The organism is Brevibacterium mcbrellneri ATCC 49030, assembly GCF_000178455.1.
Taxonomy (GTDB): Bacteria; Actinomycetota; Actinomycetes; order Actinomycetales; family Brevibacteriaceae; genus Brevibacterium; species Brevibacterium mcbrellneri.
The window spans coordinates 1-115,343 of sequence record NZ_ADNU01000043.1 but is presented as its reverse complement, the minus strand read 5'-3'; the positions used below and the strand labels follow the sequence as shown (position 1 = coordinate 115,343).

General features: G+C 57.4%; 101 protein-coding genes and 3 pseudogenes (1 of these 104 running past the window's edge). 57 read left to right on the top strand and 47 right to left on the bottom strand.

Annotated features, from left to right (window positions below):
* A protein-coding gene (ppk2, locus tag HMPREF0183_RS07515) for a polyphosphate kinase 2 (protein ID WP_005884607.1) crosses the window boundary here: on the top strand, positions 1-516 show its 3' portion. The gene continues 387 nt to the left of window position 1, outside the view; only the last 516 of its 903 coding nucleotides appear in the window; its start codon lies beyond the left edge, outside the window; it ends in the stop codon at positions 514-516.
* Between the two features lie 68 nt (positions 517-584).
* Here ppk2 and HMPREF0183_RS12170 read toward each other — a convergent pair whose 3' ends face one another.
* Together HMPREF0183_RS12170 and HMPREF0183_RS07505 are read right to left on the bottom strand one after the other, a co-directional pair.
* Positions 585-1,697 carry a TIGR01906 family membrane protein gene (locus HMPREF0183_RS12170; RefSeq protein WP_050775379.1) on the bottom strand — a complete coding sequence of 371 codons (1,113 nt, stop codon included), beginning with the start codon at positions 1,695-1,697 and terminating at the stop codon, positions 585-587.
* A gap of 110 nt (positions 1,698-1,807) precedes the next feature.
* The gene (locus tag HMPREF0183_RS07505; RefSeq protein WP_005884602.1) at positions 1,808-2,725 is read right to left on the bottom strand and encodes an AEC family transporter; all 918 of its coding nucleotides are present in this window, start codon (positions 2,723-2,725) and stop codon (positions 1,808-1,810) included.
* Between the two features lie 146 nt (positions 2,726-2,871).
* Here HMPREF0183_RS07505 and hrpA point away from each other — a divergent pair, with 146 nt between their 5' ends.
* Positions 2,872-6,747 (top strand): ATP-dependent RNA helicase HrpA, encoded by a 3,876-nt coding sequence (hrpA, locus tag HMPREF0183_RS07500; protein ID WP_245527136.1) that lies wholly within the window; start codon positions 2,872-2,874, stop codon positions 6,745-6,747.
* Here hrpA and HMPREF0183_RS07495 read toward each other — a convergent pair.
* Entirely contained in the window at positions 6,715-7,062 is a 348-nt protein-coding gene (locus tag HMPREF0183_RS07495) for a hypothetical protein (RefSeq protein WP_156798204.1), read from the bottom strand. The two genes, hrpA and HMPREF0183_RS07495, sit on opposite strands and share 33 nt — an antisense overlap.
* 46 nt (positions 7,063-7,108) lie before the next feature.
* Here HMPREF0183_RS07495 and HMPREF0183_RS07490 point away from each other — a divergent pair, with 46 nt between their 5' ends.
* From HMPREF0183_RS07490 to HMPREF0183_RS07470, 5 genes are all read left to right on the top strand, one after another.
* Positions 7,109-8,701 carry a peptide chain release factor 3 gene (locus HMPREF0183_RS07490; RefSeq protein WP_005884596.1) on the top strand — a complete coding sequence of 531 codons (1,593 nt, stop codon included), beginning with the start codon at positions 7,109-7,111 and terminating at the stop codon, positions 8,699-8,701.
* 117 nt (positions 8,702-8,818) lie between these two features.
* Positions 8,819-9,901: an inositol-3-phosphate synthase gene (locus HMPREF0183_RS07485; RefSeq protein WP_005884594.1), complete on the top strand. Its 1,083-nt coding sequence runs from the start codon at positions 8,819-8,821 to the stop codon at positions 9,899-9,901.
* 124 nt (positions 9,902-10,025) lie between these two features.
* Entirely contained in the window at positions 10,026-11,600 is a 1,575-nt protein-coding gene (locus HMPREF0183_RS07480; RefSeq protein ID WP_005884592.1) for an AbgT family transporter, read from the top strand.
* 118 nt (positions 11,601-11,718) lie between these two features.
* Positions 11,719-12,510, top strand: a complete 792-nt coding sequence (locus tag HMPREF0183_RS07475) for a Bax inhibitor-1/YccA family protein (protein WP_005884590.1) — start codon at positions 11,719-11,721, stop codon at positions 12,508-12,510.
* Position 12,511: 1 nt separating this feature from the next.
* Positions 12,512-12,817 carry a hypothetical protein gene (locus HMPREF0183_RS07470; RefSeq protein ID WP_005884588.1) on the top strand — a complete coding sequence of 102 codons (306 nt, stop codon included), beginning with the start codon at positions 12,512-12,514 and terminating at the stop codon, positions 12,815-12,817.
* A gap of 9 nt (positions 12,818-12,826) precedes the next feature.
* On the opposite strand, the gene HMPREF0183_RS07465 is transcribed toward HMPREF0183_RS07470, so the two are convergent.
* Positions 12,827-14,488 (bottom strand): DUF885 domain-containing protein, encoded by a 1,662-nt coding sequence (locus HMPREF0183_RS07465; protein ID WP_005884586.1) that lies wholly within the window; start codon positions 14,486-14,488, stop codon positions 12,827-12,829.
* A gap of 76 nt (positions 14,489-14,564) precedes the next feature.
* On the opposite strand from HMPREF0183_RS07465, the gene HMPREF0183_RS07460 reads away from it, so the two are divergent.
* Entirely contained in the window at positions 14,565-15,734 is a 1,170-nt protein-coding gene (locus HMPREF0183_RS07460) for an MFS transporter (protein ID WP_005884584.1), read from the top strand.
* Here the strand turns inward: HMPREF0183_RS07460 and HMPREF0183_RS07455 are convergent, their stop codons facing one another.
* Positions 15,735-15,926 carry a hypothetical protein gene (locus tag HMPREF0183_RS07455; RefSeq protein WP_005884582.1) on the bottom strand — a complete coding sequence of 64 codons (192 nt, stop codon included), beginning with the start codon at positions 15,924-15,926 and terminating at the stop codon, positions 15,735-15,737.
* On the bottom strand, positions 15,923-17,500 hold the full coding sequence (locus tag HMPREF0183_RS07450) for an acyl-CoA carboxylase subunit beta (protein ID WP_005884580.1): 1,578 nt from the start codon (positions 17,498-17,500) through the stop codon (positions 15,923-15,925). Before HMPREF0183_RS07450 ends, HMPREF0183_RS07455 begins: the two co-directional genes overlap by 4 nt.
* A gap of 66 nt (positions 17,501-17,566) precedes the next feature.
* Here HMPREF0183_RS07450 and HMPREF0183_RS07445 point away from each other — a divergent pair, with 66 nt between their 5' ends.
* The 3 genes from HMPREF0183_RS07445 to HMPREF0183_RS07435 are packed head-to-tail and all read left to right on the top strand — an operon-like array spanning position 17,567 to position 20,451.
* On the top strand, positions 17,567-18,352 hold the full coding sequence (locus tag HMPREF0183_RS07445; RefSeq protein ID WP_005884578.1) for a biotin--[acetyl-CoA-carboxylase] ligase: 786 nt from the start codon (positions 17,567-17,569) through the stop codon (positions 18,350-18,352).
* On the top strand, positions 18,349-19,467 hold the full coding sequence (locus HMPREF0183_RS07440; protein ID WP_005884576.1) for an adenylate/guanylate cyclase domain-containing protein: 1,119 nt from the start codon (positions 18,349-18,351) through the stop codon (positions 19,465-19,467). The genes HMPREF0183_RS07445 and HMPREF0183_RS07440 overlap by 4 nt, the downstream gene beginning before the upstream one ends.
* 51 nt (positions 19,468-19,518) lie before the next feature.
* Positions 19,519-20,451, top strand: coding sequence for a hypothetical protein (locus HMPREF0183_RS07435; protein ID WP_156798203.1), 933 nt, complete (start codon positions 19,519-19,521; stop codon positions 20,449-20,451).
* A gap of 13 nt (positions 20,452-20,464) precedes the next feature.
* On the opposite strand, the gene HMPREF0183_RS07430 is transcribed toward HMPREF0183_RS07435, so the two are convergent.
* Both HMPREF0183_RS07430 and HMPREF0183_RS07425 read right to left on the bottom strand, forming a co-directional pair.
* On the bottom strand, positions 20,465-22,990 hold the full coding sequence (locus HMPREF0183_RS07430; RefSeq protein ID WP_083801470.1) for a DNA gyrase/topoisomerase IV subunit A: 2,526 nt from the start codon (positions 22,988-22,990) through the stop codon (positions 20,465-20,467).
* Between the two features lie 98 nt (positions 22,991-23,088).
* Complete coding sequence (locus tag HMPREF0183_RS07425) at positions 23,089-25,794, bottom strand: bifunctional acetate--CoA ligase family protein/GNAT family N-acetyltransferase (protein ID WP_005884570.1); 2,706 nt, start codon at positions 25,792-25,794, stop codon at positions 23,089-23,091.
* A 52-nt stretch (positions 25,795-25,846) separates the two neighbouring features.
* Here HMPREF0183_RS07425 and HMPREF0183_RS07420 point away from each other — a divergent pair, with 52 nt between their 5' ends.
* Both HMPREF0183_RS07420 and HMPREF0183_RS07415 read left to right on the top strand, forming a co-directional pair.
* The gene (locus HMPREF0183_RS07420) at positions 25,847-26,428 is read left to right on the top strand and encodes a DUF5998 family protein (RefSeq protein WP_005884567.1); all 582 of its coding nucleotides are present in this window, start codon (positions 25,847-25,849) and stop codon (positions 26,426-26,428) included.
* Entirely contained in the window at positions 26,429-27,568 is a 1,140-nt protein-coding gene (locus HMPREF0183_RS07415; protein WP_005884565.1) for an alkaline phosphatase family protein, read from the top strand.
* Here the strand turns inward: HMPREF0183_RS07415 and HMPREF0183_RS07410 are convergent, their stop codons facing one another.
* Positions 27,569-28,006, bottom strand: a complete 438-nt coding sequence (locus HMPREF0183_RS07410) for a GtrA family protein (protein ID WP_005884563.1) — start codon at positions 28,004-28,006, stop codon at positions 27,569-27,571.
* 140 nt (positions 28,007-28,146) lie between these two features.
* Between HMPREF0183_RS07410 and HMPREF0183_RS07405 the strand changes: the two genes are divergently transcribed.
* From HMPREF0183_RS07405 to manA, 6 genes are all read left to right on the top strand, one after another.
* Positions 28,147-29,310 carry a 5-(carboxyamino)imidazole ribonucleotide synthase gene (locus HMPREF0183_RS07405; RefSeq protein WP_005884561.1) on the top strand — a complete coding sequence of 388 codons (1,164 nt, stop codon included), beginning with the start codon at positions 28,147-28,149 and terminating at the stop codon, positions 29,308-29,310.
* A complete protein-coding gene (gene purE / locus HMPREF0183_RS07400) occupies positions 29,307-29,831 on the top strand; it encodes a 5-(carboxyamino)imidazole ribonucleotide mutase (RefSeq protein WP_005884559.1) in 525 nt (174 codons plus the stop codon). The genes HMPREF0183_RS07405 and purE overlap by 4 nt, the downstream gene beginning before the upstream one ends.
* Positions 29,824-30,969, top strand: coding sequence for an acyl-CoA dehydrogenase family protein (locus tag HMPREF0183_RS07395; RefSeq protein ID WP_005884557.1), 1,146 nt, complete (start codon positions 29,824-29,826; stop codon positions 30,967-30,969). The genes purE and HMPREF0183_RS07395 overlap by 8 nt, the downstream gene beginning before the upstream one ends.
* A gap of 29 nt (positions 30,970-30,998) precedes the next feature.
* Positions 30,999-32,474, top strand: a complete 1,476-nt coding sequence (locus HMPREF0183_RS07390; protein WP_005884555.1) for an LCP family protein — start codon at positions 30,999-31,001, stop codon at positions 32,472-32,474.
* A 297-nt stretch (positions 32,475-32,771) separates the two neighbouring features.
* Positions 32,772-35,141 carry an NlpC/P60 family protein gene (locus tag HMPREF0183_RS07385; RefSeq protein WP_005884552.1) on the top strand — a complete coding sequence of 790 codons (2,370 nt, stop codon included), beginning with the start codon at positions 32,772-32,774 and terminating at the stop codon, positions 35,139-35,141.
* A gap of 103 nt (positions 35,142-35,244) precedes the next feature.
* Complete coding sequence (gene manA, locus HMPREF0183_RS07380) at positions 35,245-36,414, top strand: mannose-6-phosphate isomerase, class I (protein ID WP_005884550.1); 1,170 nt, start codon at positions 35,245-35,247, stop codon at positions 36,412-36,414.
* A 59-nt stretch (positions 36,415-36,473) separates the two neighbouring features.
* Here the strand turns inward: manA and HMPREF0183_RS07375 are convergent, their stop codons facing one another.
* Genes HMPREF0183_RS07375 through HMPREF0183_RS07360 form a run of 4 tightly spaced genes read right to left on the bottom strand, consistent with a single transcriptional unit; the run spans position 36,474 to position 39,581 of the window.
* On the bottom strand, positions 36,474-37,139 hold the full coding sequence (locus tag HMPREF0183_RS07375; protein ID WP_005884548.1) for a CoA transferase subunit B: 666 nt from the start codon (positions 37,137-37,139) through the stop codon (positions 36,474-36,476).
* Positions 37,136-37,906 carry a CoA transferase subunit A gene (locus HMPREF0183_RS07370; protein WP_040348505.1) on the bottom strand — a complete coding sequence of 257 codons (771 nt, stop codon included), beginning with the start codon at positions 37,904-37,906 and terminating at the stop codon, positions 37,136-37,138. Before HMPREF0183_RS07370 ends, HMPREF0183_RS07375 begins: the two co-directional genes overlap by 4 nt.
* A 38-nt stretch (positions 37,907-37,944) precedes the next feature.
* The gene (locus HMPREF0183_RS07365; RefSeq protein ID WP_005884545.1) at positions 37,945-38,544 is read right to left on the bottom strand and encodes a hypothetical protein; all 600 of its coding nucleotides are present in this window, start codon (positions 38,542-38,544) and stop codon (positions 37,945-37,947) included.
* Positions 38,541-39,581 (bottom strand): coenzyme F420-0:L-glutamate ligase, encoded by a 1,041-nt coding sequence (locus tag HMPREF0183_RS07360; RefSeq protein WP_005884543.1) that lies wholly within the window; start codon positions 39,579-39,581, stop codon positions 38,541-38,543. The genes HMPREF0183_RS07365 and HMPREF0183_RS07360 overlap by 4 nt, the downstream gene beginning before the upstream one ends.
* A 323-nt stretch (positions 39,582-39,904) precedes the next feature.
* On the opposite strand from HMPREF0183_RS07360, the gene HMPREF0183_RS13510 reads away from it, so the two are divergent.
* Together HMPREF0183_RS13510 and HMPREF0183_RS07350 are read left to right on the top strand one after the other, a co-directional pair.
* Positions 39,905-40,339 (top strand): WhiB family transcriptional regulator, encoded by a 435-nt coding sequence (locus HMPREF0183_RS13510; protein WP_005884541.1) that lies wholly within the window; start codon positions 39,905-39,907, stop codon positions 40,337-40,339.
* 120 nt (positions 40,340-40,459) lie between these two features.
* Entirely contained in the window at positions 40,460-40,705 is a 246-nt protein-coding gene (locus HMPREF0183_RS07350; protein ID WP_005884539.1) for a hypothetical protein, read from the top strand.
* A 13-nt stretch (positions 40,706-40,718) separates the two neighbouring features.
* On the opposite strand, the gene HMPREF0183_RS07345 is transcribed toward HMPREF0183_RS07350, so the two are convergent.
* A complete protein-coding gene (locus HMPREF0183_RS07345) occupies positions 40,719-41,087 on the bottom strand; it encodes a hypothetical protein (RefSeq protein WP_040348503.1) in 369 nt (122 codons plus the stop codon).
* Positions 41,088-41,123: 36 nt separating this feature from the next.
* Here HMPREF0183_RS07345 and HMPREF0183_RS07340 point away from each other — a divergent pair, with 36 nt between their 5' ends.
* Positions 41,124-41,450 carry a DUF3499 domain-containing protein gene (locus tag HMPREF0183_RS07340; RefSeq protein ID WP_040348501.1) on the top strand — a complete coding sequence of 109 codons (327 nt, stop codon included), beginning with the start codon at positions 41,124-41,126 and terminating at the stop codon, positions 41,448-41,450.
* On the top strand, positions 41,447-42,850 hold the full coding sequence (locus tag HMPREF0183_RS07335; RefSeq protein ID WP_005884533.1) for a phosphohexomutase domain-containing protein: 1,404 nt from the start codon (positions 41,447-41,449) through the stop codon (positions 42,848-42,850). The genes HMPREF0183_RS07340 and HMPREF0183_RS07335 overlap by 4 nt, the downstream gene beginning before the upstream one ends.
* Before the next feature lie 36 nt (positions 42,851-42,886).
* On the opposite strand, the gene HMPREF0183_RS07330 is transcribed toward HMPREF0183_RS07335, so the two are convergent.
* Positions 42,887-43,702: an RDD family protein gene (locus tag HMPREF0183_RS07330; protein WP_040348500.1), complete on the bottom strand. Its 816-nt coding sequence runs from the start codon at positions 43,700-43,702 to the stop codon at positions 42,887-42,889.
* Between the two features lie 64 nt (positions 43,703-43,766).
* Here HMPREF0183_RS07330 and HMPREF0183_RS07325 point away from each other — a divergent pair, with 64 nt between their 5' ends.
* A complete protein-coding gene (locus tag HMPREF0183_RS07325; protein WP_040348498.1) occupies positions 43,767-44,759 on the top strand; it encodes a stage II sporulation protein M in 993 nt (330 codons plus the stop codon).
* Between the two features lie 5 nt (positions 44,760-44,764).
* Here HMPREF0183_RS07325 and HMPREF0183_RS07320 read toward each other — a convergent pair whose 3' ends face one another.
* From HMPREF0183_RS07320 to HMPREF0183_RS07300, 5 genes are read right to left on the bottom strand one after another with little or no spacing between them, the layout of a single operon-like run.
* The gene (locus tag HMPREF0183_RS07320; protein ID WP_005884527.1) at positions 44,765-46,057 is read right to left on the bottom strand and encodes a DUF58 domain-containing protein; all 1,293 of its coding nucleotides are present in this window, start codon (positions 46,055-46,057) and stop codon (positions 44,765-44,767) included.
* Entirely contained in the window at positions 46,057-47,277 is a 1,221-nt protein-coding gene (locus HMPREF0183_RS07315) for an AAA family ATPase (RefSeq protein ID WP_005884525.1), read from the bottom strand. Before HMPREF0183_RS07315 ends, HMPREF0183_RS07320 begins: the two co-directional genes overlap by 1 nt.
* On the bottom strand, positions 47,274-48,476 hold the full coding sequence (locus HMPREF0183_RS12165) for a DUF4350 domain-containing protein (protein ID WP_005884523.1): 1,203 nt from the start codon (positions 48,474-48,476) through the stop codon (positions 47,274-47,276). Before HMPREF0183_RS12165 ends, HMPREF0183_RS07315 begins: the two co-directional genes overlap by 4 nt.
* Complete coding sequence (locus HMPREF0183_RS07305; RefSeq protein ID WP_169309668.1) at positions 48,473-49,114, bottom strand: DUF4129 domain-containing protein; 642 nt, start codon at positions 49,112-49,114, stop codon at positions 48,473-48,475. Before HMPREF0183_RS07305 ends, HMPREF0183_RS12165 begins: the two co-directional genes overlap by 4 nt.
* Positions 49,114-50,247, bottom strand: coding sequence for a glycerophosphoryl diester phosphodiesterase membrane domain-containing protein (locus HMPREF0183_RS07300; RefSeq protein WP_156798201.1), 1,134 nt, complete (start codon positions 50,245-50,247; stop codon positions 49,114-49,116). Before HMPREF0183_RS07300 ends, HMPREF0183_RS07305 begins: the two co-directional genes overlap by 1 nt.
* Positions 50,248-50,448: 201 nt before the next feature.
* Between HMPREF0183_RS07300 and mtrA the strand changes: the two genes are divergently transcribed.
* The 6 genes from mtrA (at position 50,449) to secA (ending at position 58,712) form a co-directional block, all read left to right on the top strand.
* Positions 50,449-51,129, top strand: coding sequence for an MtrAB system response regulator MtrA (gene mtrA, locus HMPREF0183_RS07295; RefSeq protein WP_005884515.1), 681 nt, complete (start codon positions 50,449-50,451; stop codon positions 51,127-51,129).
* Positions 51,126-52,802 carry an MtrAB system histidine kinase MtrB gene (mtrB, locus tag HMPREF0183_RS07290; RefSeq protein WP_005884513.1) on the top strand — a complete coding sequence of 559 codons (1,677 nt, stop codon included), beginning with the start codon at positions 51,126-51,128 and terminating at the stop codon, positions 52,800-52,802. The genes mtrA and mtrB overlap by 4 nt, the downstream gene beginning before the upstream one ends.
* Positions 52,802-54,478: an LpqB family beta-propeller domain-containing protein gene (locus HMPREF0183_RS07285; RefSeq protein WP_005884511.1), complete on the top strand. Its 1,677-nt coding sequence runs from the start codon at positions 52,802-52,804 to the stop codon at positions 54,476-54,478. Before mtrB ends, HMPREF0183_RS07285 begins: the two co-directional genes overlap by 1 nt.
* 120 nt (positions 54,479-54,598) lie before the next feature.
* A complete protein-coding gene (locus HMPREF0183_RS07280) occupies positions 54,599-55,183 on the top strand; it encodes a ComF family protein (protein ID WP_156798200.1) in 585 nt (194 codons plus the stop codon).
* Positions 55,184-55,232: 49 nt separating this feature from the next.
* On the top strand, positions 55,233-55,889 hold the full coding sequence (gene hpf, locus HMPREF0183_RS07275) for a ribosome hibernation-promoting factor, HPF/YfiA family (RefSeq protein WP_040348493.1): 657 nt from the start codon (positions 55,233-55,235) through the stop codon (positions 55,887-55,889).
* A 120-nt stretch (positions 55,890-56,009) separates the two neighbouring features.
* Positions 56,010-58,712 (top strand): preprotein translocase subunit SecA, encoded by a 2,703-nt coding sequence (gene secA, locus HMPREF0183_RS07270; protein WP_005884506.1) that lies wholly within the window; start codon positions 56,010-56,012, stop codon positions 58,710-58,712.
* A gap of 38 nt (positions 58,713-58,750) precedes the next feature.
* Here secA and HMPREF0183_RS07265 read toward each other — a convergent pair whose 3' ends face one another.
* Together HMPREF0183_RS07265 and HMPREF0183_RS12160 are read right to left on the bottom strand one after the other, a co-directional pair.
* Positions 58,751-59,182: an Rv3235 family protein gene (locus tag HMPREF0183_RS07265; RefSeq protein WP_005884504.1), complete on the bottom strand. Its 432-nt coding sequence runs from the start codon at positions 59,180-59,182 to the stop codon at positions 58,751-58,753.
* Complete coding sequence (locus tag HMPREF0183_RS12160; RefSeq protein ID WP_005884502.1) at positions 59,179-59,907, bottom strand: LysM peptidoglycan-binding domain-containing protein; 729 nt, start codon at positions 59,905-59,907, stop codon at positions 59,179-59,181. Before HMPREF0183_RS12160 ends, HMPREF0183_RS07265 begins: the two co-directional genes overlap by 4 nt.
* 101 nt (positions 59,908-60,008) lie before the next feature.
* Here HMPREF0183_RS12160 and HMPREF0183_RS07255 point away from each other — a divergent pair, with 101 nt between their 5' ends.
* Entirely contained in the window at positions 60,009-60,512 is a 504-nt protein-coding gene (locus HMPREF0183_RS07255) for a hypothetical protein (protein WP_005884501.1), read from the top strand.
* Between the two features lie 3 nt (positions 60,513-60,515).
* On the opposite strand, the gene HMPREF0183_RS07250 is transcribed toward HMPREF0183_RS07255, so the two are convergent.
* Complete coding sequence (locus HMPREF0183_RS07250; protein WP_040348491.1) at positions 60,516-60,734, bottom strand: helix-turn-helix domain-containing protein; 219 nt, start codon at positions 60,732-60,734, stop codon at positions 60,516-60,518.
* Positions 60,735-60,896: 162 nt separating this feature from the next.
* Here HMPREF0183_RS07250 and HMPREF0183_RS12155 point away from each other — a divergent pair, with 162 nt between their 5' ends.
* The 3 genes from HMPREF0183_RS12155 to HMPREF0183_RS07235 are packed head-to-tail and all read left to right on the top strand — an operon-like array spanning position 60,897 to position 63,132.
* Complete coding sequence (locus tag HMPREF0183_RS12155) at positions 60,897-61,484, top strand: SAF domain-containing protein (RefSeq protein WP_050775376.1); 588 nt, start codon at positions 60,897-60,899, stop codon at positions 61,482-61,484.
* On the top strand, positions 61,481-62,695 hold the full coding sequence (locus HMPREF0183_RS07240) for a CpaE/TadZ family protein (RefSeq protein ID WP_005884496.1): 1,215 nt from the start codon (positions 61,481-61,483) through the stop codon (positions 62,693-62,695). The genes HMPREF0183_RS12155 and HMPREF0183_RS07240 overlap by 4 nt, the downstream gene beginning before the upstream one ends.
* The gene (locus tag HMPREF0183_RS07235; protein ID WP_005884494.1) at positions 62,692-63,132 is read left to right on the top strand and encodes a DUF6912 family protein; all 441 of its coding nucleotides are present in this window, start codon (positions 62,692-62,694) and stop codon (positions 63,130-63,132) included. The genes HMPREF0183_RS07240 and HMPREF0183_RS07235 overlap by 4 nt, the downstream gene beginning before the upstream one ends.
* Here HMPREF0183_RS07235 and HMPREF0183_RS07230 read toward each other — a convergent pair.
* Positions 63,094-63,558: a DUF2505 domain-containing protein gene (locus HMPREF0183_RS07230; protein ID WP_169309667.1), complete on the bottom strand. Its 465-nt coding sequence runs from the start codon at positions 63,556-63,558 to the stop codon at positions 63,094-63,096. The two genes, HMPREF0183_RS07235 and HMPREF0183_RS07230, sit on opposite strands and share 39 nt — an antisense overlap.
* 137 nt (positions 63,559-63,695) lie before the next feature.
* On the opposite strand from HMPREF0183_RS07230, the gene HMPREF0183_RS07225 reads away from it, so the two are divergent.
* Positions 63,696-68,582, top strand: coding sequence for an NAD-glutamate dehydrogenase (locus HMPREF0183_RS07225; protein WP_040348489.1), 4,887 nt, complete (start codon positions 63,696-63,698; stop codon positions 68,580-68,582).
* A gap of 3 nt (positions 68,583-68,585) precedes the next feature.
* Positions 68,586-70,052 carry a sensor histidine kinase gene (locus HMPREF0183_RS07220; RefSeq protein ID WP_005884488.1) on the top strand — a complete coding sequence of 489 codons (1,467 nt, stop codon included), beginning with the start codon at positions 68,586-68,588 and terminating at the stop codon, positions 70,050-70,052.
* 55 nt (positions 70,053-70,107) lie between these two features.
* On the opposite strand, the gene HMPREF0183_RS07215 is transcribed toward HMPREF0183_RS07220, so the two are convergent.
* Complete coding sequence (locus HMPREF0183_RS07215; protein WP_040348529.1) at positions 70,108-70,356, bottom strand: WhiB family transcriptional regulator; 249 nt, start codon at positions 70,354-70,356, stop codon at positions 70,108-70,110.
* 245 nt (positions 70,357-70,601) lie between these two features.
* Between HMPREF0183_RS07215 and HMPREF0183_RS07210 the strand changes: the two genes are divergently transcribed.
* Positions 70,602-72,032 carry an NAD(P)H-quinone dehydrogenase gene (locus tag HMPREF0183_RS07210; protein ID WP_005884484.1) on the top strand — a complete coding sequence of 477 codons (1,431 nt, stop codon included), beginning with the start codon at positions 70,602-70,604 and terminating at the stop codon, positions 72,030-72,032.
* A gap of 19 nt (positions 72,033-72,051) precedes the next feature.
* Here HMPREF0183_RS07210 and HMPREF0183_RS07205 read toward each other — a convergent pair whose 3' ends face one another.
* The 3 genes from HMPREF0183_RS07205 to HMPREF0183_RS07195 all read right to left on the bottom strand — a co-directional run bounded on the left by HMPREF0183_RS07205 (position 72,052) and on the right by HMPREF0183_RS07195 (position 75,423).
* Positions 72,052-73,794: an acetyl/propionyl/methylcrotonyl-CoA carboxylase subunit alpha gene (locus HMPREF0183_RS07205; protein WP_005884482.1), complete on the bottom strand. Its 1,743-nt coding sequence runs from the start codon at positions 73,792-73,794 to the stop codon at positions 72,052-72,054.
* Positions 73,795-73,879: 85 nt separating this feature from the next.
* A complete protein-coding gene (locus HMPREF0183_RS07200) occupies positions 73,880-74,554 on the bottom strand; it encodes a Maf family protein (protein WP_005884481.1) in 675 nt (224 codons plus the stop codon).
* Positions 74,551-75,423, bottom strand: a complete 873-nt coding sequence (locus tag HMPREF0183_RS07195; RefSeq protein WP_005884479.1) for an SGNH/GDSL hydrolase family protein — start codon at positions 75,421-75,423, stop codon at positions 74,551-74,553. The genes HMPREF0183_RS07200 and HMPREF0183_RS07195 overlap by 4 nt, the downstream gene beginning before the upstream one ends.
* A gap of 42 nt (positions 75,424-75,465) precedes the next feature.
* Between HMPREF0183_RS07195 and HMPREF0183_RS07190 the strand changes: the two genes are divergently transcribed.
* Complete coding sequence (locus HMPREF0183_RS07190; RefSeq protein ID WP_169309666.1) at positions 75,466-76,833, top strand: AI-2E family transporter; 1,368 nt, start codon at positions 75,466-75,468, stop codon at positions 76,831-76,833.
* A gap of 59 nt (positions 76,834-76,892) precedes the next feature.
* Here the strand turns inward: HMPREF0183_RS07190 and greA are convergent, their stop codons facing one another.
* Together greA and HMPREF0183_RS07180 are read right to left on the bottom strand one after the other, a co-directional pair.
* Entirely contained in the window at positions 76,893-77,384 is a 492-nt protein-coding gene (gene greA, locus HMPREF0183_RS07185) for a transcription elongation factor GreA (RefSeq protein WP_005884475.1), read from the bottom strand.
* Between the two features lie 101 nt (positions 77,385-77,485).
* Positions 77,486-77,881: a DUF4307 domain-containing protein gene (locus tag HMPREF0183_RS07180; protein WP_005884473.1), complete on the bottom strand. Its 396-nt coding sequence runs from the start codon at positions 77,879-77,881 to the stop codon at positions 77,486-77,488.
* A 77-nt stretch (positions 77,882-77,958) separates the two neighbouring features.
* Here HMPREF0183_RS07180 and mca point away from each other — a divergent pair, with 77 nt between their 5' ends.
* Positions 77,959-78,915: a mycothiol conjugate amidase Mca gene (gene mca, locus HMPREF0183_RS07175; protein ID WP_005884471.1), complete on the top strand. Its 957-nt coding sequence runs from the start codon at positions 77,959-77,961 to the stop codon at positions 78,913-78,915.
* A complete protein-coding gene (locus tag HMPREF0183_RS07170; RefSeq protein WP_005884469.1) occupies positions 78,912-79,214 on the top strand; it encodes a hypothetical protein in 303 nt (100 codons plus the stop codon). The genes mca and HMPREF0183_RS07170 overlap by 4 nt, the downstream gene beginning before the upstream one ends.
* Positions 79,215-79,249: 35 nt before the next feature.
* Here HMPREF0183_RS07170 and trhA read toward each other — a convergent pair whose 3' ends face one another.
* A complete protein-coding gene (gene trhA / locus HMPREF0183_RS07165; protein WP_005884467.1) occupies positions 79,250-80,017 on the bottom strand; it encodes a PAQR family membrane homeostasis protein TrhA in 768 nt (255 codons plus the stop codon).
* An 87-nt stretch (positions 80,018-80,104) separates the two neighbouring features.
* Between trhA and HMPREF0183_RS07160 the strand changes: the two genes are divergently transcribed.
* On the top strand, positions 80,105-80,878 hold the full coding sequence (locus tag HMPREF0183_RS07160) for an isoprenyl transferase (protein ID WP_005884466.1): 774 nt from the start codon (positions 80,105-80,107) through the stop codon (positions 80,876-80,878).
* A gap of 173 nt (positions 80,879-81,051) precedes the next feature.
* Positions 81,052-82,374: an RNA 5'-3' helicase PhoH2 gene (phoH2, locus tag HMPREF0183_RS07155; RefSeq protein ID WP_005884463.1), complete on the top strand. Its 1,323-nt coding sequence runs from the start codon at positions 81,052-81,054 to the stop codon at positions 82,372-82,374.
* A 91-nt stretch (positions 82,375-82,465) separates the two neighbouring features.
* On the opposite strand, the gene HMPREF0183_RS07150 is transcribed toward phoH2, so the two are convergent.
* From HMPREF0183_RS07150 to glpX, 3 genes are read right to left on the bottom strand one after another with little or no spacing between them, the layout of a single operon-like run.
* Positions 82,466-83,872, bottom strand: coding sequence for a class II fumarate hydratase (locus HMPREF0183_RS07150; RefSeq protein ID WP_005884461.1), 1,407 nt, complete (start codon positions 83,870-83,872; stop codon positions 82,466-82,468).
* The gene (locus tag HMPREF0183_RS07145; protein WP_005884460.1) at positions 83,869-84,516 is read right to left on the bottom strand and encodes a carbonic anhydrase; all 648 of its coding nucleotides are present in this window, start codon (positions 84,514-84,516) and stop codon (positions 83,869-83,871) included. The genes HMPREF0183_RS07150 and HMPREF0183_RS07145 overlap by 4 nt, the downstream gene beginning before the upstream one ends.
* On the bottom strand, positions 84,516-85,634 hold the full coding sequence (glpX, locus tag HMPREF0183_RS07140; RefSeq protein ID WP_005884457.1) for a class II fructose-bisphosphatase: 1,119 nt from the start codon (positions 85,632-85,634) through the stop codon (positions 84,516-84,518). The genes HMPREF0183_RS07145 and glpX overlap by 1 nt, the downstream gene beginning before the upstream one ends.
* 116 nt (positions 85,635-85,750) lie before the next feature.
* Here glpX and HMPREF0183_RS07135 point away from each other — a divergent pair, with 116 nt between their 5' ends.
* Positions 85,751-86,317, top strand: coding sequence for a DUF4245 family protein (locus HMPREF0183_RS07135; RefSeq protein WP_005884455.1), 567 nt, complete (start codon positions 85,751-85,753; stop codon positions 86,315-86,317).
* Between the two features lie 36 nt (positions 86,318-86,353).
* Here HMPREF0183_RS07135 and HMPREF0183_RS07130 read toward each other — a convergent pair whose 3' ends face one another.
* On the bottom strand, positions 86,354-86,590 hold the full coding sequence (locus HMPREF0183_RS07130; protein ID WP_005884452.1) for an exodeoxyribonuclease VII small subunit: 237 nt from the start codon (positions 86,588-86,590) through the stop codon (positions 86,354-86,356).
* Positions 86,587-87,900: an exodeoxyribonuclease VII large subunit gene (gene xseA, locus HMPREF0183_RS07125; RefSeq protein ID WP_005884450.1), complete on the bottom strand. Its 1,314-nt coding sequence runs from the start codon at positions 87,898-87,900 to the stop codon at positions 86,587-86,589. The genes HMPREF0183_RS07130 and xseA overlap by 4 nt, the downstream gene beginning before the upstream one ends.
* A 103-nt stretch (positions 87,901-88,003) precedes the next feature.
* Between xseA and HMPREF0183_RS07120 the strand changes: the two genes are divergently transcribed.
* The gene (locus HMPREF0183_RS07120; RefSeq protein ID WP_005884448.1) at positions 88,004-89,059 is read left to right on the top strand and encodes a 4-hydroxy-3-methylbut-2-enyl diphosphate reductase; all 1,056 of its coding nucleotides are present in this window, start codon (positions 88,004-88,006) and stop codon (positions 89,057-89,059) included.
* Between the two features lie 36 nt (positions 89,060-89,095).
* On the top strand, positions 89,096-89,608 hold the full coding sequence (locus HMPREF0183_RS07115) for a ferritin (protein WP_005884446.1): 513 nt from the start codon (positions 89,096-89,098) through the stop codon (positions 89,606-89,608).
* A 91-nt stretch (positions 89,609-89,699) separates the two neighbouring features.
* On the opposite strand, the gene HMPREF0183_RS07110 is transcribed toward HMPREF0183_RS07115, so the two are convergent.
* The 4 genes and pseudogenes from HMPREF0183_RS07110 to HMPREF0183_RS07095 form a co-directional block, all read right to left on the bottom strand.
* Complete coding sequence (locus HMPREF0183_RS07110) at positions 89,700-90,845, bottom strand: DNA recombination protein RmuC (RefSeq protein ID WP_005884445.1); 1,146 nt, start codon at positions 90,843-90,845, stop codon at positions 89,700-89,702.
* Positions 90,846-90,898: 53 nt separating this feature from the next.
* Positions 90,899-92,887, bottom strand: coding sequence for an acetoacetate--CoA ligase (locus HMPREF0183_RS07105; protein ID WP_245527135.1), 1,989 nt, complete (start codon positions 92,885-92,887; stop codon positions 90,899-90,901).
* A gap of 5 nt (positions 92,888-92,892) precedes the next feature.
* Positions 92,893-94,214, bottom strand: a pseudogene (locus HMPREF0183_RS07100) (short-chain fatty acid transporter).
* A gap of 110 nt (positions 94,215-94,324) precedes the next feature.
* Entirely contained in the window at positions 94,325-95,476 is a 1,152-nt protein-coding gene (locus HMPREF0183_RS07095) for a helix-turn-helix domain-containing protein (protein WP_005884437.1), read from the bottom strand.
* A gap of 103 nt (positions 95,477-95,579) precedes the next feature.
* Between HMPREF0183_RS07095 and HMPREF0183_RS07090 the strand changes: the two genes are divergently transcribed.
* The 5 genes from HMPREF0183_RS07090 to ychF are packed head-to-tail and all read left to right on the top strand — an operon-like array spanning position 95,580 to position 103,244.
* Positions 95,580-97,043 (top strand): DUF3375 domain-containing protein, encoded by a 1,464-nt coding sequence (locus HMPREF0183_RS07090; RefSeq protein ID WP_005884435.1) that lies wholly within the window; start codon positions 95,580-95,582, stop codon positions 97,041-97,043.
* A complete protein-coding gene (locus tag HMPREF0183_RS07085) occupies positions 97,040-97,660 on the top strand; it encodes a DUF4194 domain-containing protein (RefSeq protein WP_005884433.1) in 621 nt (206 codons plus the stop codon). The genes HMPREF0183_RS07090 and HMPREF0183_RS07085 overlap by 4 nt, the downstream gene beginning before the upstream one ends.
* The gene (locus HMPREF0183_RS07080) at positions 97,657-100,980 is read left to right on the top strand and encodes an ATP-binding protein (RefSeq protein ID WP_005884431.1); all 3,324 of its coding nucleotides are present in this window, start codon (positions 97,657-97,659) and stop codon (positions 100,978-100,980) included. Before HMPREF0183_RS07085 ends, HMPREF0183_RS07080 begins: the two co-directional genes overlap by 4 nt.
* The gene (locus HMPREF0183_RS07075; RefSeq protein ID WP_005884429.1) at positions 100,967-102,130 is read left to right on the top strand and encodes a Wadjet anti-phage system protein JetD domain-containing protein; all 1,164 of its coding nucleotides are present in this window, start codon (positions 100,967-100,969) and stop codon (positions 102,128-102,130) included. The genes HMPREF0183_RS07080 and HMPREF0183_RS07075 overlap by 14 nt, the downstream gene beginning before the upstream one ends.
* A gap of 28 nt (positions 102,131-102,158) precedes the next feature.
* Positions 102,159-103,244: a redox-regulated ATPase YchF gene (ychF, locus tag HMPREF0183_RS07070; RefSeq protein ID WP_005884427.1), complete on the top strand. Its 1,086-nt coding sequence runs from the start codon at positions 102,159-102,161 to the stop codon at positions 103,242-103,244.
* 481 nt (positions 103,245-103,725) lie between these two features.
* On the opposite strand, the gene HMPREF0183_RS07060 is transcribed toward ychF, so the two are convergent.
* Both HMPREF0183_RS07060 and merA read right to left on the bottom strand, forming a co-directional pair.
* Positions 103,726-104,121 carry a hypothetical protein gene (locus HMPREF0183_RS07060; protein ID WP_211205328.1) on the bottom strand — a complete coding sequence of 132 codons (396 nt, stop codon included), beginning with the start codon at positions 104,119-104,121 and terminating at the stop codon, positions 103,726-103,728.
* Between the two features lie 218 nt (positions 104,122-104,339).
* A complete protein-coding gene (merA, locus tag HMPREF0183_RS07055; RefSeq protein WP_005884418.1) occupies positions 104,340-105,761 on the bottom strand; it encodes a mercury(II) reductase in 1,422 nt (473 codons plus the stop codon).
* A 98-nt stretch (positions 105,762-105,859) separates the two neighbouring features.
* Here merA and HMPREF0183_RS07050 point away from each other — a divergent pair, with 98 nt between their 5' ends.
* On the top strand, positions 105,860-106,249 hold the full coding sequence (locus HMPREF0183_RS07050) for a heavy metal-responsive transcriptional regulator (RefSeq protein WP_005884416.1): 390 nt from the start codon (positions 105,860-105,862) through the stop codon (positions 106,247-106,249).
* Positions 106,250-106,292: 43 nt separating this feature from the next.
* On the opposite strand, the gene HMPREF0183_RS13285 is transcribed toward HMPREF0183_RS07050, so the two are convergent.
* A complete protein-coding gene (locus HMPREF0183_RS13285) occupies positions 106,293-106,454 on the bottom strand; it encodes a monooxygenase (RefSeq protein WP_483458286.1) in 162 nt (53 codons plus the stop codon).
* 193 nt (positions 106,455-106,647) lie between these two features.
* Here HMPREF0183_RS13285 and HMPREF0183_RS07040 point away from each other — a divergent pair, with 193 nt between their 5' ends.
* Positions 106,648-107,712, top strand: a complete 1,065-nt coding sequence (locus tag HMPREF0183_RS07040) for an NAD(P)-binding domain-containing protein (RefSeq protein ID WP_245527134.1) — start codon at positions 106,648-106,650, stop codon at positions 107,710-107,712.
* Positions 107,713-107,790: 78 nt separating this feature from the next.
* On the opposite strand, the gene HMPREF0183_RS07035 is transcribed toward HMPREF0183_RS07040, so the two are convergent.
* From HMPREF0183_RS07035 to HMPREF0183_RS07025, 3 genes are all read right to left on the bottom strand, one after another.
* Positions 107,791-109,683 carry a heavy metal translocating P-type ATPase gene (locus tag HMPREF0183_RS07035; protein ID WP_005884410.1) on the bottom strand — a complete coding sequence of 631 codons (1,893 nt, stop codon included), beginning with the start codon at positions 109,681-109,683 and terminating at the stop codon, positions 107,791-107,793.
* The gene (gene cmtR, locus HMPREF0183_RS07030) at positions 109,680-110,039 is read right to left on the bottom strand and encodes a Cd(II)/Pb(II)-sensing metalloregulatory transcriptional regulator CmtR (protein ID WP_005884408.1); all 360 of its coding nucleotides are present in this window, start codon (positions 110,037-110,039) and stop codon (positions 109,680-109,682) included. The genes HMPREF0183_RS07035 and cmtR overlap by 4 nt, the downstream gene beginning before the upstream one ends.
* Positions 110,040-110,121: 82 nt before the next feature.
* The gene (locus tag HMPREF0183_RS07025) at positions 110,122-111,027 is read right to left on the bottom strand and encodes an LLM class flavin-dependent oxidoreductase (RefSeq protein WP_245527133.1); all 906 of its coding nucleotides are present in this window, start codon (positions 111,025-111,027) and stop codon (positions 110,122-110,124) included.
* A 68-nt stretch (positions 111,028-111,095) separates the two neighbouring features.
* On the opposite strand from HMPREF0183_RS07025, the pseudogene HMPREF0183_RS07020 reads away from it, so the two are divergent.
* Both HMPREF0183_RS07020 and HMPREF0183_RS07015 read left to right on the top strand, forming a co-directional pair.
* Positions 111,096-111,545, top strand: a pseudogene (locus HMPREF0183_RS07020) (DUF933 domain-containing protein); the annotation flags it as partial.
* A gap of 133 nt (positions 111,546-111,678) precedes the next feature.
* Positions 111,679-112,653, top strand: coding sequence for an NAD-dependent epimerase/dehydratase family protein (locus HMPREF0183_RS07015; RefSeq protein ID WP_005884402.1), 975 nt, complete (start codon positions 111,679-111,681; stop codon positions 112,651-112,653).
* Positions 112,654-112,878: 225 nt separating this feature from the next.
* Here the strand turns inward: HMPREF0183_RS07015 and HMPREF0183_RS07010 are convergent, their stop codons facing one another.
* Positions 112,879-114,045 (bottom strand): CBS domain-containing protein, encoded by a 1,167-nt coding sequence (locus tag HMPREF0183_RS07010; RefSeq protein WP_005884400.1) that lies wholly within the window; start codon positions 114,043-114,045, stop codon positions 112,879-112,881.
* A gap of 245 nt (positions 114,046-114,290) precedes the next feature.
* Here HMPREF0183_RS07010 and HMPREF0183_RS07005 point away from each other — a divergent pair, with 245 nt between their 5' ends.
* The 3 genes and pseudogenes from HMPREF0183_RS07005 to HMPREF0183_RS12825 all read left to right on the top strand — a co-directional run.
* A complete protein-coding gene (locus HMPREF0183_RS07005) occupies positions 114,291-114,647 on the top strand; it encodes a putative quinol monooxygenase (RefSeq protein WP_005884398.1) in 357 nt (118 codons plus the stop codon).
* Positions 114,583-114,880 (top strand): annotated as a pseudogene (locus HMPREF0183_RS12545) (HigA family addiction module antitoxin). Before HMPREF0183_RS07005 ends, HMPREF0183_RS12545 begins: the two are co-directional and overlap by 65 nt.
* Positions 114,881-114,892: 12 nt before the next feature.
* The coding region (locus HMPREF0183_RS12825; protein ID WP_040348508.1) for a class I SAM-dependent methyltransferase at positions 114,893-115,343 on the top strand (451 nt) is incomplete at its 3' end.

The following is a 115,343-nucleotide window of genomic DNA, read 5'->3' as shown; positions in this document are numbered from 1 at the left end:
TTCCAGCGTTACGTCAAGCACTTGCCCACACGTGGCGAAATCGTGATGTTCGACCGGTCGTGGTACAACCGAGCCAATGTTGAACGCGTTATGGGCTTCTGTACCGACAGCCAGTACGAAGAGTTCATGGTGCAGGCTCCTCTGTTTGAAAAAATGCTGGTGGAGTCCGGTATTCACCTGACCAAATTCTGGTTCTCAGTGACTGAACACGAACAGCGCACACGCTTTGCGATTCGTCAGATCGACCCTGTTCGCCAGTGGAAACTCTCGCCCATGGACCTCGAATCCCTGGGCCGTTGGGACGACTACACGGAAGCGAAAGAACAGACGTTCTTGCGCACTGACACGGACCACGCTCCGTGGATTACGGTGAAGTCCAACGACAAGAAGCGCGCCCGCCTCAACGCTATGCGCTACTTTCTCAACTCGGTCGAATACGAAGACAAAGACACCTCAGTGGTGTACCCGCCAGACCCTAAGATCGTGATCCGTGGTCGCGACGCAGTAGGTGACTAAGGCGTGATGCTTAAGGCCCTCAGAGCTTCAAGCTCAGAGGGCCTTTACATGTATTCAAGTCGTGCCAATTACGCCTTTTTCGCGGCGTCACGGGCCAGTTTGCGCTTCTTGTGTCCGATCCGACTTAAAGCGATGAACAGAATCGAAACCAGCACCACGAAGCCTGCGACAAAGATTCCCGCGTCAATCCAGAACTGTGGTGGGAACAAGCGAATGAGCGAATCGTCCAAGTAGAACTGCCAGGTTCCTGAGGCGAAGAACATGTCGTGGAATCCGGTGAAGAACCGATCCCATCCCACAAGAGCTAGAACGGTCAAAACCGCGAACAGCGCCAGTGTGACAATCCCTGACCAGCGCAGCGCGTGGTGGAGACCCGGCCCGTACTTGCGTCCCAAGTACACTGCGGAAATCAGTGACAGGATCACGCCCACGATCGCAATAAAAGCGAGCAGCGTGACTAGGCCTTTCACATCGGCCATGTGGGCTATTTCGCCGTCGGTGAAGACCGGTGTGCCGTCAGGGAAGACTACATCTGCCAGATAGCGCGACGAGTCGCCGTTGAACAGGTAGTCCGTCACATAGGACGCGTAGTGGAGCCGGTCGTCGGAGTGGAAGCCGTATTCGTCCTTGGGGAACCACGGGCTGATGAAGTATTCGAACCGCAAGAACATGCCACTTGCCGCGATCTTGACCGCAAGCGCTACAAGCATGAACGGCATTGACGCAACAATGATCGCGGTAGCGATGAAATCGAGGAACCCAAAGCGGTGATACAGGCCGGGTTTTGCCGCCGAGGTGGTGGCTGCCACCGCTGAGGTTCCCGAGGTCGTTGTTGTGGCAGGAGAACTGCCGGCGGGTGCCGGAGCTGGCATGATTCGGGTGGGTTCATCGCGTTCGGCTTGGCGTGCCGAGGAGTGTTGGCGTTTGACTGAGGTTTCTCTGGTTGGGGCGGACTCGTGCGTGTCCTTGGTGTCCTTCGCTGAGGAAGTTTCCGTGGTTTCCGAGTCCTTTTTGGCAGCTCCGTCGGAAAGGAGTGCCCACTCTTCGTCGCTGAGCATGCTGGGCTTTTCCGGTGTGCTCTCGCGTGGGAACGCGTCGAACTGCGCGGTCGCTTCCGGATCGTCGTCCTGTGCGTTCATGCGTCGCGAAACGAGGTCGTCAGAGTTCTTGTCAGTAGCCACACACCTATTGTTCGTGGTTTTGCCCGGGCGGTGGGGGATCGACACACCTTTAAGGCTCGGTGGCGAGCATCGTCACATGCTTAAGCCCACAGTACTCAGGCCAGCAACACTCAAGCCAGCAGCACGGCCACTAGCACCACAGCCGGAATTGACAACAGTGTGGTGATGAAAACGACGTCACGGGTCACCACCTCGGACTGCCGGTACTTCAGAGCGTTAATGTACACGTTTTGCGCGGTAGGAAGCGCCGACGTCACCACAATCGCTAACAGATCGCCACCTGAGTACCCCAAGAGCGGGCCACCAATGAGCCACGCGACAAACGGGTGAACGACAAGTTTGAGAAACGTCATCGCAGTCAACTGCGTGCGCGTGCCAGGCTGAGGTAACGTCCACCCGTCCTTGAGCGAAATGCCAAAAGCCATGAGGGTCAGCGGAACAGACGTGGCACCCAACATGGCAATGGGATCAGCCAAAACAGCTGGCAGTTTAAAGCCGGTGACAGAGGCGATCAACCCCGCAACAGACCCAATCAAAATGGGGTTAGTGAACACTCGAATGATGGGGCGCCACCATTCGGCCCCCACAGTTCGCGTCGCATCCAAAATGGCGAAACCAATCGGAGCCAAAACAATAATTTGGAACAACAGGACCGGTGGAATCGCATTCAAACTGCCCAGAACATAAGTGGCAATGGGGATTCCCAAGTTTCCAATGTTGACGTACGACACCGACCAACCCGCCACGGTCGCTTCTCCCAAAGAACGACCTCGGGCGCGGGTAAACACGAACATCACCACCGCCATGAGCAAGGCCGACCCGGCCGTTGCGAACAATGCCGGAGTAAACACCTGCGACACAGGAGTAGACGCGATCGTGGTGAACATCAGGGCGGGGGTTCCCACAAAAAACACGGTATTCGCCAGCACCTGCTGACCTTGCGATCCCAGAACACCCGAACGTCCCAAAAGGAAACCGGCCAAAATAATGCAACCGATAACCCCGAAACCTTCAAGTGCTCCCAGCATCGTTCTCCTTCCTGCCCACCTAGGGTACGGGTTAGTCCGCGTCTGATGCTGACGTGTCCACACGGTAGCCTAGAGACGCAATGAACTCACCGGGGAAGCGTCGCGGTAGGCGACGAGGAAAAGCACACGCGCACAACAACCACGCTTTGACACACAAGCGAATCGAAGCGCGCAAAGCCGTTGACCCTATATTCCACTACCCGGAAGAACTGCCCGTCAGTGCTGCCCGAGGTGAAATCGCCCAAGCGCTCAATGACCACCAAGTGATCGTGGTGGCAGGTGAGACCGGCTCCGGAAAGACCACCCAGCTGCCCAAACTGTGCATGGAACTGGGGTATGGGATCAACGGCATGATTGGTCACACTCAGCCACGCCGAATCGCCGCCCGGTCTGTGGCCACTAGGATCGCGGAAGAAACCGGGGTTGAACTAGGTGAAGGCGTGGGTTATCAGGTGCGGTTCACCGCCCACACGGACGACTCCACCCGGGTCAAAGTCATGACCGACGGGATCCTGCTCGCAGAACTCCAACACGACAAATACCTGCGCGCCTATGACGTCATCATCATCGACGAAGCCCACGAACGCAGCCTCAACATCGACTTCCTCTTAGGGTTCCTGGCCCGGCTGTTACCCAAACGCCCCGATCTCAAGGTGATTATCACCTCGGCCACGATTGACCCCGAATCCTTCTCCCAACACTTTGCTAACGCCCCCATTGTGAGCGTGTCAGGCCGCACCTACCCGGTGGAAATGCGGTACCGGCCACTCGAAGGCGCCGGAAGCGACGACGACACCGACGGCCCCGGCACCGACGGCACGTACGACACGGGAACAGCCGACCAAACCGACGGAATCCTCGACGCCGTTGACGAACTTTCCCGCGAAGAACCCGGTGACATCCTGGTGTTCTTATCCGGTGAACGCGAAATCCGAGACACCGCCGACGCCCTCAGCAGCCACCTACGCAAAAAAGGCGCGCGGTACAGCCAGTGGGAGATTGTGCCACTGTTTGGGCGTCTCTCAGCAGCCGAACAACAACGCGTTTTCGCCGCCCACAACTCCACGCGCGTAGTCCTTGCCACCAACGTGGCAGAAACCTCGCTCACGGTGCCCGGCATCAAATACGTGATCGACGCGGGAACGGCGCGCATATCGCGGTACTCCAACCGCACAAAAGTCCAACGCCTGCCCATCGAGCGCATTTCGCAAGCCTCGGCTCGCCAGCGAGCCGGGCGCGCCGGCCGTACCAGCCCAGGAATCTGCATACGCCTCTACAGCGAAGACGACTTCAACACCCGCCCGGAATACACCGACCCTGAAATCCTCCGCACTCACTTAGCCAGCGTGGTCCTCCAAATGCTCACGCTGGGGCTGGTGCAAAACGAAAACGACATCCTGTCCTTCCCGTTCCTCACCCCACCGGACTCCGCCGCCGTGCGCTCAGGTGCCGCGCTGCTTTCCGAACTGGGCGCGATTCGAAAAGAAAACGGGCGGTTGCGTCTGACAAAACTGGGCCGCGCTTTGGGTGCGCTCCCCATTGACCCGCGCATGGCACGCATTGTGATGGCCGGCGTGGAATACGGGGTTGCCGCCGAGGTCGTTGTCATCGTGGCAGCCTTGTCCCTGCAAGACCCACGCGAACGGCCCACCGAAATGCGAGCGCAAGCGGATGAAAAACACGCCCGGTTTGCCCGCCCCGCATCCGACTTCATGAGTTACATCGCGCTGTGGAACTACGTGCACGAACAGTCCCAGAAACTTTCGACCTCCAAGCTGCGCAAACTGTGCAAGGACGAATTCATTAACTTCGTGCGAGTCCGCGAATGGATGGACCTGGTCACCCAGCTGTGCACCATGCTCAAGACTGCGGGCCACCCCATTGAGAAGCCCGGTGGGGGACTGGGGGCAGGGGACCAGGACCCAGCGATTCACACGGCCCTTTTGACTGGGCTACTGTCCTCGATCGGGGCCAAAACCCATAACTCACCCGACTACTTGGGCGCTCGCGGAACCCGGTTTAGGATTTTCCCTGGTTCTGGGCTGTTTAAAACCAAACCGGACCTGGTGGTAGCTGCCGAACTCGTTGAGACCTCACGTCTGTGGGCGCGCACCGTGGCGAAAATCGACCCCGACTGGGTGATCAAAGCCGCGGGTCCTCTCATTCGTCACCAGTACTCCGAACCGCACTGGTCAACCAAAAAAGGCCAAGCGTTCGTGTACGACCACACGAGCCTGTACGGAGTCGCGCTGACCTCGGACACCCGGGTTGGGTACGCGCGTATCAACCCGGCGGAAGCCCGTGACATGTTTATTCGCCACGCCCTCATCGACGGGGAATGGAACGAAGACCACGCGTTCGTGCGCCACAACGAAAAAGCGCTCCGAACCGCTCACCAACTGGCCGACCGCATGCGCGACAACCGGCTACGGGCAGATGACGAACTTCTCTTCGAGTTCTACGATCAAGCCCTGCCTGCAAAAGTGACGTCTGCGCCATCCTTTAACGCGTGGTGGAAAAAAGCCCGCCAAGCCAACCCTGTTGCCCTCAACATCGACCCGGACGCACTGGTAGCCGGGAACACTGATGAGGCGCGTGAAACCGCTGCCGCAGCCTTCCCTCTCGAATGGAAACTGCGCGGGCTACCCGAAAACGTCAAACCTAACGCCAAGCTGCGCTACACATATGACCCAGGTGCTGACAGCGACGGTGTCACGATCCACCTCAACGAACAGCAGGCCACCCACGCCGACCCAGCACAGTTCACGTGGCAAGTGCCCGGACTGCGCTTAGAACTCATCACCGCGCTCATCCGTGCGCTCCCTAAAGCTAAGCGCAAATACTTTGTTCCCGCGCCCAATGTTGCACGTGAGCTCAACCAACAGCTCGAACCCTATGAAGGCACACTCGAAGACGCGGTAGCGCAAGCGCTCACCGCACGGGCAGGCGGTGGCGAACTCACCGATCTCATGCCCATCGACGTCCACGCCCACGACTTCGACACCGAACGCATCCCACCACACTTGCGGATGCGTATCATCGTCCACCAATCCCGCAAGAAACCCAGCCAACTAGCGGAGTTCCTCAAGGCTCGCGCGGAAGCGAAGAGCTCGGCCCCCACACCACGCACTGAACCCGCAACCCGAGCAGGCGAGCAACCACGGGCAGCGGGGGCGACCTCGGCGTTTACCCCCGTCGCCGGTGTGACGAAGTGGCGCTGGGATAGCCTGCCCGCGGGCAGCACCCTGATAGATCGGGGAGGGCACGTGGACTTAGAGGAAGTGGAAGATGCTGGGCGCTCCCGGCTCCTCCACGACCGAGGTGTTGCCCGACTGATTGCGCGCAACTGTGCAGAAGCGCGCGCCTATGTGGTGGGTGGGCTGGCACATGCAGACAAACTGGTGCTGGCGGGGCAACCGAACGACGTTGTGAGCGACTGTGTTTTTAGTGCCGTGCACGACATTGTGGCTCAACGTGAACCCGTGCGGGATCGCGAGGCGTACTCAGCGTGCGAACGTGCGGTTAACGAGCAGATTCTTAGCGCGTTAGAAAAAACGCTGGCCCACACCGTGAAGACACTCACTGTGGCGCAGGCTGTCTTCAAGCTCATCAGTAAATCTTCGTCACTGGAAATCCTGACCGGGCTCACCGATGTGAAAGAACACGTGGAAACGCTCACCCACCCCGGTTGGGTCGCCCATGTCCACCCCAGATTCCTTCCCCGATACCCCGCGTATCTGGAAGCCGCCCGGATACGTACAGAAAAAATGGGGCAACAACCCGCCCGCGACCGCCAATTCATGGACCGGATCCACACAGTGCAAAGCGCAATCACGCAACGGGCCCCGGCGTTCACGCCCGAAACCGTGGGTCTATTGCCACCGGCGTGGCAAGACCTTGTATTTGATGTGGAAGAACTGAGGATCTCACTGTGGGCTCCGCAGGTCCAAGCCGCACACCCGGTATCTGAACAGCGGATCCTCAAAGCGCTAAAACAGTGCGCCCGAGAACACCCAGCTTAAAGGCAAAAGACCAGCCGCGACAACCGCAACAACACACCAGATGACGCGCCACTTGAACGTCTTACGAACAAGAGCGACCCAAAGCGCAATCAACACAGTAGCGATTGCCAACCACGCGGCAGAAGACAAGAAAAACATGAACGCCAGCACCGGGAAGTCAACTCCCAGTTCCACCATGGGTTTCATAAAGTCCGCAGCCAACAGGGAGAAACGCACAGACAGAACCAAGAGAGGAATACAGACAATCGCAGCAACCACAACGGGCCACAGACGGTTGCGGTGCGGGTCGACTCGAACCTTGGAGAACTCTTCCACGCCATCCACTGTACGGGAGACACATGGGCACACATAGAATGGTGCGGTGACTCCAACAGACTTCAGCCCTAAAGAGATTCGCACGCAGGCCCAGCGACGTCGCACATTTGCGGTGATTTCGCACCCGGACGCCGGTAAATCGACGCTGACAGAAGCTCTGGCCCTTCACGCCCGCGTCATTGGGCAGGCGGGTGCAACACATGGCAAGGCTGGGCGACGGTCAACCGTGTCCGACTGGATGAAAATGGAGCAGGACCGCGGAATCTCGATTTCCTCAGCCGCTCTGCAGTTTGAGTACCGCGACACCGTCATCAACCTCATCGACACCCCTGGTCACGCGGATTTTTCTGAGGACACGTACCGTGTACTGTCCTCGGTCGACCTCACCATCATGCTTGTCGATGCGGCTAAAGGGCTAGAAACCCAGACCATGAAGCTCTTTGACGTGTGTAAGCACCGCGAAATTCCCATCATCACCGTGATCAACAAGTGGGACCGGCCCGGTATTGACGCGCTCGAACTCATGGATGAAATTGTGCAACGCACTGGCATGGTGCCCACGCCACTGACATGGCCGGTGGGTCAATCAGGTGATTTCCGAGGTGTTCTCAACCGGGAAGACGGTACGTACACCAAGTTCACGCGCACGGACGGTGGAGCCACCATCGCCGGTGAAGAAACGATGGACGCCGAGGCCGCCGAAGAGCTCGAAGGTGACGCGTGGACGAACGCGGTGGACGAATCAGACCTCTTGGAACTCGAAGACCAAAACTACGACGAAGAATCGTTCCTGGCTGGACACACCACCCCTGTCATGTTCGCATCAGCGGTTCTGAACTTTGGCGTGCACAAGATCCTGGACACGCTGGTCGACATCGCCCCACCGGCGCATGCGCGGATCGATGTGGACGGAAACCCGCGAGAAGTGGACGCACCGTTTTCTGGTTTCGTGTTCAAAGTGCAAGCAGGCATGGACTCTAACCACCGCGACCGTTTGGCGTACGTGCGCGTGTGTTCTGGAGTGTTTGAACGCGGCATGGTGGTCACGCACGCTGCCACCGGAAAACCTTTTGCCACTAAATATGCTCAACAGGTTTTTGGGCGCGACCGTGAAGTCATCGACACGGCTTTTCCGGGAGACGTAGTGGGCCTGGTCAACGCATCAGCCCTGCGAGTGGGAGATTCGCTGTACCTCGACGAGCCGGTTTCTTTTCCGCCCATTCCGTCGTTTTCACCCGAACACTTCATGGTGATTCGTGCCAAGGACTCCTCGAAGTACAAACAGTTCAGGCGAGGAATTGAGCAACTGGACCACGAAGGTGTCATCCAGGTTTTGCGTTCTGACCTGCGCGGTGATCAAGCACCAGTTTTGGGTGCGGTGGGACCTATGCAGTTCGAAGTTGCAGAAGATCGCATGCAAAACGAATTTAACGCCCCATGCACGCTTGAACGTCTGGCGTACACAATCGCACGTCGAACTGTCCAAGAGGACATCCCAACCCTTGCGCGGGAACGTAGCGTCGAAGTCTTGCACCGCTCCGACGGCACACTGTTGGCCCTGTTTTCTGACCGGTGGAGGCTCCAAGGGGTCGAGCGTGAACACCCCAACCTGACACTCGAACCCTTGGTTGTGACATAACGCAAGCGTTGCTCAAGTGCAGGAATAGGAATACCAGGTCCACGTTGAACGTTAGGATAGAGTGTCCGGTGTCTTAACGACGCTTGACGCGGTTGTTTAAAGGAGAGTAAGAGCACAGTGGGAAACCCAATTCGCGTAGCCATCGCAGGGCTCGGAAACTGCGCGACTTCCCTCATTCAGGGAGTCGAATACTACCGGGACGCTCAAGCGGACGAACAGATTCCAGGTCTCATGCATGTCCAGTTCGGTGACTATCACGTCAGCGACCTCGAATTCGTCGCCGCCTTTGATGTAGACGCGAAGAAGGTAGGTCAGGACATCGCTGACGCGATCTTGGCCAGCGAAAACAACACCATCAAAATTGCAGACGTACCAACCACCGGGGTGACGGTCAAACGTGGTCCCACCCTGGACGGTCTTGGCAAGTACTACCTTGAAACGATCGAAGAGTCGCAAGAAGAACCGGTAGACGTTGCACAAGTTTTGCGTGACGAAAAGGTCGACGTACTGGTGTGCTACCTCCCGGTTGGCTCTCAAAAGGCCACCGAGTACTACGCTCAGGCGTGCATTGACGCCAAGGTCGCTTTTGTTAACGCCCTTCCCGTGTTTATCGCTGGAACCAAGGAATGGGACGACAAGTTCAAAGAAGCTGGCGTTCCGATCGTTGGCGACGACATCAAGAGCCAAATCGGTGCCACCATCACCCACCGCGTCATGGCCAAACTGTTTGAAGACCGTGGAGTTATTCTGGACCGCACGTACCAGCTCAACGTGGGCGGAAACATGGACTTTAAAAACATGCTCGAACGTGAGCGCCTGGAGTCAAAGAAGATCTCCAAAACACAGGCGGTCACTTCTAACACCTCGGCGAAACTAGAAAGCCGAGACGTCCACATTGGCCCAAGCGACTACGTTCAGTGGTTGGACGACCGCAAGTGGGCGTACGTTCGCTTGGAAGGTCGCAACTTTGGTGATGCACCAGTGTCGCTGGAATACAAACTCGAAGTGTGGGATTCACCGAACTCCGCTGGTGTCATTATTGACGCGGTCCGGGCGGCAAAGATTGGTTTGGACCGAGGCGTCGGAGGCGCATTGCTGTCCGCCAGCTCGTACTTCATGAAGTCACCTCCCGAACAACAAAACGACGACCTTGCACGCCAAGCCGTCGAAGACTTTATCGCGGGAAAAGTGTCTAACTAGACCTGCCGCCTGCAGAAACTCGGAACATCGCCTGGTGTTCCGAGTTTTTGTTTGTTCGCACGCAATCTTAGATTTTCCTGTAAAGTTCTGGTTTATTCTGCGAAAAACCACAAGGAGGTCTCGCGTGTCAGCTCCTGCCACCAAGCACAAGGATGACCTGAACTGGCTCATGCGCCTGCTCATCGTCATCGAAAAAGCAGGTAATAGACTGCCACACCCGTTCTGGCTGTTCTTGTCCCTGGCCGTCATCGTCATGCTCATTTCCTGGGTGGCATCAGCAGCAGGTCTGTCTGCAGTTAACCCAGCAAAAGGTGAAACCGTCAACGCGGTTAACCTGACGTCCTCAGAGTCGCTGGGCGCTATCGTTTCCGGTGTTGTTGAAAACTACGTCACCTTCCCAGCCCTGGGACTCGTACTCGTTGTTCTTTTTGGTGTCGCAGTAGCAGAGCGCTCCGGCCTGATCCCAGCGATCATGCGTGCGGCACTCATGAACGCATCCCCCAAATGGGTCACCGTGATCGTCGCCCTGGTGGGAACCGCGTCCTCGGTTGCCTCAGACGCTGCCTACATGATCGTGATTCCCCTGGGCGGTATTGCGTTCAAAGCAGTTGGGCGAAACCCCATCATCGGGTGTGCCGTGGCCTATGCTGCAACTTCCGGTGGGTACTCGGCTGCCCCCATGGTCAACAGCCTCGACGCAATCTTGGGTGGTCTTTCCACGAGTGCGGCCGCGATCATTGACCCTGAATACGTAGTGACGCCAGTGGACAACTTCTACTTCAACTTTGTGTCGATGTTTGTTGTGGCCGGTGCGATTGTGCTTGTCACGGAAACCCTGCTGAAAAAGCGCGGCGAGGATCTCAAGCCTGATGAGGTCGAAAACGACACAAGCGACACCTCCACTGACGCCGATCTGACGAAGAAGCTCACTCCTGTTGAAAAGCGGGGCATGTGGATCGCTCTCATTGCCACCTTCCTGTGTGGTGTTCTGCTGTTCGTACTGGCCCTGCCAGAAGGTTCGTTCTTGCGTGACGAAGAAGGAGCGTTTGGTCCCAAGTCACCTCTTATGGCCGGTATTGCAGCGATTATCGGGTTCGGATTCTTTGTTGTCGGTATTGTCTACGGGATCGCCACCAAGTCCATCAAGCGCCCGTCTGATGTTCCCGACATGATTGTCCAGGGACTTACCCCGATGGTTCCTGTGTTGCTCTTGTTTTTTGCCGCCTCACAGTTCCTGGCGCTGTTCAAGATGAGCAAGCTGGGTGAGATTCTGGCTATTAAAGGCGCAGAATTCTTCCAGAACGCCAACACCCCAGCCATCGTGATCCTGTTCGGAGCGTACATCCTGACTGCTGTAGGAGCACTGTTTATCACTTCGGGATCCGGTCTGTGGACGCTGATGGCTCCAGTGCTCGTGCCTATGCTGATGCTTCTGGGAATTGCTCCCGAGGTGACCCAGGCGGCTTACCGCATTGGTGACTCCACCACGAACATCGTGTCACCCATGAGCCCGTACTTCGTCATGATTCTAGGCTTCGTTCAGAGGTATAAGAAGGACGCTGGAATCGGAACACTCCTGTCCCTGACCATCCCACTCTCTTTTGCGATGTTCGTCGCCTGGGGACTTCTGTTCTTCGGATGGTGGGCAACGGGTATCCCCATGGGTCCCGGTGCTCAGACCACCTACGAACTTCCGTAGAGCGCTGACTTTTTGCAGAAAAAACCACTGGGCGGAACAAAATCACCCGCGCGGTGGTTTTTCATACAGATAGATCGTTCAGTTAGGCTTAGATATACCAAACACAGGAGGATTTTTTATGAGTAACCCTCTCATGGGCCGCTCAGTTCGCCAGGGGATGAACTCCGTTCAGACTCCTTCGGCAGATGAACTGAACTCGATGTATATGGCACCTTCGGCGACCACGGAACACCGTGTTCAGCAAGACCGCATGATGACGTACGACGACGTTTACATGAAGTCGCTACTGTCGTTTGGTGTCCTGCTTGCAGGTGCAGCCGTTGGCTGGTTTGTCCCAATGCTCGCGCTCCCAGCATGCATTATTGCTCTTGTGCTGGGGCTCATTAACGGATTTAAGCGCGAACCTTCACCTGTCCTGATCCTGACCTTCGCAGTGTTCGAAGGTGTGTTCGTGGGTGGAATCTCCAAAATCTTCAACATGCAGTATGCAGGCATCGTCATGCAGGCCGTTCTGGCGACGCTGGCTGTATTCGGACTGATGTTTGCGCTGTTTAAGTTTCGCGTTATCCGCATGTCACCCAAGTTCACCAAGTTCCTCATGCTGGCCGTGGGTGGCTACGCAATCTTTGCGCTCATTAACTTTGCCTTCGCAATGTTCTCCGGTGGCAGCATGAACGCTCGCACCATCGACATCAGCATCATGGGCATCAACATGCCACTGGGTGTTTTGATTTCGGGAGTCGCAGTCATTTTGGCAGCGCTCACCTTGGTCAGCGACTTCGACATGATCGAAAAGAGTGTTGGCCGCATCCCAGAGAAGTACTCGTGGATGTGTGCGTTTAGCCTCATGACATCGCTCGTGTGGCTGTACGTTGAAATTCTGCGTATTCTTTCGTACTTCCGAGACTGACATGAGCACGCACGCGGAAGATCTTCACGATGAGATCCGCCGTCTGCAAATCCGCATTTCCAGTTTCACAACTGCACAGTTAAACGCTCCCGACGCGAACAACGTTTCGCGCCGGGAGCGTATTCGTATGAGCCTTCAAGAACTGGCTGATGTGCGCGCTACTGGAGTCGTTCCGCAACTGAGCGACAGGGTTCTCGCCGACCAAGTGGTTGTCCTGTTGATGGACTGCCAACCCGAATACGGCGCTTCAGACGATCAGACTCGACAAGCCCTGAGCATCGCTCAAGACCTACGCAGAAGGCTGTGACGCACCCCGTCACAAGGCGCGCATCAGCGTGTCCAAACCAACCGACCCAAGGTTGAGGGCCCGTGAGTGGAACTCCTTGAGCGAACCACCTGCCGAATCGCGAGCCTGCTCCCACAGTCGCTGACCCACTTTGTACGACGGTGCTTGCCCCGGCCAGCCTAAGTAGCGGTCAAGTTCAAAGGCCAAGAAACTGCGGTCCATTGCGGCGTTGTCGGTGAGGAACTTCCACGCTTTGTCAGCGTCCCACGTGCCACCACCAATGGATTCCGGCGCTTCCTTGCCCAAGTGAACACCGATGTCCAAGCATACGCGCGCCGCACGCAAGCGCTGTGAGTCCAGCATCCCAAAGTAGTATGCGGGCTCTTCTAAAAAGCCCTGTTCATGCATGAACCGTTCGGCGTAGAGCGCCCACCCTTCTCCATGGCCGGAAACCCAACAGAGGTTTCGACGCCACGTGTTGAGCGTGTCACGAAGGTAGGTGGCTTGTGCTACCTGCAGGTGATGGCCGGGGACACCTTCGTGGTAAACAGTGGTGAGTTCTTGCCACGCCGCGAACGTTTCGACACCTCGGGGGACGGACCACCACATGCGGCCCGGGCGGGAGAAATCGTCGGTGGGACCCGTGTAGTAGATTCCGCCAGTGCCGTCTTCGAGCACCATGCACTCAATGGTCTTGAGCGGCTCAGCGATATCAAAGTGGGTGCCTGCCAGCATGCTGATAGCTTCATCAGCTTTTTCTTGCATCCACGTCTTCAGCCCGTCGAGCCCGTGGATGGTGTACTTGGGGTCCTTGTTCAGCGCTTCGAATGCTTCGGCGAGGCTCGCCCCCGGGTACAGCTGCTCGATGACTTTTTTCTGCTCGGCGTCGATGTGCGCCAGCTGGTCCAGACCCCACTCATAGGTTTCGTCAAGGTCCACTTGAGCACCTAAGAACTGACGAGAGAACAGCTCGTAGTCCTCCCGACCGCACGCGTCGTCCTGAACGGCAAGCGGGGCGATTTCGACCTTGAGGAACTGTGCAATCTGTGCCATCGCATCCTGCGCGGCCGTTGCAGCTTCCGTGAGTCGCGACTGGAGAGCTTCGTCAGCGGTTCCGCGTGCTTTGGCGATGAACTTGCCGTAGTGGCCATCGGGCTGAGCAAGCTCTTGGGCCTGTTCGATCACGCGTTTAACCTGGCGAATCGCAGGGGCCTTTCCAGAGGCGACTCGGGCTTGCAACGCGTCGCGGTATCCTGCGAGAGCACTGGGGATATTCGCGAGTTTGCCAGCGTTGTGGTCCCAGTCTTCTGCCGTCTGGGTGGGCACCAGGTCAAAGAGGTCGCGAAGCTCCTGAACGGGGGAGGCGATGACGTTGAGATCCCCGGAATCCAGGCCACGTTCGTGAAGTTCGCGTTCGAGCCCTAAGCGTTCACGCATGGCGTCAAGAGTGACGGCGTCGACATCGTCAAGGTCGGCCGAGGTGGCTTCAACACGGTTGAGTTCGGCCAGTGTGCGCGCGTTGAGTTCATCGTGGCGCGCAGCTGCGGCGGGGGAGTAGTCGTCGAGTTCATAAGGGTCGCCGTCGACGCCAGACTCGATTCGCATGGATGGGGAGTTTGTGTACACCTGTCGTGCGTATTCTTCGGCAACGTTGTCGACTGCAGACGGGGTGCGAGATGTGTGTATTGTCATGGGTGTATGCTAACAAGCCGGTCGCGGTTCTAGACGGACGCGTTGAAAATTGAAGAGTGTGAGGAGCGGGAGCCATATGAACCGTTTGTGGACGGGTAATTTCATTCTTGCCAGCTGCGTGAACTTCATCGCGGCCATGATGTTCTACCTGCTCATGACGTCGATGGCTTCTTATGCAATTCGCGAATTTGGCGCTGGTCAAGCGGTTGCCGGATTCGCGAGTAGTTCCTTCATTCTGGGCGCGGTGTTCTCCCGCATGCTCGCCGGAAAATACATGGACTTTGTGGGACGGAAGACCCTCGCGTTGGTGTCCATGATTGCGTTCATCGTGCTGGGCGCGGCCTACATTCCCGTTGACAACATTGTTGTCCTCATCGTGATTCGACTCTTACACGGAGCTGCATTTGGGCTCAACAACACAGTGCTATCCGCTGCAGTCCAAACGATGATTCCGCAACATCGCCGGGCAGAAGGCACCGGATACTTTGGCATGACTGTGTCACTGGCAATGGCCCTTGGTCCGTTTGTATCGGTTGTCATGTCCCAGAAGTACGGGATGTTCTGGGTGTTTGTCGTGTGCATCGTGCTCTCGACCGTGGGGACGCTTCTCACCCTCTTCTTGAAGGTGGATGAGCGTACGCCTTCCAGGGAAGAACAGCTCCTCAAATGGAAGTTCCACATCACGTCGTTTATCGATCCGCGTGCGCTTCCAATCGCGAGCATGATGGCCCTGTGCGGGATCGCGTTTTCCCTGGTGCTGTCGTTCCTGGAAGGGTACTCGCACCAGATCGGTGCCGCGGCGGGTGCGAGCTGGTTTTTCATCGTCATGGCAGCGTGCACGTTCACATCGCGACTGTTCGTGGGACGCATCCAAGACACGTACGGCGACGATGTGGTCATGTATCCGATCTTTGTTCTCATGGCCGTTTCGTACGTCATGCTGGCGACGGCACAAGGGTCTGGCATGGTGATTGCCGCTGCTGTCCCGTTGGGGTTGGGCTTCGGTTCGGTTATGCCGTGTGCACAGGCAATTGTGATCAACCAGTCGGATGCGTCGCGTTACGCACTCGCTGTCGCCACGTTCTTCATTCTGCTTGACACCGGTACCGGCTTGGGGCCAGTCCTCATTGGTGGTCTGGCAAATGTGTGGGGGCCTCGTTCGATGTACTGGGCCGCTGTTGTATTGGTGGCTTGCGCAGCCGTCGTGTATGTCATGACTACACGACGGCAACGCAGACCGGAATAATTATGCGCGGTGCGCCCACGATCCACGTGGCGACTGGCGCACGTTGCGCTGTGGGTCCGCCCACCGGCGTGGTTCTTCCTCGTGGCTTACGTCACTGGGCTGTAACGCCACCAGGGCGGCAAGGGCGGCCTCTTTTGCAAGGGCCAGTTCTTCTGCCGCCGTGAGAGGTGGCCTCGTGGAGTAGTTGGTCATAGTGGAATGTTCCCGTGTTTGCGCTCAGGCCCCCGCACGTGTTTGTTCCGCAGGGCTCGCAAGCTCCTGACGATCCGCTCGCGGGTCTCCCGAGGTGCGATAACAGCGTCAATGAACCCCGCCTCGGCGGCCTTGTACGGGCTGAGAAGCTCATTTTCGTAGTCGTCGATGAGCTCAGCGCGCAGGGCTTCGACATCTTGCCCTTCTTCGCCTGCCGCTTTGAGTTTGCGACGGTACACGATGTTGGCAGCACCCTGGGCTCCCATGACGGCGATCTGACCCGATGGCCACGCGAGGTTGATGTCAGCGCCCAACTGTTTGGATCCCATTACGCAGTACGCGCCTCCGTACGCCTTGCGGGTGATGAGCGTGATGAGCGGAACGGTTGCTTCGCCGTACGCGTAGATGAGCTTGGCGCCGCGTCGAATAATGCCACCCAGCTCTTGGTCGGTTCCAGGGAGGAAGCCGGGGACGTCGACGAACGTGAGGATCGGCAGGTTGAACGCATCGCACAAGCGGACGAATCGTGCGGCTTTTTCAGACGCGTCAATGTCGAGGGTTCCCGCTAACTGCATGGGCTGGTTGGCAATGATACCCACCGAGTGCCCTTCGACGCGGGCAAAGGCCGTCACCACATTGGGTGCGAAAAGCTCAGAGACTTCGAGAACATCTTCGTCATCGACTACGGCACGTACGACATCGAGAATGTCGTATGGCGTGGATGGCGAATCCGGCATGATCGAGTCGAGTGCATAGTCGTCCTCGTTCAACTCCAGGTCCGCCGGCTGTGGATAGTGCGGGGCTGGGTCCATGTTGTTTTGTGGAAGGAAGGACAAGAGATCACGCACATAGTCCAAAGCGTCGGCTTCATCTTGAGCCAAGTAGTGGGCGTTACCCGAAACCGTGTTGTGAGTACGTCCACCTCCCAGTTCTTCGTGTCCGACTTCTTCGCCCGTTACTGTCTTAATGACGTCGGGGCCGGTGATGTACATGTGGCTGGTGCCATCGACCATGATCGTGAAGTCCGTGAGAGCCGGGGAATACACCGCGCCTCCGGCCGAAGGGCCCATGATGAGGCTGATCTGTGGGATAACCCCGGATGACTGCACATTCCAGTGGAAAATCTCTGCGAACAAGGCAATCGAAGCCACACCCTCTTGAATGCGCGCTCCACCCGAGTCGTTGATCCCAATGATGGGGCACCCAAGCTTGAGCGCAAGCTTTTGGGTTTTCACGATCTTCTTGCCGTTGGCTTCAGCAAGTGACCCACCCAAGACAGTGAAGTCGTGGGCAAAGACCGCTACCGTGCGACCCGCGATCGTCCCTAAACCACAGACCACGCCGTCGCCGTCGGGGCGGTTCTTTTCCATTCCAAACGCAGTGGAGTCGTGCCGGACAAACTCGTCGATTTCTTGAAACGTTCCTTCGTCAAGAAGAGCGTCGATGCGTTCGCGGGCGGTTTGTTTCCCTCGCTTGTGCTGGTTGGCGACGGACCGTTCGTTGCCGGCGTGAGCTACGCGTCGACGTTCGATAAATTCGGCCAACTTCGCCGCAGTGGTTTTTGCTGAACTCATACTCCCAGACTATCCGCAGGTGACCGGCCATTGTGAATGAGCACCAAAACAAAATACAGTTGAGTGGTGTCGACACATCATTTTCCTCATGCATTTGAGCGTGCAGCGCACGCGTGTGGCTTCGAACCCGCCCACGTGGTGTGGCCACAATCCGTAGGGTCAACAAATGATGAACTCGTGTCCGAACTTATGCGCGACGCTGACGCGTGGCCCGACTTTTCTATTTATGGAACCGAGTTTCAAAGCGCAGGAAAAGGGCGCCTGGATAGGCAGTGGACCGTGCAACCAGGCGAAGCGCTCACTTTTTCAACAGTGTTCAGGGCACAAGCCTCAGAGAACTTGGGATGGGTCCCACTGCTCACTGGCTGGGCAGTTGCGCAGGCAATACGTGACCTTGGCGTGGACGCTAGCGTCAAGTGGCCTAACGACGTTCTGATCGATGGCAAAAAAGTATGCGGTATTTTGTGCCGGTACGTGTCAGAAGCGGGCGCAATTGTGATTGGTTCTGGCATCAACGTTCACATGAGCAACATGCCCGTAGACACCGCCACCTCGCTTCACCGCCACGGTGACATTGATCGAGCAGAGCTCCTCGCCAGGATTATGCTGCACCTGCAAAGTGCCCTGACGAATGCGTTTGAAAGTGACCAACCGGAACATTCTCATGCTGTGACTCAAGCCTGCTCACTCATTTCAACGGTTGGCCAACACGTGCGTGTGTCCCTCCCCGGCGACACAACCCTGGAAGGCCAAGCAGTTGGAATCTCTCCTTCAGCTGATCTGCGTGTTCGCACCGACTCCGGTGTGGTGGATGTGAGTGCAGGAGATGTGGTTCATGTGAGGCCCGCATGACTGACTTTTCGGGTCGTCTGGCTAAACCAGACCTCGGAACAGAGGAACCGCAACACGAAGAGCTGGAGCCAGAAGCCCAGCTGCGAGCCAACGCGCTGAACCTTGAGGAAGCGCTGATTGGTGGAAAGCGCGTCCTCACACGCAAGGAAGTCGCCCAGCTCGCTGGTGTGTCCACATATTCTGCCCGCAAGTTCTGGCGGGCTCTTGGGCTGCCACAGATTCCTGCTGGAAAAGTTGCCTACACCATGCACGACGTGGGCGCGATTTCTGCTGTTGCAAGTCTTGTTGACGAAGACGTGTTAGACGAAGACACAGCAATGGCGCTGGTGCGTGCAGTGGGGCACACCACCGATCGCTTGGTGGTATGGCAAATGGAATCCTTGGTTGAGTTCCTCACAGACACTCGTGGTTATTCCGATTTGGAAGCTCGCTCAGTGGTCATGCCTCTTCTTGAGAAGCTGTTAGACCCGTTAGAGGGCCTGCTGGTGTATTCGTGGAAACACAACATGTCCAATGTGCTCAGTCGCCTGAATGTCAACGTGGGTGACGGCCTGGCTATGGAGAACCGTGAAGGTTGGTTCGACTCAGCCATGCCGTTGGCTCGTGCTGTGGGATTTGCGGACTTGGTGTCCTACACGCGTTTGTCGCAGCAGATGGAGCCGAAACAGCTGGCGAAACTGGTCAAGAAGTTCCAGGATCTCGCTTATGCGATCGTGGCTACTGGTGGCGGTCGCATCATCAAAACGGTGGGCGATGAGGTCTACTATGCTGCTGAAACCCCTCTCGCAGGTGCCGAAATCTCGATGTCTTTGCAAGAACAGATCAGTGCAGATTCAGAACTGCCCGAGGCGCGTGTGGGTTTCTCGTGGGGCAAGGTACTGTCGCGAATGGGCGATATTTTTGGCTCTACCGTTAATTTGGCGGCACGGTTGACTGCTATGACAGAGCCGGGAACGGTCATGACTGATGTTGATACCGCTTCGATCATTCAGCGCAGCGACGATTACGTGTTTTCGAACCGCAGGAACGTCACCCTGCAGGGGCTGGGTACTGTCGCGGTGACCGAAATGACCCGTGGCTCAGCTCGCGCGATTGATTTAGATCTGACTCAGTAAGGCGTTTTCGACCTACTCAACACCGCTCTCGATTGTGCCAAAATGGTACATGTGGGATACGACACCAACTTCCTGATCCTGGATCCGCGTGCTGTCGAAGTCTGTTCGGCCTATGTGCTAGGTGACGCGTCAGAAATTGACCTACGGCCATGGGCCGAGTACGCCATGATGATGCGTGTCATCCGCCACCGGGCCAAGGCGTGGGCACTCAAAGCGCCCCGGCAAGGGGCACTGGACTCTACCGTTCACGTCTGGGGACGACCATTCCTGACCGCAGGCGAGACTGCAGACGAAGTGGCCGCGCGCGTGGAGCAGTGGCTCGGTTCCAGCCCTGCGAACGTCGACGATCTGGCTCGCGAAAACCTGCGGGCTATCTGGCACGACCAGCCCAACGTCGACGCGCTCATTGCACAGTCTGACCCCGGTGATGACTGGTTGCGTCTGTCGCCAGACGACCTACGGTACGAGGTTTGCGGACAGCTGGACAGGCTCCGTAGTGCTGTGAAGGCTTATGAGTCTGGCCGAGGTAGCGACCCCGCCCCCGATTCCGCTGGTGACCAGTCGAATACCGAACTTCTCGAACGGGCCTGCTTCAACTTCACCGTGAATGTGGTCTCCCACAGTCCCGGCTGGATGTCGAGCGGAAACACGATCGCTTCGATTAGCTGGTGGGGCGGTGACCGGTTTCCGCTGGCAGCCAAGCTTGAATCGCGCTTGCCCGGGCTCTCTGTCCAAGCCGAGACATGGGCCCACGAAAATTATTGCGTGGGAATGACCGTGGGACCCAAGGACTTGGACATGCTACCCCAAGAAGTCACCGACGACTACGTTCGCGTGTTCGCGGAACAGTTACGCGGTGACGAAGAGTATGCGCGAAAAGAGTTGACGAAGATGGTCGAGTCGGTGGTCACTGCACGCACGCTCAAGTGGGGCTGGTGCGAAGCCAGCGAGGTCTACTCGGGTGCCGAAGGGCGAATGAACTGACTCTGCAGGCGCTTTAGAACAGCGACCCGTCGTCGTCTTCGCGTTCGCGCCCAATGTGGGCAGTGGGGTCATCCCCTAAGTTAGGCCCGCCGGTTGCCATGCCGGTGTTGGTCGCCGAGGTCGCCCCAGCTTCCTCGCTCTGGGCTGGTGGCTCTGTGGTTTCCTGCGATGAGGTGGCCACGGGAACGGTTCCAACAGCGTCGATCTTGGAGTCGAGTGGTTGCCCTGATGCGTCGCGCTTGGATAGTTCGGCTGGCAACTGCCTAGCCCCGCCCGTTGCGGCAGAAGCTTGTGGCGATGGCCCAGCGAAGCCCAGGACCAGTTCGGTTTCGTCTTTGAGGAACCGGTGTGCGCGCACACCGCCTGTTCCACGTCCCTTGTGGGGGAATTCGTTGAAGTCAGACACCTTGATGGACTGCGTAGGTTTGCCGTCGAAGTTCACCCCGGTAGCAATCGTGACCACCTGGTTGGGTTGGTGTGAGTCGACTGCGTAGAACCCGATCACGTGAGCGTCACTGGCAACCCGGATACCAGCAACCCCGGACGCCGCGTAGCCTTGCGCGCGCACGCCTTCGAGATCGAACGCGAGGAGCTGAGCGTTCGAGGTGATGAAAACTGCGGAATGCGTGTTGAGGTCCTCAGGTTGGGCAAGCCCCACGATTTCATCTTTGGGCTTGAGATTGATGAGGGTTGACCCGTCCTTGAACTGGTCATTGCCGTTGATGCGTTTGATGACACCCTGCTTGGTTCCCACAACGCATTCCCGTTCAGGGTCAATAAGCCCAATAACCTTTTCGTTCTTCTCAAGCGTGAAGTATTCGCTGACCCGAACCCCACCTGCCACGGTGGGGCGGGCGGCTTGCGGTGGAAGCTGGGGGAGTGACACAACGTCGACACCTACCACGCGTCCCGTGTTTGTCACGGCAGCGATTGTGGACCGCGAGGTGGTGGCTATTTGGCTTACCAAAGCGTCGTGGGACGCGCGACGGCCTTGCGCAGAGAGAGGTTCCTGACCCGTAGTGCGGGCCAAACGCTGCGAGGTTGAGAACAACACCCAGCAGGGTTCGTCGGCAACAGTGAGCTTGGTGCCCTTCTTAGCTGCACGAAGCTCCTTGAGGTTTCCCTCAACCAAAACGGTACGTCGCGGTGAATCAATCCGGTCGCTGGTCTCTTGGAGCTCGTCAGACACTAGGGCACGGAGTTTGTCATCGTCGTCGAGGATGCCTTGCAGGTATTCGATGCGTGACTTCAGCTCATCGCGTTCAGCCTCAAGTTCGATACGCGAAAACTTGGTGAGTCGACGCAACTGGAGGTCCAGAATATAGGTGGCCTGGATCTCGCTTAAGTCGAAAACGTCCATCAAGCGTGTACGTGCTTGCGTAGCGTCATCTGAGGACCGGATGAGCTGAACAACCTCGTCAATATCGAGGATGGCAATCAAAAGACCTTCGACTAAATGCAAACGGTCTTTTGCCTTCCCCAACTGGAAGACGGTGCGACGACGGGTAATGGAAATGCGGTGGTCCACAAACACTTCGAGAAGAGGTTTGAGGCCGAGTGTGCGTGGCTGACCTTCTACAAGGCACACATTGTTGATTCCAAAGGAATCTTCCATAGGTGTGAGCCGGTACAGTTCTTCCAGAACGGCTTCCGGGTTGAACCCGTTCTTGATTCCAATGACAAGACGTAGACCGTGTTTTCGGTCTGAATAGTCGTCAATGGAAGCGATTCCGGTCAAACGCTTGGCCTGGACCTGATCTTTGACTTTTTCAATGACCCTTTCCGGACCCACCAGGTAGGGAAGCTCGGTGACCACAATTCCCTTGCGCCTGGCCGTAATGTTTTCAAACTTCACCGTGGCGCGGGTCCTGAAGGTTCCACGCCCGGTTTCATATGCTTCCCGGATCGAATCGAGACCGATAATGCGACCGCCTGTGGGCAGATCGGGCCCTGGCACATACCGCATGAGTTCACTCACTGTGGCTTGCGGGTTCTCGATGAGGTGGCGCGCTGCTGCAATGACTTCGCCGGGGTTGTGCGGGGCCATGTTGGTTGCCATTCCCACCGCAATTCCGCTGGCCCCGTTGACCAAAAGGTTGGGGAACGCGCTGGGGAGAACTTCCGGTTGCGTCAGAGAGTTGTCGTAGTTGGGGACGAAGTCGACGACGTCTTCATCCAGTCCAGCGATCATGGTGAGTGCCGCGTCGTCTAGACGAGCTTCCGTGTAACGAGGGGCAGCCGGCCCGTCGTCCAAGGTTCCGAAGTTACCGTGCCCGTCAACCAGCGGAACACGCATCACGAAGTCTTGGCTCAGTCGAACCAGCGCATCGTAAATGGCCACATCGGAGTGGGGGTGGAGCTTACCCATCACGTCACCCACAATGCGGGATGACTTCACGTGCGGGCGGTCGGGGCGCAAGCCCATGTCACCCATTTGGTAGATGATGCGCCGCTGGACGGGTTTGAGTCCGTCGCGAGCGTCGGGGAGGGCCCGTGAGTAGATCACCGAGTACGCGTATTCGAGGAACGAGGATTCCATTTCCTGCGAAACATCGACATCTACGATGTGATCAGCCACACGTGCTCCTTTATTAGACTCCCCTCATGGTATAAGCCAAGACCCCAAAAACCGTGGATTTAGTGGGCGCTCATGCGTCGTCGTGCAGAATCGATGCGGTCAGATTCGCGGTTGAGTTCGATGCGAACCGACAAAATATCCTGCTCACTTTCAGTGACAGAAATAGGCCTGAACTCCACCAAGCGGATCGCCGGGAACTCGTCGATCAACGCTGCCACTCGCAGAATTGTCTCTTCAAGAGGCGCCACGTTCATCACTGGCCCGCCTCGGTACCCAAACAACCTCGGGGAGGAACCTAGGGAACGCACCATGGACTTAGCGTCGACATCGGTGAGCGGAGCAACGCGGTGTTGCACATCGTCCAGTAGCTCTGAGGAATCTCCTGCCAGCCCGAACGACACCATGGGGCCCAACAGGGGGTCTTCACCACCTCGGACCACACAGGCCACCCCGGGTGCGGCCATGGTCTGCACATCGATGCGGGTATCCGCGTCATCGTCGAGCCTGGCGGCAATCACATCGCGTATCGACTTCCAGTAGAAATCCATTTCTTCGTCGCTGGAAACGTCTAAGCGCACTCCACCAAGGTCCAAACGGTGACGCAAACGGGAGTCCACCGCTTTGAGCGCTACCGGGTAGCCAATTTTGCGCGCGATCTCCTTGGCCTCTTCCACCGTGGACGACGGGTGGTACGGCAGCACTTGAATGCTGCACGCGTGGAGGAGTTCTTGGGTTTCGTCGCGTGTCAGGCGGACCGTCGCCGAGGTGGTTCCCTCCTCGCTGTCGTGCTCGGAGTCGCGCTGGAGGACCTTTTCGATGAGGGCGCGCAGCGCACGCTTGTCGAAGCCTTCGAGTTCGGGGTAATTACCCTGGTCGGAGCGTTTCCACTGGGCGTATTCGGTGACTCGAGCCAGGGCCCACACGGCATCTTCTGGGCCCATGTAGCTGGGAACTGTGTGGATCTCTCGTTTGCCTTCAGCACTGCGGGTGTACGCGGTGAGTTCCTCTTGAGCACCCATGAGACCCAAGAAACAGGCCACGGTAGTTTTGCCGGACACCGCTGCTTGCTCTGCCAGAACTTGGGTGATTTCGCGTTCTTGCCCACGGGCTGATGGGGCAAAGGCCACGATCACCGAATGCACGGACGGGTCTTTGTACATTTTTGCTAAATGCTCTTCAAATTCGTCCGTGGTCACTTCCGGGTGCAACGAAACAGGAGGAGTGTCGATACGCAGACCTTCCGCCCGGGCGCGTTGCACGATCAAGGTGGAAAGTGCGGCGGAGTTACCAATCACCCCCACTCGTGCGCCGGAAGGCAGTGGCTGGGTGGCAAACACCTGAGCGACGTCAAACATCTGGTGAATCGAATCAGCTCGGATCACCCCAGCCTGCGTGAGCACTTGGTTGAGTGCGGACCCTGACAAACTGGATACGCGTACCTGGTGGCCGGGAGGCAACTCACGTCCCGTGAGGTCACTCTTAATGACGATGACGGGCTTCTGCCGGGCTACACGACGGGCAATGCGTGCGAACTTGCGCGGGTTACCGATCGACTCCAAGTACAGCCCCACAATCTGGGTGGATTCGTCTTCTTCCCAGAACTGCAAGAGGTCGTTGCCAGATAAATCGGCACGGTTTCCGGCAGACACGAACGTGGAAATTCCCAAACCGCGACTTTTCGCAGCGGCGAGCAGTCCCGTTCCCAAGGCCCCCGACTGGCTGAAAAGCCCGAGTGGTCCGGGCTCAGGGAAGAACGGTGACAGCGAGGCGTTAAGAGCAACATCGGTGCTGGTGTTGGCAATTCCAAACGAATTGGGTCCCACCACGCGCATTCCGTGCGAACGAGCCGTCGCAACGACTTCTCGCTGCAGTTCCTGGCCCTCCGGGCCGGTTTCAGCGAAACCTGACGAAATCACGACAACCGCGCGGACACCTCGGGAAGCTGCGTCCTTCACGACGTCAACCACCGCAGGTGCGGGTACCGCAATAATGGCCAAGTCGATGGTGCCCTCGATGTCTTGGAGTGACTTCACGGTTGGCATTCCCGCGACCACGGGTGCGTGCGGGTGGACAATGTGCAGGTCCCCTTTGAACCCAGCTGAAGCCAAGTTGCGCAAAAGGAGGTTACCAGCCGAGGCGCGTTTACGGGACGCACCGATCACGGCAACTGAAGCGGGGTTGAGAACCGACCGAACCGAAAGAGCTTCCGCACGGTGCTCGCGGGATTCGAGTACCTGTTTCGACCGTTCGGTGGGATCGATCTCAAAGCGCACCGCCACGACACCGTCTTCAAATTCACGTGAGATCTCGTAGCCGGCGGCAGCGAAAACCTGCAACATGGAGCGGTTCTGGGGGAGCACCTCGGCGGTAAACACACTCAAACCACGTTCCCTAGCCACTGCGGCCAGGTGTTCCAAAAGAATCGACCCAATGCCACGCCCCTGATGAGCGTCAGCAATGTTGAATGCGACTTCAGCGGAAGTTTCATCCAAACGGTCGTACCGACCCACCCCAATGATCTCCTCGCCAGCGACCATCACGAGCGCGACACGGTCGTGATAATCCACGTTGACGAAACGTTCCAAATCCCGTGGCGGAATCGTGGGCATGGGGGCGAAAAAACGCAGGTAGATCGATTCCGGCGACTGTTTGGAATGCATGAGCTGGATGCCGTCGGCATCGCTGGGGACAATTGGGCGGACGTGCGCCGTCGCACCGTCACGCAAGACAACATCGGCTTCCCAGTTTTTCGGGTACGTAACCATGTTTCAAGCATAGTCTTTTCCGCAAACGTTGGGGGACTGGCACAATGGGTGCATGTCTGTTTCTGGTGCGCTTCTTCGTGACTTACAAGACGCGGGGTACTACCCTCACCTCGCAGCGAATATCATCAACGACGTTCTTTTTGACGAACCTGTCGTTGAGCACTGTGTGCACATGGAAACGCACATGGACTTCGAATCAATCCACCGTCACGTGACGGCATTCGTGCTGACTGAAACTCGGCTGATCCTGGTTCACGTCGACGACGAACCGGGTAGTCCAGAACAAAGCATGCGTGGTGTAGCAAGTGTCGAAGACATCCCATTCGACAGGATTCGCACAGTTATTCTCAGCCGAATCTATCAGGACCCCGCACACTTCACGCCCGGTCAGAAACCCGTGGAAGTGGGAGTCAGCCTGGGGTGGGAATCGGTGCGGAGGCTTGAAATGTTCCCAGAGTCGTGTGCCGACCCACAGTGCGATGCGGACCATGGCTACGGCGGAACCTCGGTTCCCGAAGACGTGAACCTGCGCGTGTCTGCCCAAGCAGAAGGGCAAGATGCCGTGGATCAAGCAGAACGTTTCGCACTCACGTTGAAAAAACTGGTCTACTATGCCCGACGGGACGCTTCATAAATGCGACCACCTGACTACGCGGACGCAGGACTCCTGTCCGATATTGTGCCCGCGGCCGCGGTCACTTTGGGTGCCAGTCAGATCCTTGAGGACCGTCAGCGCGTACGTGCCGAAAAAGTGGGCCTGGACCACGAAACCCGTGTGGTTGTGGTCGCCCTTATTGACGGGATGGGGTTTGAGCTCTTAAAAGCCTCATGGGCGTACGCCCCATTTTTGAGGTCAGTGAGGGACTCCGTCGCCGAGTTTTCTGCCGGTTTCCCCTCCACAACAGCCAACTCTTTGTCTTCGCTGGGGACTGGCCTGCTGCCAGGAGCTCACGGCGTGATGGGGTACAAGCTCAAGGACCCAGAATCCGGTGATGTTTTCAACCAGCTCACGTGGAACACCGCCCGTGATCCGCACACGTGGGTCCCTGACGCCACGCTGTTTGAACGCCTCCACGCTAGCGGCGTTGACGTTGTCAGCCTGGGGGAACCGAAATTTGTAGGCCGAGGTCTCAACGCGGCTTCCCTGCGAGGTGGCGCCTTTAGAGGTTCGCACCAATTTGACCAACGGGCTCAACACGCGGTGGAAGAAGCGAAAAAACCAGGGCGCAGGCTTATCTACTTTTACTGGGGTGCCCTCGATAAAACAGGGCATGGAAAAGGAACCGACTCCCACGCGTGGACAGATGAACTCGAAGCAGTCGATGCCGGGCTAGCGCGCCTGGCCAACAGCCTGCCCCGTGACGCTCAACTGCTCATCACCGCCGATCACGGCATGGTGAACGTCGACTATGACGCTCGGATCGACCTGGCCGACCACCCGGAGGTATGCGAACTTGTCAGTGCAGTGGGTGGGGAGCCCCGCGCAACTCACCTCTACACACCGCGGCCACTTGAGACCGCCTCGGCGATCAACGAAATTGCAGCCGGACGGGTTTACGCGATGACCCGCAAACAGGCGGTGGCAGACGGGTGGTTCGGTCCAGTGCGACCTGAGAACCTGGGCCGGATCGGCGATGTCGTGGCAATCAGCCATGCCGGGACCGCGATTGTGGACTCGCGCAACGACAGTCCGTCGGCGTTGAAACTCCGAGGCCACCACGGGGGAATTACTGCAGAAGAACTCGCGATCCCGCTGATTGCGCTGGGTAAGTAACTAGACGTCGAGCCGTTGCCGCTTAGGCGCTGGTTTAAACACGAAAAACCGGTACATGAAGTAACGGAAAATGTTGCCCAACAGAACGCCCACCACATTGCCAGAAATATTGTCAGCCAGTGCAGACCGGAAACCCAACAGATAGTGCGATACCCACAAGCACGCCAGGGCAATCAAAAGGCCCGCCCCGTTGATACTAAAGAAATAGATGGCCTCTTTTGTTTTTGACTTGTTGCGACCATCCGTAAAAGTCCAGTACCTGGAACCCAACCACGAAACCGTGGTGGCCAAGGCCACAGAAATGATCTTGGCCCACACCGGGCCTAAATGAAGAACCTCCAGGCGCAAAAGATTGAACACTAAGAAGTCCACAATGAACGCAACGGTGCCTACTGCCGAAAACTTGGCGACCCGCAACGTTTCACGGCGAAACTTCATCTACATCCCTTGCAACTGGAAAAAGGTCCACGCCGATTCTAGTTCGTAGATGTGGAAAGGCCTGACAATTTCACACAAGATACGTGAGTAGCACGGCGGGCCACCACACGATCATGGCACACGGTAGCTAAAGTGAGAACGTGAGTTTTCCACGAGTAGGTGTAATCGGAGCTGGACAGCTTGCGCGCATGATGGCGCCAGCAGCTGAAGCTCTTGGTGTTCATTTCCACGTTCTAGCCGAATCCGCTGACGGTCCCGCGACCCACGTGTCCTCACATGTAACCGTGGGCGACTACAAGGACTACGCAACGCTCAAACAGTTCGCCAGCACCGTGGATGTCATCACCTTCGACCACGAACACGTTCCCAATGAGCACCTGGTCAAGCTCATTGACGAAGGATTCAACGTCCACCCCGGACCACACGCCCTGCAGTACGCGCAAAACAAACTCAAAATGCGCGCCAAAATCGACGAGCTAGGGCTTCCGAACCCACGCTGGGCACAGATCGAAACTGTGGACGACCTCGGCGCGTTTGTGCGCGAACACGGGGCAGTCGTCCTCAAGACCCCCACAGGTGGGTATGACGGGCACGGCGTGGCATTCATCCGCTCCGAAGCAGACCTGGAGGCGGTCTCTGACTGGTTCAGTTCAGGTCCCCTTTTAGCAGAACAACTTATTGATTTCAGCCGTGAACTTGCAGTGATGGTGGGGCGCTCGCCATCTGGTCAGACTGCAGTGTGGCCGGTTGTGGCAACTCGTCAGAAGGACGGGATCTGCTACGAAGCAGTCGCGCCTGCTCCCGGTCTTGATGCGGATCTAGCGCGGACAATTACACAGGACGTTTTGACGCTGGCTCACGCACTTGACGTCACTGGCGTCATGGCCCTTGAAATGTTCCAAACCGCAGACGGGTACCTGGTCAATGAGCTGGCCATGCGTCCTCACAATACGGGCCACTGGACACAAGATGGATCAGTGACCAGCCAGTTCGAGCAACACTTGCGTGCAGTTTTGGACCTGCCGTTGGGTGACCCTAGTCCGTTGGCTCCATACACGGCGATGGGAAACGTACTGGGCGCTGACCGCGACGATCTGTACCACGCGTACCTCCACGTGCTTGCGCACGACCCACGTGCCAAAGTGCACATGTACGGCAAGTCGGTTCGCCCGGGGCGCAAACTGGGGCACGTCAACGTGACAGGTGAGAACCCCGAGGACGTTGCCCAGCGCGCTCTCCACGCAGCAGAGTTCATTGCCGGGGTCGACGACAACCCCTGGCCAAACCGAACGGAGAAAGCATGACTGTAGGAATCGTGATGGGGTCAGATTCGGACTGGCCCGTCATGTCTGCCGCCGCTGACGTGCTCAGTGAGTTGGGAATCGACTTCACCGCCGAGGTCGTGTCAGCTCACCGGATGCCCCACGACATGATCGAGTGGGGGAGCGATGCGGCTGAACGAGGTGTCCGGGTCATCATCGCCGGCGCCGGGGGAGCTGCTCACCTGCCCGGCATGATTGCGTCCGTGACAAGTCTTCCCGTTATCGGTGTTCCAGTTCCATTGAAGTACTTAGATGGCATGGATTCGCTCTTGTCGATTGTGCAGATGCCTGGGGGAGTGCCTGTGGCAACCGTGTCGATTGGCGGAGCAAAGAACGCGGGGCTGCTGGCGGCCCGTATTCTTGCATCAGGTGTAGACGACGAAGCGAACGCGCTACGTGTTCGTCTCGACTCATACCGTGAAGATCTGTACACCCAGGCGCGCGACAAAGGACGGGCGCTTACCCAGAAGCTTGAAGATACACAGAAGGAGTCTCATGTTTGATCTGTACAAGCTCAGCGAAGAGCACGAAGAGATTCGTGCCGCTGTACGCGATGTTGTCGAAAACAAGATTACACCTTTTGCGGCTGAAGTTGACGCCGATTCGCGTTACCCGCAGGAAGCTAACGACGCGTTGATCGCAACCGATTTCTTCGCTCCTCACGTGGGTGAAGAGTATGGAGGAGTGGGGGCAGACGCACTGGCTACTGCGATTGTCATTGAAGAAGTTGCACGCGGTTGCATGTCGTCTTCGCTTATCCCAGCCGTTAACAAGTTGGGTTCAATGCCGGTCATCATTGGTGGTGGCGAAGAAGTCAAGCAGGCGTACCTTCCGCGTCTGGCTCGTGGTGAAGGTTTTAGCTACGGTCTGTCGGAACGTGAAGCTGGATCCGACACCGCTGGCATGAAGACACGCGCTGTTCGTGACGGTGACGGATGGGTGCTCAACGGTGTTAAAACGTGGATCACCAACGCCGGTGTCAGTGAGTTTTACACGGTCATGGCTGTTACCGATCCTGACGGAAAGCGCGGTAATAACATCACGGCGTTTGTCGTTGAAAAGGGTGATGAAGGGTTCAGCTTCGGTGAAAAAGAACGCAAGCTGGGGATCAAGGGATCACCTACGCGTGAACTGTTTTTCGAAGACTGCTGGATCCCTGACAGCCGCCGGGTTGGTGAAGAAGGACAGGGTCTGAAGATCGCATTGAAGACTCTGGATCACACTCGTGTGACCATCGCAGCGCAAGCGGTGGGCGTTGCGCAAGGTGCGCTGGATTATGCGATCGACTACGTCAAGGAACGCAAACAATTCGGCAAGCGCATTGCTGATTTCCAGGCAATCCAGTTCATGGTGGCCGACATGGCGACCAAACTTGAAGCTGCACGTCAGCTGACCTACGCGGCGGCTGCTAAGTCTGAACGTAACGATGATGACTTGAGCTTCTTTGGAGCTGCGGCGAAAGCCTACGCTTCAGACGTCGCTATGGAAATCACAACCGACGCCGTTCAGCTTCTGGGTGGTGCTGGATACGTGGTTGACCACCCAGTTGAACGTATGATGCGTGACGCTAAGATCACCCAGATTTACGAAGGCACCAACCAGGTTCAGCGCTTGGTCATGGGCCGTAAACTCCTGGGCTAAGCAAGCCTTAACTGAACGAAAGGACGCTTGTGAGCAGACAGCTCAAGTACGTCGACCCGTTGCGAAATCCGCACTTTGCGTCCGAAGAAGTTCGCAATCGGCGAGGTTGGGTTCTTTTGCTCACAAGCGCCCTCATTCCGGGGTCTGTGCAGACCATGCTGGGAAACCGGAAAATGGGGCGTTTCGCCCTGCGCATCACGCTCATCACGTGGGCGATTCTTTTCATCGTTCTTCTGCTAGCGATCATTCGCAAACAGTGGCTGATAAGTCTGGCCACGAGTAGCTTTGTTTTGATCCCTCTCATGGTGTTCGCGGTTGTCTTGGGCGTTGTGTGGATCTTGTGTTTGCTCGATACCGTGCGACTGGTGCGCGTGGTGTCCTTGGGTAAGAGAACCCGCCCAGTCTTTTTGTCAGCTGCGCTGGTCAGTGTTCTGGTGGTTGGAGGTGCGTTCACCTATGGTGTCACCACGTTGAACTCCGGCCGTCAACTGCTCGATAGCATCTTCAGTTCGCGCAAAGTCGAAAAAGCTGCCGATGGTCGCTACAACATTGCTCTTTTAGGATCAGACGCCGGTAAAGGAAGAACCGGTGTTCGTCCCGACTCTCTTTCGGTTGTTTCGATCGACGCAAAAACCGGGGCTGCGGTATCGATTGGCTTACCCCGCAATATGCAGAACGTGCCGTTCCCCAAAGGAAGCCCGCTGGCGAAGAAGTACCCTCATGGCTACAACTGTGGCGATGAATGCTTGCTCAACGCGGTCTACCAATTAGGCGAAGAGAACGCCTCACTGTTCCCTGAAGGACCACCGGCGGGAGTACAGGCGACCAAACAGGCCATGGAAGGTGTTACTGGCCTGAAAATCCAGTACTACGCGATGATCGACCTGAAAGGTTTTGAACAACTCATCGACGCGATGGGTGGAATTACTTTGACCAGTCACGTGCGTGTCCCTATTTCGTCGAAAACCAATAAACGAACGGGGAAGCACGGTCCGCCTAAAGGGTGGATCGAACCCGGCGAGAATATCCACCTCGACGGTTACCACGCACTGTGGTACGCCCGTTCCCGCGAGTTTGCCTCTGACTACGAACGTATGACGCGCCAGCGATGCGTTCAAGAAGCAATGCTCACTCAGCTCGACCCGGCCACTCTGCTTTCACGGTTCCAGAAGATTGCGGCCGCTGCGCCCAACGTGGTGTCGACAGACGTGCCACGGAGTCAGCTCGACTACTTCGTTGACCTCGCGCAAAAAACCCGTGACCACAAGTTGGGCAAACTGAACTTGAGCCCACCTCGCGTGAAACCGTCGCACCCCGACTTCGACAAAGCACACAGCCTCGTGCAGGAGGCGATTAAGAAGAGCGAAGAAAACGCTCAAAAAGACAAGCAGGGACTCGGTGCCCCCGCAGATGTGTCGTACTACGCGATGGGAGCAGATACGCTCGCAGCGCCCGAAAGTAACGACGATGATGCAAAAGACAAAGAGATCTGCGAAGTAAAGTAACAATTTTTCTGTTCCGCGTGTTGCGCGTCAACACGCGGAACGACATCCTTGTAATTTACTCATTTTCTTATTCTCAATTCGACACGCCGAAAATATATGTAACAATTTTGAAATGTTGGAGCGTCGTTGCCAGCGACAGTCTCCGCATTAGCCTCACTTCCCGACTTCCTCGAAAAGGCTTGAACAATGAGAATAAGAACGCCCTTAGCGGCGCTAGCCGTCGCATCCGTAGCGGTCAGTACACTTGGTGCGCCGCAGAACGCACAGGCTTCAACAGCGCGTCCAAGCGTGGACGAAATGCCACTTACAAGTGTTGATGAAAAAGGCATCGACGAACCTGGTGCGCGCGATTCTTCGAACACAACCGCGAACGCGCAGAATCGTAGTACACGCAACCTGCCCGGCGTCTTCATGGCGCAGAGCATGGGGCTCGGCGCAAACTCCGGCGGAACTTCACAACCCAAGGAAAAGCCGGGTCTAGGCGGCTCAAAGAGCGATTCAACGACACCTTCACAAAAACCAACGCCGGCTCAAACGCCAAGCCCTTCTCAGAAGCCGTCTCCTACTCAGGCCCCTGAAACCACCGAGCCTGCGATGAGCGGATCAGCGAAGGACAAAACCGAAGACGGTGTCAATATCGCTTCGATCTCCAAGGTCGTTAAAGTGCCAGCCGGCAACCCCTCGGTTGTGGGTGTTTCCTACACGGGCCACGCCAAGGTGACCTTCGAGGTACGCACCAAGACCGGTGGATCATGGGGTGCTTGGAAAGAAATCGACCAAGAGAACACGGGTGAAGGTCGCCCGGGAACCGAACCATACGTGGTTGCTGGAGCTTCAAACATCCAGATGCGTGTCCTTGGGGATACGGCCGCATCCGATGCAAAGCTCGTCCTGGTTGACCCAAAGAAAACTTCTGGTGACGCAGCAGCCGTCGCTGGCAACTCTCCCGTTCCTGAGACTGCCGGGGAAGCAGCCGCAGGCACCAACTCGAACGTGACATGCGACGACAACGGTTGCGAAGGCGTTGAAAACGCGACGAACGTCGCATTCGCAGCATCCAACGTGTCGGTTGGAAAAGTCGACAAACCACCGATTGCAAGCCGTAAGGACTGGGGAGCCAACGAGAGCCTGCGCAAGGGTAGCCCTGACTATGCCCCTAAGGTCAAAGCGGCAGTGGTTCACCACACCGCCGGATCCAACAACTACTCTGCAGGCGATGTTCCTGGAATCATTCGCGGTATCTACACGTTCCACACCAAGGGACGTGGCTGGGCCGATGTGGGTTACAACGTGCTCGTCGACAAGTACGGTCGCATGTGGCAGGGACGTGCCGGTGACATCAACCGTCCTGTCGTTGGTGCGCACGCACAGGGGTTTAACTCCGGAACATTTGGTATTTCGGTCATGGGTGACTACGACAAGCAAGCACCTAGCGCCGAAGCTCTGAACGCAGTTGAACATGCTATCGCGTGGAAGCTTAACGGAGTCGACGCGAACGGACGAGCAAATGTCAACGGTCGTTCAATCCGTGCGATCTCCGCACACCGCGATGTGGGAGACACAGACTGCCCCGGTGACGCTTTCTACGCTCGGATGGGAGAAATCCGTAGCGCAGTTTCCAAACTGCAGAATGGTCAGAACGTTCAAACCCCTGAAAAGAACGAACCTCAGCAAGAAAACTTGACCCCCATTCAAAAGGCATACAAAGGCAATGAAACGGCCCTTGGACAGCCACGAGGTAACGAACACAAATGGGGCGACGGCTACGTTCAGAACTACGACCGTGGTTTCATCACCTGGACTCAACAAACCGGTGCGGTGATTCTACGCGACGGCATGGCGCATGCCTGGTGGCGCAACCGTGACGACATTGGCTTGCCTACCCAGAACGAAAAGCCACTTCAGCACGGTTCTTACCAATCTTTCCAGCGTGGCGCTGTCCACTGGTCGCCTAACAACGGAGCGCACGCTACGTGGGGCGTCATCTGGAAGTACTGGAAGGACAAGGGCTTCGAGCGTGGCCACATGGGCTTCCCTACGTCTGACGTGACGAAGTCCGATGGGCAGCTGGAACAGCGCTTCGAAGGTGCTCGCGTACAGCACACCGATGGGTTTGGGACGGTGGAATACGCACCCGGCCCAGCGGTGCGCGGAGGGGCCAACGACCAGAATCCGCAACCTGAACCGGAGCGTTCGGAGGCACCTCAGCAGGACAACAAGCCGGATGAAAAGGCTGAAGAAAAGTCCAAGGACAAGGCTGAGGACAAGCCGAAAGACAAGCCCAAGGAAAAGCCAAAAAAGAAATCGACTGACGACATTCGTCGCGAGATGATCAAGGAGGCTAGAAAGGGCCTAGGTACTCCGTACGTGTGGGGCGGAAACACTCCGAACGGATGGGACTGCTCCGGCTACACCCGCTACGTGTACAACAAGATTGGCATCAAGATTCCACGTCACTCAAGTGCACAGATGCGCGCTGGCCGTATTGTTTCAGAGAAGGAAGCAAAGCCAGGCGACATTATCTGGGCGCCAGGTCACGTGGGGATCGTCTCCGACAAGAAGGGCAAGATGCTGGACGCTGGTTCGCGGAGGACGAACACGTCCGAACGTAGCTACGACTGGATGAAGAGGCGCGGAGCGAAATTCGTCCGTTACTTGGACGACTAACAGTTCAGGTGAATGCCACGTGGGCGCTAGAGTGCGAACTCTAGCGCCCACGTTGGTTTTTTGCCCGTATCTGCCTAGGCTAGGCGTGGATGCAAGGAGGACAATGTTCGAAATTCGCGGAACAGTACAAGACTATGCGTGGGGCAACACGCAAGGGATCCAACAGATCGTGGGAATCCCAGTGGATGGAACGCCAGCGGCCGAGTATTGGCTAGGTGCTCACCCTAAAGCTCCTTCTCCCACTGCTGATTCCACACTTCTCGAACACGTGTCCGCACACCCTGAACACCTCGGCGAAGAAGCACGCCACACATATGGTGACCGTCTCCCTTTTCTTCTGAAAATCCTTTCAGCTCGTACCGCCCTATCCATCCAGGCCCACCCCACTCTCGACCAAGCGCGAGCGGGATATGAACGCGAGAATGCAGAAGGTATCAGCATGAACGCGCCTCACCGCAATTACAAGGACGCGTGGCACAAACCCGAAATGATGTACGCGCTCACACCGTTTGACGCGCTATGCGGGTTCCGCTCGCCTCACGCAACCAAGGCCACTTTAGAACGCCTGGACACCGCCTCGGGAAGCCCCCTTCTCGCCCGCGCGATTGAGACCCTGGACGGGCCCGACCCACTCCAAACGACACTTTCGACAATCTTGACGGAACCCGGGTATGGAGAACTGGCCGACCAACTGGCAGAGCTGACCTACGAGCCTGTGGACGCACACCACCCGTCGTTGGAAGGATCGGCGCAGGACCCGGTCACCACGCTCAAGCGAGTGAACACCGACTTCCCCACAGACCCAGGAGCCCTCGTTGCCCTCATGCTCAACATGCTCACGCTCAACCCCGGTGAAGCAATTGCGTTAAACGCAGGTATTTTGCACGCATATTTGGGTGGGCTGGGAATTGAAATCATGGCCAGTTCTGACAACGTCCTACGTGGCGGACTCACGTCCAAGCACATCGACATCGATGAACTCAAAGCAGTCGTCACCTACGAGCCCACTGCACCCGACCGTGTGAACGCTGACGAAGGGCAGTGGTTCAAAGGGGCGACCGACGACTTCAAACTCATGCCATTGACGAGTGCCGACACCACCGTTGAACTTGATGGGCCCGCGATCGCGTTGTGCGTTGAAGGCGCCTACGCCCTGACCACGGAAACCCAGGACAGTGCAACCCTAAACACCGGGGAGTCTGTTTTTATCCCCGCCACAGACGGCAACCTCAAGGTGCGTGGAGACGGGAAGCTGTTTATCGCCTCGGTGTAGGAACGCCTTACATACACGTGTAGGCGCCACATCAGTGACGCCTACACGGATGAAGTGCCTTAGACCTGCGGCACTTGGATTTCGGGAATATCGCCCTCAACCCTAAGTGGACTCCCAGTCTTTTCGACAATCGTGTCGACGTCGACGCCAGGGGCACGTTCGACAAGAACGAACTCGCCGTCACGGACATCGATGACTGCCAGGTCGGTCACGATTCGCTGGACCACACCCTTACCGGTGAGCGGAAGGGAACACGCGTCCAGAAGCTTAGGTGAGTCGTCTTTTGCAACGTGTTCCATGACCACCAGGATGGTGCGAGCGCCGTGGACCAAGTCCATGGCCCCGCCCATACCTTTGACCATTTTGCCTGGGATCATCCAGTTGGCGATGTCACCGTTTCGGGCCACCTGCATAGCACCCAAAACTGCGAAGTCCACCTTCTTGCCACGAATCATTCCAAAGCTGGTCGCCGAGTCGAAGTACGACGCCCCGGGAAGCATGGTGACGGTTTCTTTACCCGCGTTGATGAGGTCAGGGTCCACCTGGTCCTCTGTGGGGTACGGACCCACACCTAGAAGTCCATTTTCACTTTGCAGAACAACGTGAACATCTTGGGGTACGTAGTTGGGTACCAGGGTGGGCAGGCCAATTCCCAAGTTCACATAGCTACCGTCTTCAAGTTCTTGGGCGACACGGGCGGCCATCTGGTTGCGTGTCAGGCTCATGAGTTCCTCACCGTCCGCTTCTCGATCGACTTGTCTTTAGCTTGTTCGGGCGTCAGCTCCACAATTCGGTGGACGTAAACACCTGGCAGATGTATCTCGTTGGGGTCGAGCTGGCCCGGTTCGACTACTTCTTCTGCTTCCACAATCGTGATGCGGCCAGCCTGCGCGGCAGGCGGATTGAAGTTGCGTGCTGACGCGTGGAACACCAGGTTGCCGTGGCGGTCGGCCTTTGCGGCGCGCACCAGCGCAAAGTCACACGGCAACGATTCCTCCAGCACATATGTTTCGGTTTCACCGAATGTGTCGAGTTCGCGAGTGACCTTGGGCTTGGACTCTTCGATCACATTGCCGTCCGAGTCGTATTTGAGGGGCATGCCACCATCGGCAACCTGAGTTCCCACTCCAGTAACGGTGTAGAACGCAGGGATCCCGGCCCCGGCTGCCCGCAACTTTTCTGCGAGCGTTCCTTGGGGAGTGAGAATAACGCGCAACTCACCAGACAAGTACTGGCGTGCGAACTCCTTGTTCTCACCTACGTACGACGCGATCACGGTGTCGATCTGCTTCGACTCGAGCAAAACACCCAAGCCCTGCCCATCGACCCCACAGTTGTTAGAAACGGCGGTCAGGTTCTTTGCGCCCTGTTCTTTCAGGGCATCGATGAGGACGGAAGGGATTCCACAAACTCCGAACCCGCCGGCTGCAATGCGAGCACCATCAAAAATGTCGGCAACGGCCTCTGCTGCTGACGAAACTACTTTGTCCATGTCTGCATTCTGCCACACATGCGACGCAGATCACATAGCTAAGGCAGATCGACGGTGAGTTGTCCGTATGTGAGTGCGTGGCAAAGTTCGGATAACTGCTGGTCGGTTTCCGGGACCGAGGTCGTCGCCAGCCGCGTGGGTCCGTCTACTGAGTGCGCCCGAACTGCAGTGCCAAAGCGAGAGTACTCAAGTGGACCATCAAGAAGCTGTGCCACATCGGGATATGAGCGCACAGCTGAAATGTAGTCGGTGTCGCCGGATTCCACTTCAGTGGACAGTGCTAGCGGGGCGGGGTCGAAAACCCACAACTCTTCCGCGTCTTCAAACGGCGAAAGGTCGCTGCCAGAAGCAACCATACCCACCCACGAATCAGCGGAAGGGGGTGCCACCTCGGCGCCCACCATGACGGGCACATCACTGCCACATGCAGCAAAAATGCACGCGAGCTCACGCCAGTGGAGGGGGCCTTCCGGGTTGAGCACAAGCGCATCCGGGAACGTGTCGCGTAAGAGCCCGGCAGACTTGTACACCCAGTTAGCGAAAACGCGCCCCGTGAGCTCCAAGCGTCCGTATTCGTCAATCCACTCGATAACGGGGTCTGTTCGCCTAGCGATCGCTTCAATGGTGCGCGCAATCATGACGCACCTCGGAAACTGACGTCGATGTGGGCACCTTCCGTGGTTCCGCGTTCGCCCCACACGTAATCGACGCTGACGTCGAGGTTTTCGATGGCCAGCGCGGTTGTGAGGCGGTCGATGAGTGCTCCCAGCCCAACGGTTGCCTCCATCATGGGGTGGCCGCCGGCGTGGGAGGTCAGTTCGATGTTCGCCGGGTCGATTTCGATGCGTGACCCTGAGCCTGCTGGCCGGATGCGCCATGCGTTTTCCCCTGGGGTCCGAGGTGCTCCCAAGCGGACCGCGGAAATTGCGCGCGTGACTTTAGTGAGGATGTCGTCTGTGTCATCACCGGAAAGGGCGGGGGTTTTCTTGGGGTCAACCCCCATAGCAAGGTACACGGATTCGGCTGAACCGTGGGCGAACCAGTCGGCAAAGGGTCCCAGGGTGTCGTGGTTGATTGGCTCATTGGTCATGCCGACGTCAATTCCACGAATGACTGCCACACCCATGCTGATGTCGGTGAGTGAGGCTGCGCTTGCAACCTCATCGGCTACGCGCTGGCTTTCAATTCCCACCGAGGCGAGAGCCGCTGGGCGCTGCCCGTGGCGGAAAGGGTGGGGGAGAGAGGTAGTGAGAATGAGTCCCATGCGCACGCCGTATTCGCGACGGAACGTGTCGTGAAGCTTTTCGGCGGCAGATTGTGGGTTGTCTAAAGGGAGGATCAGGGTGCCGTTGGTGACGCTGATACCTGCGTTGAGCTCGACCGTGTTGTGCGGTGTGCGTACCAGGCGCATGGTGGATGGCGGGTAGCCGTATGTGCGCGCTGCGATGGTTTCGCAGGAATGCTCACGAATCGCCTGCGCGAACTCTTCTGCTCCCGCTCCCGAGGTGGTTCCGTTGAGTGCAATGGACACCAGTTTGTGGTCGATAGCAATCACGTCGCCGTCTTTAATGCTCACCTGCGCAGTGTCAATTGTGGTGATCAATATGCGCGCTAAGTCTGCCCCCTGCGTAATCGTTCCGGGGTTGAGAGATAGGGCAGTGAGAAGTGAGTTCATACGTACCTAATTGTCGATCGTGTGCGTGAGTGCGCTCGCGCCCATTTTCTCAAAGGGGCCGGGATAAACGTCTCATTCACGCCGTGCGCCGAAAAAATTATGAGATTCTTCAACCGACACGCCCAAGCACAGCAGTTAGTGCTTGTGCGAATGGGTGACCACTAGATGTTGTGGTAACTTGCGAGTTTTGACTGAACTTCTGTTCTATTATCCCGTTTGTTGGCCTATTTATACCACTTGCGCACTTGACGAAACCGTAATGACACGCGTGTAATTTTAGTGGGGAATATGGTGGCGCGAGCTACCAAGGAAAGGGGAAACACGTGTCAGAAGCGCGTAAGTACGTAGAGAGTCTGCGCACTCAAACGCCTGGCGTGCGTAGCCGAACAGCTCAAGACTGGTTCGTTGATCCGCAGGGTGCGCCGGGAACTACCGCGGATCCACTCGACGTAGATCCAGCAGAACTTGTACCAATAAGCGGAAGTCCATCTGTTGCAAGCGTATCGCCGCTACAACTCCTTTTGGGTGAAGCCGACGATGACGTTGCGTGGCAAGACCAAGCTCTGTGTGCGCAAACAGATCCAGAGGCCTTCTTCCCGGAAAAGGGTGGGTCAACACGCGAAGCTAAGCGCGTGTGCGCGTCGTGCGAAGTGCGTAGCGAATGCTTGGAGTATGCACTGGCAAACGATGAACGTTTTGGTATTTGGGGTGGGCTTTCAGAACGCGAGCGCCGTCGTTTGAAGAAGCAGATCGTTTAATCACATAGCTCACATTCACGAACTTTGGGCCCGCGCATCACACAATGCGCGGGCCCTAAGGTTATGCTTGAACAGTTAGTCACCTCGCTATGTCCTCATTCGCGCACAGTCAGGAGTTCGATGATGGCGCATAAAGATAGCAAAATCTATTACGTTGCAATACTCGTGGGAGATGCTATTGGCCTGGTGGTGGGCATTGCAGTTGGGTTGATCGCCGATCTGAATGTGCCAGTTTGTGCAGGGTATGGGCTCGCTCTTGGCGCAGGAATCGGTTTGGCTATCGCTTTCGCCTTAAAAGGTAAGAGTGCCAAAGCGGGCACGGACGCACCACCAGAAACCGACGCCACACCCAAAGCAGGCGCATAAGCCACACCTAGGCTTACGGTCGTAACTCTTCGGCTGAGCAGGAACAGAGCAAAGCTGCCTGCTCAGATACCACCTCGCCTAACAACTCATTCCAGTCGGCATCCAAGCGCGACAGGGGAATGTAGTACACGACGATGGTCGCAGGGGTGTGGCGTGTGGCCTCAAAAACGTGACTGAGATCTGCCGAAAGCGGTGGAACGTAGTCGACGGTGAGCCGCACCTTGTCTAGTTCGCCGTGGGCTCTGACACGCACCTTCCGCATGACCGAGGCCGCTATGCGCTCGAACCGTTCACGTCGAGAAATGCGGGCCGGAACCGCGGAACGCAACAGTAAGCGGGAGCTGCTGCGACCTCGGCGGTCACGGCGCAAACGGGCGTTCATGAGCACATTGTATAGCGGTGTAATAGACTGGAAGGCGTGCTTCGAACCTGTAACAAACCCAACTGCGGGGCGCCCGCAACACGTACCCTCACGTACGTTCACGCTGACGCGTGCGTTGTGATTGGGCCGTTGGCGGTTCGCGCTGAACCGGGTGCACATGACCTCTGCGCAGAGCATGCGCAGCGCCTCAAAGCGCCGGTCGGTTGGCAACTGATCTCACTTGAACCCGGCGAAACGCCTCCCGAACGCAGCCGTGACGATCTCCTCGCTATTGCAGACGCAGTACGCGAAGCCGCCAAACCTCAGGAACAGCCGCAGGGTCGGAAGCACGGTCACCTGAGGGTCATCGGAGGGCGTGAATGACCAGACGAGCGCAGCTCGCTCACCTCTGCGGCGCATACGACATGCGCGGACGCACTCACACAGACTTCAGTGACGAACTGGTGACAGCGGTGGGGTACGCGACCCACAAGGTCATGCATGCTCAGTATCAGAGCAACCACGTGCTCATTGGCCACGACATGCGCGAAAAGTCCGCTGAGTTCGCGTCGCTTTTGTGCCACGGTGTTGCGCAAGCTGGGGGTACGCCGGTCAACATTGGGCTGGCATCGACAGACCAGCTGTACTTTGGTTCAGGCGTGCTGGACATGCCGGGAATCATGGTCACGGCAAGCCACAACCCCGCTGACTGGAACGGGTTCAAGGTGTGTGGTCCGCAGGCCCGGGGTATTTCGCGTCAAGACGCCTTGGGTGAGATTGTCGCGGTTGCTGAAACCGCCGAGGTCGTTGTTGATAGTGCCCTCTGGCCGGTCGACCGCGTGCAGGTTACGGAACTGGCTGAGCAGTTCGCTCAGCGTATTCATGCGTTGACAGGACTGGCAGAAGCGTCTCGCCCGCTTACCGTGGTCGCCGATGCCGGAAATGGAATGGCCGGGAACTTCCTGGACCGCGTGTTCGACTGTGACGCTGTGACGTTGGTGGGCCTGTTTACAGAGCTTGATGGTACGTTCCCTAATCACCCTGCAAACCCTCTCGATCCCAGTACTCTCCGTGACGCTCAGGAGGCAGTTCGCACTCATGGTGCGGATATCGGGCTGGTATTTGACGGTGACGCGGATCGGTGTTTTGTTATTGACGAACGCGGTGAACCCACCTCGGCGTCTGCGATTGGTGCTTTGGTGGCCACGCGCGAAATCCAGCGCGCACGTAACCTGGGCGAAGAGAGCCCTGCCGTCATTCACAACGTGCTGACCACCCGCGCAGTGCCCCAGGCAATTGCGAAAGCCGGCGGGCGTGCGATTCGCACTCCGGTGGGGCATTCGGGAATCAAGCAGCGGATGCGAAAAGACAACGCTGTCTTCGCAGTTGAACACTCAGCACACTTTTACTTCCGAGACTTTTTCTGTGCAGACTCCGGGATTCTGGCGGCTTGCCACGTCATCGCGGCCATGAGTGAAACAGATCAGCCGCTGTCGCACCTTCTCGAACCGTTCAACGCAGGAGCCTTGAGTGGCGAGATTAACTCTACGGTCAACAACCCAGACGCAGTATTGACACGTGTCGAAGCGGAGTGCCAAGCGGGTGCTTTTGGGGAGGGCCACATTGACCACCTGGACGGGGTGACCTTTACTGCGAAAGATTTTTGGTTCAACGTGCGAAAATCCAATACGGAACCACTCGTTCGCTTTAATGCCGAATCCGCAGATCCCGCGTGTACACGTGACCTCACAGACCGCGTCTTAGGAATTATCCGCGCGTCTTAAGCGCGACGTGCCCAAAGCACGGCGCTACTCAGACACCTATACGCGTTGCGAATAGGGCAAGGACCCTACGCGGTCTGAAAAGGCATGAGCCGTTGCCTCTGCCTTGCGTAGTTTGTGGAACTGGGCGGTGCGGGTAAGTTCGACGACAGCCACGATGAAATCTTCAGGGTGAGTGCCCTCTGGTGGCGGGGGAGCCACATATGGATTCACCTCGGTGGCCAGCTCAATGGCCCGTTCCAGGCGTGACTCTGCGGTGTTCTTTGCGCTTGTGTCAAGGAACTGCGTGAGTCGGTACAACAAACCTGGCGGTACAGGAGTCAGGTCCACCGTCTGTGCCCACTGGTGTAGTTGAGGAGAAACCGGTAGCGCACGGTGAACAATCTTTCGCGGCCTCTCACTCACCGCAATGGTGCCTGCCAGCATATCGCCCAGGCGTTTGGTGCGTGGCGACAAAAACCCTGCAAGCGCGGCAATTCCACCGCTGCCGGAAAGGACCTCGAAGTCCCATATCAGCGCACGTAAGAATGCGTGACGGAATGAAATAGCGCCGCCGTCATCACGCACGATACGGAGTCCCATGACAAGTTTCCCCAGGGAGCGTCCGCGAGTCAGGATTTCGACAGTACACGGAACCATGATCGTGGTGGCTGCCATGAAAATGATGATGAGCGAATTGACCAGCAGCTCCTGCGTCAGGCCGTATTCAATAACAAAGTAAGCAATTGTGACCAGGAGTGCGATGTACACGATCGTGTAAACAATGGCGTCAATAGCACAGGATATGGCTCGTGACATGAGCGAAGCAGGGCGAATGCTCAGCTCGACAGCTTCCCCGGTCACAAGATTGTCCACGCTTGTATATTGCCACACCCGTGACGCGTATTCGAACTTGGTCAACCTCAGATACGATAGCCAAATGGACCCAAATCTGCTCGCCCACATGCATGGAAGTCAGTGGGACAGGCTTTCTGTCCTCGCGGGGAAGAAGCTCACTACGCAACAAGCTACTGAGTTTCGCGAACTGTACAGGCGGGCGTCAAAAGATCTCTCACGTGTCCAGTCGGTCGCCCCCGAATCAGACGTGGCGGTGCGGCTGTCGAATGTTATTCACCGGTCACGTATGCAGCTCACGGGAGTCCCGCGGGGAGCGAAAGCTACTGTGATCGACTTCTTTGGGACCTCACTTCCAGCAGCCCTGTATTCGATCCGCTGGTATTTTGTGGGCGTGTTCATTGGGTTCGTGGGACTCAGTATTCTGACCACCGTGTGGTTGGCAAACGACACCCAGACCCTGTTCAACATGGTGCCGTACGAGGACGCGAAACGGCTGGCTGAACACGATTTCGTGAACTACTACAAAGAGAACCCCAACAGTGTGTTTGCCGTTGGCGTGTGGACGAACAACGCATGGATCGCTCTTCAGTGGGTGGTCTTGGGCATAACCGGAATCTACGTGATCATTGGGCTTATCATGAACGCCGTGAACGTGGGAATTTCCGGTGCAGTGATGTTCCACTTTGACCGTGTCGGAGATTTCTTCGGGTACATTCTGCCTCACGGCGTCCCGGAGATCACATGCATTCTGATTGCGGCAGCAGCCGGGCTCAAGATCTTCACGTCGTGGATGATTCCCGTGAACATGTCGCGCATGCAGTCACTGGCTCACGCCGCGCGTTCCCTCATTACCGTGGGTGTGGGGCTCATTTTCATGTTGTTTCTTTCGGGTCTGATCGAAGGTTTCGTCACACCTTCTAACATGCCGTTTCCTGTCAAGATGTTCTTTGGTGCACTCCTCACGGTAGGCATCTGTGCGTACGCAATTGGCTTGGGACGCCCAGCTGTTAAGCAGGGCCTGACGGGAGACCTGGAAGAGAGTCGCGCAGGCTACCGCGTGGTGACGGCAGCGTAGCTACGTTACAAGCGACCGATCGACTTCAAGTGAATGTAGAGGTCTGCCAGACGTGGCGGAAGGTCTTCGGGGAACCCGCTCACCGTATGAATCCCTAAATGTGTGAGCGCACCCTGAAGTGAGGACTCAGTCATGAGCTGTTGAGCGGCCACCGCTGCCTGATACGTCTGTGATGGGGTGAACGTGTTCTGGCTCATAGGACCCAGTTGCGGGTCTTCAACACTGGCAAAAGCGACCGTGTGACGCGAACGTAAAAGCGGGATAGCTGGGAGAACGTCCTCGGCGATTGTGAGCGCGTCCAGGCTGGTGACGAACACGACGAATGCGTGGTTGGGGGAGGTTTCCATGACCGCCGAGGTGAGAGCCGCCCAGTCTGTATCGATGAGTTCGGGGTCAATGGGGGTGAGTTTGTTGGTGAGCACGCCCAGTGGGTCTTTTCCGGAAAGGGGACCCACACTTAAGCGGACGCGCGCATCGGCAACGATGACATCGACTCGGTCGCCGGCTCCAGCTGCCAAAGCGGCAAGCAACATGGCCGATTCGACTGCTGCGTCGAAAACGGTTCCGGTGTCGGCCCGGCGTGCGGCTAAGCGCGACGAGTCGATCACAATGACCACCCGCCGGTCACGTTCTGGCCGCCACGTCTTCGTCATGAGTTTTTGAGCTCGCGCGGTAGCTCGCCAGTCGATCGACCGGATGTCATCGCCACGGACATATTCGCGAAGCGAATCAAACTCAGTTCCCATTCCGCGCACCATGAGTGCCGTCCGCCCGTCGAGTTCACGCAGTTTCTGCCGCTTCGACGGCAAGTGCTTACGCGAATGGAACGGCGGCATCACCCTGATGCTCGCGGGAACGTCGAAACTCTTTTGCCGCGCTACCAGCCCCAGCACCGAGGTAGACCGCAAAGTGAGTTTGTCGGCGGGTAGGACGCCACGGCGGACAGGAAGCAGGTGCTGGACTCGTTCAAACGTGTCACCGGGTTTGATGACCGCATGGAAGCGGTTGTCACTGGCACCCGCAGTGGGCGCCCATGCGTCGCGGACGTGTAGGCGGGCCGTGCGTTTTCCCGTGTTGACCAGGGTCAAGGTCGCCGAGGTGGGTGCCCCTAAGCGGATTCTGGAACCTGGGGAGCGCAAGGCTTGGATGGATCTGGTAGAGGGGGCTAAAAAGAAGTCACCTATTCCCACCAAAATGAGGAACGCTAATCCGGCAACAAGGAACTCCCACGATCCTCCCAACGCAATGGGGAACGTGAGCAGAACCGTGAGTACCAGAAAACGCCACGTCAGTGCCATCAGCGGGGGACCGCCACGGTTGACACAATCGAGTCGAGCACCTGGTCAATTCCAATGCCGTCCATTTGAGCTTCGGGGCGCAATTGGACACGGTGACGGAACGTGATGCCCATGAGAGCCTTGACGTCGTCGGGTGTGATGAACGCGCGACCGTGCAACCACGCACGCGAACGGGTGGCAGCGAGAAGGCGGGTGGCACCTCGGGGAGAAACACCCAAAGCAAAGGACGGTGCGCGGCGGGTGGCTTGCACCAGGTCCACAATGTATTCGAGCACCTCTGGTGCGCAGTACACGTTTTGAGCGCGTTGGCTAGCGTCCAAAATAGTGTCGCGGCTCAGCGACGGTTCGATGCGGGAGAGGTCGTGGGCGTTGAAACCAGCCGCGTGGCGGGTGAGGATTTCAACTTCGGTGTTGCGCGGAGGCAAGTCCAAAATGAGTTTGAAAAGGAAACGGTCCAGCTGCGCTTCAGGCAACGGATAGGTTCCGTCATATTCGACCGGGTTCTGAGTAGCTGCAACCAAGAACGGTTCGTCGAGTTTCCGGGTGAGACCGTCAACCGACACCTGGCGTTCTTCCATGGCCTCGAGAAGAGCGGATTGGGTTTTAGGAGGTGTTCGGTTGATTTCGTCAGCGATGAGAATGTTGGTAAAAACAGGTCCTTCGCGGAATTCGAAGCTCGACGTCTGCGCGTTGTAAATCATGGACCCCGTCACGTCACCGGGCATGAGGTCTGGCGTGAACTGGATACGTGCCGAATCGAGGTCCAAAGCGCTGGCGATCGACCGGACCAGCAAGGTCTTAGCAACACCTGGTACACCTTCGAGAAGCACGTGCCCACCAGACAGGAGGGCAATCAGAATCCCTTCAACCGCCTCGGTCTGACCCACAACCGCCTTGCCTACTTCTGCACGCGCCTTTTCGAAGCTTTCTCGAAGCTCATGGTCCGTTTCGTCGAGTTGATGCTCAGAGGCCCAACGTTGGTCGGTCTGTTCTGAGTGCGCGTTCGGGTGTGCTTGCTCCTGTGGCTGCATCTGTTGCTGAGCGTACTGCTGACCCTGTGGCTGGAACTGCTGATAGTCCGTTCCGTGCTGTGGCTGCTGGAACTGCTGATATGGAGCCTGCTCCGGGTTAAACGACTCTTGCTGTGGTGTCGGCTGCTGGTATGGCTGGCCCTGAGGTGGCTGATCTGGGGGAGTATGTGGCTTTTCAGGTGTGGTCATAGTGCGCGGACCTCTCTTTCGATATTCGCGATTCGAGTTGCAAGATCGGATAGCTGTGCGTCGTTTTCAGGGACAGCTGTGATGAAAAGATACTCAAGTTCGGTGTAATCGTACCCAGTGCGGGCGGCGACAGCCTGGCACACCTCGGCACTTTCCGCATGCGCCGGAACTGCCAGGGTTCGCCCCATCTTGACCAGGGCCGATGCGCGCAGAATCCTGAGCGCCTCACTGCGGTTGCCTGTACGGTGCATGAGCCCAGCCAAACCGGTGACGGTTTCGATAGGCGGGACCGTCACGGGGAGCGTTTCGACAGCAAGCGGACCAAACCGGCGCCCTGCCCAGATGACTGCAACGAGGCCTACTGGCAAAAGCCACAGAAGCGTCATGAAGAACCAACCAGGGACAGTGCTCAAAGGGTCGACGCCTTCGTCGAAGTCGTACATCGCAAAGTAGATGACCACGTTGGGTTTAAGCCCCGCGGTTCCAACCGACAGGGCAGCGTTGCCATCTTCACGAAGATGCGCGTTTGTGAACCACTGTTCTTCACCCATGACCGTGACGGACCCTTTGCCTTCTGGGGCATGAATGAGCGAATAGGCGTCCCCGTCCATGGGGTAGCACCCTTCGTAGTTATCCTCGGGAAGAACTCGGTAACCACCGTTGGTGCGCTTGACTTTTCCTGCCCTAGACGCAGGGCCAAAATCACACGATGGTTCGGGGTGGGTATTCGTGTAGGTCGAGCCGCTCGCGAATGTCAAGCGCGAGGAATAGCCGGCAACCTCAAAACCAGGATTGACGAGAGCGATATGCGAGCCGTGCTTTTTCATGGCATCCCGCATGGCGTTGCGTTTGTCTTGATCGACTGTATCCGGATTGATCACTAGAACCGTGGTGTCTGGGTCTTTAGCGCCAGCGAGCGCTTTCTCATAGTCTTCGGTCGTCGAGACCTTCACTCCGTGAGATCGGAGCACGCCTGCAAGTGCTGCAGTGCCGTCTTCGCCCGTGTTGTCGTAGTGCAGGTTGCGTTCCTCTCCAGGATCTGTGGAGGTTAGAAAACCAATGATCGCGGCAATGAGGACGAGCGCGACCACCACGATCCACACGACAGCGGATTTACCGAAGGCCGCGATTTTTTGACCTGCGCTCGCCGAGGTGTCGCCAACGGTTCCGCGCACTGCAACGTCAAGATGTGCGCTCATGCGTCAACCTTTTCTGGCGTTGTTTTAGTCACTTGAGTGACTTTGGCGTCAACAGCCTGCGTAAAAGCGTAGTCCTCTTGGGTGGCCTGGTACGTGCTGAAACTCACCGCGTCAAACAGGTTGGAAGCTTCGCTGAGATCCCGCCCGAGGTGTGGGTAGGTTCTAGCGGCGCTTTGCGTGAGTTCGTGTGCCGTCGACGATGTTTTGAGTTCGACGGCTCCTGCCCGAGCCAAATGGGCAACACTGGCACGCACCATCTCTTGAACCGCGGTATTCCAGTCGCCCTTGGACGCCGCATCAGCAGCCCGTTTCCGATACTCACTGGGTTTCTCAACGCCAGCGACATCAGTCTTGTCGAACAGCTGAGGGGAGAAGGCGTCTCCGGTTCCACGGTTGGCTCGCCACACGAAGAACACGATGATGCCCACAATGACCAGAGCAAAAACAATGATGAGCCACGGGTTATTCAGATCGAGCGCTTTGTCGATGGTGCTATTTACCAAGCGTTGGATAGCGCGGCCGATTCGTTCAAAGAACGAAATATCAGAGTCGCGGTACTCCGGCTTTGCCAGTTCTTTTTCTGCCCACCTGCGCGCCTCATCACGCCCGGGGGTCAGAGTTAAAATTGGCCAACTCATCATGTGGCCTCCTGCGGGATCGCAAGCCACTGATTTTTTGTCACCGATTCTCCCTCGTTGCGTGTGCGCGCCCGAATCTCATCTTCTGCCTCGCGCAACATCACCAGATCGAACCCTTCTAGGCGCATCTTTTGGTCAAAGAACACGACCACTACAAGCGCTGACCAATAGCCGTACATGAGCCCCGCTACGGCAATGCTCAACGCGATGAAGAACAGGCTAAACATGGCAAGGACAACCGATTCAAACGCGGCCGTCCCGAACCCGGTCGCAATAATCAGAATGCCCATGATGATTGGGACCAGCATGATGAACGGCGTCACGATGATCTGAACCACCTGGCTGGACAGAAGATATCCTAGAGCTAACTCGCCAAGAATCCGCCAGAAACCTTGATTAGTGAGTTTCCATGACCGCTTCACAGCATCCTTAACTGAAAGCCGCTCATATGTGATGAGAGGGCCCACAAACGCGAACTTGACCAAAAAGAACGCGCTCAAAACACCCCAAAGAGCACCACCTACTAAGATCGCCAGGACTCCAGCGATTTCGTTCACCATAAGTGAAAGCACAATCGACGGGGCAAAGAAAACGCAGGCTGAACCGATAAACCCGCCCAACATCGCAACAGTAAATCCCGCGAGAGCCCGGCGACGACCTCGGGCGCGTTTCCACGCAAGCGACAGCGGCACCTTCTTGCCGTCAAAAGCGTCACGGCCGGACGTGGCCGCGATTCCGGCGAAGAACTGAATGATGGTCAAGAACACGAACGAAGCCATAGCTGCCACGGTCTGAACGATGACGAACGCGCCGTTGGTCGCATAGTCGCTTTCAGAAAGTGCGTTGAGGTAGTCGAACGTGAGCCACAAGAAAGCGGCCCCAATCGCTCCTGCTAAAAGCGCCAGCAAAGTGGACACAATAACGGGCAGCCCAAAGTTCACCGCTGGAGATGTGCGCATCAAACGCACACTGCAGTCCAAAATCTCGCCTACAGTCAAGGGGCGCTTGGGAATGACACCCGCCGCAACCGGGGGAGTCCACGCATCAGACACGGGCCGGGCAATCTCATGTGTATGGCGACCTGTGCGCCAATCTGTAGTGACAGACCATGAGGCGCTTTGGGAATTAAACACGGCGCCTCCTCTGGTGTGCTACTGACAAATCTTCCTCAAGAGTACACAAAGATTCAGGGCGCGCGTTCAGCGCAAGTGCGCGCGAGTCACGCAGGCCAAGGTAACTTGAGACACGGTAAAATGTTGGCGCAAAATGTTCCCACACACGCGAAAAATATCTAAACAATTGGGAACGCGCGCACAGTATTGGACAATAAGGGTATGAACGCACGAATCTTGGTCGTAGACGACGACACCGCACTTGCTGAAATGATCGGTATCGTTTTAAAAAGTGAAGGGTTTGAGCCTCACTTTTGCGCAACAGGTGACGGTGCCGTAGAAGCCTTCCGATCCGTGCGCCCCGACCTCATCCTGCTGGACCTCATGTTGCCAGGAAAAGACGGCTTGGAAGTGTGCCGTGAAATCCGGGAAGAATCCGGTGTGCCGATTGTGATGCTCACGGCTAAGTCCGACACGATGGACGTCGTGAAGGGCCTCGAGTCTGGAGCCGACGACTACGTGCCCAAACCATTTAAGCCTAAAGAACTCGTGGCCCGTGTGCGCGCACGTCTACGCATGAGTGAACCCTCAGCCCCAGAAATTCTGAAGGTGGGCGACGTGTCGATCGACGTCGCCGGCCACACAGTCGAAAAAGCAGGCAAGCCCGTGAGCCTCACTCCATTGGAGTTCGAACTCCTAGTAGCCCTGGCACGGAAACCGTGGCAAGTGTTCTCCCGCGAAACCCTCCTTGAAGAAGTGTGGGGTTACCGCCACGCAGCCGACACGCGTCTGGTCAACGTTCACGTGCAGCGTCTGCGGTCCAAAATTGAAAAAGACCCAGAAAAGCCTGACATCGTTGTCACCGTCCGAGGTGTGGGTTACAAGGCTGGTCACAGCCAGTGAGTCTGCGCCGGGTTCAGGCGTGGATCCGCATTCTCTTTCGAGGAATCGTTCGGACCTTTACGCATTCACTCCAGGTTCGTGTCGTTGCGGTGACCGTGGTGTTCACTATCGTCGCAATTTACGGAGTGGGTGCGTACTTGTCGCAACAGATTGCGCGCGGACTGTTTGAATCCAAACAGTCTGATGTCTCAGCCACAACAAACGGCTATGTGGCAGAACTGGAAGCCCTGTCTGGCCTGTCCGATTCACAAGAAGCCGCCGACGCCCTGAACGCGCAGCTGCGTTCCATGCTGTCGCGCTCATCCTTGCAACTGCAAGCCATCGCACTTGAGCCAGCAGGCAATTCCACAGTGCCACCCCTCGTTGCCATCACAACCGGGTATGAACCGATGTCCGTGTCGGACATCAGCCCAGAGCTACGCGAATCGATTCGTGAATCGCCTGCGGGCAACCAAAAATTTCAGTCAGCTGAACTGGCCGGAACAGAAGCCCCCGGGCTGATCGTCGCACAGCGTCTGACCGTTAACGGGCAGGGTGACTTCATCCTGTACACGGTCGCAGATCTGACAGAAGAACAAGGGACCCTGGACTTTGTGCAACGTGCCCTGGGGGTTTCTGGCGTGGTTCTCAGCATTCTGGTCGGAGGAGTCGCATGGTTAGTGACTCGATTCGTTGTGGTGCCTGTCAAAGCTGGGTCTGAAGTCGCCCGCAAAATTGCCGACGGTGACCTCAATCAGCGCATGCCTGTCTCTGGCCGTGATGAAATCGCAACACTGGCACAGTCATTTAACGACATGGCGGACAATCTGCAAGACCAGATTGAACGCATGGAGCGACTCACTGTCTTGCAACGCCAGTTCGTGTCCGATGTGTCCCACGAACTTCGCACGCCCCTGACCACCATCCACATCGCCTCGGACATGATCTTTGAATCACGCGACGAATTCGATGAATCGACCCGCAGATCAGCCGAACTGCTCAACTCACAAGTTGAACGTTTCGAAGTTCTACTCGAAGATCTTCTGGAAATTTCTCGCCACGACGCAGGGGCGGCAAACCTGCTTGCCAAGCCTTTGGACATCACTGAGATCGTATCCGAGGTTGTTGAAAGCGTGTCTATGGTTGCCAGCCAGGCGAACACCGAAATCCTCATCCACGCCCCATCGGCCCCCGTTATGGCTGAAGCAGACAGAATTCGTATCACCCGGATCGTCAACAACTTAGTAGTCAACGCGGTAGAACACGGCGACCAAAAACGGATCGACGTGTACGTGGGATCAAACGCACAAGCCGTCGCCGTCTCAGTGCGCGACCACGGAATCGGCATGACAGACGACCAACTTGAAAACGTTTTTGACCGATTCTGGCGAGCCGACCCCTCCCGCAAACGAACACTCGGTGGATCTGGGCTCGGGCTTGCGATCTCACTCGAAGATGCCCACCTTCACAACGGGTGGCTCCAAGTGTGGTCTCAAAAAGGAAACGGAACGTGCTTCCGGCTCACGATTCCGCGGCGAGCAGGAAGCACCATTACGCGCTCACCCCTACCCCTACCGCCGGCAGACGCACGCGTACAAGGTGCGTCAATCGTGGCCGGGCCACCCACCTCGGACGGCTCCGTTCGTGTGCACACTGGAAGCATCCCTATTGTGGTGGAAGAGGAGGACAGCTGATGCGCCGACTATTCGCAGTTCTCGTCTGCATCTTCCTGTTTATGGGAGCCAGCGCGTGTGCCCGAATCCCGTCCGACAGCCAAGTGGGAACGATCACCGTTGACCCCGAATCAGGAGCCCAAACCCGCGTAGACGCCGAAGGTCCCAAACCAGGCGACGGGCCGGACGCTATTGTTCGTGGCTTTATCACTGCAGGCGCTAGCTTTAACAACAACTTCAGCGTCGCACGTTCCTTCCTCACCGACTCACTGGCCGCAGAATGGAACCCCACATCGAGCGTCAAAATCGTCAAACGCGAAGTCAGCCTGGACTCAGTCACCACGAACATCGCAACCGACTCACAAACAGTGTCATTCGAGATCCCTGTGAGCGCCGGACTCGACGAAAGGGGAGTCTTACACGAAAACGAAGCGGACACCTCGGCCACCATGGAATTCCACCTACGCCAAGTCAACGGTGAATGGCGTATTTCCGAAGCACCCGACGGGCTGTTGGTGTCCCGCACCAACTTTGACAACATGTTCCGCCCGATCCCTCTGCACTTCTACACCCCCGACTTCAACTACTTAGTCCCAGACCTACGGTGGTTCCTTCGCACTTCTTCCACCACAACGGACATGGTGCGCGCAACCCTGGATGGCCCCGCCAAATACCTGGCCGGTGCTGTCGTCTCTCCCATTCCCGACAACACTTCCTTGACACCACAGTCAGTCACTATCCACGATGGCCAGGCCGAGGTGGGACTCAGTGCAACCGGCTTAGACAACAAAACGCGCGAACGGATTTTCACCCAACTCGAAACGACGCTCCTCTCGTTGGGATCCGTGACCTCGCTTCAACTCCAAACCCCGGACGCCACCCTCACTGGCGGAGTGTCGGTCAACGCTCGAGTTCCCAGCGAACCAGTTGCCGTTGCAATTTCGGACGACTCCCTGGTTTTGCTCAACGGCAACGAACGAAACACCATCGACAAATCACCTCGCGTGGACGGGGGCCGCGCACCGGCCTTGAGCATGGACGCAGACGCGGTTGCGTGGTTGAGCAAATCGGGCAAAGAAATCAATCACTTTGACCGCACACAAGGATCCTCCACCCAGGTTCTTGTGGGACGTGACCTTCTCGCCCCCAGCTTTGACCGCTTCGAGTGGATCTGGACGGCAGAACGTGAAGGAAATGACTTGATGGCAGTCCGCGCTTCAGGTGAGCTAGCGCGCATCAATATTGGGTTCGTCAAGAATAAAGACATCCGAGCTATACGTGTTTCCCCAGATGGAACACGGCTCATGGTTCTTTCCCACAGTAACGACGAATCACATATCGACATTGTGGGAATTGCCCGCGACAGTGAAAACAAACCCACCAAACTGACCGGCAATGGAACGTTTAAGGTAGCGACCGGATTCAAGAAGATCGAGGACGTTTCCTGGGCTGGTTCCCAAGACCTGGCAATGCTGGCGGCTCGCACTGCAGAAGAACCCGCCCAGCCGTACATTCAGAAAGTCGGAGGAAACGCTGAAGCGCTGGGAACTGTATCCGAAGGTGTTTCCATCACTTCTGGCGCGGACACGTCGTCCGTTCGCGTGGGGACGCGCAACGGAGAACTTTTCACCTACACCTCCGGTTCGTGGCAACGTCTGCTCGACTCCAACATCAAGGACCCCGCTTACCCCGGGTGACACATGCTGTCGGAGTTCGTCGACCTTTTGATTCCGCGCGTGTGCGCCGGGTGCGGATGTGAAACCGTGTCTCTGTGCTCCGCTTGTGTGAGGAGCCTCGACACCGAACCTGTCGCCACCATGCCACGGTACGGAACGGTCAAAGCCTACGGAGCGGGCTCGTACGAAGGCGTGTTGCGCAACGTTATCGTCAACTACAAAGAACACGACCGACGCGACCTTGCCCCAGTTCTGGGGCTCATGCTTGCACGCGCAATCGCTAGCGCTCTTGCCGAGGCTCCTGTGAGTTCCGCGCCGGTGCTGTTGGTGCCCGTGCCAGCTAGGGCCACCTCGGCCCGAAAGCGCGGAGGAAACCACGTGGAAACACTTGCCCGCAACGCCGCTGAACATTTCATCCGCGACGGTTTCCCCATGCGCGTAGCGCCGGTTCTGGCGGTCCGTGGACGCGGCGATCAGGTGGGATCAGGGGCGCACGGGAGGCGCCGGAATGTGCGGGGAACCCACAGAATTTCCCATCCCGAGGTTGTTTCTAAGTGGCCGCGGGATATCCGGGTGATCGTTGTGGACGACATTGTGACAACTGGGGCGACGGTGGCTGAATCAGCGAGGGTTTTGCGTGAATCCCACATTGATATCGTTGCTGTTGCAAGTATCGGGATTACGGGCTCAGAAAATAGAAACTGCGAAGAAAATAGGGAAGAATGAACTATCACCATTTATGGTGAACAGTTTTCGAGGTGCAAAGGAGAGCATCGTGGACATCGTAGTCAAAGGACGCAACGTCACCCTTTCTGAAAGCTTCCGGTCGCATGTAGAGGACAAAGTCTCCAAAGTTGAACAACTCGCACCTCGCGCACTCCGCGTTGAAGTTGTTCTCACTCACGACCCCAACGTACGTCAGCCGGAAAACACCGAACGCATTGAAATCACGGTAATTGCTAAAGGGCCAGTGTTGCGTGCAGAAGCCACAGCGTCAGACAAATACGCCGCTTTGGACCTCGCCTGGGCGAAGCTGCTTGAACGTTTGCGACGCGCACGTGACCGGCAGAAGATTTCGCGCCAAGGTAAGCACCGGAGTGCTTCGACGGCAGAAGTCTTGGCCAGCATGGAAGTCGTCGACCCGGTCATTCCTTCTGAAAACGAGAAGGACGAAAAACGCGAAACGCCCCAGAACATCGACCAGACGGGCGGACGCGTTCCATCAGAGGGTGACTCACCTGTGGTTCTGCGTGAAAAAACCTTCGCCGCAACCCCCATCGCGCTAGATGAAGCGATCAACCGCATGGAAATGGTGGGGCACGACTTCTACCTCTTCATCGATGAAGCATCCACAAAGCCGTCGGTGGTGTACAAGCGTCGCGGGTGGAGCTACGGTGTTATTACCTTGGACCCAGAACTGACTGAAGATTAATTTTTGCGCATGTGGCCGGCCAAAGTGCCGGCCACATTGTGTGTTCACCATTTAACCGCGCTAAACTGAGGCGCGGATTTATCATGCGGTAAACCGTCCGCCTAACAGTCGAGGAGAATCGTGGCCAATATCCTGGAGAAGCTGCTCCGGAGGGGTGAAGGACGCACACTCAAAAAACTGCGTAACTACACCACGGCGATCAACGAACTGTCGGAAGAGTTCGAAAAGCTGTCAGACACCGAACTTCGTGAAGAGACAGATCGTTTTAAAGAACGGTTCAAAGACGGCGAATCACTTGACTCAATTCTTCCCGAGGCGTTTGCGGCCGTCCGTGAAGCCAGCTCCCGAACGGTGGGGCTTAAACACTATGACGTGCAGTTGATGGGTGGTGCCGCGCTGCACTTAGGCAACATTGCGGAAATGAAGACCGGTGAAGGTAAGACACTGGTTGCGACGGCGCCGGCATATCTCAATGCCTTGACTGGGGGCAGTGTTCACGTGGTGACGGTGAACGACTATCTGGCAAGCTACCAGTCTGAACTGATGGGCCGTGTTTTCCGTTTCTTGGGAATGGAAACGGGATGCATCTTGGCTCAACAAACACCTGATGTTCGCCGTAAGCAGTACGCCGCTGACATTACCTACGGCACCAATAACGAATTTGGTTTCGACTATTTGCGCGACAACATGGCATGGACGGCCGACGAAAAAGTGCAACGTGGCCACTCTTTTGCGATCGTTGACGAGGTTGACTCAATTCTGATTGACGAAGCCCGTACACCATTGATTATTTCTGGCCCTTCTGAGGGTGATGCCGACCGCTGGTACGGCGATTTCGCAACCGTGGTGAAGCGTTTGAAGCGCGACCGTGATTACGAAGTCGACGAAAAGAAGCGCACCGTAGGTGTGATGGAAGCCGGTATTGAGCGGGTGGAAAACTACCTGGGTATTGGGAACCTGTATGACGAAGCCAATACTCAGCTCATCAGCTTCCTCAACAACTCGATTCGGGCAAAAGAGCTGTTCACGCGCGACAAGGACTACGTGGTTCTTGACGGTGAAGTGCTCATTGTTGACGAACACACGGGACGTATTCTTAAAGGCCGCCGGTACAACGAAGGTTTGCACCAGGCAATTGAAGCTAAAGAAGGCGTGAAAGTTCAGGCTGAAAACCAGACGCTGGCCACCATCACGTTGCAGAACTACTTCCGCATGTACGACAAACTGTCGGGAATGACAGGTACTGCAGAAACCGAAGCGGCAGAGTTCAACTCCACTTACAAACTGGGTGTTGTTCCTATCCCAACCAATAAACCCAACCAGCGTGTCGACCACACAGACATCGTGTATCGCAACATGGAAGTGAAGTTCAACGCGGTTGTCGATGACATTGCTGAACGTCACGAAGAAGGACAACCAATCCTGGTGGGTACAACCAGCGTGGAAAAGAGCGAATACCTATCCCGCTTGCTCGCCAAGCGTGGAGTTCGCCACGAGGTTCTCAACGCCAAGCACCACGAACGGGAAGCCGCGATTGTCGCGCTTGCCGGTCGGAAGGGCTCTGTCACCGTGGCCACCAACATGGCCGGGCGTGGTACAGACATCATGTTAGGTGGTAACGCTGAGCACTTGGCTGTTGCCGAAATGGAAAAGCGCGGATACGACCAGCACGAGGACCCTGAAACTTATGAAGAAGCGTGGCAGGATGTCCTGGCTGAGATTGAGGAGCGCGTAGAGGAAGAAGCCAAAGAAGTTCGTGAACTCGGTGGTTTGTACGTTCTGGGTACCGAACGCCACGAATCGCGCCGTATCGACAACCAGCTCCGAGGTCGTGCCGGCCGTCAGGGTGACCCAGGTGAATCGCGGTTCTACTTGTCGCTGACCGATGACTTGATGCGCCTGTTTGGGGCAAATGCGGCTGAGCGTATTTTGACAATGACAAAAGCGCCAGAAGACGAGCCGCTTGAATCGAAACTGGTGACTCGTGCGATTTTGTCTGCTCAGACTCAGATCGAGCAGCGTAACGCTGAACAGCGTAAGAACGTTTTGAAGTACGACGACGTTCTCAACCGTCAGCGCACTGTGATCTACGGTGAGCGCAACAAGGTTCTTGAGGGAGAAGATCTCGCCGAACAGGTTGCGAACTTCCGTGAAGACGTTATGCAGGCATACGTGAACGGTGCTACTGCGGGCAGCCCAGAAGACTGGAACTTGGACGAACTGTTCAGCGCTGTTGGCGAGCTTTACGAGCCCACCATCACAGCTGAAGAGCTCGTGGAAGACGCTGGCGGTAAGGCTTCTTTGACGCGAGACAAAGTCTTCACCGAACTCTTGTCTGATATGGAAGTGGCTTACGGCGAACGCGAGGAACAGCTGGGCGAAGAAGGCGCACGCGAAATGGAGCGTCGCGTTATCCTCAGCGTGATCGACAAGCGGTGGCGTGATCACCTGTACGAAATGGATTACCTCAAGAACGGTATTGGCCTGCGCGCTATGGCACAGCGCGACCCTCTTGTGGAGTACCAGCGTGAAGGTTTCGATATGTTCAACCAGATGCAGGAAGGCATCAAGGAAGATGTGGTTCGCCTGACGAACACGCTCGAGGTTAAGGTGACCGTTAACCCAGGGAAGGATCTAGAAGATCCGTCCGATGACTTTGTTGAAGTCGAGGCTGAGGAGCTCAAGCAGAAGAAGACGAGACTTCTCTTGTCCGCGCCTTCTGAAGACGGCGGAACCGACGTTACCCCAGAAGACGAACCTCAGGATGAAGCTCCGAAGAACCGTCAACAGCGCAGGCAGGCGAAGAAAAAGAAGAAGCGCTAGGCATCACTCGTTGCTGTGAAGCTCGACGCGAGCGAGCTTCACACAATGACGAGCTCGTGCAGAATCCACCGCCCGGACGTGCTTTCTAGGCGTAACGCTACAGCGCGTCTGCGGTCAGGGCTCATGATGTTGACGCTTGCTTCCACCACGTTTGGGTTCAGATGACACACTCGGATGGCGCCTGGTGAGATACGGGCTGCCGGTGCTGGGCGTGTACGGGCCAATTTGGTTCGCACCTGTGCGAACGTGCGTAAACGGTCAATGAGTTCAGGGGTTGCCCATCTGACGAGCGTTGAGGCGGAGCGACGCCCCTGAAGGATTTCAACGCACGCAACGGCGAGGGCCGTCACGACGTTGTCCACTCCGCTGGTTTCCACGCGTGGTGAGCGAGGAGCTGGTGGGGTGGGGCGAGTGTGTGATGTGCGCGCGTGTGGTTTACGTATCACGGGCGCGTCGAGTTGTGCGGTCATGGCACGTTCAGTTCCTGTCCGGGGAAGATCAAGTTGGGATTCTTTCCGATTGTTTTGCGGTTCGCGTTAAACAGTGCGTCGGGGTCGACATTCATCTTTTGCGCGATTTTCCATAGAGAGTCGCCCTTTCGAACGGTGTAGGTTCGCTTCTCCTTGGGTGCTGTTTTCTTCTTAGGGGGCGACTCGCTTGTGGGTGACGGTGATGGCGCGGGTGGCGCGGTTTCCCGAGGTCGTTCAGAGTTGGTAGTGGGCCATGTGGGTGAGGGGAGTGCCGGTCCAGGCGTTTCCACGTGGGGTGATGGCAAAGTGCTCGTAGGCCATATGGGCGACGGAGTTGCTGGCTCAGGTGCTTTTAGTGCAGGTGAGGATGGACTACTGGTTGGCCACATGGGTGCTGCGGTGGCGTGTGACGCGCTCGCAATGACGAGCCCAACAGCAACAGCGATGCCCTTCTTGAAGTGGGTAGGCGCTAACCAGACTGCGAGTTGGGACAGGCCCTGGCCACGGTGGGGCGCAAAGCGGCGAACACACCAGGCGGTGAACACTGCCAAAATTGCCAGCTGAAGCCGGATACCCGCAGCGATTCCCAGGCATACGCAAATGGCGATGAGCGTCATGCTCAGATCACCCGAATGAATTGCTTCTAACGCTTTGTGGTTCCATACGACAGCCATAAAGCAGAGGGTCGCATGGGCCACTGAGACTCCGATAATCCGATGAAACATGTTTCCTCCTTGAAACATCAATAACTGAATATACCCATGCCAAGCGATTAAAAGTCAATGATGTTCGAATAACTATTTTTTGGGTATGGCAATATGTCGGTATGACAGATCGGTGGGATCAGCTTTTCGATGACATGGCGGCGCGCTTAGACTCCAGTGATGCGTATGAACGCATGGGGCAGCAGGCTGATCTGGTGGAGGAGGCGTTTGCCGAACGGAGCTTAGCGGAGAGGCTGTCCGGGGCTCATGGGCAAAAGGTCACGCTGTGGGTCGAAAAGCGGGGGATTAGCGGCGTCGTTGACCGATGCGGCAGTACATGGGTCGTGCTGGTGCAGGAGACACGACCGGTATTGGTGATGCTTGCTCATGTGGAACTTGTTCGCATGGCGTCGCGGGTTCACGGTGAGCCGGGGATGATGAGTGCGATGTCGGTGTTACGTGCGTGGGCTCGTGAGAGGGTTTTTGTGCGCGTGGAATTTGCTGGCGGTTTCACTGAGGGGAGTATTGATGCAGTGGGCCGCGACTATGTGCAATTGCGGTCTGGTGGAGAGTTTGATGTTGTGCCACTGACTGGGATTCGCGCAGTGTGGGCGCTTCCCGAATAGTGACTAGTTCTGTGAAAGCGATTCGACTTCTTCTTGAGCCTGGCGATACATGCGCTGGATGTAGTCTTCCAGTTCTCCTTTTTCGACGCGCCACTGTCCGCGTCCCCCGACTTTAATTGCGCGCAGTTCGCCTGAGCGCACCAAAGCGCGAGCTTGTGCGATCGAAACGCTGAGTATTTCTGCTACATCCGTGAGGGGGAGGAATCGAGTTTCAATAGCCATGAGGGTTCCCTTTCGTGTGAAACGTACATAGAATGAATGCAAATGGACGAAAAATGCCATTTGATATCAAATGATACCATTTGGCGTTGGAGTTTCGTTCACTGTCGTGTAGTTCAACGGAGAACAACCATGAAAGAAACACCCAGATTTACTCTCCCTCGAATGCGAGATCCGCGAGTTCTCGTGGGAATCATCCTCGTGATCGCCTCGCTCTTAGGTACGTGGGCTGTCATCACGCGCGTTGCAAACACCGTCACCGTGTGGGCGGCGTCTAAACCACTTGTTTCGGGAAGCACCATTGACCAAGACTCACTCACTGCAGTTGAAGTGCGACTTCCAGATACAGAGGACAAGTATGTGCGCGCAGATCAGTCCTCGCCTGTCGGTATGTCTGTCACAGGTTCAGTCGCTGCAGGTGAACTGGTTCCCGCGTCTGTTCTCGTTGATCCTGCTCGCTTGGACGGTCGTGTGATCGCGTTGGATATTCCTGGAAACCTGCCGCAAGCAGTACAGGCGGGGGCTTTTGTCGATGTCTGGGCAACGGATACTAAAGACGAAGAGGCCCAACCTGTCGAAGTGCTTTCGCGTGCCCATGTGCATGCGGTGGGACGTGACGAAGGTGGCTTCACCTCGACCGCTGGAACGCGTCTCGAAATCTATGTGCCCAACGACAAACTCCAGCAGGTACTCGAAGTTGTTGCGACTGATCACCGGGTCTCGATTGTGGCTTACCCCAAGGAAACCTCATGACGATTCACGTCATTGTGGCTGTCGATGTGGAGTTCGAATCGCAACTCGTGTCTGTTCTTAACGATCTCGACGGAGTTTCGGTTCAGGCTCGTCCTGCCGATGAAAGTGAGCTACTGGCTGCAGTTGTGGCGGGAACTGGCGACGTGGTCATCTTGGGTGAGTACTTCACCGGAGCCGACCGCGAACTCGTCCGCCGAATTCGTGGGAACTCAGGAAAAGTGTTGGGATTCGGTGAAGCTGAGTCGGCTGTCGCAGCGTGGGACGTGAACGAACATGTGTCTCCGTGGGCCTCGCCCAATGAACTCGCTGCCGCTCTGAGGCGAGTCTCAGCGTCAGTGGTAGCTCCGCCCAAACCTGATTTCGCACCCGCTCCTTCCCCTACGGCACTGGGAAGAATCATTGCGGTGTGGGGGACAGGCTCAGCTCCGGGACGTTCAACGGTCGCCGCTAACTTGGCGCATGCTCTTGCACAACACGACACAGCAGTTCTCGTCGACGCTGATACGGTGAACTCTGTTCAGGCAGCGCTTTTGGGAGTCCTATCTGACACCCCTCAGCTGGTTACTCTGTGCCGGAATGTCGAAAACCTGACTGCCAGCACAATCGAAGAGGCAGTCACCGTTTTTGATCCTAACTTTCACGTAGTGACAGGTTTGTCGCGGGCAGAGAGATGGCCGGAAGTGAAACCGGCCCACCTAGCCGAGGTGTTACAGACTTTGCGCGCCCATTACACCTGGGTCGTGGTGGATATTTCGGACAGGATTGACCCCGACGACGAGTTTGCCGACCCGTACTATGACCGGCATAGCGCGACTCGAGTAGTTCTGGACGGAGCAGACCATACAGTTGTTGTGGGAACCGGGGACCCTATGGGACTTAAACGACTCGTAGAACTCCTGGACAGTCACCGCATCCGCGACCTCGTGGACTTCACTACTGTGATTAACCGGGTTCGGGCGAGCGCGGTTGGACAGTCGCCAGAGAAAACACTTGCGGCCACACTGTCTAAGTTCACGCATGTCAACGACCCCGTTTTTATCCCCGAATCAGTCAAAGACGTCGACCGGGCGGTACTTGCCGGTCGGACGGTCACCGAAATGACACCTCGGGCGCCCTTTTCCCTAGCCATCACCGAACTGAGTGAACGGTTTGCGCCACGCCGAGCCGAACCTTCGCGCACGCGCAGACGAAAGCGGAAGATGGCAGTATGAGCGTTCGAGCGTACTTCCCACTGACAGTTTCCGAATTCCGTGCGTGGCCCAACGTTACGCCTTCAATCGCGTTTACTCCACACCCGCGCACCCACGGTCTCAAAGGCGACGCACTCGACGAAGTCGAATGGTTAGCGATGAGCTATGCTGCCGCAGCTCTTGAAGAAAATGCAGCTCAGGCTGGCGAAGGCCGCGTGGTGCTGGCGGCTGACATCCCAGCACCTAGGAACACAACGGACGCTGGGGGTGACGTGTTGGCGTTTGAACCTGCCCAGTTAGACCCGTCCAAAGTAGTCAGCGCGCACATCGATGACCCGGACGAACTGAGTCGGCTGGGCAGCGACGCTCAGGCTAATCTGTCAATTCTGCGTGACGCGTCCTTGGTGTGGTATGACGCCTCAGAGTTCCGCGAGCTTATCGAGCTGACGCTGAAGTAATTTGCGGGCAGTGGGTTCAGCTTTGCCTTCAAGCGCGGGGCCCACAAACGGAACGTTGACCGTCAGGGTGGCATTGACAGTCACTGTTGATGAACTACCTTGGCCCTCTATTGTGATGTCGGCTCCCACTTGTGCTGGAACACCAGGGGCATGCGCTTGGTATGAGACAACTCCGCCGTCGTTTTTCGCAGCTGGAACACGGGCTTCCTGCTTGACGCGCACATTAGGTGAGATGAACTGCGCGAACTGGGTCGGAACCTGGTCCTTATCTACGGGACACATCACGCGCACAAGCCAACCGGAGTCAGCATCACCTTCACGTGAGAACTCAAAATTGTGTTCCTTCCAGAACTTTTCAGTAGCAAGTAATTCGAGAAGTTCTTGAGGCGACCGGCCGTAGTTCTGTTGCATGCGAATGGACTTCATGAGGCAAGTGTTGCACGACTGAGTTATTTCTGACGAAGACCAGGCCCAAGACTTCGAACCAGGCACACATTCGACGTACAGTAGAGACAAGTTCAAGGATGAACACGAGGAAACAACCCTACATAAGAGGTGAAAAAGTGACCGAGGTCTACCCGGCCGAGATCGCCCAAGCATGGCACTCATTGACGGGGCACACCCCGCCCCAAAATTTGCTTGAAACCTACTACCCGCGCATAGCGTCTTCCGACTTTGAAACCTACGGAGCCAAAACGCTCGCCGCCGTAGCGATCCATCACTGGGAAGTGGCTAGCCAATACACCGGCGAACAAGCGGTTATCGACATCCACAACCCAGAACCTTCCGACCCCGACTACTCCGGTAGTCGCACTGTCATCGACATCGTGGTCAGTGACATGCGCTACTTGCTGTCTTCTCTGACCGCAGACCTCACGGGCGAAGGCTACGCTCTGCGCGCTGTTCACCACCCCCAAGTCATCACTGAACGAACCGGTGACGGGCTGCGCATCATCGCTCCTCAAGGGACGGCACACACCACGGAGACAACCACCTCGGTCCTGCCCATCATCACCGCGGACGTCACCAAAGATGACGAAACGCTGGAGTCCTGGACGCACATCGAAATCGACGCGATCCCCGAACCCGAATTCGACGCGCTGCGTAAAAAGATCGCTCAGACCATTGAATTCGTAGGTGCGGCAGACCGCGACCGCGACGACATGGCGGCAAAGGCCAAAGAAATCGCAGCGGAGTTGCGCAACCAACCTCCCGGGATCGACTTGCGGACAGAAGCAGCACAAGCAGCCGATCTTCTGGACTGGCTTGATGGGCGATTCGCGTTCATGGGATACCGCGAATACCGTTTGGAAAACAACGGTGAAACCACTTCGCTTGAACCGATTCCAGGGACAGCTCGTGGTATCAGCGCTTTGCGCGAACCCAAAGCGTCCCCACTGTCACGGGCAGTTGCGTCACACGCCTCGGACCGTCATGTCTTGGTGCTCACCAAGGCGAACTCGCGTTCCAAACTCATTCGACGCGGATTCCTGGACTACTTGGGCATCAAAACATTCGACGAAAACGGCCGCATCATCGGTGAACGTCGCTTTGTGGGCTTGTACACCTCGTCGATGTACACGGCTTCGGTTCTGACGATCCCGGTGGTGCGTGAAAAGTGTGAATGGATTCTTCGGGAATCCGGAATTTCACGCAATACGCACTCCGGTGATGAGCTGGTGTCGATCCTCGAAACCTACCCGCGTGACGACATGTTCCACGCAGCGAAGGAAGAGATCCTCGACATCGCAATGTCGGTGGTCAACCTGCAAGAAAAGCGTGAAGCATCTGTTTTCATCCGCCGGGACACGTATGAACGTTACGTTTCGGTGTTGGTGTATGTTCCACGCGATCTGTACGACACGGCATCGCGCAGGCGCGTTGAAAACGTGTTGCGCGAACTCTACCGGGCAAGCAGTGTCGACTTTGATGTGTTGCTCTCAGACTCGGCCTTGGCCCGTTTGCACTTTGTTGTGCGGGTTGACCCCAAGGACCTATTGCCGGAGATTCCTTCAGGGCAGGTATCGAACCGGATCCGTGGTGCTTTACGGTCGTGGAATGAGGATGTGCGCGAGTTCCTGTCGCCATCCTCCGAACGTTTGAGCCATGCTGTAGCGCAACGTGGCGGGCTGTGGGGACAAGCTTTCCCACCGTCCTATCAAGACGATTTCACTCCGCATGACGCTGTTGCTGATGTTCAGCGCTTCGAAGCGATGGAAAGTGACAACACGCCGTATGTGCACGTGACGCGGGCTAAGGGCTCGTCCGACCGTCACATCCGCTTGGCACTGTACCGTTTTGAGCCTGCGAATTTGAGCGACATTTTGCCGTACATGGCAAATTTGGGTGCCGAGGTCGTTGACGAGCGTCCGTACCACCTCGAGCTCGCCGACGGCACCAGCCGGTACATTTACGACTTTGGTCTGGAGTTCTCACAAGACGTTTCTGAATCTGACTTCGAACGGATTGAAGATGCGTTCAAAGCCGGGTGGCAAGGTAAGCGTGAACACGGTCGCATGGACAAGCTCATTGTGGCTGGTCTGACATGGCAAAACGTAGCGCTTCTGCGTGGGATCTCGCACTATCTACGACAGAGCGGCTTCTCCTTATCAGAAAAGAACATGGGGGATGTATATTCGGGCCACCCTGAAATTTCGCGACTCTTGGTTGAGTTGTTCACCGCTAAGTTCGATCCTGACTTCGCACAGGACCGCGAAAGCGCAGTGGCAGAGAAAACCGAAGAAATCTACGAGGCACTCGCCCAGGTGACGTCCCTGGACGCTGACAGGATCTTGCGTGCCACCGCCGAGGTGATCGCGGCTACCGTACGCACGAACGTCTTCCAGCGTGATGAGAACGGTGAGCCTCGCCCAGCAAACGTATTTAAGATCAAGCCGGAGCTTCTCGAATTCAGTCCTAAGCCGCGTCCGGCTTTGGAAATGTTTGTGTACTCGCCTGAAGTTGAAGGTGTCCACTTGCGGTTTGGTCGCGTGGCACGTGGTGGTCTGCGGTGGTCTGACAGGCGAGATGACTTCCGCACTGAAGTGTTGGGCCTGGTGAAGGCTCAAATGGTGAAGAATGCGCTCATTGTGCCTACAGGAGCCAAGGGTGGGTTCTACCCTAAGCGCCTGCCAGACCCTGCTGTGAACCGCGATGCGTGGGGTGCTGCGGGCCAGGCTGCTTATGAAGTCTTTATCAGTTCGCTTTTGGACGTGACCGACAACCTGGTGGTTGAAGACGGCAAGCAGAAGACGGTGCACCCTGAACGCACGGTTCGTTACGACGAAGACGACACGTATCTTGTGGTCGCAGCCGACAAGGGCACGGCCAGGTTCTCAGATGTGGCGAATAAGATCGCGGTGGACCGGGGCTTCTGGCTCCAAGATGCCTTTGCTTCAGGTGGTTCAACTGGGTATGACCACAAAGCGATGGCGATTACTTCCCGCGGTGCGTGGAAGTCGGTCGAACGCCACTTCCGTGAGCTGGGTGTCAACACTGCGACTGACGACTTCACTGCTGTAGGTATCGGTGACATGAGCGGTGACGTGTTCGGTAATGGAATGTTGCGCTCCGAACACATCCGTTTGGTGGCGGCATTTGACCACCGCGACATTTTCATTGACCCATGCCCTGATGCAGCGACCTCGTATCACGAACGGAAACGCCTGTTTGAACTGCCACGTTCTAGCTGGCAGGACTACAACCGGGACCTGATTTCCGCTGGCGGTGGAGTATTCTCGCGGTCCTCGAAGTCGATCGAAGTCTCACCTGAAGCAGCTGAAGCTTTGGGGATGAAGGCTGGCGCGTACACGGCACCCGATCTGATTCGTGCAATTCTGTGCGCCCCGGTTGACCTGGTCTACAACGGGGGAATCGGAACCTACATCAAGTCGGAGGCCGAAACCCACGCGCAAGTCGGAGACAAGGCAAACGACGCTGTCCGAGTTAACGGAGCGGATTTGCGTGCCCGTGTCGTCGGTGAAGGTGGAAACCTGGGTGTCACGCAGCTGGGTCGTATTGAAGCAGCGTTGAACGGTCAGAAGATCAACACTGACGCTGTCGACAACTCAGCAGGAGTGGACTCTTCGGACAACGAAGTGAACATCAAACTGCTTCTGTCCACGCTAATTGAGCACGGCGAGTTCCCGGCAGAAGACCGTGTGAGCGTCCTGGAATCAATGACTGACGAAGTCGCTGATCTGGTTCTCGCTAATAACTACTCACAAAATGTGGCGATGGGTGAGGCTCGTAGCAACAGCCTGCGTCTCACTGGCACGCTGAGCCGTCTGATGAAGTACTTGGAAAACAACCAGGGACTAGACCGGGCCGTTGAGTTCCTCCCAAGCAGCAAGGAACTCAATAGGCGGGTATCTGAACAGGGCGTGGGACTCACTTCGCCTGAACTGGCCGTTTTGCTGGCATATGTGAAGATGAACGCGGCCGATGCGATTCTTGAATCAGACGTTCCAGACGAACCGTTCATGAAGAAGCATGTGCTGCAGTACTTCCCCAAGACGCTCACGGAAAAGTATGCTGAACAGCTCACAGAGCACCCTCTGTTCCGGGAGATTGCGACGGCACATCTGGTGAACCGCATGGTTGACCGAGGTGGTCTGACCTACATCTTCCGTCTTGTGGAAGAAACCGGTGCGTCCATTCCACACGTCGCTCGTGTGTTCACCACAGTGAGTGAAGTATTCGACCTGGACGAGCATTTCGCTGAGATTTTTGCGCTGGACAACAAGGTTGACACTGCGACTCAGGTAGCTTTACAAAACAACTACATCCGTCTTTTGGATCGGGCTTCGCGCTGGTTCGTTAACCAGGCGCCAGACTTCTTCGTAGTCGAAGATGAGATTGCGCGTTACCGGCCAACGGTGACTGAGCTCCGCCCACATTTGCCAGCTTTGGTACGAGGCTCTGACCGTGACAAGCTCGAAGGCCGGGTTGGTGACTTTGTGCGCCGAGGTGTCCCCACCGACCTGTCGTACCGTGCGGCGGGGATGCTCGACGAGTACGCATTGCTCACGGTTGCGCAGATCGCGGCAACCTCGGAATCAGATGCGGAAGAGGTCGCTGAAATCTACTTCGGTGTGACCGAACTGATCCACGGGGTCAAGATCCTGGAAAACATTGGTGCTTTGGATCGCTCTTCGCGGTGGACCGCGCTGGCTCGTGGCGCGCTGCGAGACGATTACTACCAAGCAGTCGCAGCTATTGTCGATGCGGTGCTGGAGTCGACCCAGTCTGACAAGGGCACGGCACAGGACCGCTCGGATGACCGTCTTGCTCAATGGCAAGTGCACAACGAAACGTCCTTGCGCAAGGTCCGCGAAACGGCTGACGAGGTGCTTTCACTCGAGCACGTCGACCAGGCACCTCTGTCTGTGCTGTTGCGCATGATTCGTTCGCTGGTGCGTTCGACCGTGTACCAGTCTCAACTGGACTAGCAGATGAGCGCATTTGCTGATCTGTTGCACAGCAAGGGAATCACCGACGAAGACGATATCGAGTGGTTGCATCTGCTTGTTGAAGACTGGCAGATGATCGCAGACCTCGCCTTTTCAGACCTTGTTTTGTGGGTAAAAGAGGGCGACACGTTTACTGTTGTGGCTCACTGCCGACCCAATACAGGGTCGACTGTGTACCCGCACGACGAGATCGGGACCGTGGCAAACGATGCCGAAAGGTCGCTGATTTCCGACGCGATGGAGTCTGCTCAGACCCGCCAGTACGGCTCTGAAGAGGGCATGCTGCAAGGAGCCGAGGCGGTCCCAGTTGTGCGTGAATGTTCAGTGATCGCGGTCCTCACCATCCATTCGGACGTTGAGCGTAAGGCTAACTATTCGCGCATGGAGCGCAATTATCGTTCGGCTGGCGTGATGCTCTTGTCGATGATTGCGGAAGGGTATTTTCCTGATGTGGAAGCCCCGTCAGGTGTGCGACGTGGTGAGCCTCGTGTGGGCGATGGCATGCTCGTTCTCAACCGTGAAGGTCGTGTGCGGTATGCCTCGCCCAATGCGATTTCGGTTTTATACCGCCTGGGGTACAAAGGCGAGCTCGAGGGACGTTATTTAGCAGAACTGATGTCGGATCTGTTGTCGAAGCTACGGCCGGTTGACGAAATTCTTCCGCTGGTTCTCACTGGGCGGGCTGCATGGCGCACAGAGCTGGAGTCGAAAAAAGTTTCCGTGTCTGTGCGTTCCATTCCGTTCCGTCGTGGGGAGTTCCGGACGGGAGCTTTGTTGCTGGTACGGGACATTTCCGAGATTCGTCGGCGCGAACGAGATCTGTTGTCGCGGGACACGATGATCAGGGAAATGCACCACCGGGTTAAGAACAACCTGCAGACGGTGTCAGCGCTTTTGCGACTGCAGAAACGCCGGGTAGAGTCCCCGGCAGCACAGGCAGCTTTGGAAGAAGCGATGCGCAGGGTTTCTGTGATTGCGGTTGTGCACGACGTGCTGAGCCAGGGAGTAGACCCTGAGGTCGATTTCGATGAAGTTGTCAGTAAGGGTGTGCGCCTGGGGCCCACGTTGGCCAACCCGAACAAACACATCGTGTTGGAACAGATCGGGAAGTTTGGGACGATCTCTTCAGCTGACGCAACTTCGCTTGCTTTGGCAGTGACTGAACTGGTCACGAACGCGATTGAACACGGGTTCGTGTGCGAAACAGAAGATGAGTCCGTGCATGGTAATGTGTGGATCCGTTCACGCAGATACGACGACCGGCTCGAAGTCGTTATCGCAGATAACGGGGTTGGGATCGGCGATGGCGAGGGCCCTGGAAATGGCTTGGGTACTCAGATTGTCAAAACCCTGGTGACAACTGATCTGGATGGAACGATTGAGTGGCGTGCCCGGGAGGGCGGGGGGACCGAGGTGGTTCTGGACTTCCCGCTCAGGTCGGGGACGTAGCATCCTGGCTAGGAGAAGCGGACGAACTGTGTAAAGCTCAGTGCCCCGGGTGTCGTTAGCCTGCGCGACGTGCGCGCGCAGCACGGCGCTTGAGGGCGCGACGTTCGTCTTCGCTCAAGCCTCCCCATACGCCTGCGTCTTGTCCGGTTTCAAGGGCCCACTGGAGGCATGTTTCGGCGACCTCACAGCGGTGGCACACACTTTTCGCTTCTTCGATTTGGAGCAGGGCTGGGCCGGTGTTGCCGATGGGGAAGAAAAGTTCAGGATCCTCGTTGAGGCAAGCCGCACGGTGACGCCAGTCCATGGTGTCCTTTCTCAGGTGTTCCGCGTGCATATGGCTCATGGTCGGCGTGCACGGGGTTGGGAAGAAAATTCTTAGTAACCTAAGATTCACACAATGGCAAGCCTGATACAAGGGGTCTGTAGTGTGAAATTTCTGACAGCATAAAACTCTTGCGTATCACGACTAAGCGTGCCTTGAGTCGCAGTCAACTCTTTTGCAGTAACCCCGGTCTTTGGAATGGTCACATTGGCTGACACAATGGAAATGTGAAAAACGTTCTTGACCCCTCGCAAAATCGTGTCGTCATTATTGGTGGAGGACCGGGCGGCTATGAGGCCGCTTTGGTCGCTGCTCGTTCTGGTGCCGACGTCATGCTCATTGAGAAGAACCGTACTGGTGGCTCAGCTGTTCTCACTGACGTGGTGCCGTCAAAGTCCTTGATCGCAACCGCCGAGGTCATGGTTGAGTTCACCGAGTCCTCGCAGCTTGGGTTGCGAGTAGGTGAAGGGGAGGCCGACCTGGATGGTCAGGTGTGGGTTGACCTTGAAGCGATGAACCGTCGCATCATGAAGCTGGCGAATGCGCAGGCTAGCGACATTCACGATTCCTTGGTGTCAGAAGGCGTGAAAGTGATTACTGGTGCGGGTCGCCTCACGAGCGCGTCTGAAGTGCATGTGACGGAAACAAACGGCACTGAGTATGAGCTGACCGCTGACACGGTTCTGATCGCAGTGGGCGCGCACCCCCGTGAACTTCAGTCTGCGATGCCTGACGGCGAACGAATTCTTTCGTGGACTCAGCTATATGACTTGAAGGAACTTCCTGAACACCTCGTCGTTGTGGGTTCAGGTGTGACGGGTGCAGAGTTCGCGTCTGCGTACAATGCGTTGGGCAGTGAAGTGACGCTCGTGTCGAGCCGTGACCGGGTGCTTCCGGGGCAGGATGAAGATGCTGCCGAGGTGATTGAATCGGCTTTCCGTCGCCGTGGCATGAACGTGTTGTCGCGTTCGCGCGCCGATTCGGTGACGCGCACCGAGGACGGTGTTGAGGTGGTTCTTGCCGACGGCCGTAAGGTACGCGCGAGCCACTGCCTCATGGCGGTCGGTTCGATTCCGAACACGGCTGACTTGGGGCTGGAAGCTGCTGGAGTCCACTTGGAGGACAGCGGACACATTATTGTCGACGGAGTTTCTCGCACCTCGGTCCCGGGAATCTATGCGGCAGGGGACTGCACCAGCGTGTTCCCGTTGGCATCCGTTGCTGCGATGCAGGGACGCATCGCCATGTGGCACGCTTTAGGCGACGCAGTTGCGCCACTGAAGTTGCGCAACGTGGCTTCGAACGTGTTTACGGCCCCGGAGATCGCCACTGTGGGATTCACGCAGGCTGATCTTGCGACGGCAGGTCACGACGTCGAATGGTCCATGGTGTCGTTGGCGACGAATCCGCGCGCCAAGATGCAAGGCAATGAAGAAGGCTTTATCAAGGTGTTTGCACGCCGCGGTTCCGGTTCAGTGCTCGGAGGAGTGGTCGTGGGCCCTAAGGCGAGTGAGCTCATCACGCCTATTGCGCTCGCGGTCGAAAACCGTCTGACGGTCGATCAGTTGTCGTCAACGTTTATGGTGTACCCGTCGGTGAGTGGTTCGTTGTCAGAAGCGACCCGCCGTTTGCACCACCGCCGCGAATTCCGCGAGTAAAAAGCAACAAAGAGTGTGTCTATTGGAACTTCACCAAGGGAGCTCCCGACTTCACAGCCGAACCAGCTTCTACGCACACTTCGCTAACAGTTGCGGTGCGGGTGGCGGTGAGAGGTTGCTCCATCTTCATCGCTTCAATGACTGCCAGGCGGTCGCCTTCGTTCACGGTGTCACCGGGCTGAACGTCAACAGCCACGATGGTGCCTTGCATGGGGGCGGTGAGGTCACCGGAGTTGGCAGCAATGCGGGTGGTTTTCCGTCGCCGAGGTGGTTTCACCTTGGTCTGCTGCCCACCGGTGGTGAGGCTCGCTGGGACCTTCACTGTCAGACGGTGACCGTCAACTTCCACCACGACGTCGGTGGTAGTGTCTTCGGGGCTCGTTTCAGCAGTGAGTTCTTGTGGAGCTGAGAAAGATGGCATGAACTCTTGTTCTAACCACAGCGTGTAGACCGAAAAGTCGGTGGTGAACGCTGGGGTACGCACCAGCTCGCGGTGCAGAGGAAGCAAAGTGGCTACGCCCTGGAGAACGTACTCGTCGAGAGCACGCCTAGCACGGGCAAGCGCCTGTTCGCGGTCTTCACCTGTCACGATCAGCTTGGCCAGCATGGGGTCAAAGTCTGTTCCTACAACAGTGCCTTCTTTGACACCAGAGTCCATACGGATACCGGGGCCCGCTGGTTCGTGAAGTTCAACGATCCGGCCAGTCGCGGGGATGAACCGGTTTGCTGGGTTCTCCGCGTTAATGCGGAACTGGAACGCATGGCCACGTGGAGCAGGCAGAGAAGAGGGGAGCTGCTCGCCACGGGCAATCTTGAGCTGCCACGCCACCAGGTCGACCCCAGTGACTTCTTCTGTGATTGTGTGCTCGACCTGAATGCGGGCGTTTGCTTCCATGAACGTGATGGTGCCGTCTTGGCCCAAAAGGAACTCACACGTGGCCGCCCCCACATACCCCACGTGAGACAGGATCTTCTTGGATGCTTCAACCAAAACCTGGTTCTGTTCATCGCTCAAAAAAGGTGCGGGTGCTTCTTCAACGACTTTTTGGTGGCGCCGCTGAAGTGAACAGTCGCGGGTAGAAACCACCACGACGTTGCCGTGCGAGTCAGCCAAACACTGCGTTTCGATGTGGCGTGGTCGCACAATCTGCTTTTCCAACAAGCATTCGCCACGGCCAAACGCGGCAACCGCTTCACGGCTGGCTGATTCGAGAGCAGTTGGAAGGTCTTCGCGGTTGGCTGCCGTGCGGAAACCGCGTCCACCGCCACCGTGAACAGCCTTCACTGCGACCGGGTAGCCAATCGAGTCGGCAATAGCGAGTGCGTCTTCAATGTCTTTGACCGCACGCCCCGAGCCTGGCGTGATTGGGGCACCAACAGCTTCAGCAACAGCACGAGCCCCGGCCTTATCGCCAAGAGCTTCGAGAGCGTCTGGGGCCGGGCCGATCCACGTGAGGCCCGCTTCGGTGACTGCGCGGGCGAACTCGGGACTTTCGGCTAGGTAGCCGTACCCAGGGTGAATTGCTTGAGCGCCGGAGCGGTGAGCGATGTCGATAAGCGCCCGCATATCCAGGTAGGTCGTCGCTGCACCGGTTCCTGGCAGGAGCCAGGCGTCATCGGCGAACCGGACGAAATCGGCGTTGGATTCAGCGCTGGTGTACACGGCAACCGACTGCAGTCCAAGGTCACGGCATGCGCGAACGATCCGTAGTGCGATCTCACCGCGGTTAGCGATAAGAACCTTTGAAAACTGGGCGCTCATTCAATCTCCCGTCACGAAAATCTGACGAGGCAAATCTATGAGAGCTTGCTACCGTCTCCAAATCTTTTGTAGACACGCTACAAAACTACGTGGAAGTTATTTTCCATAGTTTCGGCCAGCTGATGCCCAAACCAGTGACCAGGGTGCGTGCAAGCGGAATACTCAACCCAATGACGTTCGTGTGGTCACCCTCAAGCGATTTAACAAAGGCCGCCCCGTACCCGTCGATCGTCAAGGCACCAGCTACGTGGAACGGTTCGCCTGTTTTGCAATACGCGGCGATCTCTTCTTCGCTGATGTCAGCGGTGTGAAGCGTGGTTGAACCAACAGCGTCAGCTTGGTCAATCAGGTCCCAACCCGCGCGTCCTCTGCGCAAAAGAGCAATGCAGTGCCCCGTGTGCAGAACAGCCGACTTTCCACGTAAACGTTTCCACACCTCGGCCGTGGCCTGTGCGTTACCCGGCTTGCCCACCGACTCACCGTTTAACTCCAGAAGCGAATCACACGCGATCAGAACGCACGTGTCTGCCGTACCCACAAGGTCCTCGTGCGGGTCCTGTGCCAGAGCCGTGATGACCGCGTGCGCTTTCGTCTGCGCCAAAAGGGCGACCTCATCAATCACGGACTGCGGAGAAACCTCCTCAACAACAGCGTTTTCGTCGACCTGCGGGCGAATCACAACCGGTTCAATCCCGGCTTGCCGCAACAGGGACAGTCGGCTAGGTGAACTGGAAGCAAGGACGGTGACAATTGTGTTCACTTTTGCTCCTCGGAATCTGGCGTAGACAAAACTTGCGATTCAAGATCGGCTGAAATGCGAGCAAGAACAGCCGCCACGATCTGCTTATACCCCAGGGGAGAGGGGCTACGACGCGAATCGGCCAGCAGTCCTACCTGCGCGGTGCCTGAGAGCACCTGGTTAAGAGAAATGGGAAGCGCGTGCGAACTCACCGCCATGAGCCACTGCGAACCAGACACTACGCGTGAAGAGCGACGAAGGATTGTACGAAGCGGGCGCCGCACGCCAGGAAGCAAGCCGAGGTTAGGGCATGTGAGAACCACAACTCGGTAGCCCCCTTCACGCTCCAGACGGTTAAGTGCACTACTAAAAACAGCCACGCCACTGTGGGTCACGCTGGGGCGAACAAGGTCCGCTGAGCCCATTGAAATAACCGCAAAACGCGGAGCTGTTGAACCCGAACGCGAACGCCGCATCCTCGAGTCCGCCAGGACTGTGGCGATCTGCGCACTCATCTCTTCACCTCGGGCGCCAGGCTGGGTGCAAGCACGCACTCGGACGCGTTGCCCCAGCAAGGTGGAAAGACCTCGGCCCATGAGGGCGGCCGGGGACGGGGCACCCGGTCCTGTTCCCGCGATCCACGAATCCCCAATCACTGCTAACGCCGGTAGGTCTTCGGAGTGGGTGTCTAAGGGCGCCGAGGTGGTTCCCGCTTCCGCTGACGTGTCGTCAGGGCCGATCGTCATGGCGATGTCTTCGCCAGGCAACGTGAGGTCGCGTTCGAACAGGGCACGCATCCGGTTTGACTGCATGCGCAACATCGCTGCCCCAGCCCCAGCTATGAGCGGGAGGGTGAGCGATGTAACAAGAAGTTTCGTGGATGCTTTCATCGGTTTGAGTCTATGAATAAAAGCGACGGTAAGCTATTTGTCATGAACTCGAAGAGCCGACGCAATCCCATTTTGGGCAGGTGGTTGCGCAACGTGAACAAGGTTCGCGAAGAAGAACCACAACCCACACAAGCAATCAGCTTGGACGACTTTAACGATCGTGAAATTGAGCAAGCGCGCGAAGAGAGCCAGAAACCTCCCTACGTTTCACCCGGACTGAAGCTGGCTGCGGCATGGAGCTGGCGTTCTCTCATCGTGATTGCTGCTGTTGCGGTGGCATTCTGGGGGCTGTCGAAGGTCTCAATCCTGGTGCTGCCGTGTTTGATCGCGCTTCTTCTCGCGGCCTTGATGGCACCAGCTGTGAGTTTCCTTGACCGCCACAAGTGGCCGCACACGCTTTCCGTGATCACTACGTTTCTTGGTTTTATTCTTGTGGTCTTGGGGCTTCTGGCATTTACCGGTCAGCAGATTGTGGTCGGGTTCCCCGCCCTTGCCCACCAGGTCGTTCTTGGTGTCAACAAACTGAACGCGTTTGTTCAGAACAACCCGTTTGGTATTGACTCCACAGTCATCACAAGCTATCTCGACGAGCTCAGTGGCAAGGCACTCGACTGGCTTCAGAAATCACAGGGAAAGATCGCTTCCGGCGCGTTGGGGGCTGCTTCGAGTATTGGGAACTTTGTCACCGGCCTGTTGATCACCCTGTTTGCATCGTTCTTCTTCTTGTATGACGGCGGACGTATCTTCCAGTGGTTTGTGCGCCTTCTGCCTAAACCAGCTCAACCGAAGTCGGTTGCGGCTGCAGTCAACGGATGGAGCACACTTGTTCAGTACGTCCGCGTCCAAGTGCTTGTTGCCGGCATTGACGCTGTAGGTATTGGTATCGGTGCTTTTGCTCTGGGTATTCCGCTGGCCTTTCCGCTGACCGTGCTGGTGTTCTTGGCGTCGTTCATTCCTCTGGTAGGTGCCGTGCTGACCGGTGTTATCGCCGTGCTCGTGGCTCTCGTTTCCAAAGGCCTGGTCACTGCCATCATCATGCTCATTGTGGTGGTCGGTGTTCAGCAACTCGAAGGAAATGTGTTACAACCGTTCCTCATGGGTAAGGCCGTTGCCGTTCACCCGTTGGCTGTTGTTTTGGCAGTGACCGGTGGTGGTGTGTTGTACGGTATCCCAGGTGCGCTGTTCGCTGTTCCTTTCGTCGCCATGCTCAACACGGTGGTGCTCACTTTGAGCGGAAACCCCGAATACATGAAAAAAGCCAACGAAGCGCTGGTGAAGATCAAAGGAGATAGCGAGGCACTAACGAAAGCGAAAGAAGCCACTTCAGAACATGTGGAAGCTCAAAAGTCGAAGCAGCATGTGGAAGCTGGGGCGCCGCAACAAGGAACGCAAACAACTTCCGAGAAGTAGGTTCGGTGAATGAAAAAACCGTGGAACCAACGGGTTCCACGGCTTTTCTTATACACCTATTAGTACGCTTTTGCCGATTCGATAGTGACTTCGATCATGCGACCGTTAGGAGCTTCATACTCCACTTTGTCGCCCACCTTCTTACCGTTTACGGCTGCTCCCAAAGGTGACTTTTCAGAGAAGACGTCAACGTGGTCTTCTTCTGAAATGATTTCGCGTGAGCCCAACAGGAACTCGATTTTGCGACGTCCCATCTTCAGAGTGACGAGCTTGCCAGGAGTCACGGTTGACTCATCACCGTCCGGTTCGCTCACATTTGCGTTTTGCAACAAGTGTTCGAGTTCGCGAATACGCGCTTCGAGCTTTCCTTGTTCTTCACGTGCTGCGTGGTAGCCACCGTTTTCTTTGAGATCGCCTTCGTCACGAGCAGATTCGATGCGCTCGGCAATTTCCGTGCGACCGGGTCCCGACAGATGCTCGAGCTCCTTGGTGAGACGTTCAAACGCTTGGGGCGTGAGCCACGTCTGGTCTGCGGTGTTTTCCGCGGTCATAATTGTGCCTTTCTATGCTGCGCCAGTGGTCGTTTGGCTAGCTGGAACAAAACATATCCCGGGTTCCTTTGGTGGAACTCGGGATACATTAAACCGCTATCTTATCCCACAAAGGCACAAGATTCCACGTTTCCTTGTGCCCCTTTTTGGGTAGTGCGAATGTCAACACTGTCGTGGTACATGGATGCCGAGGTCGCTTGGGGGTCTGCGGGAATAGTGACTTCTTTGTAGCCCACGACTGCTTCGTACTGGTTCCTAATGACAGCTGCACACCGGACGTCCCGTTGGGCATCGGGGACTATGGAAAAAGCCACAGATGCGTTAGCGGCGTCATGGGCGGTGAAGTGTGAAGTTTCAGGTGCATGTGGGTTGGTGCGTGGTTTAAATGCGAGAAATGCCGCTCCGGCAATCAAAATGACGACGACGCAGGCCAGTGCCAACAGGAGTGGGCGTTTGTTAACGCCCTGGCGACCGTATCGAGAGTCAAGCGATTCCATGGGAGCTTTCGTAAACGCGGGGCAAAACGACTAATCTATGATAGTTGCTTTCATCATATAGATCTCTAAGGAGATGCATGTATTCGGCCCTTCGGTTGCTCGCCGTTCACGCACACCCAGACGATGAATCGTCTAAAGGTGCGGCTACAACAGCTCTGTACACTTCGTTGGGCGCCCAAGTTTTGATTGCAACCATGACCGGGGGAGAAGCCGGTGACATTCTCAATCCTGCCCTAGCCGACTCCCCGGCGGCAGAACGTGACATTGCGGAACTTCGTCGCCGTGAAATGGCCACTGCGGCGTCGATTCTGGGTGCTGATCACCAGTGGGTAGGGTTTGTTGACTCAGGACTTCCCGACGGTGACTTTGAGACCCAGGTTCCTCACGGGTGCTTCTACCGGGTCCCTGCCCACGTTGCTGCGCGTCCTTTGGTCAACATCATTCGGCGATTTAAGCCACACGTCATCACCACATATGACGAACTGGGCGGTTACCCACACCCTGATCACATCCACACGCACACGGTGACGATGGCCGCGATTCAAGCGGCGGCTGATGATGCGGAACATCCTGAACTGGGAGAACCGTGGAATGTGCAAAAGGTGTACTACAACCAGGACCTATCTCCCGCTAAGTGGATGCGGGTTCACGCTCTCCTTGAAGAGAAAGGGCTCGAATCACCACTTGCTGGCATGGTGAAAAAGTATAACGAGCGACCCGCACGCGAAACCTGGCTCACCGCTCGCATCGAATCGCAGGAGTTTATGGATACTGCACGCCGGGCACTGCTTGCTCACGCCACCCAGATTGACCCCAACGGTGGCTTCTTCTCTGACATCCGTAAACTCGCCTCGGAATACTGGCCAACAGAAGAGTTTGAACTCGCAATCGACAACACCGGCCGTGGGCTCGATCCTCGTGCAGATTTCGTGGAAAGCGACCTCTTCGCAGGAGTGACCTTGGAAGACGGCACGGTTATTGGCGAAGACGAACTGCGAAAAGTGCGTGCCCAACGTTCAGGAGAACAGTCATGACAGCCATGGCAATAACCACCATCGCCATGTGGGCAGCAACCGCTCCGCCCACCAAAAAACCTATTCCCGACGAAGAGCTCGTGACACCCGGGACAATCGGGTTCCTCATCACGCTTGCCGTCGTCATTGCCGGTATTGTGCTGGCGAACCTCGCAGCACGCAAAGTCAGAAGGCTACGCGCCCGGGATGGTGCCGTTGAGTCGAACGTGCTCCCCGTGCGTGTTGATCCCCGGCAGTCGCGTGAAGAAGCAGAAGCGATCCTGGAGCAAAAACAGCGCAACCAGCAGGACGAATCCTAGCCGGGAACGACCTCGGTGGTTATTGTTTGTTCCCTTTAAAGCGCAGCTACTGCTGACACGAGAATTGCCGCCAAATGGCATCCGTAGCCGATCACGGTTGCGGTGTGGAAAATTTCGTGGAACCCGAATTGTGCTGGGAACGGGTTGGGGCGCTTCAAAGCGTAAATCACCGCACCCGTAACGTAAGAAGCACCACCGATCACAATGAGAATTCCCGCAGCCAAATTGTGCATCCACATGGACGGGATGAAACCAATTCCAGCGATTCCAATGCCAATGTACACAGGTACAAAAAGCCAGCGCGGGGCACTGATCCAGATGAGTCGAAAAACCACGCCCAAAATAGCGCCAGTCCAAATGATGCCCAAAAGCCACCACGACGCGGGCGGGTCCAAAAGCAACACCGCAAGTGGCGTGTACGTTCCGGCGGTGATGAGGAAAATGTTGGCGTGGTCCAGTCGGCGTAGCAAGATCCGCACGCGGACACGCCACGAACCACGGTGATACATGGCAGACGTTCCGAACAGCATCATGCCGGTGATAGCGAAAATTGCTGAGGCTAAGCGCGAAGCGACTGTGGGGCACAAAATGACAGCAGCGAGCCCACCAACGACGGCTAGAGGGAACGCGCCAGCGTGAATCCACCCGCGCCAACTGGGGCGGATCTCCATAAAACGCGTGACGTCAACACGCAGATTGCGCAAGCGGCGGGCGTGCTGAGACTTCGCTGCCGCTAACTTTCTGTCACGTTTCTTGTCGCGTTTGCTGTCACTGACCGGATCGAGTGTGTCTTGAGCGCCCATACACCTATTTTAGGCGGTGCGCTCTGGGGCTGAGACTCGGTCCATAATCAAGTTATACAGTAGTGGTAGAGATTTCGAGGAGGGCGAGTGCGCAGGCAAATCGCAGGCTGGCTGTATCGGTTGTATAACCGTCAGATCGTGCGCGAACTCGCCCCGTCAGATCGCATTCCGCGGCATGTGGGCGTGATTACCGACGGCAACCGCAGGTGGGCCAAAGAGTTCGGTGCAACCACTGAACAGGGCCATAGGGCAGGAGCTCAGAAGATCGTTGAGTTCCTGGGGTGGTGCGACGAAATTGGTATCGAAGTCGTCACCCTGTACGTGTTGTCACGCGAAAACCTGCAGCGCACGCCGGAGGAAGTCGAAACCCTGGTCGCTATCATCTCTGACATGGTAGAGCAGATCGCCCAGTCAGACACATACGCCGTGAACCTGGTGGGTGATTTGAGCGTTCTGCCTGAACCGCTCCGCGCCAGGCTGGAAAACGCACAAGAACGTTCGCGCGGTGGCCAGCCCAGTGTTCACGTCAACGTGGCCGTGGGGTACGGCGGGCGCCAGGAAATCGTTAACGCAATCAAGTCGTACTTGCGGGCAGAGTCAGCGGCAGGCACCAGCATGGAAGACGCGATTAACGCGCTGACAGAAGAACGCCTGGCAGAACACTTGTACACCAAGGGCCAACCGGACCCCGACCTCATCATCCGTTCTTCAGGGGAACAGCGGTTAAGTGGGTTCCTCATCTGGCAAAGCGCATACTCTGAGTTCTTCTTCTGTGAAGCCTATTGGCCCGCGTTCAGAAAGACCGACTTCTTGCGAGCCGTGCGCGACTACTCTCAAAGACAGCGCCGCTACGGCAAATAAGCCAGTTCACAACTCATTCACCTAAACGTCATCGACCCGCCGAGCCGGGCCCCACCTCGGGCATGGATTCTCACGTTAGGTTGGAAACAGTTGGTGAGGGACCAACCCGAGGTGTCAGCCTCGTCGGGGAAGGATTGAGTCGGGCACCTTGGACCTTAAGTACAGGGGAGCCCATGACTACCACTGTTCACACGTACGTACTCGATACTTCTGTTCTTCTTTCTGACCCGCGCGCAATCTACCGCTTCGATGAACACGACGTGGTGATCCCGCTCATTGTAGTAAGTGAGCTGGAAGCGAAACGGCATCATCCGGAATTGGGTTTCACAGCGCGTCGAGCGTTGGGGATTCTGGATGATTTGCGCGAGGAGTTTGGGCGTTTGGACGCGCCGATTCCGATTGGTAGCGAAGGTGGCACGTTGCGTGTCGAGCTCAACCACGTTGACGCGTCAGGTTTGCCGGTGGCTTTTGACCGGGGTGAAAACGACACGCGGATTCTCGCTGTTGCGCGTAATTTGCAGGCTGAAGGACACTCCGTGGTTGTTGTGACCAAGGATGTGCCGATGCGTGTCAAGGCGTCTGCGCTTGGTCTGGCCGCGGAAGCGTACTTGGCTGAACAGGCTGTCGATTCCGGATACACGGGTCTGAGTGAACTCATGTTGGATGAAGCGGAAATGGCTCAGTTGTTTGACTCAGGTTTCGTTGAAACCAAGGCCGCCGGCGCCGAGGTGTTAAATACCGGGCTGGTTTTGTCCTCTTCGCGTGGTTCCGGGTTGGGGCGCGTTGTGGCGCTTAATGAGCAGGCAGGCACGGGGACGATCAAGTTGGTGCGCGGGGACCGCGACGTGTTTGGAATCCATGGCAGGTCGGCTGAACAGCGGATCGCTTTGGACATGCTCACCGACGAAGAAGTGGGCATTGTGTCCTTGGGTGGGCGTGCAGGAACCGGTAAGTCGGCAATGGCGCTCATGGCTGGTTTGCAGGCGGTCTTGGAAGACCGCACGCACGAAAAAATCATGGTGTTCCGGCCACTGTACGCAGTTGGTGGTCAAAACCTGGGGTACTTGCCTGGTGATGAGTCAGACAAGATGAACCCATGGGCAGAAGCAGTATTCGACACTCTGGGAGCACTGGTCTCCCGCAACGTCATCGACGAGGTGATTCACCGTGGCATGTTGGAAGTTCTCCCGCTCACGCACATTCGAGGTCGCTCATTGCACGACGCGTTCGTCATCGTGGACGAGGCACAGTCGCTGGAACGCACCGTCCTCCTCACTGTGCTTTCACGCCTGGGGCAAAATTCCCGGGTGGTACTCACGCACGATGTAGCTCAGCGTGACAACCTGCGGGTGGGACGCCACGACGGTATTTCAGCCGTCATTGAAAAACTCAAAGGGTACAAGCTGTTCGCGCACATCACTTTGACACGTTCGGAGCGTTCTGCGATTGCGGCACTGGTGACCCAAGTGCTCGAAGAGTTCGACATGCACACGTAATTCCCAACGCACCAGCTCACGTTAACGAAGTGGCGCCCCACACCAAACTGGTGTGGGGCGCCGGACTATCTACGACCTCGGCGGTCTTTTACTAGCGGTTGAACTCACCCAGCATGGTGGTCACGTCAAGCGCCTTATCCAGGTCTTCTTCCGTGATGGTGCCGTTTTCGACGTAGCCCAACTCCACCGTTGCTTCTTTCACCGTCATCTTGTTGTTAACAGCGTGCTTAGCGATCTTGGCGGCGGCTTCGTAACCGATGACCTTGTTCAGCGGGGTCACGATCGAAGGGGAGGCCTCAGCGAGGAAGCGGCAGCGTTCTTCGTTAGCTTCCAGACCCTTGATCATCTTGTCGGCCATAACGCGGCTGGAGTTAGCCAGCAATCGGATCGACTCCAACAGGTTCGAAGCCATGACTGGGATACCCACGTTGAGTTCGAACGCGCCGTTGGTCGAGGACAGCGACACAGCGGTGTCATTACCAACCACCTGCGCACACACCTGGATAACAGCCTCACAAATAACCGGGTTGACCTTACCGGGCATGATCGACGAGCCAGGCTGCAGATCAGGAATGTGAAGTTCACCCAGACCCGTGTTGGGGCCCGAACCCATCCAGCGGATGTCGTTGTTGATCTTCATGTACGAGTACGCGATGTTGCGCAACTGACCGGACGCTTCAACCAGGCCGTCACGGTTGGCCTGAGCCTCGAAGTGGTTACGTGCTTCCGTGATAGGCAGACCGGTCTGTTCGGCCAGGTACTTCACAACGGCCTGCGGGAAGCCTTTAGGCGTGTTGATTCCGGTACCGGTTGCGGTTCCACCCATAGGAACTTCAGCAACACGCGGCAGCGACGCTTCGATACGTTCGATGCCGTAACGCACCTGGGCAGCGTAACCGGAGAACTCCTGACCCAAGGTCACTGGGGTGGCGTCCATGAGGTGCGTGCGGCCAGACTTCACGATGTTGCGGAACTCGGTGGCCTTTTCTTCCAGTGCGCTCGCCAGGTAGTCCATAGCAGGAACCAGGTCGTTGACCAGTGCCTGGGTGACGGCTACGTGTACCGAGGTGGGGTAGACGTCGTTGGACGACTGCGATGCGTTGACGTGGTCGTTGGGGTGGATCTCAGTGTCCTGGCCTTCAACGGTGCGGTTAGCCAGGGTTGCGATGACCTCGTTGGTGTTCATGTTCGACGAGGTTCCTGAACCGGTCTGGAACACGTCGATGGGGAATTCGCCGTTGTGGGTCCCGGCGATGACTTCCTCAGCCGCGGCAATGATCGCCTTGGCGCGGGTGTCGTCAAGAACGCCGAGGTCGTTGTTGGCGCGTGCGCACGCCTTCTTCACGTGCCCCAGGGCGGCGATGTTGGCAGCTTCGAGAGGCTTGCCAGAGATGGGGAAGTTTTCAACTGCGCGCTGGGTCTGAGCGCGGTACAGGGCGTTGACGGGGACTTTAACCTCACCCATAGTGTCGTGTTCAATGCGGAATTCTTGGCTCACTGTGCCTCCTTGCTGTCGGTGTTGAGTTCGCCGCGAACGGCAACAACATTCACTTTTCCGTCCGCCAGAGCGTAGGTGAGACCCACGAGTGCGGTACGGCCTTCATTTACTGCTTTACGAATGGTGTAGGAACGTGCGTAGAGACGTTCCACTGTGTCGACGGTGTTCTGTTCTACTGCCGCCCCGATGTCGCTCTTGCCTTGTGAGTGGGCGCGGGCGACTGCGGGAAGGATGTTGGATACGACGTCGTCAACGAAACCGCCGGGGAACGTTCCGTTCTGGTAAGCGTCGACGGACGCAGTGACAGCGCCACACGAGTCGTGTCCCAGAACTATGACGAGCGGGGTTCCTAATTGTTCGACACCGTATTCCAAGCTGCCAATTGTGACGGAGTCGGTGACCTGCCCAGCTGTGCGGACCACAAACATTTCTCCCAGGCCCACGTCAAAGATCAGTTCAGCTGCAACACGAGAGTCAGAGCAACCGAACAGCGTCGAGAAAGGCAACTGGGAGGTGCGCAGTTCGCGCCGCCTCGTGGCGTCCTGTTGGGCATGTTCCGGGGTGTCTGTCACAAAGCGTTTGTTTCCGTCGATCAGACGGTCAAATGCCGCTTGTGGGGTGTTGTATGTGCGTGAGTTGGGCATTAAACAAGACCCCGACGAGCTGCTTCGCGGGCAGCTTCTTCATATGAGTGGGTCTTTTCAATGCGGTGTTCTGCGTACACGTTGCGCACGGTTCCGGACTTGGAACGCATGACAAGCGAGTGGGTCATGACGTGCTGGCCTTCATAACGCACTCCGTCTAGGAGGTCTCCGGTGGTGATACCGGTTGCGACGAAGTACGTGTTGTCGCTCTTGACAAGGTCGTCAGTGGAAAGAACGGTGTCTAGTTTCAGGCCTGCGTCGATGGCACCTTGGCGTTCTTCGTCGGACTGTGGCCATAGGCGACCTTGGATGACCCCGCCCATCGCTTTCACTGCGCATGCTGTGATGATGCCTTCTGGGGTTCCACCGATTCCCATGAGGAGGTCGGTTCCGGTGTTTGGGCGGCACGCCGCGATTGCTCCAGCGACGTCACCGTCTGAGATCAGCTTGATACGGGCGCCAGCGTCGCGGACTTCTTGGATGAGTTCCTTGTGACGTGGACGGTCCAAAATCACCACAGTGACGGCTGATGCGTCGTCGGTGCTTCCTTTAACCTTGGCCACACGGCGGATGTTTTCGCTTACGGGCAAGCGCAGGTCAACGACGTCAGCGTACTGGTCACCAGCGACGAGTTTCTCCATGTAGAACACGGCGGATGGGTCATACATGGAGCCACCCTCGGACACGGCCATCACGGCGATCGCGCCGGGCATGCCTTTAGCCGTCAAAGTGGTTCCGTCAATCGGGTCAACAGCAACGTCAACGTGAGCGCCGGTGCCGTCGCCCACTTTTTCCCCGTTAAACAACATGGGGGCTTCATCTTTTTCACCTTCGCCAATAACGACGGTGCCGTCCATGCGGACGGTCGAGATAACGTTGCGCATCGCTGCTACCGCAGCGCCGTCGGCAGCGAGCTTTTCACCGCGCCCAGCCCACGGGCCGGCGGCAATCGCTGCCGCCTCGGTCACGCGGACCAGTTCGAGCGCGAGGTTACGATCGGGTTCGCCTTCTTCGGTGCGGAGTCGCTGGGACCATTCATCGGTCACAGCAACGGGTTCGGTTTCTGCACGCCCGCCATTGTGGTGAGCCTTTTCTTGTGACGCATTCAGCTCTGTCATATCTTCATTGTGCCACTAACGACGTTTCAGTTTGCGGTGGGCTAGAGAGAAGGTGGACAGGGGAGCTTTTTCACCGTGCGTTTGTGAGTTGCGAACAGTGTGGGCACAATACTGGGGTGACTGAAAAATCTGCCCAAACTCAGCCCGGCTCGCGCGCAGAAATGCGGAAACTCCGGTTGGAAGCCAACTGGATGAACATGGTGATCGCACTGCTGGCGTGTGTTCTGATCATGGTGCTAGCGCTCATGATCGCGCCGCAGCCAAAGGGCGACCCCATTCGCAAAGTGGATGCCCAGGGTATTGGCCAAACGGCAGATGAAACAGTTGATTGGCCGGTTGCGTGGTTTGAAACTCCGCAAGACTGGCACTCAAACGAAGCGCGTCTGGGGCCCATGGGGGAGCCGTCGGTAGAAACGTGGTACGCCTCATATGTGGGTCCCGATGAGCAGTGGTTGTCGATCCGTCAAGCACAGGCCGAAGAAGATTGGGCGAAGTCATTTGTCAAGGAGTTCGCGCCTGTTGGGGAACAGAACATCCAAGGTGTGAAGTTCGCAACCTATGAAGGCAAAAACCGCGAACAGGCGTTCGTTGGTCAAGCCAACGGGACCTGGTTAGTGGTTCAGGCGGTTGCCACCGCTGAGTCTGTTGACATGTTTGTAGGGCGCGCTCTGGAGAAGCACTAGGTGGCGTGTGCGCGGTGTGCGCGTGACGCGGCGAGCCTATTCTGCTTCTTGCTCTGAGCTAGTTTCGTTTTCGCCTGCTTGTTTGGCTTGAGCTTTGTCGAGAGCCTCGCGGGCGCTGTCGAGCCACGCTTGGCACCGGTCAGCTAAGAGCTCCCCGCGCTTCCACAGGGTCAGAGATTCTTCCAAGTTGAGGTTTCCGGCTTCTAAAGCCTTGACCGTGTTCATGAGTTCTTCGCGGGCCTGCTCGTAGCTCATGTCGTTGATCTGAGTCATGGTGTGTCCTTTGATCGGGGCGTGGTTTGCCGGTGTGGATGGATTTTCGTGACAGTGGCGTCGAAAGTGCCTTGTTCGACCGTGACGGTGAGTTTGTCGCCAGTGCTTAAATCTTGCGTGTTCCGGACTGCCGTTCCCGAGGTGTCCTGCACGATCGCGTAACCGCGGGCCAGGGTGTTGAGCGGGCTGAGGGCACGAATCTGTGTGCGGAGGTGTTCAACGGTGGAGTTTCCGTGTTGGAGTATGCGCTTAGTCAATGAAGCGGCACGCGCCCGCCAGTCGGCGATTTCTTCGGCGCGAGTGGCGATGATGGTGTGTGGGTTTGCCAATACGGGGCGGCTCCGGACACTGTCGAGGCCCTTTTGTTCGTTAGTGATGAAGCGCTCAAGAATGCCTGTCATGACGGCGCGAGCTTGCATGATGTCCATGACTTCTTGGTAGAAGTCTGGCACGACCCGTTTAGCGGCGTCGGTGGGGGTGGAAGCTCGGAGGTCTGCGACTTCGTCGAGGATCGGGCGGTCTGCTTCGTGACCAATTGCCGAAACGATTGGAGTTTTAGCGGCTGCTACAGCTCGGATGAGGGACTCATTCGAAAAGGGGAGGAGGTCCTCTAAGCTGCCACCACCTCGGGCGATGATAATGACGTCAACGTCTGGTCTTGCGTCTAATTGATCGAGTGCAGCGATGATCTGGGTGACGGCCCCCGTGCCTTGGACTGCCGTGTTGATGACGTCGAATTCGACAGATGGCCAGCGCAGTGTGGCGTTGCGGATGACGTCTTTTTCTGCGTCGGAGTTACGGCCGGTGATGAGCCCGATTTTGGTGGGCAAAAACGGGATTGGTTTTTTGAGGGCCGGGTCGAAAAGGCCTTCGGCAGCGAGCAGCCGCTTGAGACGTTCGAGGCGGGCGAGAAGTTCACCAAGCCCTACCGGGCGGATGTCGCGGGCCTGCATAGAGAGGCGACCGATTTTCATCCAGAAGTTCGCTTTGAGTTGTACGACTACGTGGTCACCGGCTTTGACGGGAGTTTCGAGTCTGTCAAGGACGTCTGAGAACACTTGAACGGGTAGTGAGATTTGGTCATTGAGGTCGCGGATAGTGAGGTAGGAGGCTCGTCCGCGGGAGTTGAACTCGATGATTTGACCTTCGACCCACACCACGGACATGCGTTCGATGTAGCGCTTGATGTTTTTGCTTAAAAGCGAGACCGGCCACGGGTTCTCAGGAGTTGTTTCAAGCGCGGTGGCGGGCAGGCTGCTGGGAGGTTCACCACCGACTGTGCCGGGTGTGCCGCTGATCCGTGGGGCCATGACTTATCCGTTCGTGGTGTGATTGTTCGCGTGTGGGCAGTCTAACCTGGCTCTTAGTGCCAGGGTTTCTTAGAATGGTGTTGTGTCTACTGTAACTATGCCAATGCCTTCGATGCCCAGAACCCGTAAAGCACCTGAAGATATTGAACAGCCAGATGGTGAGAAGAAGGTTCTTCTGGCGGCACCTCGCGGATATTGCGCCGGTGTTGACCGTGCTGTCATCGCTGTTGAACGGGCCTTGGAGCACTATGGCGCGCCGGTGTATGTGCGTAAGGAGATTGTGCACAACCGTCACGTCGTCGAGACGTTGACCGAACGGGGCGCCATTTTCGTTGAAGAAACTGATCAGGTTCCGCACGGTGAGCGAGTGGTGTTTTCTGCTCACGGTGTTTCTCCGGCAGTGCATGAAGAAGCCGCTGAGCGGGACTTGAAGACGATTGACGCTACGTGCCCGTTGGTGACGAAGGTGCACCGGGAAGCCGTGCGCTTCGCTAAGCAGGGCTACACTATTTTGTTGGTGGGTCACGAAGGCCACGAAGAGGTTGAAGGCACCATGGGTGAAGCACCTGAGTCGATTGTGCTGGTGCAGGACCCGGCCGAGGCCCGAGAGGTTGATCTGGGTAACCCAGAGAAGCTGGTGTGGATCTCGCAGACCACGTTGAGTGTTGACGAGACGATGGAGACGGTGTCGATTCTGCGTGAACGTTTTCCGCAGTTGATTGATCCGCCTAGTGACGACATTTGTTATGCGACTCAGAACCGTCAGGTGGCGGTGAAGAAGATTGCGCCACAGTGTGACTTGGTGATTGTGGTGGGGTCGAACAATTCGTCGAACACGAAGCGGCTTGTTGAAGTTGCGCTGGATCACGGGGCGAAGTCTTCGTACCGCGTGGATTTTGCGCGTGAAATTGACGAGGACTGGTTTAACGGCGTGGCTACTGTTGGTGTGACGAGTGGCGCGAGTGTTCCGGACTTGTTGGTGAAGAGTGTGTTGGAGCTTTTGGCTGAATACGGCTATGCCGATGTTGAAGAAGTGCGGACTGCCGAGGAGGATTTGATGTTTAGCTTGCCTCGTGAGTTGCGTGCTGATTTGAAAGCCGCTGGTGAGAACACGTCGAATAAGAAGAATGGGGCCAACCGCGAGCACGACTTGCGGTAATTGGACAGTGGATTTTGGGTTTCTTAAGGAGGAAACATGAAGCTTGCTGACGCGTTGGAAGCGAAGTTTAACGAGCAGATCACCTTGGAGTTTGAGGCATCGATGACGTATCGCCAGTTGGCGGTTGTCGCGGATGTGCAGAGTTTTCCGGGCATGGCGCAGTGGTTGCGGGCGCAGGCCGATGAGGAAATTGTGCACGCGAACAAGTTCATTGACCACGTGGTTGACCGTGGGGGTCATGTGCAGATCGGCGACATTCCGGCGCCCAAGGTGGGTGTTGATGTGAAGCCGTTGGACCTTTTTAAGGCTGCTTTGGCGCACGAACAGAAGGTGAGCGAAGCGATTCGTGAGCTGTACCGTGCGGCCGATGCTCAAGGCGACTTGGATTCACGTCCGCTGCTCAACTGGTTCTTAGATGAACAGATTGAGGAAGAAGCAACAGTGGGTGAGATCGTGGATCAGCTTGTTTTGGCTGGGGACGATGGTAACGGCCTGTTGCGTTTGGACGCAGAGTTGGGTTCGCGGACCTCTTCTGGAACTGAGGCCTAATAGGTATAGCTTTTCTAGAGGCGCCTCCGAGTTTTCGGGGGCGCCTTTTTGCGCGCGGTAGGTGCGTTGGTTGGAGCAGGTGCGTGGCAGGTCACGTTCCTGTGTCGCGGTGCTGTGGCAGGGTTTCTGGGCTGGTGGGGTAGGCGAGTTCTTGTGCAGTGATGTTGCGGGTGGGGGTGGTGATGCCGTTGAGTTCGTCGAGTTGTGTGTTGGTGATTCCGGTGTGGGTGAGTTTGCGAGCAGTGACGAGGAATCTGGTTTCGAATGATCCGATGAAGCTGTTGTATTCCTGGGTGGCGCGGTCGAGTGCGGTGCCAAGTTTTGTCAGTCGCTCGGTGAGAAGTCCGGTGCGTTCGTAGAGTTCGGTGCCCAGTTTGAGGACTTGGGCTGCCGAGGTGGAGATGTTGTAGTGGCGCCAGTTGAGTGCGACTGTTTTGAGGAGCACGAGCAGGGTTGAGGGTGAGGCGATGACGACGTTTTTGCTGAGTGCTTGTTCGATGAGTGCCGGGTAGGTGGCGGCGGCGTGGGAGAGGAGGCCGTCAGTGGGGATGAAGCACACGACGAATTCGGGGGACTGGTCGAAGGATTTCCAGTAGGTTTTGCTGGCGAGTGCGTCGACGTGTCGAAGAAGCGCTTGAGCGTGCTGTTTGGCTGATTCCTTGTTGTTCTCGCTGAGCCGGGAAGAAAGTGGGACTTTCGCGTCGACGACGATGGTGCCTCCGCCGGGGAGGTGGACGACCATGTCGGGGCGACCGTGCTGCGTGGAGACTTGAGTGTCGAAGTCGACGTGGGGGAGTAGGCCGGAGTATTCGACGATGCGTTTGAGCTGTACTTCGCCCCAGTCACCACGCGCGGACGTGGAGTGTAGAGCGTTTGACAGTTGTGTGGTTGATGCGTGGAGTCGAGCGTTTTGTTGTGTCAGGGACGTGATGTTTTCTGACAGCCGAGCGATCTGGTCGATTCGTTCGTGGTCTTGCTTGTGCATGTGAGCCTTGAGATCACGCACGCTCGCGGCGAGAGGGCCAACTGCGGCGGTGAGCTCAGCGGCGATAGCTGCGTCTGCTTCGAGGTTGGCAGTTCGTTCGGTGAGGAGCTCTGTTTTTGTTTGAGCTTGTGCAAGTTCAACAGAGTAACGTGACCGTGCCCGTGCTGAGCCTGCTAAAAGACCCAACACGGCCCCGGCAACAAGGCCCAGAATAAGTGCCGCAAACACTACGGCGACAACTGAAATGCTCATGTTCTCACTGTGCCATGAGGCACTGACACAGTTTTTGATTTCCAGTCTGGACGTCAGTCCTCCGATTGTGCGAACTTGGTGGCCTGCTCCGAATACCAGTCGAGCACCTCGGGATTCTGACTGGCCGTGCGGTTCAGCGAGTCGGGCGAGGCCCCTTGGAACAGGCGCTTAACCGGAACCTCCATGAGCTTGCCGGTCCGCGTGAGGGGCACATCAGGTGCGAAGATGACGGCATCGGGCACATACCGCGGAGACACCTTTTGCCGGATCGCAGCCACAATCTCTTTTTCTAACTCGTCGTGTTCAGCCTCATCACGCGTTGTAACAACGAACAGGGGCATGTAGTAGCCGCCGTTTTTGAGTTCTGCGCCAATGACCATGGAAGACGTGACTCCGTCGACTTCGTCGACAACCCGGCAGATATCGGCAGACCCCATGCGCACTCCACCTCGGTTGATGGTCGAGTCTGAGCGGCCGTGCACAATCCACCCTCCCGCTGAGGTGTTTGTTACCCAGTCTCCTTGGCGCCAAATTCCTTTGTAGGTAGAGAAGTAGGTTTCGGTGTAGCGGGACCGGTCGGTGTCGCCCCACAGGTAGATGGGCATACTCGGAATCCGGTTGGCAATAATGAGTTCGCCAACTTCATCAGTGACGGTTTCCTGGTCAGGCCCAATGGATCGCGCGTCAACACCCAGGTAGGGGCCCTGAAGTTCCCCGACGTTTTGTTTATCCCACGGGTTTGAACCAATGATGCCGGTAGCGATGTCGGTGCCACCGGAGTCGGAACCCAGATGAAAGTCCGTTCCGATCTGTTTCCGGAGCCATTTCCATGTTGTAGGCGGGAGTGCCGAACCGCTTGAGAGTACGAATCGCAGATGTGAGAAGTCCCAGTTGTGGGCATGAGACAGGCCAGACTTTTCTCCCATGGTTAAAACGGCGGCACCCGTGCCAAAGAAGGCAACCTGTTCCTCTGACACAATCTTCAGATGTTGAAGAGCATCTGGGTGGGCAGGGGAGCCGTCGTAGGTGACGACGGTCGCTCCCACGAAGAGTGTCGCGATCATCATGTTCCAGATGACCCACGTGGTTGAAGCCGCAAAGTGTGTACGGTCGCCGGTGCGGACATCGTATTGAAGCGCGTTCGCTTTGAGTGACTCAAGCACGACACCGCCGTGAGAGTGCACGATTCCCTTGGGCTTACCCGTTGTTCCAGAAGAATAGAGAACCCACAAGGGCGAATTGAACTCCACTCGGGTGAAATCCGGTTCTTGGGGTGACGCGAGGATGTCGCTTAAACGGGCAGAGGCTGCTGGCAATGTTTCGTCACTGTCTACGTCTGTGTCGACGAGCACGTGATGTTCAACAGTGGGTAGTGCTTCGAGAAGTTCGGGGAGCTGCGGTGTTTTGTCAACGACCTTGCCTCCGAAGTGAACACTGTCGGTTGTGAGGAGTACTTTTGGCTGGAGTTGTTCAAAGCGTTCTTTGACTCCGTGGGTACCAAAGTCTGTATTGACCACGGTCCAGATCGCTCCAACGGATGCGGTGGCTAGGAGAGCAACGACCGTTTGGGGGGTATTCGGCAAAACTGCGCAAACAACGTCACCTGGGCGGACACCTCGGGAGCGGAAATGCTGTGCGAGCGCACCTACTTGGCCTGCGAGTTCTTTCCAACTGATCTCTTCGCGTTGCGCTGTTTCGTGGAGACCAATGAGTGCGGGAGAATCCGGGCGTTCGTGGGTCCAGCGCAGAATGTTCTCAGCGTAGTTGATCTGTGAGCCACTAAACCACGTGGTTTCTGTGTCACTTACGGTTTGCGTCACTGGTGTTTCGGAGCGTTGCCCGCGAACGTCGAAGTATTCCCATACAGCTGACCAAAAGCGGTCGCTGTGCTCAACAGACCACGTGTGCAGTGCCTGGTAGTCGCCGAGGTCGAAAGCGGTGTCGTATGAATCGTTGAGAAACCGTGTGAAGCGCGCGAGTTGGCTCCGGTCAATGGATTCTTGGGTGGGGGACCAGAACTGGGTCGGGGTGTTGTCAGTCACGTGTATCACCATCCTAGAACGGGTACGAGGAGGAAAAATGTTCCGGAAATGACCATCAAAATGAGCATTGCGGTCATGCAGTATCCCCAAATGTCTTTGAGGCCCAGTTTTGCCAGACCCAGGGTGGGGAGCACAAAGAACGGCTGGAGTAGGTTGGTCGTCATGTCACCAACGGAAACGGCGTTCACAATGGTGGCAGGGTTAATGTTCATGTTTTGGATCGCTTCAATCATGACCGGCCCCTGCACCTGCCACTGGCCACCGGCAGATGGAACAAAGATGTTGACGATCATCGCGGCGATGTACGTGAAAAGTGGGAACGTCGCTTCGGTGGAGATGGAAGCGAACCACTGACCGATCATGACGATGAGGCCAGAGCCAGCCATGATTCCGATGATGCCCGCATAGAACGGGAACTGGAGGACAATTCCGGAAGCGGCAGGGATGCCGTCAGTGATGCATTTCGCGTACTTTGCCGGGCTACCATGCAACCCAATTCCAACCACCAGGAAGATGAAGTTCATGATGTTGAGTTCGAGGTTGAAGCCGTTGGCGATGAAGTAGAGGCTGATGGCGAGGATTCCGAATACGACAACAATGGTGTTAACGATGATGCTGTTGTCGATTTTTTCGGCTGCGGTCTGAGGCTTTGGATCTGCAGGTGGTTCGGCGATGTCTCCGTTCAGTGGAATGATCTCGTTGGGCTTGGGTGCCATAAAAGCGAAGCCCGCATAGATGCCAAGGAAACCCACAATCGACACCAGTAGCATGGTGGGGCTAAAGATTGTTTCTGTCACCGGGATCAAGCCGATTTTCTCTTCGAGCGGGTGGCCCGGCGTGTTCACGAGAAGAGGCGCTGTGAGCGCTAGAGACATGGGCTGCGTAGCGATGATCGCTGAGTATGACGAGGCGACCAGGAGGCGGAAATCAGCTGTCTGTGTGCGCTCGCTACTTCGATCGCGATGATGGTTCCGCCCACAAAGCCCAGTCCCCAGCTGATGATTCCGAGAATCGCAGAGACAACCATCACTACTGTTAGGGCGGCGAATTGGGTTTTCGGGATGGTGGCGAACTTAGCCAGGAGCCGGTTGACTAAAGGCGCTTTGGCCAGGGCATACCCGGTGACCAGAACCACCACCATTTGCATACCGAACTCGAGGAAGTTCCAGAAACCGGCGTACCACATGTTGGCAACCTCTGGGACGCTGACGCCACCCAAAAACACGCCCATGGCTGCGGCAATAATTGTCAGGATCAGCGCAAAAAGAAACGCGCTTGGTAAGTGTTTTTCAACCAGTATGTTGAGGCTTCTCGAGAGGGTTCTCACGGTTGCTCCTTTGCAATCGATCGTCTACATCAACGTCGTCTCAATGCTAGGAGTCACTTCGCCTGTAAACCTTGTCCCAACGCACAAAACTTACAGGCGGTGTTTGTGTGTCATGACAACTGGTGAAGTTCGTGCACTTTTAACGCTTCGAACAGCCAGGCGAGCTCAACGCGGGTTTCAGAGTGATCGACCGAGCATGACGTCAATTCCTCAAAGCGCGTGATTCGATACCTGAGTGTGTTTGGGTGGCAGTGCAGGATGCGTGCGGCATCTGTGGCATGTGCATCGTGGGCAAGATAAGCCTCAAGTGACGTAAGAAGTGTCGAGACGTCCGCGCCTGAGCGCTCCAGCGGAGTTACATACTTCTCTTTGTAGGGGAGGAGCACCTCGGGGTGTGAGAGAACAGCGACGCGCCAGCCAACATCCGAAATGAAGTGGGTGCCCAGCTTTTGACCCACGGACGTGCGGGAGATCTGATGAGCCACGTTGTAGGAGTAGTGGAGCTCGCTTAGGGTTCGTGGTGGGCCAATCGCGATGCTTGTGTGAGGAAAAGAGATGGCATCGGTTGAGAACCCTTCGATGGTTGAGCCGGTAGCCATGCACACTCCACGTCCATTGGTGAGGCGAGACTCAAGAGTCCGTAAGACTTCATGTGCCGGTAGCGTCGAGCCCTTTGGGATTGCCACGATGAAGTAACTGTAGGGAGTCCGGTCATTGAGCTGGAAGAAATCGGCGGCCTGGCACACGTGGTGATCGAGCTGAGCCCCCGATTTGATTGCGTCAAAAAGTATCGCCTTTTGCGCTTGATCCTGTGAGGCTTGCATGTGCTGATGGTGGTTGTACACCTGAGCAAGTTTGACCGTGTACGCATTTGCCGACTGCCAGACCTTGGTAATTGCAGATGTCTGTTCGCTTGCGGTGCACCCGGAGTCGTTGAGCAGAACGATTAACTCCGCGACGATGAGCTCAATGCTGAAGCGGTAAGTCTGGAAGATTTCTTCCATGGGCACTGATTTTTCGAAGCGGGATCGTGAGATCTGCGCCCAGTTGAGAAAGTGCGAATCCGAGTTTCCGGTACGGGTCACTCCTGCGCGGATGCACATTTCGATGTTTTGTTCTAGTGACTCTTCTATCTCCCTGTCCGTGACATCGATGTAGAGCGGGCACTCTTTACGCACGTAGTCAATGATGACCGGAAGAAGTGTGTCCTTGTGCGTGCGAAGCTGTTGCGCGATCCGCTCACGAATGGCAGAAGTGACCATGCTCTGATTGTGTCATTGTCACGAAAAAGAGACTGTGTCTAACTAACAGTCAAGACATTAGAAATCCGGCTCATGACCGTCCCTGATTTGTCATACTGTCACTATGCGTGTGCTCAGCTCTGCCCTGGCGTTTAAACGCCTCATGGAGTCCGACAGTGCATTGGGCATGCTCCGGGCAGACAACCTACCCATCATGGCGGCAATCCTGGGCGCCCACCTCGGGAAACCAGGGGCTGTGATGCCCACAGACGAACTGCACGAACGAATTGAAGCGGACCTTGAAGAGCTTCGCGATTACTTTGACACAGGTGACAAGCGCGGAAAAGCATTCTGTGACGACTGGCGCCGAAAAGGCATTCTGGTGCGACGTCCCGCAACAGCCGTCCGGGGTGAAATCTACGAACTGTCCGCGGCCGGATTTGACGCAATCCGCATTCTTGACCAGCTGCGAACCCCACCCCAGACCACCACGCAGTCGCGGCTGGTGAGCCTTTCGCAAGCCGTCCACAACCTGGCCCTTGAGACCGACCCCGACCAATCACGCAGGCTCGGCCAGCTGGAGGCAGAGAAACGTCGCATCGAGCAGCAGATCGAGCTGATTCACCGAGGCGACGGTGATACGACGATGCTGGATAACCGTATGGCGCGTGAGCGTGTGAGCGATATTCTGCAACAGGCAGCCGGGCTCCCGGGTGACTTTGCCCGAGTGCGAGCGCGGTTCGAGGAACTCAATCACGAGTTGCGGGTGTCAATCCTGGAGTCTGACGAGTCGCAGTCGCGGGTCCTTGACGAGATTTTTCGTGGTGTCGACTTGATCGCGTCATCCGATGAAGGCCGGACGTTCGCGGCCTTTGCTACGTTATTGCGGGAACCGGAGCATGCCGCGTCCTTTGACGAAGACATTTCGCGCATTTTGGACCGGGACTTCGCACTACAACTTAACCGCGATGAACGGCAAGCTCTGCGTCTGCTCATGCGACACATGAAGACTGGGGCGCGGGACGTTCAACAAACACTGTCGGAGTTCACGCGAGGCTTGCGCAACTATGTGTTTTCGCGTGAGTTTCAAACAGACCGGGTGCTTCTGGCTCTCACTAGGGAGGCGATGTCGCAGGCCGCCAGCATTACGGATGTGTGCAAACCAACGGCGGACATTGGCATCACGCTTGAGTTGCCTTCAGTGCGCATGACGAGTGTGGGTGAGATTCAGCTTCACGACCCTGACGAGTACATCATTGGCGACGAACTAGGTGTTGCTGAGGCTACTGAGGTCGACTACCGCGCTTTGGTTGCGCTGGCCCGTGAGTCTGAAATCGATATCGTTGAGCTCGTTGGCAACGTCAATGCGGCTGTGGAAGAAGGCAGACCGGTGACCGTCGCCGAGGTGTTATCCCAGTTTCCGGCCACCCAGGGGGTTGCCAGCGTGGTGGGGTTGGTGTCCTTGGCGGTCAACCACGGTGAGTCTGTGCCAGGTGAGAGTGACACTCTGGAGTGGGTTGGATTGGACGACGTGGCGCGCTCTGCCACTGTCGCGCGTTGGCACTTTACCGAAAGGATCCGTGCATGAGTGAAGACACGGTAGACGGTGGTCTGTGGAATGGTGACGAAGGACAGCTGGCGTTCGACACTCGCCGGGTGCTTCTCGAACTGTTGAAGGGGCCCTACGTTTCAGGGGAACAGAAACCTCAGTTGTGGGCGGCTTTAGTTGCAGATGAAGGTTTGATTAGGTCGCGTTTGAACGATGTGTTCGTGGACCTTGTCATAGACCACAGTGCTTCGTTTGCGTTCACCCGGCGGGTTGTGACCAATGAGATCCAAGCTCCGGTCGCACTACGAGCTGAAAACCTCAAGTTTCTTGACACTGCCATGCTCTTAGTTTTGCGCCAACGGTTGCTGGCCGCGCAAGGTGTTCGCCGTGTGATCGTTGATCAGAGTGAGATCTACGAACAGCTTTCAGTGTTCCGGACAGGTGACGAAACAACCTTTCAGCGAAACTTGAACGCTTCGTGGAGGCGGATGATCAACACTGTGCGCGTGTTGCACAAGGCGAGTGAGGACCGCTATGAGATTTCACCGATCGTGCGTTTCCTCGTTGATGAGGACCGGGTGAAGGAACTCACTGAGACGTATGAACGAATCGCTCGTGAAAATCAAAAGTCAAAAAAGCAAGGTGAGGCACAGTGAGTGAGCACGCGGAACCCAGACAGTGGCGCCTGGCTCAAGTGCAGCTGGCCAATTGGGGAACGTTCGACAAGCAGATCTCCATTGTCAATATTGCGCGCAAAGGTCACCTGATCACCGGCCCGTCTGGGTCGGGTAAGTCGTCCCTGTTGGATGCGATCGCGTGTGTGCTCACCCCGGACAAGTGGTTGCGATTTAACTTGGCAGCACAGGGGTCAACCTCGCGTTCCGATCAACGCAGTTTGGTCAGCTACGTCCGAGGTGCGTGGACCAGAGTCACGGATGACGACCAAGACCGGGTTGTGAGTAAATATTTGCGACCCAGTTCTACGTGGAGCGGAATCGTGTTGCGCTTTCACGACGGTGAGGGCAAGACCCTGAGCCTCGCCCGCCTTTTCTTCCTCAAAGGGTCCAGCGTCAGTGCGCGCGACCTCGGCGATATTTGCGTCCTTGAGGAGACTGAGCTTGACCTGATTGACCTGCAAAAGTACGCCGCGGGTGGGTTGGAGACCAAAAAACTCAAAGCCGATCATCCCGCCGCTATCGTCACGTCCAATGGCACACACACGAAGTTTTATGCCCGGTTACGCCGTGCGTTCGGGATCGAAAACGAATCTGCCCTGCAACTCCTCCACAGGACACAATCAGCAAAAAGCCTCGACAACCTTGACCGGCTGTTCCGCGATTTCATGCTGCCTGTGCCGGACACGTTCGAAATCGCTGACACTGCCGTTCAGCAATTTGGTGACCTGCGGGACGCTCACGCGCACGTTGTCGAACTGCGGAAACAGCGAGATCTTCTCCTCAAACTGCGCACCGCCTCGGAAGAGTACGACACCTGCTGGGCCAAACATGTTGACCTCAACACTCTGAACGACTTACTCAGCCCGTTCTTAAAGCGGCGCGAACTTGCGATGCTCAACGAGCAGCAACAGCACTTACGGCGTACGCTCGCGCAGAAACGAGCGCAACTCGAAGAGAATCGCGCGGAAGAAGGTAGGGCGGAGTCAGAACTTGACACGGCTACACGGGTTGTTAGACAAAGCGGTGGTGCAGAAGTTGAAGTCCTGCAGGCCACACTGGACGGCGCCAGGAACGATCACAGTGCAACTGAAAACCGGCGACGTCGGTTCGAAGCGCAACTGCAGTCGGTTGGGATCATGCGCATGCCACAGACCGCAGACGAGTTTGCTGAACTCCACACGGAAATTGCTGCCGAAACCAAGTCTCAAGAGCAGTCGGTAGGCGCGTCTTACGAAGACAATGACCGGCTTGCGAAAGCGAGGCGTGACGTTCGTGAAATCGAGGCCCAGATACGCACGCTCCGGCAGTCCGGTTCAACAGTTCCAGACAACTTGCAACGTGTGCGCCAAGCCATTGCAACACGTATCGGGATTCCCGCCGAATCGATGCCGTTCGCAGCGGAACTCATTGAAGTGAAACCACACTTCAAAGAATGGACGGGCGCGATTGAGCGGGTTCTACGTCCGTTTGCGCTCACGATGCTGGTGCGGAGCCAGTATCTCCCAGCGGTGCGCGAGTGGGTAGATAACAACGAAATACGTGGCCGACTCGTCTACGAAGAAGTTGCTGACGGCATTGAACGACCGCAGCCGGTGCTTCACCGCGACTCGCTCATCAACCGCATCGAAATAGCAGACTCAGCAGTAGGCGCGTGGGTTTCGTGGGCGCTTTCCGTGCGCTACAACTACGTGTGTGTAGAAACTCCCGACGATCTGGGGGACCACTCGCGGGCAGTTACGATCCGCGGGCAGATGAAAACCTCGGCTACGCGCTACGAAAAAGATGACCGCCGGGGCATCAACGACCGTAGCCACTGGGTGCTGGGCGACCGTGCAGGTAAACTCTCTGCGCTCGCAGACCGTTTGAAAGAAGCACAGGAGGAATTCAACGCAGCCCAAGAGGTTGTGGACGCGGCAACCCGGCAAGAACAGGAACGCAATATTCGGCGAGGTCGCCTTGAAAGCATCCTTGACGGGTCATGGGCGGAATACGACACTGTTTCAAGTCAGAAGAAAGTCGACTCGATTGAACAGCGTTTGCGGACTCTCACCTCGGGAGACGCGACTCTCAGCCGGGCAGTGCAAGCAGAGCAGAAAGCGAAGGCGGCCTACGACGCCGCAAGGAGCGCCACGGAGGACACGAGGCACGAGGTGCGCATGGCCGAACGCGACCTGGCAGTGTGCGAAGAGAAAGCCGGTGAGATCAAAGCGCGGATTGCGGCAGGCGAACTCGAAGACGTGCCAGAAGACACGGCTACGCGGTTAGAAGAGCGGCTGCGACGTGAAAAGCGGGCCATCCGCTTGGACAACATTCACGAGGTGGGTCAACGTGTGTCCACAGCGCTACAGAAAGAAAAAGACACAGCGCGGGATGCTGCTGACCGGGCTTCGCATCAAGTGACGCAACTGACGACCGAATTTAAAGAACGGTGGGAAGCGGTTGCCAGCGATTTGATGCCTGGGGTGGAAGACCGGGCCGGGTTCTTGCGGATTCTGGACGAAATCCTCACGAACGGGCTGCCTACGTATGAGACTCGGTTTAGGAAGTTGTTGCAGGAGCGTTCGCAGGACTTGGTGGGCGAGCTGCTGAACGAAATCATGTCCGCGCCCAACGAAATCAGGGACCGGGTGGTGCCCATTAATTCGGCCCTGGCGCGGAAACCGTTCGATGAGGCCCGATTTTTGCACTTGCGCGTGAAAACCCAACGGAGCGCTGTTGTTGAAGACTTCATGGGGCAACTCCGCACGATCGTGGACGGTAGTTGGGATGACCAAGATATGCAGACCGCAGAAAGCAAGTACGCGGTGTTGGCAGAAATCATGCGGCGGTTTGACTCTGGTGAGCACGTTGACAAGGCGTGGCGGAATCAGTGTTTGGATACGCGAACGCATGTGAAGTTCCTGGCCGATGAGGTCGACGAACACGGCACGGTGAGAGCAACGTACGACTCTGGGGCAGCCATGTCAGGTGGCCAGCAGCAAAAGTTGGTTGTGTTCTGCTTGGCGGCCGCGTTGCGGTACCAGCTCGCACAGCGTGACGACGATGTGCCCCTGTACGGCACCGTGATCTTGGACGAAGCGTTCGACAAAGCAGATACCAGGTACACGCGGATGGCTCTGGATATTTTTGTCGAGTTTGGTTTTCATTTGGTGTTGGCAACCCCGCAGAAGCTCTTACAGACGATCGAACCGTATGTGGGAGCAGTGACTGAGATTGATAACCCCACGAGGCAGTTGAGTACGGTTGCCAATATCGATTGGTCAGGCCACACGGCAGGGGACAGTGATGCGCGGAGTTGAGGAAGCGCGGTCCACTTTGCGGGAGCGTCTTCAACGGAACATGTCCGGGTGGGTTGCTTCGCCTGACAGTTTTTTGCCTATCAAGTTTGCCCTCCACCCGCCCACGGAAAAACAGGCAATTGTCGATCAGCAGGCGGCCATTGACTGGGTCGTTCAGTGGCGTCACGTGAGTGATAAACCTGAGTTTGCGGGGGCTGTGACGTGGGAAGAGCGGGCGTGGTCGCGGGTAGGTAGGCAAAGTGTGCCCGTGCGGTTTGTGTTGAAGGACGCCGAGGTCGTTGCACGTTTTGTTGGTGGGGAACCTGCGTCGCGTTTTAGGCGGATGAAAGACCGTGCTACGTGTATTCGAGAGGTGTGCGGGGATTCTGCTACGGTCGCCGGGGCCATACGTGCGAACGGACAGCGCCTCGTGGGCTTAAACGACGAAGATTTCGGCCGGGTCCTCGAAGTCGTCACATGGTTAGGGGACAACCCGGTGGGGCAGCTGCGACCTCGGCAGTTACCTATTCGCGGTGTTGACTCGAAGTGGTTTTCTACGCACAAAACCGCGGTGACGGCCTTGTTGAAGGCGTATGGCAGGGAAGATGCCGTTTCAGTTCTTGAACCGGAGCCTCGTTTGCACGTGAGGTTTTTGGACCCTCAGCTCGCGCCGTGTGAGGCGTTATGCGATGTCACGGCTCCCGTTGACGAGTTAGCGTGCATGGAGATTGAGCCGGAGACAGTGTTCGTGTTTGAGAACTTGGAGTCGGTGCTGTCGATGCCGAGGTGTGCCGGAGCTGTTGTGATTCATGGTGGCGGTTATTCTGTGGACCTGCTTGCGCGGCTTCCGTGGTTACGCAATGCGCGCGTGGTGTACTGGGGTGACCTGGATAGTCATGGGTTCGCTATTCTCGCAAAGTTTAGAAAACAGGTGCCGGGCGCGGTTTCGATACTTATGGACGTTGAGACGCTCGTGGCTCACCGCGACCTGTGGGTAGAGGAGCCGAAGCCGCATACTGGGTCGGTTGCGGGGTTGACTAGTTCGGAGGAGCGGGCGTTAGCGCGGGTGCGAGCGGAAGGTAACGTGCGTTTGGAGCAGGAGAGAATCCCGTGGAAAAATGCACTCGAGGCCATCGCACCAAGGGCGCTGGACCAGTGCGGTAGAACCTAGCGTTCGCAACCGACTAGACTTACATCCCGTGGCTTTAACTATTGGAATTGTGGGACTCCCCAATGTGGGTAAGTCGACCATGTTTAACGCTTTGACCCGTGCTGAAGTACTCGCAGCGAACTACCCGTTTGCGACGATCGACCCCAACGTGGGTGTGGTTCCGCTCCCGGACCCGCGACTGAACCGGTTGGCTGAGATCTTTGGCTCAGAGAAGATCCTGCCTGCAACCGTGAGCTTCGTTGATATTGCTGGCATTGTGAAGGGCGCGTCTGAGGGTGAAGGGCTGGGGAACAAGTTCCTGGCCAACATCCGCGAGGCTGACGCGATCTGCCAGGTGACCCGTGCGTTTAGCGACCCCGATGTGACGCGCGTAGAGGGTTCGAAAGACCCCGCTGGCGACATGGACACGATTTCGACCGAACTTATCCTTGCGGACTTGCAGACTCTGGAGAACGCACGACCTCGGATTGAAAAAGAGGTGAAGCGTAAGGCTGTGGAGCCGGATGTCCTGGCAGCAATGGACCAGGCGAAGGAGCTGCTGGAAGGTGGCACCACGCTGTTCCAGGGGGCAGAGAAGGCTGGTATCGATGTCGACCAGCTCAAGGAACTGCAGCTCATGACTGCCAAGCCGTTCATCTACGTGTTTAACACTGATGAGGACGGGCTGGCCGACGAAGCTATGCAGTCGAAGATGCGCGAACTCGTAGCGCCAGCTGAGGCGATTTTCTTGGACGCGAAGTTCGAAGCTGAGCTCATTGAGCTTGATCCGGAAGAAGCCGCCGAAATGCTCGAATCCACCGGCCAGGATGAGCCTGGTTTGGACAAGCTGGCCAGGGTTGGTTTCGACACGCTGGGCTTGCAGACCTACCTGACGGCGGGCCCTAAGGAGGCTCGTGCGTGGACTATCCGTAAGGGGTGGACCGCTCCCGAGGCGGCAGGTGTCATTCACACGGACTTCCAGAAGGGCTTTATTAAGGCTGAGATCGTCTCGTTTGAGGACCTGGATGAGCTGGGTTCGATGGCCGAGGCGAAGGCCGCTGGCAAGGTCCGTATGGAAGGCAAGGACTACGTTATGGCCGACGGCGACGTGGTCGAGTTCCGGTTTAACGTGTAGTGCTTAACCTCTGCGATGAACTCTTTGATCCCGGGACGTGATGAGGACTGGGGCTATTGTGCTCCCCCGAATGCTACGGCCCGGGGGCACGAGACTGTGTCGCAGGTGCAAGCGAGGGGACCAGGAGCGAAACACAGACCGCTGAGTCGACGCAGTCACGGTAAAGACGGAGCCGTCTAGGCGGTGCTCGAGGTTGCGCGAGATACGGTGACGCTGGGCGTCGGTAAGCGATGCGTATTCGGCGACATCGATGGAAAGCTGGACTTTGCCGTCCGTCGTGTTGACGCCCTGGCCGCCTGGAGCCGACGATTTCGCGAAACGCTCCGCGAGATCGGCGGCGGCGATGACCGCACCGTCGGGGATCCCCGGGCCGGGTGCTATGGTCAGGTCGTTCATGCCGCCCAGCCTAGGTGCCCACAACCCTTTCTCGTCTCGGCGGAAGCGGAGACCGCGTCGCGACGGCCGGGATCCAGCCTCAGTATTATCCTCGTAACGCTTTTTGCTCCTCCTTCTCCCGTCGGGCTTCGATTTCAGCGGCCTTCGCAAGCAGCCGGTCTTCGTTCATGTCGCGAATTTTCTCGGTGGCCTTCTGCGCCTGTTCCACCGCAGACTGACGGGCGCGATTCGCAGCATTGACCGTGTCTCCCGCTCGCGACATCACAGATTGACGCCGGCCCTGGACCTGGAGACGTTCCGCATCCTCCACATTCATCCGCACATGCTGCGCGAACGCGTTGATGATGTCGTGAATACTGTTCGCGTGTGCGGTGATGTGGTGTGCGCGAATCGGGCTGGTCACCCAGACCTGATTGCTCAGTTTGGCTGCATCGCGGATGGCTGAATCCATCGCGAGCAAACGGCGGGTGGTCGATTCCAATCTATCCTTGCGCGCTTCGACGATTCCTTCCCGCTCCGCCCGCCGCGATGAACGGCAGGCCGCAGCAGAGCAGCGACGGAAGCGCGCAGCATGCCAGCAAGAGCAGCCCGGTCCCTGCAGCGACGACGGGACCGGCGCGCCCTTCGTCGCGGTCCTGATCGGCGCTCATCGTCTGCATCTCTTCAGGATGAGATCTCCCCGATTGCCTGCGTTGCCGTTCATGCGCAGCACGACAGCAGCGACGGGTCGGTGGTGAAGGCCTTCGCGGCGATCCGGATGCCCTCGGCCATGGTCAGGTAGGGGGCCCAGGCGTTGGCGACCTCGGCGACGGTCCTGCCGAGCACGTGGACGCCTGCGGCGGCGAGCTCCCCGGCGTCCTTGGCGACGGCGGTCAGGCCGAGGATCTCGTACGTCTCGGCGTTCACGACGATCTTGATGAACCCTCGGGTGTCGCGGTTCACCAAGGCGCGGGGCACGTGGTGCAGGGGCAGGACGCGGCAGTCGCAGCGGATCCCCGCAGCGAGGACGTCCTTCTCGGTCATCCCGACCGCGCCGATCGCGGGCCCGGTGAACGTCACCCGCGGCAGGCGGGCGTAGTCGACGGACCGGTCGGCGTCGGCGAACGCGTTCTCGGCGACGAGGGTGCCGTGGTGGGCGGCGACGTAGACGAACTCGGGGTGCCCGGTCACGTCGCCCGCGGCCCAGATCCGCGGGTTCGAGGACTGCAGCCGGTCGGAGACGACCACCTCGCCGGAGTCTCCGGTATTCACCCCGACCGCATCGAGGTTCAGGCCATCGGTGACGGGACGGCGTCCGAGGGCGACCAGGACCTGGTCGGCGCGAAACTCCTGCGAGCCGCCGGACACGGCGGCGGTCACGACGGCCTCGCCTCCCGTGCCGCGGGAGACCCGGGTGGGCACTGCGCGGCTGACGACGCGGATGCCCTCGTCGGCGAACACCTCCTGGAGCGCCTTCGACACCTCCGGCTCCTCCTTCGAGGCGAGCCGAGACCGCACGAGCAGCGTGACCTGCGAACCGAGGCGGGCGAACAGCTGCGCCTGCTCCAGGGCGACGTAGCCGCCGCCGAGCACCAGCAGCGACTCGGGGACCTCCGTCAGCTCCATCGCCGTGGTCGAGGTCAGGTATCCGGTCTCCTCCAGGCCGTCGATCGGCGGTGCCCACGGGCGAGAACCAGTCGCGACCAGGTAGTGGTGGGCCTCGATGGTCTCGACGCTTCCGTCGGCTCTGGCAACATCGAGAACCGGCGCATCAGGGGTGCCCACGAACGAGGCGTCGCCGCGAAGGACCTGCCAGCCGTAGGAGTCGGCGACGTCGGCGTACTTCTCGCCGCGCAGCGACTCCACCAACGCTTGCTTCCCAGCGATCAGCGCGGGCATGTCGACGGGATCCGCCGTCGTCGCGATCCCGGGGAACCGGGTTGCGGCGTCGACGGCGACGTGCCGCGCGCCGGCCGCGGCGATGAGCGCCTTCGACGGGACGCAGCCCGTGTTCACGCAGGTGCCGCCGAGCGTCCCTCGCTCGATCATCACCACCGACTTCCCGAGCGTGCTGGCGCGGATCGCAGCGGCGAACGCGCCGCCTCCCGATCCGATGATGGCGAGATCGTACTTCGTAGGCATCGCTGCTCCTGTCAACTCTTGGCTTTCTGCTCTGTCTCAGCCATACTGGACCTTCCAGTGCAGGGGAAGGTCAAGCGCGGCCACGGAGGGAGACAGCAATGCGGATCGGAGAACTCGCCGAGAGGGCGGGCACTACCGCGAAGACCCTTCGCTTCTACGAGGAACAGGGCCTTCTGCCCCCGACCGAGCGCACGCCGTCCGGATACCGCGACTATGCGCCCGAGATGGTCGCTCGGATCGATTTCGTCCACCGCGGCCAGGCCGCGGGCCTCACCCTCGCCCAGATCCGCCAGATCCTCGACATCCGCGACGGCGGCCATGCGCCCTGCGAGCACGTGCGCGACCTGCTTGACGTGCGCCTCGCTGAGATCGAGCAGCAGATCGCGCAGCTCTCCGTGCTACGCGACACTATCGCGGATCTCAGACAGGACGCCGCGCACCCGGACCCTGAAACGTGCAGCACCGATCAAGTGTGTAGGTACTTGTAGACGACGGGAGTCAATGACTCAAACGCTACAACCCCGATATGCGCTAGCGCATGTCGATGACCCCGGTGCCCACCTCGATGTGATTGGTGGTGGCCGAGACAGCACACAGCAGCGGCATCGTGGCGGAGGCCTGCAGCGCGAAGTGGTGGACTCGGAAGGACGCGTTGTTCACGCCGATTTCGTCCGCAGCCTGGGTGATCTCCAGATGAGTCTTGGCGATCTTTTCCGCAGATCGCCCGCGCTAGCTGCCGAAAGCGTAATGCCCGGAGCTTAAGAGGCCGAACGCTTTCATTGGATAACACTCCTTTTGATGGTGTTAACGAGAGGGAGTAACTTTGCAACGAGATGCCGTGGAGTTCAAGTTCAACGTGTAACGCAGGGTGCTGAGGCGGAGATTGTTGAATACCATTGACAAGCTCCCTCCCGTTGGTGAGCTCGCCGAGACACGACTGGGCGGGCATGTGCCCGGTGAGGTGAGAAGCGCCACGGAGCATCACACTGCCATCGTCGTCGGTGGTGGCCAGTCCGGCCTAGCCACGTCGTACTACTTGCGGCGCTTCAAAGTGGACTTCTTGGTCCTAGACAACCAAGAGGAACCCGGTGGAGCGTGGTTGCACACGTGGCCTTCACTGACGCTTTTCTCCGCCGCGGAGTTCTCCAATCTGCCCGGCTGGCCTATGCCGCGGTACCCGGGGTACCCGCCGGCAAGCCATGTAATCGACTATCTGGAAAACTACGAAAAACGCTATGACCTCCCGGTTAGGCGCCCAGTGCACGTTCACAGCGTGTCCCATGAGGAAGGGATGTTCTACCTCAGTACGAGCGTCGGTCAATTCACAGCGGAACACGTTATCGCGGCTACCGGCACGTGGTCCGCGCCCTTCGTGCCCCACTATCCCGGCACCTTCCAGGGACGCCAGTGGCACTCGTCGACCTACCCTGGTCCCGAACCATTCCGCGGCGCGAAAGTCGCGGTGGTCGGCGGGGCGAACTCGGGTGCCCAGATCGCCGCAGACCTCATTGGGAGGTCGGAGGTCACATGGTTCACACGTGAGCAACCGCGCTGGATGCCTGACGATGTCGATGGCCGCGATCTCTTTCTGCGCAGCCGCCGCCGGATTCTCGGCGGCGATTCCGGACCGAACCTCGGGGACATTGTCGCGCTTCCTCATTTACGTGAGCTCCGCAACTCCGGTCAGCTCAGCGCTACCCCCATCTTCGATAGCTTGAGCGAGCTCGACCACGACCACCTGATTTGGTGCACTGGTTTCCGTCCGGCTCTCGGCCCATTCCGGCACCTCATGCGTGGCCGCGAACCTGCGGTGCAGAATCTGCATCTGGTCGGTTACGGCAACTGGACCGGGGACGGCTCAGCAACGCTGATGGGTGTTGGGCCCTTTGCCAAACACACTGCCCAAGTAGTCGCGGGCCGTGTCGATAAAGCTCGGCATCAAAAGTTTTGAGATGACGCTTGGTCCCTGAGCAGCTCGATCCTTCCAAGATCCGCATTGGAGAGCCAGCGCGCTGGACGAAAGTGTGGCTCAGCGCTTCGCTTGCGCAGCCCGCAGGCCGTTCAAAATCACGATAACTTCAGCGACCTCGTGAACCAACACGACGGCGGCCAAGCCCAGCACGCCGCTGATCGCCAGCGGCATCAACACGATGATGATAGCCAGAGACAGCACGATGTTCTGGTTGATGATCCTGCTGCCTCGGCGAGCGTGCTTCAGTGCCTGCGGGATCAGCCGGAGGTCGTGGCCGGTGAAGGCGACGTCAGCGGACTCGATCGCGGCGTCAGAGCCGGTCGCTCCCATCGCTATACCCACCGTCGCGCCCGCCAGTGCCGGCGCGTCGTTGATGCCGTCGCCGATCATCGCCGTCGGCGTCTTGGAGGAGAGCTCGGCGACGATGCTTGCCTTGTCCTCCGGGCGTAGCTCGGCGCGCACGTCGTCGATCCCGGCGATTTCAGCCAGCGCCCGGGCGGTGCGAGTGTTGTCGCCGGTGAGCATGCTCACTTTCACGTCGTTAGCATGCAAGGTCTGCACAGCTTCGGGCACCTCTGGCCGCAGCTCGTCACGGACCCCGATCGCCCCGGCGAGGGCGTCATCGACGGTGACAAGGACGCAGGTTTGGCCCTCGGACTCCATGCGCTTAACGTCTGCATTCAGTGGCCCGGCGTCGATCCACCGGGGGCTACCCACCAGCACCCGTCGGCCTTCGACGGTGCCGCCGATGCCATGCCCGGCTTCCTCGCTGATGTCCTGGGCGTCGGGCGCTTCGGGCACCGCTGCCACGATAGCTGCGGCGAGGGGGTGCGTCGATTGCTGCTCAACTGCCGCCGCGAAGGCAAGCACCCGCGCCCGATCGAATCCCACTGCCGGGACTACGCCGGTAACCTCGGGCTGGTTGCGGGTGAGGGTTCCGGTTTTGTCCACCGCCAGGTGACGGATGCCGCCGAGCCGCTCGAACGCCGCGCCGGACTTGATGACCACGCCAAACTGGCTGGCCGCGCCGATCGCGGCCACGACCGTCAGCGGCACGGAGATTGCCAACGCGCACGGCGACGCTGCGACCAGGACCACCAGTGCACGGGTGATCCACGTCTCGGGGTCGCCCAGCAGCGAGCCAATCACACCGACCAGCACCGCCAGGATCATCACCCCGGGCACTAGGGGCCGGGCAATCCGGTCGGCGATCCGGGCGCGGTCGCCCTTTTCCGCCTGTGCCTGCTCGACCAGGTCCACGAGTGTGGTCAGCGAGTTGTCCGTTCCAGCTGCGGTCGTCTCGACCTCCAGCACACCGGCGGAGTTGATCGCTCCCGCGGGCACCTCGTCGCCGGGTGCGACCTCCTCCGGAATGGATTCTCCGGTGATCGCTGAAGTGTCAAGGCTGGAGCGTCCGGAACGAATGATGCCGTCCGTGGGGATCCGCTCCCCGGGGCGAACGAGCATCAGCTCGCCAACCACGAGGTCCTTCGCTGCGACCTCGACCGCCGTGCCGTCGCGCAGCACCGTCGCGGTCTGCGGCACCAACTTCAACAGTGCCCGCAGTCCGCCCTGGACCCGGTCCATCGCCTTGTCCTCCAGTGCCTCAGCGATCGAGTACAGGAACGCTAGAGCCGCGGCCTCTCCGACGAAGCCGAGGATCACCGCGCCGACCGCGCTGATCGTCATCAGCAACCCAATGCCGAGCTTGCGCTTTGTGACAAGGTTCCGGATCGCTCCAGGCGCGAACGTATACGCCCCTAGCAGCAGGCCGACCCAGAACAGTATTGTCGCGGGTGTCTCCAATCCGGCCCAGTCCAGCGCCAGGCCTATACCGAGGGCTACGCCAGAGAAGATCGGTAGCAGTAGTTCGGGGTCCTTCCACCATGGCCGATCGAGATCTTCGATTTCCGTGGCTGGTTCGTGTTCGCATCCACATGCTGAACTCATGCCTCCGCACCTTTCTCGCCGCAGCCGGGCACCGAGCATTCAGGGTCGATGCACGGGGCGTTTTCGTCGACAGTCAACGTCGCGTTCACTAGCGCCTTGAGCGCTGCCGCGAGGTGCGGATCGGCGATTTCGTAGCGGGTCTTGCGGCCCTCCGGCTCGGCGACGACGATGCCGCAGTCACGCAAGCAGGTCAGGTGGTTCGAGACGTTCGAGCGGGTCAGGTCCAGGTCGCGCGAAAGCACAGCCGGGTAGCTCGGGCCGTCGAGTAGAGTCATCAGGATTCTGGAGCGCGTCGGATCCGCCATGGCCCGGCCGAGCCGGTTCATGACATCGAGGCGTGAAGCAATAGTCAGCATGTGCTGAACTATACAGCCAATACTGAACTATTCAAAACACACTGAACTGACATTGAAGCGAAGAGCTTGCGACCTGCGGGAATTAGGCGATGGGATAGCCGGTAACTGGGCTTTCGCGGTTTGGCTGCCAACCCAACGCGGGGGCGACATGCGTGGTGAAGTTGTCCAAGATATTCACGTTGACGTCCACGCCCATCCCGGCGGGGATGGTGATGAGCAGGGTGTCGGCGGACATGACGGCGGCGTAGGTGCGGCCGAAGGTGGAGGCGCCGACGTCAGGCAGCGTGCCCACCTGGTCGGAGCCGGAGGCCTGCATGCCGAACAACTGCATGTCCGCGCCGTCGACGATGGGGAAGATAGAGCGAGACACCGACACGCGCGGCGTCCAATCGTGGCCCGCCTCCTTCCATGCGGCGCGGTAGCGGCTGATCTGATCCGCCTGGATTTCGCCCAGGGTCTCGGCGGTGGTCGCGGAAATCAGGGTGGAGGACATTAGGTTAAGCCTGTCCTTGGCGGCCTGTTCCGCCGAGGTGTGGGTGCCGGAGCCGTAGAAAATGTGTTTGCGCAGCTCTGGCGCCATGGGGAAGACCGGCAGGGCGGAGCCGGGATGGAACATGTTGGGGTACTGCCGGTCCAGCGGTGCGGCGGTGGCGAACCCGTTGCCGTCCACTGAAGCCATGAACGCCTCGAGGTGGGCGCGTGCCACGTCCGCGCCGTTGGGAGCTTCGCCCTTGTAGCCGAAGGCCTCCCAGCCGCGGTCAGCCACCTCGGGGGCGCCGCGTGAAACGCCTAGCGCCACGCGGCCACCGGAAATGTGGTACAGCGATGCGGCCTCTTCGGCGAGGTGGAGCGGGTTTGCATAGCGCATGTCGATGACCCCGGTGCCAACCTCGATGTGATTGGTTGTGGCCGCGACAGCACCCAGCAGCGGCATCGGGGCGGAGGCCCGCGGCACAAAGCGGTGGACACGGAAGGGCGCGTTGTTCACGCCGATTTTGTCCGCGGCCTGGGCGACCTCCAGATGAGTCTTGGCGATCTTTCCGCAGATGGCCCGCGCTGGCCGACGAAGCCATGCAGGCGAAGATGCGCGAACTCGTTGCGCCAGCTGAGGCGATTTTCTTGGACGCGAAGTTTGAAGCGGAGCTCATTGAGCTTGATCCTGAAGAAGCCGCCGAAATGCTCGAATCCACTGGGCAGGATGAGCCTGGTTTGGACAAGCTGGCGCGCGTTGGCTTCGACACGCTTGGCTTGCAGACTTACCTGACTGCGGGCCCCAAGGAGGCTCGTGCGTGGACTATCCGTAAGGGATGGGCCGCTCCCGAGGCGGCCGGCGTCATTCACCCTGACTTCCAGAAGGGCTTCATTAAGGCTGAGATCGTGTCCTTTGAAGACCTGGATGAACTGGGTTCGATGGCCGAGGCGAAAGCCGCCGGCAAGGTCCGTATGGAAGGCAAGGACTACGTTATGGCCGACGGCGACGTGGTCGAGTTCAGGTTTAACGTATAAACCTGCTCGTCAGAAGTAGTGCTGCAAGTGGAGAACAGGTGGGATTGGTTCCGCTCTGACCTTTGAATCTAGCCCGGCTATGCCGAGAGCGAAGTCGCTCGCGCGAAAGGCGCCGCGATGCTTGACTGGTGGCATGGATATTTTGTTGCTTGGTGGTACAGGTTTTCTTGGACGACACATCGCACGTGTTGCGCTTGCACGGAGGCACCGCGTCACGTGCCTCGCACGAGGCACGGGGGAGCCAGCCGCTGGGGTCGAGTTTGTTGGTTCAGACCGTGACCGTGAAGATGCGTATGACAAGGTTGCCACGCGGTCCTGGGATGCGGTCGTCGATCTGACGAGTCAGCCTAAGCACGCGCGGGACGCAGCCACGAAACTCCAAGCTAAGCACCGTGTGTTTGTATCTTCGAGCAGCGTGTACGCGGATCAGGGGAGAATCTCTGCCGAGTCCGATCCTGTGGTCGAGCCGCTAGATCTCGACGCCATGGAGAGCATGGAACAGTATCCGGCGGCCAAGTCCGCCTGCGAAGCGGCTTATCGGGCTGTCAGTGGATCGGTGATGATTGTGCGTCCCGGTCTGATCGCAGGCTACGGTGATGGCACAGGACGCAGCGGTTACTACCCGTGGCGCTTCGCGCACCCAACGGGCGACGATGTCATTGTTCCGGACCCGAAGTTCCCCATCGCCATGATCGATGCGGAGGACCTGGCTGACTGGATCGTCGAATCTGCGGAGGTCGCTCGGGAGGGAACATTCAACGCGACCGGCCACGCCGCCACATTGGCGGAGGTGTATACGATTTCCCGCGATCTCACTGCATCGCGGGCGACGGCGCGACATGTCCCCGACGAAGAGCTACTTGCGTTCGAAGTGAACCCATGGATGGGACCGAAGTCGCTGCCGTTGTGGGTCCCCGGCCCGCAGTGGCGCAACATCGCGTTGCTCGAGTGTAAAGCCGCGTACGAAGCCGGACTACACGTTCGCCCGTTGAAGGAGACACTGGCGGACGCTATGCGGTACGAGGAAGAGCGGAGTGTCGAGAGGCTAGCAGGGCTTAGTGATCAGGACGAGGTCGAGCTGCGCCGGCGGTTAGAAGCTGGTAATTAACTTCGGCGGGAAGAGTTTTGGTGGCAGTGGGAACCGTGCTGAATCTATTTTCGTTCCGTAACTGACTGTGAGAATGCGTCCGGATCCGGCTGAGCGAAAACGCCGAAGATCCGTTGACTCTGCCTGGAGGGGGAAGGGATCTGGCCCGCGGGATCAATTTCCTCTGTGCAATATGGAAAGGGTTCGAAGTGGGCCTTCAGAATGCGATTCAGCTGTTGACTCTCGCTAAGATTTCGACTGCATTATCTGGCGCAACCACACTGCCAAGGCCTCGAATGATGGAATCATGTCTTCAGGTATTTCAGATCGATTGAAATGCATCACACGGTTACGTGCGAGGCGAGCATCGTTCAGGCTTCGGATGCATCGTGGCTTGTCCTCGTCGGAGATGCGACCCACGCGAAACACCTCAGACCATATCGTGTCGTCAGCTACGGCCTTGATGTAGTCCGCAAACGTTAGCTTTTGCGCATACGACTTCTCGGAGTCATCTGGCCCGCTGGCGTCAACTTCTTCCTTTGTTAGTGTAATGCTTTGTTCTGTGTCTATATACACGTCTGTCAGTGGGCCCTTCTTTATGGCTATGGCCTTCTTGAGCTTCGCTTCCGGAACATCCGCGAGAACCCCCCGTAGAAGCTCTTCGATCTCGTTAGCGCGCAGGAACATTGCGGCGATCGAGTTTAGATGGGTCGCTAGGTCCCACGTAGTGTAGATCTGTACGATCTCGTTTCTTGCGTTTTTTCCGTAGATAAATCCGTGCTGAAGAATGGTCGAGACCCAGTCGAAAAGCTTCTCATTCGTTCCTACTACTGGAACCTGGGTTGTGGCCACATTAATAAGTTTCGTCTGGTCGGATACTTTGTCAAAGGTGAGGTCCGAGATGGTCACCGTACCGATGAGAGTCGACCTGTCGTTCTTCGAGAAGAAGAGTGGCAACTTGGTGCGATTTCGTTGTTGCATTAGTTCAATCGCGTCGCTTACTGAGTCCCCGTACTGAAGGCTATCTAGCTCATCGGCGTCACTCTTTAAGGAAGACAAAACCCAGCCACCCACTGCCGATTTCTCTGAGGCGGATTCGTTTGACGATATATCAGGCTTTGGCGTTTGCGGTTCGGAGTCCGAGGAGAGGCGTCGGATCTCGACGTCGCCGTAATAGTCGGCTGAACTGATATCCGGGAACATTTCCAATTGGTTCTCCGCGAGCCACTCATTGATCCGACGGTTGACGATGGCTCCACGGCGCGATCGACCGAAGCATTCAAGTACGTAGCTGGTGGCCAGTTGGACACTAGTTTTGTTGGATGAAACAAACTTATGGAGTTCATCGTGGTGCGATTGCCGATCTTTATCTGTGGGCGTATCGGAAGTGTTGATTGCGTCGTTGGTCGTCATTATGTTCACCTACTAGGTAGTGGCGATTGGCGCAAGTGGGTAGTTCTGCATCGGAGCGGGCGACTATGCCCACTAGCCATAGATGTGCTCATGGCTGGGGCGGGGCCAGTTAGTGCAAGGATAACCTATGTTCGAGAACTAACGTCGCGACGCGTGATGAGGACGTCACAGGTTACTTGGCTGCGGAACGCAGTGGAGTTCTGGTTTAATGTGTGACAACGTCTGACTTTTAGCGAAGGTGTTCTATGAGCACGATCGAGCTGAACGGCACCCTGATCTGCAAGGACGTTAGTGATGTTTCGAGCGTTGAACGGTTCCTTCCAAAGCACGTTGAGCTCTCTCGTGATGAACCCGGGTGTCTGCGCTTCGAGGTCACTCAATCTGACGACCCGCTCGTATGGAATGTGTCAGAACAATCCACTGATCAAGCATCGTTCGATTCACACCAAGCGCGGGTTAAAGCGAGTGAGTGGGGTCACGCAACATCGCATATTCCATGTGACTACACCATTGCGAGGCCAGAGGAGGCTGAGATGGTTGACTACCACCGACAATCGCCCTCCGGCTCACCCGGGAGAGATTCTGACGGAGGAATTCATTGAAGAATTCGGCATCCACGTGGCACAAGCTTTCTGTGCCCATAGGTGTCCCACCGAGGCGGATCAACGAGATAGTGCATGGCAAGCGCGCCATCACTGCTGACACGGCGTCGCGTTTGGGGCGATACTTTGGAGTGGAGCCGCAGTTCTGGCTCAATCTGCAGTCGCAATACAACCTCGAAGTAGAGAGCGAAGCGATTGCTGATCAGGTTAAATCGATAGACCGCACCAGGTAGCGTGAATCCGGAGTGGAAGAATCAACGCAGGATGGTTGGAACCATAATCGGCACTATCACAAACTGATTCTTGATCATTGTCGACCGTCAGTGCATACCGCACTCGATGTGGGATGTGGTGAGAGTCTATTGGCGCAAGCGTTGAATGCTCGCGGCTTGATTGTGAAGGCGATTGATGCCTGTAATGACGTACTAGCTATTGCGCGTCGGCGTGAGCATGGAATCAGGTGGGTGCATGGCGATGTGATGATCCATGACTTTGGGGAACAGCAGTTCGATCTTGTCACTGCAGTAGCAACGGTTCACCACTTACCCGATTGTGAAGGGGTGCTGGAAAGGTTACGTAGTCTAGTTTCCCCGGGCGGCAAGTTGGTAATCCTCGGTTTAGCCAGGAGTGCGAGCCCAGTCGACTTTGTCTACGATGTTGTTGGAGCAGTTCAGCACCGGTTCTATACAACGCTCC

Coding starts and splice junctions, on each gene's coding strand:
- HMPREF0183_RS07145 (WP_005884460.1), bottom strand. CDS start 84,516: ATGCCCAACTCACGCACATACAACACCCCACAAGCGGCATTTGACCGT.
- mca (WP_005884471.1), top strand. CDS start 77,959: ATGTATTCGGCCCTTCGGTTGCTCGCCGTTCACGCACACCCAGACGAT.
- HMPREF0183_RS07115 (WP_005884446.1), top strand. CDS start 89,096: ATGAAGCTTGCTGACGCGTTGGAAGCGAAGTTTAACGAGCAGATCACC.
- HMPREF0183_RS07425 (WP_005884570.1), bottom strand. CDS start 25,794: ATGGTTACGTACCCGAAAAACTGGGAAGCCGATGTTGTCTTGCGTGAC.
- glpX (WP_005884457.1), bottom strand. CDS start 85,634: ATGACAGAGCTGAATGCGTCACAAGAAAAGGCTCACCACAATGGCGGG.
- HMPREF0183_RS07470 (WP_005884588.1), top strand. CDS start 12,512: ATGAGCACGCACGCGGAAGATCTTCACGATGAGATCCGCCGTCTGCAA.
- HMPREF0183_RS07090 (WP_005884435.1), top strand. CDS start 95,580: ATGCGTGTGCTCAGCTCTGCCCTGGCGTTTAAACGCCTCATGGAGTCC.
- HMPREF0183_RS07050 (WP_005884416.1), top strand. CDS start 105,860: ATGCGGATCGGAGAACTCGCCGAGAGGGCGGGCACTACCGCGAAGACC.
- HMPREF0183_RS07370 (WP_040348505.1), bottom strand. CDS start 37,906: ATGGACAAAGTAGTTTCGTCAGCAGCAGAGGCCGTTGCCGACATTTTT.
- HMPREF0183_RS07315 (WP_005884525.1), bottom strand. CDS start 47,277: ATGACCACACCTGAAAAGCCACATACTCCCCCAGATCAGCCACCTCAG.
- HMPREF0183_RS07350 (WP_005884539.1), top strand. CDS start 40,460: ATGATGGCGCATAAAGATAGCAAAATCTATTACGTTGCAATACTCGTG.
- HMPREF0183_RS07230 (WP_169309667.1), bottom strand. CDS start 63,558: ATGAAGTCCATTCGCATGCAACAGAACTACGGCCGGTCGCCTCAAGAA.
- xseA (WP_005884450.1), bottom strand. CDS start 87,900: ATGGCCCCACGGATCAGCGGCACACCCGGCACAGTCGGTGGTGAACCT.
- HMPREF0183_RS12165 (WP_005884523.1), bottom strand. CDS start 48,476: ATGAGCGCACATCTTGACGTTGCAGTGCGCGGAACCGTTGGCGACACC.
- HMPREF0183_RS07005 (WP_005884398.1), top strand. CDS start 114,291: ATGAGCACGATCGAGCTGAACGGCACCCTGATCTGCAAGGACGTTAGT.
- mtrA (WP_005884515.1), top strand. CDS start 50,449: ATGAACGCACGAATCTTGGTCGTAGACGACGACACCGCACTTGCTGAA.
- HMPREF0183_RS07505 (WP_005884602.1), bottom strand. CDS start 2,725: ATGCTGGGAGCACTTGAAGGTTTCGGGGTTATCGGTTGCATTATTTTG.
- HMPREF0183_RS07075 (WP_005884429.1), top strand. CDS start 100,967: ATGCGCGGAGTTGAGGAAGCGCGGTCCACTTTGCGGGAGCGTCTTCAA.
- HMPREF0183_RS07360 (WP_005884543.1), bottom strand. CDS start 39,581: ATGAACTCACTTCTCACTGCCCTATCTCTCAACCCCGGAACGATTACG.
- HMPREF0183_RS07120 (WP_005884448.1), top strand. CDS start 88,004: ATGCCTTCGATGCCCAGAACCCGTAAAGCACCTGAAGATATTGAACAG.
- HMPREF0183_RS07195 (WP_005884479.1), bottom strand. CDS start 75,423: ATGAAAGCATCCACGAAACTTCTTGTTACATCGCTCACCCTCCCGCTC.
- HMPREF0183_RS07455 (WP_005884582.1), bottom strand. CDS start 15,926: ATGACCAACTACTCCACGAGGCCACCTCTCACGGCGGCAGAAGAACTG.
- HMPREF0183_RS07265 (WP_005884504.1), bottom strand. CDS start 59,182: ATGACCGCACAACTCGACGCGCCCGTGATACGTAAACCACACGCGCGC.
- HMPREF0183_RS07320 (WP_005884527.1), bottom strand. CDS start 46,057: ATGGCACTGACGTGGCGTTTTCTGGTACTCACGGTTCTGCTCACGTTC.
- HMPREF0183_RS07235 (WP_005884494.1), top strand. CDS start 62,692: ATGAGCGTTCGAGCGTACTTCCCACTGACAGTTTCCGAATTCCGTGCG.
- HMPREF0183_RS12160 (WP_005884502.1), bottom strand. CDS start 59,907: ATGTTTCATCGGATTATCGGAGTCTCAGTGGCCCATGCGACCCTCTGC.
- merA (WP_005884418.1), bottom strand. CDS start 105,761: ATGCCTACGAAGTACGATCTCGCCATCATCGGATCGGGAGGCGGCGCG.
- HMPREF0183_RS07170 (WP_005884469.1), top strand. CDS start 78,912: ATGACAGCCATGGCAATAACCACCATCGCCATGTGGGCAGCAACCGCT.
- manA (WP_005884550.1), top strand. CDS start 35,245: ATGTTCGAAATTCGCGGAACAGTACAAGACTATGCGTGGGGCAACACG.
- HMPREF0183_RS07345 (WP_040348503.1), bottom strand. CDS start 41,087: ATGAACGCCCGTTTGCGCCGTGACCGCCGAGGTCGCAGCAGCTCCCGC.
- HMPREF0183_RS07430 (WP_083801470.1), bottom strand. CDS start 22,990: ATGGAATCCTCGTTCCTCGAATACGCGTACTCGGTGATCTACTCACGG.
- HMPREF0183_RS07305 (WP_169309668.1), bottom strand. CDS start 49,114: ATGAGTTGGCCAATTTTAACTCTGACCCCCGGGCGTGATGAGGCGCGC.
- HMPREF0183_RS07385 (WP_005884552.1), top strand. CDS start 32,772: ATGCCACTTACAAGTGTTGATGAAAAAGGCATCGACGAACCTGGTGCG.
- HMPREF0183_RS07450 (WP_005884580.1), bottom strand. CDS start 17,500: ATGAGTTCAGCAAAAACCACTGCGGCGAAGTTGGCCGAATTTATCGAA.
- HMPREF0183_RS07410 (WP_005884563.1), bottom strand. CDS start 28,006: ATGAAGTTTCGCCGTGAAACGTTGCGGGTCGCCAAGTTTTCGGCAGTA.
- purE (WP_005884559.1), top strand. CDS start 29,307: ATGACTGTAGGAATCGTGATGGGGTCAGATTCGGACTGGCCCGTCATG.
- HMPREF0183_RS07415 (WP_005884565.1), top strand. CDS start 26,429: ATGCGACCACCTGACTACGCGGACGCAGGACTCCTGTCCGATATTGTG.
- HMPREF0183_RS07255 (WP_005884501.1), top strand. CDS start 60,009: ATGACAGATCGGTGGGATCAGCTTTTCGATGACATGGCGGCGCGCTTA.
- HMPREF0183_RS07085 (WP_005884433.1), top strand. CDS start 97,040: ATGAGTGAAGACACGGTAGACGGTGGTCTGTGGAATGGTGACGAAGGA.
- HMPREF0183_RS07130 (WP_005884452.1), bottom strand. CDS start 86,590: ATGACTCAGATCAACGACATGAGCTACGAGCAGGCCCGCGAAGAACTC.
- phoH2 (WP_005884463.1), top strand. CDS start 81,052: ATGACTACCACTGTTCACACGTACGTACTCGATACTTCTGTTCTTCTT.
- trhA (WP_005884467.1), bottom strand. CDS start 80,017: ATGGGCGCTCAAGACACACTCGATCCGGTCAGTGACAGCAAACGCGAC.
- HMPREF0183_RS07335 (WP_005884533.1), top strand. CDS start 41,447: ATGACCAGACGAGCGCAGCTCGCTCACCTCTGCGGCGCATACGACATG.
- HMPREF0183_RS12155 (WP_050775376.1), top strand. CDS start 60,897: ATGCGAGATCCGCGAGTTCTCGTGGGAATCATCCTCGTGATCGCCTCG.
- HMPREF0183_RS07215 (WP_040348529.1), bottom strand. CDS start 70,356: ATGGACTGGCGTCACCGTGCGGCTTGCCTCAACGAGGATCCTGAACTT.
- HMPREF0183_RS07285 (WP_005884511.1), top strand. CDS start 52,802: ATGCGCCGACTATTCGCAGTTCTCGTCTGCATCTTCCTGTTTATGGGA.
- HMPREF0183_RS07465 (WP_005884586.1), bottom strand. CDS start 14,488: ATGACAATACACACATCTCGCACCCCGTCTGCAGTCGACAACGTTGCC.
- HMPREF0183_RS07250 (WP_040348491.1), bottom strand. CDS start 60,734: ATGGCTATTGAAACTCGATTCCTCCCCCTCACGGATGTAGCAGAAATA.
- HMPREF0183_RS07010 (WP_005884400.1), bottom strand. CDS start 114,045: ATGACGACCAACGACGCAATCAACACTTCCGATACGCCCACAGATAAA.
- HMPREF0183_RS07240 (WP_005884496.1), top strand. CDS start 61,481: ATGACGATTCACGTCATTGTGGCTGTCGATGTGGAGTTCGAATCGCAA.
- HMPREF0183_RS07395 (WP_005884557.1), top strand. CDS start 29,824: ATGTTTGATCTGTACAAGCTCAGCGAAGAGCACGAAGAGATTCGTGCC.
- HMPREF0183_RS07440 (WP_005884576.1), top strand. CDS start 18,349: ATGACTGACTTTTCGGGTCGTCTGGCTAAACCAGACCTCGGAACAGAG.
- HMPREF0183_RS07095 (WP_005884437.1), bottom strand. CDS start 95,476: ATGGTCACTTCTGCCATTCGTGAGCGGATCGCGCAACAGCTTCGCACG.
- HMPREF0183_RS07035 (WP_005884410.1), bottom strand. CDS start 109,683: ATGAGTTCAGCATGTGGATGCGAACACGAACCAGCCACGGAAATCGAA.
- HMPREF0183_RS07205 (WP_005884482.1), bottom strand. CDS start 73,794: ATGAGCGCCCAGTTTTCAAAGGTTCTTATCGCTAACCGCGGTGAGATC.
- HMPREF0183_RS07420 (WP_005884567.1), top strand. CDS start 25,847: ATGTCTGTTTCTGGTGCGCTTCTTCGTGACTTACAAGACGCGGGGTAC.
- HMPREF0183_RS07375 (WP_005884548.1), bottom strand. CDS start 37,139: ATGAGCCTGACACGCAACCAGATGGCCGCCCGTGTCGCCCAAGAACTT.
- HMPREF0183_RS07015 (WP_005884402.1), top strand. CDS start 111,679: ATGGATATTTTGTTGCTTGGTGGTACAGGTTTTCTTGGACGACACATC.
- HMPREF0183_RS07110 (WP_005884445.1), bottom strand. CDS start 90,845: ATGAGCATTTCAGTTGTCGCCGTAGTGTTTGCGGCACTTATTCTGGGC.
- HMPREF0183_RS07475 (WP_005884590.1), top strand. CDS start 11,719: ATGAGTAACCCTCTCATGGGCCGCTCAGTTCGCCAGGGGATGAACTCC.
- HMPREF0183_RS07190 (WP_169309666.1), top strand. CDS start 75,466: ATGAACTCGAAGAGCCGACGCAATCCCATTTTGGGCAGGTGGTTGCGC.
- greA (WP_005884475.1), bottom strand. CDS start 77,384: ATGACCGCGGAAAACACCGCAGACCAGACGTGGCTCACGCCCCAAGCG.
- cmtR (WP_005884408.1), bottom strand. CDS start 110,039: ATGCTGACTATTGCTTCACGCCTCGATGTCATGAACCGGCTCGGCCGG.
- HMPREF0183_RS07325 (WP_040348498.1), top strand. CDS start 43,767: ATGGACCCAAATCTGCTCGCCCACATGCATGGAAGTCAGTGGGACAGG.
- HMPREF0183_RS07280 (WP_156798200.1), top strand. CDS start 54,599: ATGCCACGGTACGGAACGGTCAAAGCCTACGGAGCGGGCTCGTACGAA.
- HMPREF0183_RS07220 (WP_005884488.1), top strand. CDS start 68,586: ATGAGCGCATTTGCTGATCTGTTGCACAGCAAGGGAATCACCGACGAA.
- HMPREF0183_RS07180 (WP_005884473.1), bottom strand. CDS start 77,881: ATGGAATCGCTTGACTCTCGATACGGTCGCCAGGGCGTTAACAAACGC.
- HMPREF0183_RS07365 (WP_005884545.1), bottom strand. CDS start 38,544: ATGATTGCGCGCACCATTGAAGCGATCGCTAGGCGAACAGACCCCGTT.
- HMPREF0183_RS07460 (WP_005884584.1), top strand. CDS start 14,565: ATGAACCGTTTGTGGACGGGTAATTTCATTCTTGCCAGCTGCGTGAAC.